The 115343-nt window shown below is 44.9% G+C and carries 114 protein-coding genes, 1 tRNA gene and 2 pseudogenes (1 of these 117 running past the window's edge); 80 read left to right on the forward strand and 37 right to left on the reverse strand.

The window, feature by feature from the left end:
• The 4 genes and pseudogenes from JAO78_RS12960 to JAO78_RS12975 form a co-directional block, all read right to left on the reverse strand.
• Positions 1-305, reverse strand: a pseudogene (locus tag JAO78_RS12960) (hypothetical protein); the annotation flags it as partial.
• On the reverse strand, positions 296-1456 hold the full coding sequence (locus tag JAO78_RS12965) for a hypothetical protein (RefSeq protein WP_226751787.1): 1161 nt from the start codon (positions 1454-1456) through the stop codon (positions 296-298). The pseudogene JAO78_RS12960 and the gene JAO78_RS12965, both read right to left, overlap by 10 nt.
• Before the next feature lie 555 nt (positions 1457-2011).
• Positions 2012-2086: transfer RNA gene (locus JAO78_RS12970), tRNA-Arg, on the reverse strand.
• Between the two features lie 100 nt (positions 2087-2186).
• Positions 2187-3323, reverse strand: a complete 1137-nt coding sequence (locus tag JAO78_RS12975; protein ID WP_226751788.1) for a flagellar assembly protein T N-terminal domain-containing protein — start codon at positions 3321-3323, stop codon at positions 2187-2189.
• Positions 3324-3545: 222 nt separating this feature from the next.
• Between JAO78_RS12975 and JAO78_RS12980 the strand changes: the two genes are divergently transcribed.
• Positions 3546-4007: an LPP20 family lipoprotein gene (locus JAO78_RS12980; RefSeq protein ID WP_226751789.1), complete on the forward strand. Its 462-nt coding sequence runs from the start codon at positions 3546-3548 to the stop codon at positions 4005-4007.
• A 49-nt stretch (positions 4008-4056) separates the two neighbouring features.
• On the opposite strand, the gene flgN is transcribed toward JAO78_RS12980, so the two are convergent.
• The 3 genes from flgN to flgA form a co-directional block, all read right to left on the reverse strand.
• A complete protein-coding gene (gene flgN / locus JAO78_RS12985; RefSeq protein ID WP_226751790.1) occupies positions 4057-4491 on the reverse strand; it encodes a flagellar export chaperone FlgN in 435 nt (144 codons plus the stop codon).
• Positions 4491-4808 (reverse strand): flagellar biosynthesis anti-sigma factor FlgM, encoded by a 318-nt coding sequence (gene flgM, locus JAO78_RS12990; RefSeq protein WP_226751791.1) that lies wholly within the window; start codon positions 4806-4808, stop codon positions 4491-4493. The genes flgN and flgM overlap by 1 nt, the downstream gene beginning before the upstream one ends.
• A 78-nt stretch (positions 4809-4886) precedes the next feature.
• Positions 4887-5612 (reverse strand): flagellar basal body P-ring formation chaperone FlgA, encoded by a 726-nt coding sequence (gene flgA / locus JAO78_RS12995; RefSeq protein ID WP_226751792.1) that lies wholly within the window; start codon positions 5610-5612, stop codon positions 4887-4889.
• A 126-nt stretch (positions 5613-5738) separates the two neighbouring features.
• Between flgA and JAO78_RS13000 the strand changes: the two genes are divergently transcribed.
• From JAO78_RS13000 to JAO78_RS13095, 20 genes are all read left to right on the forward strand, one after another.
• On the forward strand, positions 5739-6668 hold the full coding sequence (locus JAO78_RS13000) for a chemotaxis protein (protein WP_226751793.1): 930 nt from the start codon (positions 5739-5741) through the stop codon (positions 6666-6668).
• A 16-nt stretch (positions 6669-6684) separates the two neighbouring features.
• Entirely contained in the window at positions 6685-7518 is an 834-nt protein-coding gene (locus JAO78_RS13005; RefSeq protein ID WP_226751794.1) for a CheR family methyltransferase, read from the forward strand.
• Between the two features lie 63 nt (positions 7519-7581).
• Complete coding sequence (flgB, locus tag JAO78_RS13010; RefSeq protein WP_226751795.1) at positions 7582-7983, forward strand: flagellar basal body rod protein FlgB; 402 nt, start codon at positions 7582-7584, stop codon at positions 7981-7983.
• Positions 7984-7985: 2 nt separating this feature from the next.
• Positions 7986-8405, forward strand: a complete 420-nt coding sequence (gene flgC, locus JAO78_RS13015) for a flagellar basal body rod protein FlgC (protein WP_226751796.1) — start codon at positions 7986-7988, stop codon at positions 8403-8405.
• A 10-nt stretch (positions 8406-8415) separates the two neighbouring features.
• Complete coding sequence (locus JAO78_RS13020; protein WP_226751797.1) at positions 8416-9099, forward strand: flagellar hook assembly protein FlgD; 684 nt, start codon at positions 8416-8418, stop codon at positions 9097-9099.
• Between the two features lie 26 nt (positions 9100-9125).
• Positions 9126-10418, forward strand: coding sequence for a flagellar hook protein FlgE (flgE, locus tag JAO78_RS13025; RefSeq protein ID WP_226751798.1), 1293 nt, complete (start codon positions 9126-9128; stop codon positions 10416-10418).
• A 151-nt stretch (positions 10419-10569) separates the two neighbouring features.
• A complete protein-coding gene (locus JAO78_RS13030) occupies positions 10570-11316 on the forward strand; it encodes a flagellar basal body rod protein FlgF (protein WP_226751799.1) in 747 nt (248 codons plus the stop codon).
• Positions 11317-11400: 84 nt separating this feature from the next.
• Complete coding sequence (gene flgG, locus JAO78_RS13035; protein ID WP_226751800.1) at positions 11401-12189, forward strand: flagellar basal-body rod protein FlgG; 789 nt, start codon at positions 11401-11403, stop codon at positions 12187-12189.
• A gap of 14 nt (positions 12190-12203) precedes the next feature.
• Complete coding sequence (flgH, locus tag JAO78_RS13040) at positions 12204-12875, forward strand: flagellar basal body L-ring protein FlgH (protein ID WP_226751801.1); 672 nt, start codon at positions 12204-12206, stop codon at positions 12873-12875.
• Positions 12876-12884: 9 nt separating this feature from the next.
• Positions 12885-13979, forward strand: coding sequence for a flagellar basal body P-ring protein FlgI (locus JAO78_RS13045; protein WP_371930729.1), 1095 nt, complete (start codon positions 12885-12887; stop codon positions 13977-13979).
• Positions 13980-15125, forward strand: coding sequence for a flagellar assembly peptidoglycan hydrolase FlgJ (flgJ, locus tag JAO78_RS13050; protein WP_226751802.1), 1146 nt, complete (start codon positions 13980-13982; stop codon positions 15123-15125).
• A 33-nt stretch (positions 15126-15158) separates the two neighbouring features.
• Positions 15159-17222 (forward strand): flagellar hook-associated protein FlgK, encoded by a 2064-nt coding sequence (gene flgK, locus JAO78_RS13055; RefSeq protein ID WP_226751803.1) that lies wholly within the window; start codon positions 15159-15161, stop codon positions 17220-17222.
• A 3-nt stretch (positions 17223-17225) separates the two neighbouring features.
• Positions 17226-18446 (forward strand): flagellar hook-associated protein FlgL, encoded by a 1221-nt coding sequence (gene flgL, locus JAO78_RS13060; RefSeq protein ID WP_255654629.1) that lies wholly within the window; start codon positions 17226-17228, stop codon positions 18444-18446.
• Between the two features lie 173 nt (positions 18447-18619).
• Positions 18620-19459, forward strand: a complete 840-nt coding sequence (locus JAO78_RS13065; RefSeq protein ID WP_226751804.1) for a flagellin N-terminal helical domain-containing protein — start codon at positions 18620-18622, stop codon at positions 19457-19459.
• 283 nt (positions 19460-19742) lie between these two features.
• The gene (locus tag JAO78_RS13070; protein WP_226751805.1) at positions 19743-20573 is read left to right on the forward strand and encodes a flagellin N-terminal helical domain-containing protein; all 831 of its coding nucleotides are present in this window, start codon (positions 19743-19745) and stop codon (positions 20571-20573) included.
• 65 nt (positions 20574-20638) lie between these two features.
• The gene (locus JAO78_RS13075) at positions 20639-21022 is read left to right on the forward strand and encodes a flagellar protein FlaG (protein WP_226751806.1); all 384 of its coding nucleotides are present in this window, start codon (positions 20639-20641) and stop codon (positions 21020-21022) included.
• A gap of 39 nt (positions 21023-21061) precedes the next feature.
• Entirely contained in the window at positions 21062-22522 is a 1461-nt protein-coding gene (fliD, locus tag JAO78_RS13080; protein WP_226751807.1) for a flagellar filament capping protein FliD, read from the forward strand.
• A gap of 9 nt (positions 22523-22531) precedes the next feature.
• Positions 22532-22969: a flagellar export chaperone FliS gene (gene fliS / locus JAO78_RS13085; protein WP_226751808.1), complete on the forward strand. Its 438-nt coding sequence runs from the start codon at positions 22532-22534 to the stop codon at positions 22967-22969.
• On the forward strand, positions 22969-23274 hold the full coding sequence (locus tag JAO78_RS13090; protein WP_226751809.1) for a hypothetical protein: 306 nt from the start codon (positions 22969-22971) through the stop codon (positions 23272-23274). Before fliS ends, JAO78_RS13090 begins: the two co-directional genes overlap by 1 nt.
• A 13-nt stretch (positions 23275-23287) precedes the next feature.
• Positions 23288-26119: a motility associated factor glycosyltransferase family protein gene (locus JAO78_RS13095; RefSeq protein WP_226751810.1), complete on the forward strand. Its 2832-nt coding sequence runs from the start codon at positions 23288-23290 to the stop codon at positions 26117-26119.
• Positions 26120-26155: 36 nt separating this feature from the next.
• On the opposite strand, the gene JAO78_RS13100 is transcribed toward JAO78_RS13095, so the two are convergent.
• From JAO78_RS13100 to pseB, 11 genes are read right to left on the reverse strand one after another with little or no spacing between them, the layout of a single operon-like run.
• Complete coding sequence (locus JAO78_RS13100) at positions 26156-28723, reverse strand: motility associated factor glycosyltransferase family protein (RefSeq protein WP_226751811.1); 2568 nt, start codon at positions 28721-28723, stop codon at positions 26156-26158.
• A 10-nt stretch (positions 28724-28733) separates the two neighbouring features.
• Positions 28734-30701 carry a polysaccharide deacetylase family protein gene (locus tag JAO78_RS13105; protein WP_226751812.1) on the reverse strand — a complete coding sequence of 656 codons (1968 nt, stop codon included), beginning with the start codon at positions 30699-30701 and terminating at the stop codon, positions 28734-28736.
• Positions 30698-31705 (reverse strand): hypothetical protein, encoded by a 1008-nt coding sequence (locus tag JAO78_RS13110; RefSeq protein ID WP_226751813.1) that lies wholly within the window; start codon positions 31703-31705, stop codon positions 30698-30700. Before JAO78_RS13110 ends, JAO78_RS13105 begins: the two co-directional genes overlap by 4 nt.
• A complete protein-coding gene (locus JAO78_RS13115; RefSeq protein ID WP_226751814.1) occupies positions 31698-32564 on the reverse strand; it encodes an N-acetylneuraminate synthase family protein in 867 nt (288 codons plus the stop codon). Before JAO78_RS13115 ends, JAO78_RS13110 begins: the two co-directional genes overlap by 8 nt.
• A gap of 14 nt (positions 32565-32578) precedes the next feature.
• A complete protein-coding gene (locus tag JAO78_RS13120) occupies positions 32579-33799 on the reverse strand; it encodes an ATP-grasp domain-containing protein (RefSeq protein WP_226751815.1) in 1221 nt (406 codons plus the stop codon).
• Between the two features lie 2 nt (positions 33800-33801).
• Positions 33802-34644 (reverse strand): class I SAM-dependent methyltransferase, encoded by an 843-nt coding sequence (locus JAO78_RS13125; RefSeq protein ID WP_226751816.1) that lies wholly within the window; start codon positions 34642-34644, stop codon positions 33802-33804.
• Positions 34645-34655: 11 nt separating this feature from the next.
• Positions 34656-34883: a hypothetical protein gene (locus tag JAO78_RS13130; protein WP_226751817.1), complete on the reverse strand. Its 228-nt coding sequence runs from the start codon at positions 34881-34883 to the stop codon at positions 34656-34658.
• The gene (locus tag JAO78_RS13135) at positions 34861-35790 is read right to left on the reverse strand and encodes a class I SAM-dependent methyltransferase (RefSeq protein ID WP_226751818.1); all 930 of its coding nucleotides are present in this window, start codon (positions 35788-35790) and stop codon (positions 34861-34863) included. Before JAO78_RS13135 ends, JAO78_RS13130 begins: the two co-directional genes overlap by 23 nt.
• Positions 35787-36500, reverse strand: coding sequence for a pseudaminic acid cytidylyltransferase (gene pseF / locus JAO78_RS13140; RefSeq protein ID WP_226751819.1), 714 nt, complete (start codon positions 36498-36500; stop codon positions 35787-35789). Before pseF ends, JAO78_RS13135 begins: the two co-directional genes overlap by 4 nt.
• Before the next feature lie 38 nt (positions 36501-36538).
• Complete coding sequence (gene pseC / locus JAO78_RS13145) at positions 36539-37705, reverse strand: UDP-4-amino-4,6-dideoxy-N-acetyl-beta-L-altrosamine transaminase (RefSeq protein WP_226751820.1); 1167 nt, start codon at positions 37703-37705, stop codon at positions 36539-36541.
• On the reverse strand, positions 37702-38703 hold the full coding sequence (gene pseB / locus JAO78_RS13150) for a UDP-N-acetylglucosamine 4,6-dehydratase (inverting) (RefSeq protein ID WP_226751898.1): 1002 nt from the start codon (positions 38701-38703) through the stop codon (positions 37702-37704). Before pseB ends, pseC begins: the two co-directional genes overlap by 4 nt.
• Before the next feature lie 272 nt (positions 38704-38975).
• Here pseB and JAO78_RS13155 point away from each other — a divergent pair, with 272 nt between their 5' ends.
• The 34 genes and pseudogenes from JAO78_RS13155 (at position 38976) to JAO78_RS13320 (ending at position 72404) form a co-directional block, all read left to right on the forward strand.
• Entirely contained in the window at positions 38976-39749 is a 774-nt protein-coding gene (locus JAO78_RS13155; protein ID WP_226751821.1) for a flagellin, read from the forward strand.
• A gap of 127 nt (positions 39750-39876) precedes the next feature.
• Positions 39877-41340, forward strand: a complete 1464-nt coding sequence (locus JAO78_RS13160; RefSeq protein ID WP_226751822.1) for a sigma-54 dependent transcriptional regulator — start codon at positions 39877-39879, stop codon at positions 41338-41340.
• Positions 41341-41487: 147 nt separating this feature from the next.
• Positions 41488-42603 (forward strand): sensor histidine kinase, encoded by a 1116-nt coding sequence (locus JAO78_RS13165; RefSeq protein WP_226751823.1) that lies wholly within the window; start codon positions 41488-41490, stop codon positions 42601-42603.
• A 4-nt stretch (positions 42604-42607) separates the two neighbouring features.
• Complete coding sequence (locus JAO78_RS13170; protein WP_226751824.1) at positions 42608-43966, forward strand: sigma-54-dependent transcriptional regulator; 1359 nt, start codon at positions 42608-42610, stop codon at positions 43964-43966.
• A 174-nt stretch (positions 43967-44140) separates the two neighbouring features.
• Complete coding sequence (gene fliE / locus JAO78_RS13175; protein WP_226751825.1) at positions 44141-44479, forward strand: flagellar hook-basal body complex protein FliE; 339 nt, start codon at positions 44141-44143, stop codon at positions 44477-44479.
• A 28-nt stretch (positions 44480-44507) separates the two neighbouring features.
• Positions 44508-46217 carry a flagellar basal-body MS-ring/collar protein FliF gene (gene fliF / locus JAO78_RS13180; RefSeq protein ID WP_226751826.1) on the forward strand — a complete coding sequence of 570 codons (1710 nt, stop codon included), beginning with the start codon at positions 44508-44510 and terminating at the stop codon, positions 46215-46217.
• A complete protein-coding gene (gene fliG / locus JAO78_RS13185; RefSeq protein ID WP_371930731.1) occupies positions 46210-47241 on the forward strand; it encodes a flagellar motor switch protein FliG in 1032 nt (343 codons plus the stop codon). The genes fliF and fliG overlap by 8 nt, the downstream gene beginning before the upstream one ends.
• A 13-nt stretch (positions 47242-47254) precedes the next feature.
• Positions 47255-48058 carry a flagellar assembly protein FliH gene (fliH, locus tag JAO78_RS13190; protein ID WP_226751827.1) on the forward strand — a complete coding sequence of 268 codons (804 nt, stop codon included), beginning with the start codon at positions 47255-47257 and terminating at the stop codon, positions 48056-48058.
• A 50-nt stretch (positions 48059-48108) separates the two neighbouring features.
• Positions 48109-49452 carry a flagellar protein export ATPase FliI gene (fliI, locus tag JAO78_RS13195; RefSeq protein WP_226751828.1) on the forward strand — a complete coding sequence of 448 codons (1344 nt, stop codon included), beginning with the start codon at positions 48109-48111 and terminating at the stop codon, positions 49450-49452.
• The gene (fliJ, locus tag JAO78_RS13200; RefSeq protein WP_226751829.1) at positions 49452-49907 is read left to right on the forward strand and encodes a flagellar export protein FliJ; all 456 of its coding nucleotides are present in this window, start codon (positions 49452-49454) and stop codon (positions 49905-49907) included. The genes fliI and fliJ overlap by 1 nt, the downstream gene beginning before the upstream one ends.
• A 93-nt stretch (positions 49908-50000) precedes the next feature.
• Positions 50001-52358 carry a flagellar hook-length control protein FliK gene (locus JAO78_RS13205; RefSeq protein WP_226751830.1) on the forward strand — a complete coding sequence of 786 codons (2358 nt, stop codon included), beginning with the start codon at positions 50001-50003 and terminating at the stop codon, positions 52356-52358.
• A gap of 145 nt (positions 52359-52503) precedes the next feature.
• Entirely contained in the window at positions 52504-53022 is a 519-nt protein-coding gene (fliL, locus tag JAO78_RS13210) for a flagellar basal body-associated protein FliL (protein ID WP_226751831.1), read from the forward strand.
• Between the two features lie 12 nt (positions 53023-53034).
• Positions 53035-54123: pseudogene (fliM, locus tag JAO78_RS13215) on the forward strand (flagellar motor switch protein FliM).
• Positions 54124-54128: 5 nt separating this feature from the next.
• A complete protein-coding gene (gene fliN, locus JAO78_RS13220; protein WP_226751832.1) occupies positions 54129-54509 on the forward strand; it encodes a flagellar motor switch protein FliN in 381 nt (126 codons plus the stop codon).
• Positions 54509-55114 carry a flagellar biosynthetic protein FliO gene (gene fliO, locus JAO78_RS13225; protein ID WP_226751833.1) on the forward strand — a complete coding sequence of 202 codons (606 nt, stop codon included), beginning with the start codon at positions 54509-54511 and terminating at the stop codon, positions 55112-55114. The genes fliN and fliO overlap by 1 nt, the downstream gene beginning before the upstream one ends.
• 8 nt (positions 55115-55122) lie before the next feature.
• Entirely contained in the window at positions 55123-55869 is a 747-nt protein-coding gene (gene fliP, locus JAO78_RS13230) for a flagellar type III secretion system pore protein FliP (RefSeq protein ID WP_226751834.1), read from the forward strand.
• Positions 55866-56135 carry a flagellar biosynthesis protein FliQ gene (gene fliQ / locus JAO78_RS13235; protein WP_226751835.1) on the forward strand — a complete coding sequence of 90 codons (270 nt, stop codon included), beginning with the start codon at positions 55866-55868 and terminating at the stop codon, positions 56133-56135. The genes fliP and fliQ overlap by 4 nt, the downstream gene beginning before the upstream one ends.
• Positions 56135-56908 (forward strand): flagellar biosynthetic protein FliR, encoded by a 774-nt coding sequence (gene fliR, locus JAO78_RS13240; RefSeq protein WP_226751836.1) that lies wholly within the window; start codon positions 56135-56137, stop codon positions 56906-56908. Before fliQ ends, fliR begins: the two co-directional genes overlap by 1 nt.
• 9 nt (positions 56909-56917) lie before the next feature.
• Positions 56918-58048, forward strand: a complete 1131-nt coding sequence (flhB, locus tag JAO78_RS13245) for a flagellar biosynthesis protein FlhB (RefSeq protein WP_226751837.1) — start codon at positions 56918-56920, stop codon at positions 58046-58048.
• Between the two features lie 138 nt (positions 58049-58186).
• Complete coding sequence (gene flhA, locus JAO78_RS13250) at positions 58187-60295, forward strand: flagellar biosynthesis protein FlhA (RefSeq protein WP_226751838.1); 2109 nt, start codon at positions 58187-58189, stop codon at positions 60293-60295.
• A gap of 9 nt (positions 60296-60304) precedes the next feature.
• Positions 60305-61729: a flagellar biosynthesis GTPase FlhF gene (gene flhF / locus JAO78_RS13255; protein WP_226751839.1), complete on the forward strand. Its 1425-nt coding sequence runs from the start codon at positions 60305-60307 to the stop codon at positions 61727-61729.
• A complete protein-coding gene (locus JAO78_RS13260; RefSeq protein ID WP_226751840.1) occupies positions 61722-62588 on the forward strand; it encodes a MinD/ParA family protein in 867 nt (288 codons plus the stop codon). The genes flhF and JAO78_RS13260 overlap by 8 nt, the downstream gene beginning before the upstream one ends.
• 8 nt (positions 62589-62596) lie before the next feature.
• On the forward strand, positions 62597-63316 hold the full coding sequence (locus JAO78_RS13265; RefSeq protein ID WP_439647514.1) for an RNA polymerase sigma factor FliA: 720 nt from the start codon (positions 62597-62599) through the stop codon (positions 63314-63316).
• Between the two features lie 42 nt (positions 63317-63358).
• Positions 63359-63742, forward strand: a complete 384-nt coding sequence (cheY, locus tag JAO78_RS13270) for a chemotaxis response regulator CheY (RefSeq protein ID WP_226751841.1) — start codon at positions 63359-63361, stop codon at positions 63740-63742.
• Between the two features lie 26 nt (positions 63743-63768).
• The gene (locus JAO78_RS13275) at positions 63769-64521 is read left to right on the forward strand and encodes a protein phosphatase CheZ (protein WP_226751842.1); all 753 of its coding nucleotides are present in this window, start codon (positions 63769-63771) and stop codon (positions 64519-64521) included.
• Between the two features lie 15 nt (positions 64522-64536).
• Positions 64537-66690 carry a chemotaxis protein CheA gene (locus JAO78_RS13280; protein WP_226751843.1) on the forward strand — a complete coding sequence of 718 codons (2154 nt, stop codon included), beginning with the start codon at positions 64537-64539 and terminating at the stop codon, positions 66688-66690.
• A gap of 11 nt (positions 66691-66701) precedes the next feature.
• Positions 66702-67862 carry a protein-glutamate methylesterase/protein-glutamine glutaminase gene (locus tag JAO78_RS13285; protein ID WP_226751844.1) on the forward strand — a complete coding sequence of 387 codons (1161 nt, stop codon included), beginning with the start codon at positions 66702-66704 and terminating at the stop codon, positions 67860-67862.
• Complete coding sequence (locus tag JAO78_RS13290) at positions 67855-68598, forward strand: flagellar motor protein (protein ID WP_226751845.1); 744 nt, start codon at positions 67855-67857, stop codon at positions 68596-68598. Before JAO78_RS13285 ends, JAO78_RS13290 begins: the two co-directional genes overlap by 8 nt.
• Positions 68599-68601: 3 nt before the next feature.
• Entirely contained in the window at positions 68602-69567 is a 966-nt protein-coding gene (locus JAO78_RS13295) for an OmpA family protein (protein ID WP_226751846.1), read from the forward strand.
• Entirely contained in the window at positions 69567-70343 is a 777-nt protein-coding gene (locus JAO78_RS13300) for a ParA family protein (protein ID WP_226751847.1), read from the forward strand. Before JAO78_RS13295 ends, JAO78_RS13300 begins: the two co-directional genes overlap by 1 nt.
• A gap of 1 nt (position 70344) precedes the next feature.
• A complete protein-coding gene (locus tag JAO78_RS13305) occupies positions 70345-71157 on the forward strand; it encodes a chemotaxis protein CheW (RefSeq protein WP_226751848.1) in 813 nt (270 codons plus the stop codon).
• Positions 71150-71644, forward strand: coding sequence for a chemotaxis protein CheW (locus JAO78_RS13310; protein WP_226751849.1), 495 nt, complete (start codon positions 71150-71152; stop codon positions 71642-71644). The genes JAO78_RS13305 and JAO78_RS13310 overlap by 8 nt, the downstream gene beginning before the upstream one ends.
• A complete protein-coding gene (locus JAO78_RS13315; RefSeq protein ID WP_226751850.1) occupies positions 71644-72081 on the forward strand; it encodes a DUF2802 domain-containing protein in 438 nt (145 codons plus the stop codon). Before JAO78_RS13310 ends, JAO78_RS13315 begins: the two co-directional genes overlap by 1 nt.
• A gap of 17 nt (positions 72082-72098) precedes the next feature.
• Positions 72099-72404 (forward strand): EscU/YscU/HrcU family type III secretion system export apparatus switch protein, encoded by a 306-nt coding sequence (locus tag JAO78_RS13320; RefSeq protein WP_226751851.1) that lies wholly within the window; start codon positions 72099-72101, stop codon positions 72402-72404.
• 28 nt (positions 72405-72432) lie between these two features.
• On the opposite strand, the gene JAO78_RS13325 is transcribed toward JAO78_RS13320, so the two are convergent.
• Together JAO78_RS13325 and JAO78_RS13330 are read right to left on the reverse strand one after the other, a co-directional pair.
• Positions 72433-73029 (reverse strand): thymidine kinase, encoded by a 597-nt coding sequence (locus JAO78_RS13325; RefSeq protein ID WP_226751852.1) that lies wholly within the window; start codon positions 73027-73029, stop codon positions 72433-72435.
• Between the two features lie 135 nt (positions 73030-73164).
• Positions 73165-75231 carry a site-specific recombinase gene (locus JAO78_RS13330; protein ID WP_226751853.1) on the reverse strand — a complete coding sequence of 689 codons (2067 nt, stop codon included), beginning with the start codon at positions 75229-75231 and terminating at the stop codon, positions 73165-73167.
• Positions 75232-75448: 217 nt separating this feature from the next.
• Here JAO78_RS13330 and JAO78_RS13335 point away from each other — a divergent pair, with 217 nt between their 5' ends.
• A complete protein-coding gene (locus tag JAO78_RS13335; protein WP_226751854.1) occupies positions 75449-75862 on the forward strand; it encodes an MAPEG family protein in 414 nt (137 codons plus the stop codon).
• 198 nt (positions 75863-76060) lie between these two features.
• Positions 76061-77257 (forward strand): serine hydrolase domain-containing protein, encoded by a 1197-nt coding sequence (locus tag JAO78_RS13340; RefSeq protein WP_226751855.1) that lies wholly within the window; start codon positions 76061-76063, stop codon positions 77255-77257.
• On the opposite strand, the gene rlmA is transcribed toward JAO78_RS13340, so the two are convergent.
• On the reverse strand, positions 77254-78057 hold the full coding sequence (gene rlmA / locus JAO78_RS13345; protein WP_226751856.1) for a 23S rRNA (guanine(745)-N(1))-methyltransferase: 804 nt from the start codon (positions 78055-78057) through the stop codon (positions 77254-77256). The two genes, JAO78_RS13340 and rlmA, sit on opposite strands and share 4 nt — an antisense overlap.
• A gap of 93 nt (positions 78058-78150) precedes the next feature.
• Between rlmA and JAO78_RS13350 the strand changes: the two genes are divergently transcribed.
• Both JAO78_RS13350 and JAO78_RS13355 read left to right on the forward strand, forming a co-directional pair.
• Positions 78151-78474, forward strand: coding sequence for a DUF440 family protein (locus JAO78_RS13350; RefSeq protein ID WP_226751857.1), 324 nt, complete (start codon positions 78151-78153; stop codon positions 78472-78474).
• Positions 78475-78528: 54 nt separating this feature from the next.
• A complete protein-coding gene (locus JAO78_RS13355; RefSeq protein WP_226751858.1) occupies positions 78529-79074 on the forward strand; it encodes a hydrolase in 546 nt (181 codons plus the stop codon).
• A 26-nt stretch (positions 79075-79100) separates the two neighbouring features.
• On the opposite strand, the gene JAO78_RS13360 is transcribed toward JAO78_RS13355, so the two are convergent.
• The gene (locus tag JAO78_RS13360) at positions 79101-79880 is read right to left on the reverse strand and encodes a S1/P1 nuclease (protein ID WP_226751859.1); all 780 of its coding nucleotides are present in this window, start codon (positions 79878-79880) and stop codon (positions 79101-79103) included.
• A gap of 2 nt (positions 79881-79882) precedes the next feature.
• Positions 79883-80722, reverse strand: coding sequence for a 23S rRNA (adenine(2030)-N(6))-methyltransferase RlmJ (locus tag JAO78_RS13365; protein WP_226751860.1), 840 nt, complete (start codon positions 80720-80722; stop codon positions 79883-79885).
• Between the two features lie 212 nt (positions 80723-80934).
• Here JAO78_RS13365 and JAO78_RS13370 point away from each other — a divergent pair, with 212 nt between their 5' ends.
• Entirely contained in the window at positions 80935-81807 is an 873-nt protein-coding gene (locus JAO78_RS13370) for a tRNA/rRNA methyltransferase (RefSeq protein ID WP_226751861.1), read from the forward strand.
• Between the two features lie 54 nt (positions 81808-81861).
• Here JAO78_RS13370 and JAO78_RS13375 read toward each other — a convergent pair whose 3' ends face one another.
• From JAO78_RS13375 to metK, 7 genes are all read right to left on the reverse strand, one after another.
• Complete coding sequence (locus JAO78_RS13375; protein WP_226751862.1) at positions 81862-82131, reverse strand: DUF1653 domain-containing protein; 270 nt, start codon at positions 82129-82131, stop codon at positions 81862-81864.
• Positions 82115-82534: a Holliday junction resolvase RuvX gene (gene ruvX / locus JAO78_RS13380; protein ID WP_226751863.1), complete on the reverse strand. Its 420-nt coding sequence runs from the start codon at positions 82532-82534 to the stop codon at positions 82115-82117. The genes JAO78_RS13375 and ruvX overlap by 17 nt, the downstream gene beginning before the upstream one ends.
• Positions 82534-83091: a YqgE/AlgH family protein gene (locus tag JAO78_RS13385; RefSeq protein WP_226751864.1), complete on the reverse strand. Its 558-nt coding sequence runs from the start codon at positions 83089-83091 to the stop codon at positions 82534-82536. The genes ruvX and JAO78_RS13385 overlap by 1 nt, the downstream gene beginning before the upstream one ends.
• An 18-nt stretch (positions 83092-83109) precedes the next feature.
• Complete coding sequence (gene gshB, locus JAO78_RS13390) at positions 83110-84072, reverse strand: glutathione synthase (protein ID WP_226751865.1); 963 nt, start codon at positions 84070-84072, stop codon at positions 83110-83112.
• Positions 84073-84083: 11 nt separating this feature from the next.
• Positions 84084-84812 carry a 16S rRNA (uracil(1498)-N(3))-methyltransferase gene (gene rsmE, locus JAO78_RS13395; RefSeq protein WP_226751866.1) on the reverse strand — a complete coding sequence of 243 codons (729 nt, stop codon included), beginning with the start codon at positions 84810-84812 and terminating at the stop codon, positions 84084-84086.
• A 105-nt stretch (positions 84813-84917) separates the two neighbouring features.
• Complete coding sequence (locus JAO78_RS13400) at positions 84918-86498, reverse strand: AbgT family transporter (RefSeq protein ID WP_226751867.1); 1581 nt, start codon at positions 86496-86498, stop codon at positions 84918-84920.
• A 187-nt stretch (positions 86499-86685) separates the two neighbouring features.
• On the reverse strand, positions 86686-87834 hold the full coding sequence (gene metK / locus JAO78_RS13405; RefSeq protein WP_226751868.1) for a methionine adenosyltransferase: 1149 nt from the start codon (positions 87832-87834) through the stop codon (positions 86686-86688).
• Positions 87835-88196: 362 nt separating this feature from the next.
• Here metK and tkt point away from each other — a divergent pair, with 362 nt between their 5' ends.
• The 11 genes from tkt to JAO78_RS13460 all read left to right on the forward strand — a co-directional run bounded on the left by tkt (position 88197) and on the right by JAO78_RS13460 (position 99633).
• Positions 88197-90194: a transketolase gene (gene tkt, locus JAO78_RS13410; RefSeq protein ID WP_226751869.1), complete on the forward strand. Its 1998-nt coding sequence runs from the start codon at positions 88197-88199 to the stop codon at positions 90192-90194.
• A 200-nt stretch (positions 90195-90394) separates the two neighbouring features.
• Entirely contained in the window at positions 90395-91402 is a 1008-nt protein-coding gene (epd, locus tag JAO78_RS13415; protein WP_226751870.1) for an erythrose-4-phosphate dehydrogenase, read from the forward strand.
• A 22-nt stretch (positions 91403-91424) separates the two neighbouring features.
• A complete protein-coding gene (locus JAO78_RS13420; protein WP_226751871.1) occupies positions 91425-92603 on the forward strand; it encodes a phosphoglycerate kinase in 1179 nt (392 codons plus the stop codon).
• 56 nt (positions 92604-92659) lie between these two features.
• Positions 92660-93724 carry a class II fructose-bisphosphate aldolase gene (fba, locus tag JAO78_RS13425; protein ID WP_226751872.1) on the forward strand — a complete coding sequence of 355 codons (1065 nt, stop codon included), beginning with the start codon at positions 92660-92662 and terminating at the stop codon, positions 93722-93724.
• A gap of 244 nt (positions 93725-93968) precedes the next feature.
• The gene (locus tag JAO78_RS13430; RefSeq protein ID WP_226751873.1) at positions 93969-94739 is read left to right on the forward strand and encodes a DUF3450 domain-containing protein; all 771 of its coding nucleotides are present in this window, start codon (positions 93969-93971) and stop codon (positions 94737-94739) included.
• Between the two features lie 6 nt (positions 94740-94745).
• Positions 94746-96113, forward strand: coding sequence for a MotA/TolQ/ExbB proton channel family protein (locus JAO78_RS13435; protein ID WP_226751874.1), 1368 nt, complete (start codon positions 94746-94748; stop codon positions 96111-96113).
• On the forward strand, positions 96113-96640 hold the full coding sequence (locus JAO78_RS13440) for a MotA/TolQ/ExbB proton channel family protein (protein ID WP_226751875.1): 528 nt from the start codon (positions 96113-96115) through the stop codon (positions 96638-96640). The genes JAO78_RS13435 and JAO78_RS13440 overlap by 1 nt, the downstream gene beginning before the upstream one ends.
• Positions 96641-96652: 12 nt before the next feature.
• Complete coding sequence (locus tag JAO78_RS13445; protein ID WP_226751876.1) at positions 96653-97057, forward strand: ExbD/TolR family protein; 405 nt, start codon at positions 96653-96655, stop codon at positions 97055-97057.
• 2 nt (positions 97058-97059) lie between these two features.
• Entirely contained in the window at positions 97060-97677 is a 618-nt protein-coding gene (locus JAO78_RS13450; RefSeq protein WP_226751877.1) for an energy transducer TonB, read from the forward strand.
• A gap of 4 nt (positions 97678-97681) precedes the next feature.
• Positions 97682-98947, forward strand: a complete 1266-nt coding sequence (locus JAO78_RS13455) for a tetratricopeptide repeat protein (protein WP_226751878.1) — start codon at positions 97682-97684, stop codon at positions 98945-98947.
• Positions 98948-99027: 80 nt separating this feature from the next.
• The gene (locus JAO78_RS13460) at positions 99028-99633 is read left to right on the forward strand and encodes an acyl carrier protein phosphodiesterase (protein WP_226751879.1); all 606 of its coding nucleotides are present in this window, start codon (positions 99028-99030) and stop codon (positions 99631-99633) included.
• Between the two features lie 59 nt (positions 99634-99692).
• Here the strand turns inward: JAO78_RS13460 and JAO78_RS13465 are convergent, their stop codons facing one another.
• Together JAO78_RS13465 and JAO78_RS13470 are read right to left on the reverse strand one after the other, a co-directional pair.
• A complete protein-coding gene (locus JAO78_RS13465; RefSeq protein WP_226751880.1) occupies positions 99693-100553 on the reverse strand; it encodes an ion transporter in 861 nt (286 codons plus the stop codon).
• Positions 100554-100583: 30 nt separating this feature from the next.
• Complete coding sequence (locus tag JAO78_RS13470; RefSeq protein WP_226751881.1) at positions 100584-100820, reverse strand: hypothetical protein; 237 nt, start codon at positions 100818-100820, stop codon at positions 100584-100586.
• 184 nt (positions 100821-101004) lie between these two features.
• Here JAO78_RS13470 and JAO78_RS13475 point away from each other — a divergent pair, with 184 nt between their 5' ends.
• The 7 genes from JAO78_RS13475 to chrA all read left to right on the forward strand — a co-directional run bounded on the left by JAO78_RS13475 (position 101005) and on the right by chrA (position 108864).
• The gene (locus JAO78_RS13475) at positions 101005-101931 is read left to right on the forward strand and encodes a M14 family metallopeptidase (RefSeq protein ID WP_226751882.1); all 927 of its coding nucleotides are present in this window, start codon (positions 101005-101007) and stop codon (positions 101929-101931) included.
• A 1-nt stretch (position 101932) separates the two neighbouring features.
• On the forward strand, positions 101933-102445 hold the full coding sequence (locus tag JAO78_RS13480) for a GNAT family N-acetyltransferase (RefSeq protein WP_226751883.1): 513 nt from the start codon (positions 101933-101935) through the stop codon (positions 102443-102445).
• A 193-nt stretch (positions 102446-102638) separates the two neighbouring features.
• Positions 102639-103691, forward strand: a complete 1053-nt coding sequence (locus JAO78_RS13485; RefSeq protein WP_226751884.1) for an aldo/keto reductase — start codon at positions 102639-102641, stop codon at positions 103689-103691.
• 212 nt (positions 103692-103903) lie between these two features.
• The gene (locus JAO78_RS16805; RefSeq protein ID WP_369413468.1) at positions 103904-104677 is read left to right on the forward strand and encodes a metalloregulator ArsR/SmtB family transcription factor; all 774 of its coding nucleotides are present in this window, start codon (positions 103904-103906) and stop codon (positions 104675-104677) included.
• A gap of 119 nt (positions 104678-104796) precedes the next feature.
• Entirely contained in the window at positions 104797-105801 is a 1005-nt protein-coding gene (locus tag JAO78_RS13500) for an ArsJ-associated glyceraldehyde-3-phosphate dehydrogenase (RefSeq protein ID WP_226751885.1), read from the forward strand.
• A gap of 23 nt (positions 105802-105824) precedes the next feature.
• Positions 105825-107015, forward strand: coding sequence for an organoarsenical effux MFS transporter ArsJ (gene arsJ / locus JAO78_RS13505; RefSeq protein ID WP_226751886.1), 1191 nt, complete (start codon positions 105825-105827; stop codon positions 107013-107015).
• Positions 107016-107664: 649 nt separating this feature from the next.
• Positions 107665-108864, forward strand: a complete 1200-nt coding sequence (gene chrA / locus JAO78_RS13510; protein WP_226751887.1) for a chromate efflux transporter — start codon at positions 107665-107667, stop codon at positions 108862-108864.
• A gap of 3 nt (positions 108865-108867) precedes the next feature.
• Here the strand turns inward: chrA and JAO78_RS13515 are convergent, their stop codons facing one another.
• The 5 genes from JAO78_RS13515 to JAO78_RS13535 form a co-directional block, all read right to left on the reverse strand.
• Entirely contained in the window at positions 108868-110724 is a 1857-nt protein-coding gene (locus JAO78_RS13515; protein WP_226751888.1) for a M1 family metallopeptidase, read from the reverse strand.
• A 144-nt stretch (positions 110725-110868) separates the two neighbouring features.
• On the reverse strand, positions 110869-111219 hold the full coding sequence (locus JAO78_RS13520) for a hypothetical protein (RefSeq protein ID WP_226751889.1): 351 nt from the start codon (positions 111217-111219) through the stop codon (positions 110869-110871).
• A 3-nt stretch (positions 111220-111222) separates the two neighbouring features.
• Positions 111223-111588: a thiol-disulfide oxidoreductase DCC family protein gene (locus tag JAO78_RS13525; RefSeq protein ID WP_226751890.1), complete on the reverse strand. Its 366-nt coding sequence runs from the start codon at positions 111586-111588 to the stop codon at positions 111223-111225.
• Between the two features lie 4 nt (positions 111589-111592).
• Entirely contained in the window at positions 111593-112003 is a 411-nt protein-coding gene (locus tag JAO78_RS13530) for a DUF3429 domain-containing protein (RefSeq protein ID WP_226751891.1), read from the reverse strand.
• Positions 112004-112142: 139 nt separating this feature from the next.
• Positions 112143-113486, reverse strand: a complete 1344-nt coding sequence (locus JAO78_RS13535) for a tetratricopeptide repeat protein (RefSeq protein ID WP_226751892.1) — start codon at positions 113484-113486, stop codon at positions 112143-112145.
• Between the two features lie 592 nt (positions 113487-114078).
• On the opposite strand from JAO78_RS13535, the gene JAO78_RS13540 reads away from it, so the two are divergent.
• Both JAO78_RS13540 and JAO78_RS13545 read left to right on the forward strand, forming a co-directional pair.
• The gene (locus JAO78_RS13540) at positions 114079-114645 is read left to right on the forward strand and encodes an Hcp family type VI secretion system effector (RefSeq protein WP_226751893.1); all 567 of its coding nucleotides are present in this window, start codon (positions 114079-114081) and stop codon (positions 114643-114645) included.
• A gap of 35 nt (positions 114646-114680) precedes the next feature.
• A protein-coding gene (locus JAO78_RS13545; protein WP_226751894.1) for an Hcp family type VI secretion system effector crosses the window boundary here: on the forward strand, positions 114681-115343 show its 5' portion. It continues 243 nt past the right edge of the window; 663 of the gene's 906 nt are visible here — the first part of the coding sequence; the start codon lies at positions 114681-114683; its stop codon lies off the right edge, out of view.

The following is a 115343-nucleotide window of genomic DNA, read 5'->3' on the forward strand; positions in this document are numbered from 1 at the left end:
AGATCTTGCGAGTTTTTAATGCTAGCAATGGTTTCGCGATCGGCTAAGAAACTGCGGATATCAGCTAAGATCTCCTGCATTTCTTCAGGGTTATCCTGCATTTCTAAAATATGCCGAGGATGTTCAACATTTTTAGCGCCGCTATCGGCAAAGGTGCTGGTCATAATACGTGAGCTAATGATCCAAGGCGTAAGCGATGAGCGCATCACATAGTTTTCAGAAGAGGTGGAGTCATAGATCCCTTTACCGGTGGTTAACTTACTCTCGGTATAGGTGCCTTCTGATATTATTACAATTACGGACATGGCCCCATAATTGTAACAGTCAAATTCCCCTGTTTATCATAAAAATGCCATTTGCATAGTTGTTGAGACTGAGATAAAGGATCCGGTCGTGGAAAATTAGGGTTTCCACCAGTAGGGACATCACCAATGCCAATGCTAGATCCACCGCCAGCTCCAGTTGCTGCATAAGCTTCGCTTGAATGGAGATTATCTTGAAGTGCAATTATCGCACAAGCACTCAATGACAGACTAAACGTGCTATCCTCAAGCAGGTCTTGAAGTGATAAATTTGATGTTACTCTTGTAAATTCTTTTTCCACTTCTACTGAAATCAAATCTAAAGAGTCATTCCATGATAGCTTAAATGCTGCTCTGGCTGGGTAATAAGTTTGATCACTAGGCCATAAATGATGGCCTGATTCAAAAACATATTTGCTAACCAGCTTGGATTTTTTCTCGTATTCCCAACCTACAGACAGTCCTCCACCGCCAGCTCTATTGGCTTGAAATCCAAATTGATTAAATCGGATATTTTCAAAGTCTTTTTTATAATATCTAGGACTTCTTTGTCTTAATTGGTTGTTAACAGCATTACTCAATTGGGTTTTGAATATTGGGTTCAAAGTCATTCGGATAACTGTGGCAGCGGTGTCCGATTCACAATTTTCAGCGCTAGTGGTTGTGCTGTTAAAAGTACTTGCTGAAAATGCACTTAGAGGCGTAAAAGCCAACTGCAAGTTTTCTTCCTCTGACATTGCTATCTCTTGTAGAGTTTGTTCTTGAATTTCCAATACATCAAAAAAATCTTGTGATATCTCATGTTCTAAATTTGTTAAGGTTGTTGGGTTTGAATTGAGAATCAAATCCCAGTTTGAACTACCTTGGTTGCTGTGAGACATTTGAAATGGATAGGTCGTATTTGTAGCTAAATCAAAGATAATAAATTTTTGGGGCGAGCTATAACAAGTATGTTCATCAATGCTTATCACATCATTATTGCCAGTTGGTACACAATTAACCAATGGAGCACCGCGTGTTCGAGCAATATTTTCAGCTTGCTGTAATGAGCAATTGTCGCAGGCATAACCTTTTATAAATGTTGTTGCAGATGCTGTGCTAAGTTGGGCAAATACAAGTATGCAAAATGTCGAAATAAAGCTTATTTTTTTCATTATAAATCCTTTTAAGTATAAAAATTAAACCTACATAAAAATGTGAGATGTGTAAAGTATTACCATTAATCATTAATTATTTGGTTTTTTTCTGGTTTATGTCTAGAATTATTTTGTGAAAATAAGTAGCGTTTTGAGTGGTTAAAATGGACGTTCAGAAGGGGTGAAACCATTTTTGATGCAGATATCGTGGCTAAAGTAGCTTAATGTTTAAAAGCTTACTGTATGTTCTTATGATGTTATGAAAACTAAAACTAAAACTAAAACTAAAACTAAAACTAAAACTAAAACTAAAACCATCATATAGCGAAAAAAAGCTTATCTTTTGGCTTCGCTGAACGTGTTTCGGTGTCGATCAAAGACTTTGTTTTATTGCGATTTTATCCCCTTTGATAACACAGCTTGATAACACAGAACGGAGGTGTTATCACCTGTGTTATCAAAAAAACCGAATGTTCGCGTATTAACATGAACAAACGTGAACAATAAAATGGTTTGCAGGCCTTGATATTTGCGGGTTTCGTGAACATTTGCGAGCCTTGATAAACACTCTCTTGGCTGCCCCAGCAGGAATCGAACCTGCAATTGCCCCTTAGGAGGGGGCCGTTATATCCATTTAACTATGAGGCAACAGGGCGCAGAGTTTAGCAGAATAAGACCTTGAAGTGAATATTACCTTGCGACCGCTTACGCTGTTGTTTCATCACTCAGTAAGCAGCCTTGATAAAGGCTATCGGCTTTGAAAGCTAACAATATCACCCGGTTGAATATGATTTAACAATTGTTGGCTCGGCGAGGCGGCCCATGCGCCTTCTGGGGTAATATCGGTAATGGTGAGTTGCACAGGGCTATCAAGTAAACGCCGCAGTTCGGCTTGCTGCGGATCGCGCTGAACTTGAATTAAATTAACCTGATCACCCACTTTTAAACCATGGCTACTGCCTAAACCAAGCTGAATGTGTTGTTGTTTTACTTGGCGAATTTGCGCTAACAACGGTTGGCATTGGGTTTGTTCTTGGATATCTTGTGCCACGGTACGGAGTACTTGATCAATCTTTTGGCCATAGGGCATGCGCCAAAATGCCACACTGTGGCTACTGGGTGTTGAGTTATCTTGATCTGGCCAAAAACTGCTGGTGCGGTATTCTTGTTGGTAACGCACTCGTCGCTCATAGGTATCAAACAACACCACTTCTAAAGTAAAGAAGCGTTCGCGTTGGCTGCTTTGCCAAAATTTGCTGGTTTTAGCGCCAAGTGATAAATCTTGAATGGTGGCGAATAAAATAAATTGTTGGCCTTCTGCAAAAAACTGATCGGCAACATTGGCGGTTAATTGAGATTGCGCGATGGGTTCGTCACGTACTTGTAATGCTAAGCCTGGGCCAAAGTCACGCAAATGGCGCGACAGCTGTCGTGTACTGTGTTCACCTAGTTCAAACAACTGGCCATAAATGGCGTCTTGCCGCGCATCTAAATGCACTTGGGTGACCAATAATGGGTTTCGAAAATTAGCCGCACAGCTTTTGGCCATCGGCAAGATATGGGCTTTTAGCGTAATAAACACCTGTTGTTGGCTGTGCGTTTCTGACAGTAGCTGTACTTGTCGCAGCTCCGCGCTCGTGCTAAGCGTAACCGAGTGATGTTGCAAGATCCCTTGCACTACCTGTTGATGGCTTTCTAACTTTGCCCCTGCAAATAAGGTGGCGCGTTGCAGTGCATCTTCAATGGCTGCTCGACGCGCGCTATCTAAATCGCCACGTTCGATACTGGCTTGCCCGGTGGCTTCATACCAGTTGGCGAAAAGCGAACTGCTTTGGCTTAAAGCGGCAAGCCCGAACAAGAGGGTGGATAGAATGCGTATTCTCATAGTCTGCCATCGCTGAATTTATTGATTAGGTGTAAACGCCTATCGGGTTGTTTGTTTAGCGTAAGCTAAGCACCGGCGTTACAACGTATCTACTACTAAGGTACAAGCAAATAATGTGCCGAACTGGATATTTGTAATGACTGGCGTGAATTTTGCTTAAGTTTTGATATCAGAAAAGCGTTGGCTTAGGCAGCGCCCGCTGCCGTGACAGGATGGGTTATTATGATTAAGAGCTTAAGCGTAGTTGTGATCCTTACAACATTAACAGCAGCTTGTGGCCAATTGGCTGATAGACATATTGAATATCAACAAGAAACGCCACTGGCTTTCCCGGTGATCACGGCGCTGGGTGCTGCGCCAATATCAGCACAACCGGGTGCGAGTGACAGCCAGCGTATGTTAATGGCGATGCGTGCTTCCAAATTAGAAGCTTATCGAGAATTAGCTGAGCGGGTTTATGGTCAAAGAATTGACAGCAAAAACACCTTAAGTGCCATGGTCGCGCAAAACGATGTGTTAGAAGCGTCAGTGCAAGGTGTGATCCGCGGTGCGCGGGTAGTGAAAACCTATGCGGTTGAAGATACCTATATTACCGAGCTATCGCTGGATTTTGCCGAGGTGTATGCAACCTTGCAGCATACCGAGCCGAAGCAAAGTATTCGCAGTGTACGTTATTTGTGGTGATGGTTTGGCCTATTAAGCGCGGATAATTGCTTAATAAATAGGGGTTGGATCAGGCTTTTACGCCACTGCCTTTACTATCTACAGCCGGTTTGCCTTTGTTGGTGTAGGTTAAGCCGGTCTTACCATTCGCCGATAAAATCTCATGCTTTAATCGACCTAGCGTTAACTGGCTGTGTTCTAAAACCTGTTGGTTAACGGCAGTTTGTTGTTTGCACTGCGCCAATAAATCATCCAAAACAGCAATACGCTCATCAAACCAAGATTGTTTGCGTTGCTCAGCCAGGTCTTCAGATTGGCTAAGTGCCTTATCGGTTTGTTCAATTTGTAGCAATAAGGTATTTTTTTGTTCGATGATGTTGTTTAAACGCGGTACATCACGTTCGGTAACCGCTTTAAGCTCATGTTCTAGCAACAACAAAAGCGCAGATAAATGCGCTTGTTGTTGGTTCAGGCAGGTGAGGGTGGCGCTTTTTGCTGTATTCATTAGCGGTCGAATAAATCGCCCTCAAATTGCATGATACGCTTAGCTAACTGCTCAACGTTAATTTTGTATTTGCCTTCAGCAATAGCCTGTTTAATCTTATCGACTTTCTCTTGATCGATACCGCTACTGTTACTGGCCTTTTCTTGCAATTTAGAAAATTGCTGAGCTTGCGGTGTAATAGACACCGAATCTTGCTTTTGCATTGCCTGACTACCGACATTTTGCTGCACAGTAGTTTGTTGGCGCTGCACCAGTTGATCATTTTTATCTGTTTTAACCTGCGGAGTATTTTGCAAGTTATTAATATTAATCGCCATAATAGAACCTCTTCACCTAAACTTTAGTCCTTATGCTTAGGTTAACGGCCGCTACAAAAAAAACTTTAGGTTTATTTTCTAAAATTTTACTTGAACTTGATTAACCCCAACAACCTCTGCTTGAATACTGCGCCCAGATTGCTGGTTTCTCACGGTAACTATAGCACCTAGGGTACCGTCTTGCTGAACCACGCCAGTGGCAGTAACAGATAAACCGCTATTATTAATTTCTATTGTAACAATATCACCCCGGCATACAAGACAAAGATCCTGAAGGTTGATAATTTGACCAACACTCAGACTGCGTTTATTTTTACTACCAATAATCTCAGCCGGTTGCTGCACAATATTACCCCGAACTAAGCGTCGCTCCCGGCGCTCAATTTCGAGCATATCGGCCGTGATAACCGTTCCTGGAGAAATATTTTGCCGCATCACCACTAAATCAAGATACTCGGTGATCTTAGCTGATATAAACAACTGCCAAGCGACAGGACTGTCACAGCTTAATTGCACGGTGGTTTGGCGTGGATTGTAGCTTGCCGGTAAACTAAATTGCAGGGCATTAGCACATTCTTTATCACCAATCCGAGTATCCAAAGGGGTCACGCTTACCTCAGTATCTGCTGACAGTTCGCTGGCTAAGGTGTCGTTTAACCAATTTTCTGTCAGGGTCGTTAATTGCTCGGGACTATAGCTTGCTAAGGTATTTTGCTCGGCAAAAGCCGATGCACTAAGCGTTAAACTTAAGCACAGTAACGTAATTAAAGCAGTGGTATGACGAAAATTTTCATACTTTTTCATAGGGTTTGTCTATGCTTAATTAACAAAGGGCTATAACATACCTGAATCATATATTGACGCCGATTTTCTGACAGTTGAACTAGTCATGCAAATATCACGCCTAAAGGCTGAAGTAAGGAAACCCAGATGTCCAGTATTCTAGATTCCGTCAACCAGCGCACCCAACTTGTGGGTCAGAATCGATTAGAGTTGCTGCTGTTTAAGCTTGCTGGACGCCAGCGTTATGGTATTAACGTGTTTAAAGTGCGTGAGGTATTGCAATGTCCGCGTTTAACCAGCATGCCCAAACGCAACAAGTTTGTGCGTGGTATTGCGCACATTCGTGGCCAAACCATATCGGTCATTGATTTAAGTTTGGCTATCGGCGGGCGAGAAATTCAAGATCTTTCCACTGCGTTCATTATTATTTCTGAGTATAACCGCTCGGTGCAGGGCTTTTTAGTCAGTTCAGTTGAGCGCATAGTTAATACCAACTGGGAAACCATCATGCCTCCGCCAAAAGGCACTGGTGGTAAGCAAAGCTATTTAACGGCTGTTACCGAGCTGGATAAAGAATTAATTGAGATCTTGGATGTTGAAAAAATTCTCGAAGAGATTTCACCCTCACCGACAATGATCCACGATGAAACGGTGTCGAAAAGCATTGCAACTGATTTAGGCGATCGAGTCATTTTAATTGCTGATGATTCTACTGTGGCCCGTAATCAGGTGAAACGGGCGCTAGAACCTTTGGGTGTAAAAATGCACTTGGTCAAAAATGGCCGCGAAGCGCTGACCTACCTACAACAATTAAGTGAACAATGCCAACATTCGATCACAGAAAAAGTGGGTTTACTAATCTCTGATATCGAAATGCCGGATATGGATGGCTATACCCTAACAGCGGCGGTGAAAGCTGATGTGAAACTGCGACAGTTACATGTGATTTTACATACCTCGTTAAGTGGCGTGTTTAATCAGCAAATGGTACAAAAAGTGGGGGCTGAGGATTTTATTGCAAAGTTTAATCCCGACGAGTTAGCACAAGCAGTGCAAAAATGGCTCCACGTTGAATAATTGGTAAGGGTTATGCGTGCAGAATAAGCAGTTACAAGAATCGGAATATCGGCAATTTCGGGATTTTCTCGAGCAACAGTGCGGCATCGTGCTGGGTGACAATAAGCAATATTTGGTTAAAAGCCGTTTAACCCCCTTAATGCAACGTTTTAGCCATGGCAGTTTATCTGAACTGGTTGCCAAAACCATGAGTCCGTTTGAACGGCAGTTACGCTCAGCCGTGATTGACGCTATGACCACCAATGAAACCTTATGGTTTCGTGACAACTACCCGTACGAGCTACTAAAGAATCAATTATTGCCGGAGCTGGAAAAAACTTGCCGCAGCGTCAAAATTTGGTCAGCGGCTAGCTCATCGGGTCAAGAGCCATATTCTATTTCAATGACCGCGCTAGAGTTTCAGCAAAGTCGGCCGAATGCCTTTCCTGGTGGGGTGAATATTTTAGGTACTGATATATCCAATACAATGCTGGAGCATTGCGCCAGAGCCGAGTACGACGGCTTAGCTTTAGCGCGTGGTTTATCACCTGAACGTCGCACGCGGTTTTTTGAAGATACCTCTAATGGCATGATGCGTGTTAAAGATAACGTGCGTAAAAGAGTGACTTTTCGGCATCTTAACCTGCTAGACAGTTATACCCTGCTAGGAAAATTCGACATCATATTCTGTCGCAACGTATTGATTTACTTTTCTCCTGAAGTGAAAGCGAAAATAATCAAACAGTTTGCTCAGTCATTAAATAGTAAAGGTTACTTAATCCTCGGGGCCTCAGAGTCATTGTCAACCATGAATGAAGACTTTGACATGCTGCGTTGTAATCCGGGCATTATTTACCGCAAGAAATCTTAACTCTGCATCTTGGCCTGCTTTTTGCTTCCTCAAACTAAGGTTACAACATGAGGTGGCAAAAAAATGGCAATCAGTTTAGACAAAGCCTTTGGCATGCACGAACAAGCGTTGCTGGTTCGAGATCGTCGTGCGCAAGTGCTGTCAGAAAACGTCGCTAACGCTGACACTCCTGGCTATAAAGCTAAAGACATCGATTTTCAGCAAGCGCTGGTGAACGCCCAATCTCGGCAAAGCCGTTCCATGCAGCGGACGCATGATGGGCATTTCCCCATTTCTACTGCAACCCGGCATGAAGTGAAGTTTCGTAATCCAGAACAAACTGATACCGGTGATGGTAACAGCGTGGACATGAACCGCGAACGTAATGCCATGATGCAAAATGCCATCGAATACCAGACCAGCCTACAATTTTTGAATAGTCGGATCAGTGGCTTGAAAAAAGCCCTTACAGGCACAGGACAGTAATTATGAGCCTATTTAAAGTGTTTGATATTGCTGGCTCTGGCATGACCGCCCAGTCAGTAAGAATGAATACCACAGCCAGTAACATTGCCAATGCGAACAGCGTGAGCAGTAGTATCGATCAGGTTTACCGTGGTCGTCACCCGGTGTTTGCCACCGAGTTTGCGCAAGCGCAGCGGCAACAAGATGCCGGCTCTGGCGTTAAAGTGCTGGGAATTGTCGAGTCTGACGCACCACCGAATGTGGAATATGCGCCCAATCATCCGTTGGCGGATGAAAATGGCTATGTTTACAAGCCTAATGTCAACATTATGGAAGAAATGGCGAATATGATTTCAGCATCTCGAGCCTATGAAACCAATGTACAAACCGCAGATGCCGCAAAACAAATGTTAATGCGCACCTTACGGTTAGGTCAGGGGTAAGGAGTAACGCATGACAACCATTAACACAAATTCTGCGCTAGAAGGGATGTACTGGGATACTGAGAAAAAAGTTGCCGATAAAAACAATGGTGCTTTAACGCAGTCAGATTTTTTTGCTTTGCTAACTCAGCAGTTAGCTTATCAAGACCCGACCAAGCCGGTAGAAAATGATCAAATGATCGCACAGATGACTAACTTTACCATGGCCGATGGTATCACCAAGCTTAATGATAACTTTAGTAGCTTGGCGCAAAGCATGTCGTCTAATCAAGCCTTGCAAGCCTCATCACTAGTAGGGCGTAGCGTGCTGACACAATCTGAACAATTGGTTTTCACCGGTGAGTCGCTCTCGCGTGGCCAAATAAACCTTGAACAACCAGCTGATAATATGAAAGTGATTATCACTAAGCCTAACGGTGAGTTAGTTTCTACATTTAATGTTGATCAACCGCAATTGGGTAAAAATGAGTTTGCTTGGGATGGTACTAACCAAGCGGGTGAAACCGTTGCGGCTGGGCTTTATAACATCAGCGTTGAAGTTAGCGCCAGAGGCAAAACGGAAAATGTCCCAGTACAAGTGTATACCCCCGTTTCTAGTGTCAGTATGGGCAACAACGGTAATGGCATCACGCTGAATTTGTTAGGCATCGGAGCGGTAAAACTGGCCGATGTGTTAGAAGTTTCTTATGGTTAATACAACCGCTTAAGGTGAGGTAACATATGAGTTTTAATATAGCATTAAGCGGTATCGCCGCTGCACAAAAAGATTTAGATACCACAGCAAATAACATCGCTAACGTTAATACTACAGGTTTTAAAGAGTCTCGAGCTGAATTTGCCGATGTTTATGCATCTTCGGTATTTCAAGCCGGTAGAACTAAAGTGGGTGATGGGGTCAGAACATCATCAGTTGCACAGCAGTTTCAACAAGGGTCGTTATTGTTCACTAATAACTCATTAGATTTAGCGGTGACGGGAGACGGTTTTTTTGTGACTGCCTCTGAAGTGGGCTCTCGAGATTATGCTTACACCCGGTCCGGTGCGTTTAAGCTCGATGCAAATAACTTTTTAGTGAACAACAATGGTGCCTTTTTGCAGGGTTACCCTGTGGATTCCGATTCAGGTACAACTAGCTCTGTCAGTTTAAGTACAACTGGGCCAATTCAGATCCCCACTACTGCAGGTGCGCCCAGTGCCACACGTGATGTGTTTGTTAGTATGAACTTAGACGCACGTTCATTGCCACCAACCATTACAGCGTTTGATCCAACTGATCGAGCCAGTTATAACAGCACCACCTCAACAACGATTTATGATAGCTTAGGGCAGGCACATATTCTCAGTGTGTATTTTGTAAGAACAGCACCTTTGGCGAATAATACCTGGGATGTGTATACCACATTCAATGGAACTCTTGTTCCCTCGGCTACCTCACAATTAGTTTTTAAGTCAGATGGAACACCAGGTGAAAATACAGGTGACTTTGATGATATTACCATTTCGCCTCTTGATTTAAATGGCTTGTTAAATAATGGCGCTAATTTTGGCCTTATTGGTGATTTTGGTATCCGTTTTCGCGATGAAGCAGGTACCCGAAAGCCAACTCAATATGCATCAGCTTTTGAAGTGGGCTCACTAAGTCAGAATGGTACTACAGTCGGTCGTTTAACTGGGCTGGATATTGATGTTGGCGGCAGGATTATGGCGTCTTACTCTAACGGCGATCAACAATTTTTATCGCAAGTATCGATGGTGCGTTTTGCCAATCCGCAAGGCTTAAGCCAAGCGGGAGCAACGTCTTGGAAAGCCAGTTTAGCGTCTGGCGAGCCGTTAGCTGGTGAACCTAACACCGGTACCTTTGGTAGTATTCAAAGCTCCGCGTTAGAGCAGTCAAACGTAAACCTTACAACGGAGCTAGTTGATCTAATCAGCGCGCAGCGTAACTTCCAGGCCAATTCTCGGGCGTTGGAAGTTAACAGTACGCTTCAACAAACCATCTTACAGATCCGGTAAACGCTTTGTCATTCAAATCAAGCCACCTACGGGTGGCTTTTTTTTAATCAAAAAATCCTGTTTTATCAAGCTGGCACTCTTATTGCTTAAATATATTAAGTTGATGAAAAGTTTCGTTAAGTAAAAACAGCAAGTCCCTGCGAGGTTTACTATGGATCGTCTGTTATATATCGCCATGAGCGGTGCCAAAGAGAACATGAATGGCATCAGCGTACGAGCAAATAACTTGGCAAATGCCGGCACAGTGGGTTTTAAAGCCGATTTTGAGCAAGCGCGAGCCATGCAAGCCTTTGGTGAAGGCTTACCCACCCGGGTGTTTTCGTTAACAGAGAGCCCAGGTCAAAACTTTGACAGTGGCGCGATGATTATTACTGAACGTGAATTAGACGTTGCTATTCAAGGTAACGGTTGGTTTGCTGTGCAAGATAAAGAGGGTAAAGAAGCCTACACCCGAGCGGGTAATTTACAGATTAGTGCCAGTGGCATGCTAATGACCGCCAGCGGTTTACCGGTGATGGGGGATGCGGGGCCGCTGCAACTCCCTGTGCCGTTAGCGAAGATGGAAATCGGCGCTGACGGCACCGTGATTGCGAGAGCGCAGGGTGCCCCGGCGAATGCGCTAGAAGAAGTAGGGCGAATTAAGCTAGTACAACCGGAATATGCCGATATTGTGAAAGGTAACGATGGCTTGTTTCGACGTAAAGATGGTCAGGATGCCGAGGCTAGTGCGAATGTCAATTTGCTTAGCGGTGCCTATGAGGGCAGTAATGTCAATGCGGTTGGCGAAATGACCACGATGATCAGCTTACAGCGCCAGTTTGAATTACAAGTGAAAATGATGAAGCAAGCTGAGCAAATGGATCAACAGCAAAATCAATTGCTGCGAATTGTAGGTTAAGGCTTTTTCTTTTTACCGTGTTACTTCAGCCAGCAGCAGCTTGCTTAGCACTTAGTTAATAGGGCGTAAGCCCAGGAGGTATAAATGCATCCAGCATTGTGGATCAGCAAAACAGGGTTAGACGCGAAACAGCGTGATATCTCGGTTATTTCTAACAACTTGGCGAACGCCAGTACAGTGGGCTTTAAAAAGAGCCGTGCTGTATTTGAAGATTTGCTGTATCAAAACATTAATCAGCCAGGCGGGCGTTCTTCACAAAATTCTGAATTACCTAACGGTTTAATGATAGGTGCCGGTACAAAGGTAGTTGCGACGCAAAAAAGCTTTACTCAAGGCAATATGATCACTACAGAGAACAGTTTGGATCTGATGATCCAAGGCCATGGCTTTTTTGAAGTGTTAATGCCTGATGGCACTATTTCTTATAGTCGTAATGGCCAATTCACGGTTGATGGTGACGGTAATGTTGTGACCTCTGGTGCAGGGTATCAGGTGCAGCCCAATATTGTGGTGCCGCCAGATGCCACTAATATCATGGTGTCGCAAGATGGCGAGATCTCCGCTCGTTTAGCCGGGCAGGTTGAGAATGCGGTATTAGGTCAGTTAACCGTCACTAACTTTATTAATCCGGCCGGTTTAGAGCCGATTGGCCAAAACTTATTCAGCCAAACGCCAGCCAGCGGCGATCCGGTGCAAGGCATTCCAGGATTAGAAGGACTGGGGATTATTGTGCAGGGCGCGCTAGAAACCTCTAATGTCAATGTCACAGAAGAGTTGGTTAGCTTAATTGAAAGTCAACGCGTGTATGAAATGAACTCTAAAGTCATTTCTACCGTGGATCAGATGCTTGGTTTTGTTATTCAACAGTTATAAGGCAGGTACAGCTAATGCGTAATGTCCTATTGATACTGATGGTCAGCAGTTTAACCGCCTGTTCTTCTATGCAAGAAGCGCAGCCAAACGATCCGTATTTTGCTCCCTTGCCGCCAGAGTCGGCGCCGCGGCCAGTGGTAAAAAACGGTTCGTTGTTTATGCAAAGCCATTCTAATAGCTTGTATTCCGATAACAAAGCACGGCATGAAGGTGACATTATTACGGTTGTGCTTCGTGAGAAAACCCAAGCGTCGAAAAAAGCCAAAACGGAAACGGCTAAAGACAGCAACATTGCTTTTGACCCGATTAATTTTGCCGGAAGCAATGTGTCGGTTGGCGGTAATGTGTTGCAGTTTGGCGCGGGCAGTAGCCAAGACTTTAAAGGCGACGCCAAAGCCGATCAGAGCAATAGCTTAGTCGGCGATATCTCGGTCAATGTGTTGCAGGTCATGTCGAACGGTAACTTAGTGATCCGCGGTGAAAAATGGCTGACATTAAATACCGGTAAAGAATATATCCGTTTAACGGGGGTTATTCGGCCACAAGATGTCGATGTGAATAACACGGTAGAGTCGACCAAGATTGCCAATGCACGTATCGAATACAGCGGCACGGGTGCACATCATGGCGGGCAATCACCAGGCTGGTTAACCCAGTTTTTTAATGGTCCATTCTGGCCATTCTAGGAGCAGTATATGCGGTTTCTGATCATGCTCGGCTTATTATCTACGCTAGTTTGTAGCAATCTTGTTCAGGCTGCGCGTATTAAAGATGTCACCGATATTGAAGGGGTGCGTAGTAACCAATTGGTTGGTTATGGGTTGGTGGTCGGCTTACCCGGTACTGGCGAGCAAAGCCCTTTTACCGAACAAAGCTTCCGCACCATGCTGGCTAATTTTGGGATTAACCTACCAGCGGGTTCGCGCACACAAATAAAAAATGTGGCAGCAGTGGCCATTCATGCCGAGTTACCGGCGTTTGCCAAGCCCGGGCAAACTATTGATATTACGGTATCATCCGTAGGTAGCGCGAAAAGTTTGCGTGGCGGTACTTTATTACAAACCTTTTTAACCGGCTTAGATGGCAATGTTTACGCAGTAGCGCAGGGCAGTTTAATTGTCAGTGGCTTAGGTGCTGAAGGTTTAGATGGTTCGCGTATTTTAGTGAACACACCCACCGTGGGCCGCATTCCAAACGGTGCTGTAGTAGAGCGTGAAGTAGAGTCTCCTTTTGCTAAAGGCGATTTTATTACGTTTAACTTAAAGCGCCCAGACTTTACTACTGCAAAAAGATTGGCTGAAGTAATTAATGGTTTTATGGGCCCAGAAACTGCCTTTTCATTAGATGCCTCTTCGGTACAGGTTAGAGCGCCGCGCGATATTAGCCAGCGCGTAAGTTACTTGTCGGTATTAGAAAACTTGACCTTTCAACCTGCAGATCAATCTGCCAAAATTATTATCAATTCTCGTACTGGCACCATCGTCATTGGTAAAGATGTGCGTTTGTTCCCTGCTGCTGTTACTCATGGTGGCTTAACGGTTACCATCGCTGAAAACCCACAGGTGGTTCAACCTAATGCGTTAGCCGGTGGTGAAACGGCCGTGGTACAAAACAGCATTATTGATGTGAACCCAGAAAACTCCAGAATGTTTAAATTTGACCCTGGTGTCACACTTGATGATTTGGTGCGCACAGTGAATGCAGTTGGCGCGGCGCCAGGTGATTTAATGGCCATTTTAGAAGCGTTAAAAGAGGCTGGCGCCATTCATGGTGAGTTGGTGGTGATCTAAATGGATACGGGTAAACTGCAACATTCTTATCATGATTTAAGCAGCCTGCAGCAAATTCGCAGTGCGGCAAAAGATGATAGCAAAGGTGCGCTGCGCCAAGCGGCTGAGCAGTTTGAAGGGATCTTTTTTAATATGCTGCTAAAAAGTATGCGTCAAGCGAATAAGGCGTTTGAAGCAGAAGGTTTAATGAATAGCCAAACTACAGAGTTTTATCGTGATATGCATGATAACCAAATGGCATCTGATTTAGCGCAAAAAGGTGCCTTGGGTTTAGCCGATTTGTTAGTACAGCAGTTAGACCCACAAGCCGTCAGCCAGCATAAACACACAGCTTCCGCGTTGCGTTTACCTGGTGATACGCGTGCTGATGAGTTAAATATGCCACAAGTGCAACTGTTTAAAGATGCACCGGAACTGGGGTTATTAAAAGCCCAATCTATGCAGCAGTTAGCGCAAGTGGAAATGGCTCAGCCGGGGCGGCGCGAATTATCACAACTGAGCCCATTATTAGACAAACTGCAACAACAACGTGCACAAAAGCAAGAACAAGCTCAAGCCGCGGCAATTGCTGGTAGTAGCAATACCAGCAATGTTGAGCCACAAACCGTAATAGGCGCGTCAGCGCTTCGCAATGATTCACCGGTGGAGTTTATTCGTAGCTTACTGCCCGCAGCACGCAAAGCTGCCGGTGCTTTAGGGTTAGATCCGTTAGCGCTAATTGCCCAAGCCGCACTTGAAACAGGTTGGGGTAAACGCGTTATTAAAACCGCGAGTGGTGACAATAGTTATAATTTATTTGGTATTAAAGCCAGTCGTAATTGGCAAGGTGAGACCGCCGTTGTTGATACGCTGGAATACCGACAAGGTGTGGCACGAAAAGAGCAAGCCAAGTTCCGGGCGTATGATTCTGCCGAACATAGCTTAGAAGATTATGCGGGTTTTATTGCTAATAGCCTGCGCTATCAGCAAGCGGTGGCTGCAGCGCCTGAACCCGCAGCCTACTTTAGTGAATTACAAGCAGCAGGGTATGCCACCGATCCTAATTATGCCCAAAAAATTATGGCGGTATTTAAAAGTACAGCCTTTGAGCAAGTCAGAGCAGAATTAAATAACGCTCAAGATTTTCAAACAACAGCCGAAGAATAGCCTATACCCGTGATCGGGTGCGTGGAGCGATAAATGAGCTTACTTAACATTGGTAGAACAGCGGTATTATCCAGCAACACCTTGCTAAATACCACCGGTAACAATATTGCCAATATCAATACGCCTGGCTATGTGCGGCAACGCACGGAATTTGTGTCGCAGCAATTTGGTTTAGGTGTTGGTCAAGGCACGACTGAAAGGTTAGTAAGTGAGTTTAGTCAGAAGCAACTACGACGTGACACGACCAGTGCCGCTTATAGCTCACAGTATTTATCGGAAGCGAGTCGAGTTGATGCGTTGTTTTCTAATGCCGCCAACAGTATATCAACGGGCATGAACAATTTGTTTCAACAAATTCAAACAGCTAACAATGACCCCACCCAGTTATCAAATCGACAGTTAGTGTTGGGTACCAGTCAATCGCTTATTGATCAGTTTAGCAATATGTCCACGCTTCTTTCAGATCAAGAACAATTCTTAAATCAGCAACTAGATGTGTATGTAAAAGACGTAAATGACTTTGTGAGTCAGATTGCGGCTTATAATGTTGAAATTGTCAATTATGGTTCTAGTGCCGGTAGACCGGTTCCTCTAGATTTACTCGATAAGCGTGACGCGGCCATATTAAAGTTAGCCGAATTTGTCGATATCCAAACAGTGGATGCTAAATCAGGTGAAAAACTGGTGTTTATGGGTACGGGGCAGTCGCTCGTGGTTGAACGTGGTCAGTTTAATTTACTTTCCATGCGAGGTGACCCCGATCCTAATGATCGTGAAATCTTGCTCACCTTACGTGAAAATGCTGATGCAAAAGTGGCACTGAGTGCCCAAGGTATTGGCGGTAAAATGGGCGCATTGACGGATTATCGGTTGCAGGTTTTAAACCCAACGCAACAACAACTTGGCCAATTAGGGTTAACACTGGCCGACAGTATGAACCAGCAGAATAAATTGGGTTTAACTCTTAACGGCACAATTGGCCAGAATTTATTTACTTTACCAAGCTCAAAAGGTTTAGCGTTTAAAAGCAATAGCGCTAACAGTAGTGTTATTGTAGAAATTGAACCCGGCAAAGCCAACCAACTGCCCCCGAATAATTTCCTTGTGAAGATAGTTGACGCTACTACCGCCACTGTAACGGCGTTAGACGAGATGGGACAGCCTTATCTAGACAGCAATGGCCAACCTGATCTAACGAAAGTGAAAACTTTAACCAGTGCTACGGGTTTTCCCTCAGTAACCCCCTTTACCGCAGATGATGCTAATGGTGATTTATTTGGTTTAAAGTTAACTATTAGTGGTGTTGCAGGTGATGAATTTATCTTAAAACCATTAAGTTCTGCGGCGCGTGAACTCCAAATGGCAACATCAAGAGCAGAAGATGTAGCACTTTCTGGACCAATACGTGGCGAGTACCTTATCAGTAACTTAGGAAATGGTCGAGTTGAAGGCGTGACGGTTTTCAATACCAATCCAGCAGACTCTGCTTTTTTGAGCAATGGCCTTCGGGATGGGCCTTATACTGTAACGTATCAAGGGTTTAATAGTGTTGCTGGTGAGCATATATTTGAGATTGCAGATAATACAGGCGTTATTGGTGAAAGCCGGTTTACTACAAATAATTTCAACAATATGTTTGAGAACAGTACTTCAGTACCAAATCTAAAAGAGCAACTAGGGTTTGACTTTAGTCTTACGGGCATTCCCAAACCCGGTGATATCTTTACTTTAGATTTTAATACCAACGGGTACAATGATAACCGTAATGGTTTAGCCATGTCAGCTTTACAAAATGAATCTTTGGTGCGGCGCAGCCCTGATCAACAGAGTAGTGCGGTGAACTTGTACAGTTTTAACCAAAGTTATGGGATCATGGTGGGCAACATTGGTGAACGTACACGCCAAGCCCGCACTGCCGATGAAGCCAATACTGCTATTTTAGAGCAAACAACCCTTTGGTATGAGTCATTATCCGGTGTAAATTTAGATGAAGAAGCAGCCGATTTAATTCGTTTTCAGCAAAGCTATGCGGCAGCGGCTAAAATTATAGCCACTTCGCAAGAAATTTTTGACACTTTGTTACAGTCAGTGAGGTAAGTCATGCGTTTAACTTTTAATATGCAGTTTACACAAAGCTTGAATGGCATTCTTAACGCACAGCAACGTATGTCAAAAGCAGAAACGCAGTTGAGCAAACAAACACGTATTCTGTCTCCCGCCGACGACCCAGCAGGCGCGGCTAAGGTGTTAAGCCTGGATCAAAGTAAAGCGCAGATTGAACAATTTCAAACCAACAGTATTTTGTTGAAAAACAACTTAGCACTGCAAGAAACGGTGCTTACCAGCATGAGAGAATCTTATGATCGTGTTTCTACGCTGGCGCAAGCCAGTGGTAATGGAACCTACACAATTGAACAACGTAAAGCCATCGCGTTTGAATTAAAAAATATTCAAACCGAGTTGTTTGATTTAATGAACACGCGTAGTTCAGAGGGCAGTTTTATTTTTGCTGGCTATCAAGATAAGACGGCTGCTTATGAATTCACGTCTGATGGTAAATATCAATTCAAGGGAGATGATGGTACGCGTAATTTGCAAGTTTCACAGTCAATCACCCTGCCAAGTAATGATAGTGGTAAAGCTATATTTGATAGCGTATTTGAACGTTTTAAACCACAAGTCACTAGTGCCCCAACTGGAGCATCTATAGATGTTGTAGATCAAACTGCGTTTGATAGTTTTTATTTAAGTAATTTTGATAATCTTACCGCAGCAAACAATCAGTATCAGCTGGATATTGATGCCACGGGTAACTATCAATTTTTACGTAATGGCAGCCCATTAAGCCCGGCTGTTACTGGTGCATATACCCCAGGTTCAGCTATTGTATTTAATGGTGCGAAATTTACATTTGATACGGCAACAACGCTACCAGCCCAAGTAGATTTTGAACTTTCTAGTCCTCAACAAACTAATATTCTAAATACACTACAAAAGTATATAGAGATTTTAAGTAATCCAATAGCAACGGATGCAGAACTCAATACTGGACTCGCTGACATTCTGCAGCAAACCACGGTTACCGCGAATAACGTTGATAGTGTTTTAGCTAATCTAGGTGGCCGATTAAATGTGGTCGACAGTGTGTTTAATACCAACGAGGATTTATTAATTAATAACCAGCAGTATAAGGCAGATATCTCCGAAGTGGATCTTGCCGCAGCGCTTACTGAAATTAAACGTCAAGAAGTGGCGTTACAAGCGGCATCACAGACTTTTTCTAAAGTTAATGCCACAACGTTATTTGATTATATTCGCTAAAAACCAGAGCAGGCAGCAATGCCTGCTCCAAAGCCATTGATTAATATTGATTTAAAATCCTCAAAAAAATTCTAAAGTTTCCTCGCACTGCGCCGATACATATTTAACACGGCAAGAAACAGGCAATACGCAGTTCAAATTGCCTTAAACAGTTAAAAAGCGAGGAATACATCATGGCTTTATTCGTAAACACCAATACTTCATCACTGAACGCACAGCGTCAGATGCAATCTTCAGGCAACGCTTTAGATACTGCATTCAAACGTTTATCTTCAGGTTTCCGGATTAACAGCGCAGCCGATGATGCGGCTGGCTTACAGATTTCTAACCGTTTAACTAGTCAGATTAATGGCTTGGATCAAGCATCACGAAATGCTAATGATGGTATCTCATTAGCCCAGGTTGCTGAAGGCGCAATGGATGAAATTACAAATTCACTGCAACGCATTAGAACTTTAGCGATTCAATCGCAAAACGGTATCAATGCAACAGCTGACCGCGGTGCTTTACAAAAAGAAATTTCAGCATTGAAAGTTGAAATTAGTCGGATTGCTGCCACAACTCGGTTCGGTGATCAATTACTACTAGATGGTACAGGTAATAAAGCATTCAACTTTTTAGTTGGCGCTAAAGGAACCACAAACGAATATATTTCTGTAAGTTTGTCTAGAACGAGTGGTTGGGGTTCAGTTGGTTTAGGTGTGAATACCGCCACGGTGGCTACATCAGCTAATGCGGGATCGGCAATTGCTGCTGTAGATTTAGCAATAGCGGCTGTGGATGGCAAACGCGCTGACTTAGGTGCTGTGCAAAACCGGTTTCAAGCAACGATTCGTAACTTAACGAACGTTTCTGAAAATGTATCTGGCGCACGTGCTCGGATCCGTGACACCGATTTTGCCAAAGAGACCGCTGAGCTGACGCGGGCACAGATTTTACAACAAACCAGTCAGACGGTTTTAGCTCAAGCAAACCAACGTCCACAGGGTGCACTTAGTTTATTACAAGGTTAATAGCGTAACGCGCTGAAGCATCGAGATTATTGCAGTAATCTTGCTTCTTGCCGGAAAAGCTTCAGTGGAGTGACTCGCTTATTATAAAGCCGCCATATGGCGGCTTTATCCTTCCTAAACGCCGCAGTATTATTCTTATAAATAATTTAAAAAAAACCTAAAGTAAATTTAAAGCCCGCCGATACAAAGTTAAGCCAAGTTGCAGCTTGGCTCAGCTAAACGGATTATCCGTACTTTAAACTACAGTCAAAGGCGATATATGCCGATGACTAAGGAGTGACTCATGGCTTTATTTGTCAATACTAACACCTCATCGCTGAATGCTCAGCGTCAGTTGATGAACTCAGGCGGCGCCTTGGATACCGCGTTTAAGCGTTTATCTTCTGGTTTCCGGATTAACAGTGCGTCTGATGATGCGGCTGGTTTGCAGATTTCTAACCGATTGACCAGCCAGATTAATGGTTTGGATCAAGGCGCTCGAAATGCCAACGATGGTATCTCTTTAGCGCAAGTTGCTGAAGGTGCGATGGAAGAGATTACTACTTCATTGCAACGGATGCGTACACTGGCTGTTCAATCTCAAAATGGTATTAATGCCACTGCCGATAGAGCTGCACTGCAAAAAGAAGTGTCAGCACTAAAAGTAGAAATCAGCCGTATTGCCAGTACTACACGTTTTGGTGACCGTATTTTGTTGAGCGGCGGCGGTTCGTTTAACTTTTTAGTTGGTGCTAAAGGCACTACTAATGAATACATTTCGGTAAGTTTAAACCGGACCGGTGGTTGGGGTGCGGCAGGGTTATCGATAGCGGGTACAACAGTCGCTACGTCTGCGAACGCAGGTAGCGCGATCATTGCAATCGATAAAGCGATAGCGTCAGTTGACGGAAAACGTGCAGATTTGGGTGCGGTTCAAAACCGTTTCCAAGCAACAATTCGTAACTTAACTAACGTTTCTGAAAACGTGTCAGGTGCGCGTGCACGGATCCGTGATACCGATTTCGCCAAAGAAACAGCGGAATTGACTCGGGCGCAGATTCTGCAACAAACAAGCCAAACCGTGCTTGCTCAGGCGAATCAGCGTCCACAAGCCGCGTTGTCGTTATTAGGATAATAACGTCTTAAGTGCTCAGATGAAGGCAAGCGCCTTCATCTAGCCTTATCCGTTGAGGTGATATTATGAATACAGTCACAAATGCTGCAGTATCCATTACTAACAAAACCGATTTTAATAGTAAAGCTGCCAATGCCGAGCAGCTTAGGCCTTTGGCTAAGCAAGAAACTGCTGTAGATGCTAAAGTTAATGCAGTTCTCCCAAGTGCTGCAGAGGTCGAAAATGCACTTAGTATTGTAAACAAAGCAGCAATATTTGAACAGCGTTCATTGAGTTTTATGGTGGATGAAGCTTCAGGTAGATCTATAATCAAGGTTATGGACAGAAGTAATGACCAGCTAATCAGACAAATTCCTTCTGAGGAGTTGATAAAGGTTGCTCAGGACATAAAAAAACTTCAGGAAGAAATGGGACAGTCATTGGGTGTATTGGTTGATAAGCAGGTATAGTATCATCAGAGTGAAAACGTTAAAGCATAGGGGGCGTTTATGTCATCAATAAACTTTTTGGGTGCAGCTTCAGGTTTACCGCTTGACGAATTAGTGTCAAGTTTCGTAAACGCCGAGCGCCAAACCAAGTTTTCACGAATTGAAAAAACAACTTCTACGCTTAACGCTTCACTTTCTGGTGTTGGTCAGCTCAAATCCGCTTTATCAGGTTTCTTGGATGCGGCAAAAAAACTTACAAGTGACAGTTTAAAAGCCAGAACAGTTAGTATTACTCAGCCAGAAGCGGACAAAACGTTTATTGAGGCAACGGCAAAAAACACCGCTGCGGCTTCAAGCTTCGAAATTAAAGTGAATCAGTTAGCCAAAGGGAGTCGTTTGGAAACGACTGACGGTTCTTTTGCCGATGCCAGTGCGGTTATATCTAATACGGCGGGTAATCTTACTTTAACGGCAGACGGCAAATCTTTTACTGTAGAAGTGACAGCTGGAATGACTTTAAACGAACTTCGTTTAAAAATTAATGATTCAGCGGAGAATTTTGGTGTTAACGCTAATATTTTGAATGTTGGCGGTACTACCGGCGCAAAACTCGTATTAAATTCTAATATTACAGGAACAAATAATGACCTGGTTATTAGTAATGACAACGCTGAGCTTGATGCCTTATCTACTATACCCAGTGGTGCTGTGGCGGGGCTGAATTTAACCTCTGCCGCTAGAGATGCACAAATCGAGGTAGATGGTACCGTTTTTAATAGTAGCAGCAATGTATTTACAGATGTTGTGCAGGATATTTCCTTAACAGTCAAAAATGTTACGCCAACCGGCAATAATGCAAAGCTTGATATTGCTACTGATAAAACGGCAGCTGAAACAAATATTAATAGCTTTATTAGCAGTTTCAATGCACTTGTTGCTCAAGTCAATGATTTGACACGTAATCGTATTTTAGGTGCCGATGGCTCTATTACGCTTGAAAGCGGTGCCCTTGCGGGAGACTCCTTACCCAGAAACGTATTAAACCAGCTACGTGGTATTTTAGGTTCGACTGTTCCTGATAGTTCTCAGGGTTTAAATAGCTTATATGCCTTGGGTATTACTCTTAATAAAGATGGTAATTTAGAAATTTCGACCAGTACTGAATTTAATACCGAGACGGGGAAAAATCGGTTTGATAATGCGCTAGACCAAAAATATGATGAAATAGCAAAGCTATTTGGCGGTGAAGCAGGTTTAGTGAGTCAACTTGACTCGTTGTTAAGTGAATACACCAAAACGGGTGGTATTTTATCTAATCGTCAGGATACTTTGCAGTCACAATTAAAAGAAAATACTAAAGCTTCTGAAGCCGCCAGCCGATACATAGCTAGTTATGAAGATTCACTTAGGAAGCGTTACGCTGCACTAGACTCTCTTTTGGGTCAAATGCAACGTCAGCAGGCGAGTGTTACGGCCGCATTGTCTAGCCTTCCTAAGTTTTCATCGAATAGTTCGAGCTAAGGAGTCACTATGAGTTATGGTATTAAAGCTTACAGGTCAGTTGGTGTAAAAGATGATTTAGCTGTGGCTGATCCGCATCGTGTTATTCAATTATTGATGCAAGGTGCTTTAGAAAATATGGCAAAAGCCAAAGGGGCTATTGAGCGAAAGGATTTTGCAGGTAAAGCACAAACGCTTGCCAAGGCAATTGCGATTATTAGTTCTCTTCAAGGTTCACTTGATATGGATGCGGGTGGAGAGTTATCAGATAATTTGTTTTCATTGTATGATTTCATGCTAAATCATTTAACGATTGCTAGTAGAGACCTTGATATTGAGAAAATTGACGATGTCATTTCTTTAATGGTGACGATTAAATCAGCTTGGGATCAAATTTCAGTGGCTGACCGCGAAAAGGGCTATAGTTTGCAAGGACAGCGAGACCAACAAATGGTTGTAGGGATCTGATGTTAAGTCAGCTGCCGCCGGTCAATATTGATCTCATTGTCTCAGAGATAGAAGCATTATTGTCTGCTGAACATTTTGACCCGCAAGAAATCAGTTGTTTGCTTTCAAATTTAGACAGCACTATTGCAGACTTAGCTGTTGCAGCTAAGTCTGACCCTCTGGCGGTAGAGCAGTTACAGACGTTAAATCATTGGTTTGATAAAACAAGACAACATATTCTGTCAGAACACACCAAAGTTGTTACAAATTTGAAAGAACTTCACACAGGTCGAAAAGCCAGCCATAATTACCGCCAGAATACCTAACTGAGTTTTTTGCATGTTAAATTTGATGAGCGATTTTCTTGATGAAGATGCCGATCTTCAATTCATTAATGATCAACAAGCAGCAATTAAACTTAATCGTGAACTGCAAAAAAACTTACTGTTTTTTAAACATTTCAATAATGACATTCATAGTAAAATTAATGCATATTCTGCGCAACGATATTGTGTTTTTTCAACTAAAAATCAGCAGCTTAATATTGTTGAAATTGCCAGCGGTCGTGTTTTATATAGTCAAAATCCAGAAGCAGAGATTAAGGATGAGGTGGCCAGTTTTTGTCAAACGGCTCCAATTGTTAGTTTAACCTCTTCGTTGCAGCCCCAGTCTCATTCAGCTGTGTCTGAAAATGCAGTTATCTTAAGTTTTGGTATTGGTTTGGGTTTGCATCTTTTACCATTAATTAAGCAAGTAAGACCCAGTGTTTTAGTCATTTATGAAGCCGACATGGACTTGTTTATCACTTCATTGCACACCACTGATTGGGCAATGATTTTTGAGACTGCCGTAGCTTTAAATACGCAGATTTCACTTCAACTAGGTAACAGCGGTGCGACGATAACCGCTGATTTACAAGAGTTGCAGCAGTTACTTCCTAATCTCGATAAATGCTACTTATATCGACATTTAGCGCATCCCGTTTCAGATGAAATATTTAATTATTTGATTGCTTTTAGTGGTCAACCAGAGAAATTGTTACGTCAAAGACCACAATTCCTTGGTTATGTTGATGATCACGTTTATATCTCGGAGCGTTTCTCGGGAATTCTGGCTAATCAACAATATAAAGATGCTCCTAAAACTGCTCTATTCGAAAAGAATTTAGTCGCCTTAAAGCAATATTATCCGATTTTATATCATGTGTTTGTTGATTATATACCCAAAGATTGGCGGGTAGTTGACATACAGGGGCAGTTTAATCTCTGGTGTGATACTCGAAAAGGGTTATTTTATGACGATGTGACTGAGCAATCAGCACATATGGTTGAACGTTTTTTGCATAGTCCATTAGACAACCAAGTCATTCTTAATCAAGGCGGCTTGGAAAAAATGAGTAACTACGTTCATTTCAAAGCGGTTAAAAAGTTACAGCCCGTATTTAAAAATTTAAAACCTCGTGTATTTGATGAGAATACGGATGTTGATAATTTAATCGTTTTGGGTGTTGGGTTAGGGCTGCATATTGATATATTGCTATCTAAACGTGAAGTCAAAAATCTGTTTGTATTTGAACCGAATCTTGATTTTTTCTATGCAAGTTTATTCGTGACAGATTGGGCTACACTTTTTACAAAAATTGCAGAGTCTAAACAGCGGATTTATTTTAATATTGGTGGCTCTGGTGAAGAATATTTCCAAGATATCATGGGCCAATACTATCAAACCGGCGCTTACGGTATTGCCAAGAGTCAAATTTTTCCAGCGTTTCTCACTCCAGGTATGCGAAATGCTTTGGAGAAACTTTACTCCCAATTGAAGATTATAGTGGCGATGGGGGAGACCTTTGATCATGTGCGCTTTAGTTTGGCTCATACTTTTCATAGTATGAAAAGTGGTCATTATTTTTTAAAGCAGCAACGACAAAAATTAGGTATGGAAAACTTACAAGATATCCCCATATTTATTGTAGGAAACGGGCCAAGCCTTGATGAAAGTTATACTTACATAAAAGAACATCGTGAAAACATTATTGTTGTAAGCTGTGGTACTGCTTTACGTTCATTATATCGATTAGGAATTACCCCTGATTATCATGCTGAAATTGAACAGAATAGAGCCACTTTTAATTGGATCAGCCAAGTAGAGGATCCTCAGTGGCTTAAGAAAATTGCGCTGTTGTCAGTTAATGGGATTCATCCAGACACAGCGGGTTTATTTAAGGCTGTGTATTTGGCGTATAAAGACGGTGAGTCTTCAACCAATTTTTTCAGATCATATTTAGAGCAGCAAGGTATACATATTAGCGCTTTAAGTCATGCTTACCCTACAGTGTCGAACTTTTCCGTAGATTTTTTTACCAGCTTGGGTTTTAAACATCTCTATCTTTTTGGCATCGATTTAGGGTATTTGAGCGTTGAGCAACATCACTCTAAACACTCAGCTTATTATCATAATGATGGTGCTGGCGTGATGGATGCAGATAAAATTTTTAATGCAGGTATACAAATTAAAGGTAATTTTAGAGATTGTGTGCAAACAAAAGCTGAATTTGATTTTTCTCGCAGCATTTTAGAAATGACGATTGCTAACTTAAATAAAAATACGGCTATTTATAATTGCAGTGATGGTGCTTATATCCAAGGAGCAATGCCATTAAGACCCCAAAATATATTAGTGTCGATAGAACAGTCAGCATCTTTAAAGAACTTCGAAGAACTATTTACATCGTGTTTTTACTCGGCTGAATTACAATTTCACACTGCAGTATTTGCTGATTTGATGCAGCATAGCGGTTTGTCAGGCGTGGTTGATGAAATGCTTATGCTTTTGGTTGATGTAGACAATTACCAGGACGCGAAAAAGCTGATTGATACTCAATGGCAAACTTTTATTGAAGCTTATTATTCTGATAACAAACTGGGTTTTTATTTACTTTGTGGTAGTGTTATCTATATGTTGAGTGTTATGACTCGCATCTTGCCAGTTAGCAATGAACCGCTTGAACAGCTCGAAGAACTTAAAGTGTTTAATAACGTGTTAGAAATCTGGCGAGAGTACTTACTGCAAGCCAATCTTGACTTTACTAACGCGCCATTCAAACACTGTGCTGTGGATGTAAGTTTCTTGTTTAATAAAGAGTCATCTATTTCTGAAAATACAAAGGGTTGAGTTTTATCGAAATGCATAATTTTTAGGTTAATAACCCTACAAACTCAAGCGAAATAAACAATGTTGCAGATAAGTGCGCCAAAACTGGCAAAGAGCTAAGTTAGTTTGTGTTTCAGCTTGGCATCGATAAAACCTGCTGCTGACCATTTCAAAATAACGTAGCGAACCATCAAAGAGTGTATAACTGTGATCTAATTTACTCGCTATTGTTGAATTGAGAATTTGGCGTTGCAGTGAGGCAATATATATAGGCGCCGCATTTATATTTTCATCTAAACAACTCAGAAGCTGTTTCACACAATATTGTCCCTTTTCCTTAAATTGTTGAGTCAGTTCTTCAAATTTAATCGTAAGATTAGCCTCTACGAATAATGTCAAAAAATCTTGTTTGAAAGCATTTGTGGTTGACAATGTGCAAGTAATGTTAGGTATGCGAAGTGGGATGCTTGAAGTGATCGCTGCTCCGTCATTACAATTAAACACCTGCTGAGCAGGTGATAATGCAATACGTTCTCCCATTAATTTTCTCGCCATATCAAAGCTGGAAATAGTTAAACATTCTCCTCCAAAATTTGCGTTAATAACGTAAGCAGAACCATGTGTTTGTTCATAATCATATAGTTGAGAACCGTCTTGCTGAAAATAAACAGAATCTCGTGCATGATGAGAATTTTGATTTTTAAAACCGAAATCGACGCCTATTAAATAGAGTTTTTGAACTCCTATACTTAAAAACAAATCAACAGCAAAGTTGGTTACGGTATAGTAAGAATAGTTTAATTGCAGCAAGCTAAAATGAGTGAAATTCGATGTAAACTCTCGATGTACATCTGTGTTTTCAACCGACACTAAGAGATTTTTTTGAAAAACCGCCAGTATTGCTGGGTGTATATCAGCTGGACCGATTAAGGTCAGATGTTTAAGATACGAAGCGGGTAGTTTATTTAGATAAAATAGCGTGTCAGCACCACGCTCTAATTCCATGTGATAATCGGGTGTAAGGCCATTACGATGTAGGGTTATTAATGCCGTACCACAGCTAATCAAAATAAGATTTTTTCGATGCTTTACCACATAATCAATATGTAGGTCTAAACTGGGACCATTACCGACGATGAATATAGGGGCTTGTTCTGAAACTTGTTTATTTGTTAGGTAAGTGGCGTTGGATATATTTTGGTAATAATGGTTTAAACTGGCAAACTGTTTTTCAAAATAATGGCTTTTACCATTACAAGACTGCACTATTTCTAATAACAGGTGATAAGCAGAGAATAGCGTTTTTTCATAATATGGTTGATCGATAAAGATATCTGTTAGCTGGAGTTGTCCACTTTGATACTGAGCTGTAATGCGTTGCTCAACCTCTGCAGTCTGCTGGCAAAAATACAAGTCTCCTTTAAATTGGTACCAGGCTATAGTAAAAAGTGACGCGTAAAGAAAGTCTGTATCTGGCTCTAGAACCAAAAGATACTCTGAATTTTCTAGTGCTTTGCCACAGGCTTCATAGTCAGCACTACCCAGTAAAATCCGCTCAGTAACAAAGTGAGCATTCTGCTCAGACGCAGTTTGTATGGTCAATTGTAATTGTTTAACGTTTTTAAATAACGTTGCAAACGCAGTGTTAAGTAATTTTTCCGGTAAGCTAAAGTCAAACACAACCGGATCTTGTGTTAATGAGGACTGTTTTATTGTGCCTCGATGCGCTTTGTTTGCACTGACTGAGAAGACTTTTCCACATTTATCTTGCATTGCATAATGCTGCTGCCATATTACAAGTTGCCAGTTTTGCCATTGATATGAGTGCAATTTTTGATAAAGCGAAGATTGATTTTTGGCAAGCCATGCAAGGTTTTTTCTAAAACACTCTTGTTCATTATGGCTTAATGATAGTGAAATGGTCCTAGGGTTAACCTGGGAGATGGCACTGGCTAAAAACTGTGGTGTTAGCGCACAATACTTAGAATTGTCACTGTGTTCTTGCTGATATAACTCTGAAGCTAAATGTGGGTAATGCAAATGTTCAAAATAATACACAGGTCCTGCATCAGAGTATGCTTGTTTCATCTCATCTAAATCAGCTTTAACGCTTTTTGCTGATGTTCCCAGTTGCACAAAAAGTTGAATACCCTGTGCTTGGCAGAGGGTTAATACTTCAAACCACGGAGCACTCTGTAACGATAATAATAAAATATCAGGTTCTGGTTCGTAGAAGATGACAAATCTTGGTAGCGTTTTTTGCAACAATGGCAGCAGGTGGTAGCCTAATCCAACACCGATAATCACTAACACTAAGTTGGATTGAGGCAGTGATTTGCTATCTAAAAACTGTGCTACAGCATTGGCTGCTTCGGCTTCTGGGTCTTGTCCGTAAAGCATTGCCCCAGCTGTTTTTAAACACAAGTTCAGAGTCTTGTTCCCGTTTACAACTATTTCATATCGTTGGGGTTTTTGCTTTATTATCTCAGCTAACGATGGAATTTGCCGTGTGATTGCCTGTATGTTTTTTGTGCTTCGCTGAACTATCGCTACAGCTGCGGCGGCTTCGGCTTCTGCTTGGCATTCAGTGTCTAAGTCGACATGATAGTTAATTGATTCAAACATACTGCTCTGCTTATTGTTGTATCATGACGCTAGGTATTTGAGACTCTTCAGCACGACTTAAGCTACCTGGTGTTATGGCCAGTTCAAAATTGAGTAAATGACCGCCAGCCTTAAATGTATCGTCTAACTCACTTAACGAAAAAAATATCCTTGTTAGATGTTGTTGTTTGTAGCGGCGGTTTAATAATAAAGGCACTGCAGCACATAATGCGGGGTTCCAACTTAGTGTAATGGCTCGATGTTGGTCACCAATACTTATTTGACCCGTTGTTGCACCGAAGCTTGCGCTTGAAGAGACCAAGGTAGAAACATTATGAGTATGGTCGCATTCATCTGCCAATGAGAAATGCTCTGGCAAAGCCCCACCTTGCCAAACCTCAAGTGTTGCCGGCTGCTCTAGCTCTGTCATATTGATGGTCATAATCCCCAGACGAATAATAGCGTCATTACGAACAGGGGGATCCAGTTGATAGCTAATACGAAGCTCTTCGGTGGTTTTACTAATTTTGATGATCTTGGTTAAATTAAAATGAGCTAAGTCTAATTTTGCTGTGATGACATGAAAATTTAACTCATCAGTTAACTCAGGATTGACCCATTCTAAATCAGTTATTCTGCGCCGAAGTCCGGGCATTTCAATAATTAAACCACCTGAGTAAAAATCTGCCGCTAGTGCAATCGTATCAAAATAGCCTTGATGTTTGGTTACCAGTAATGGTTTGAATTGCCAGCTTTTGAATGCCAAGCTGTCAATACTCATACCGCGACGAAGGTTAAGTGTTAATTTAATTTGAGACGTCGCTAAGTGCCAATAAATTGCTTCATCATCAATCTTGAGCTCAAGCTTATTTTCAGTATCTGATGCTAAAGTTTGAACTGTTGATGGAGAGGTTACACGGTCAATCGTGGACAGTTTTTGTAAGCAAGATAGCCAACGCTCTTGGGTAATATGTGTGCGAAAATCACTTGCCCACAATTCGCATAGGGTTTGCCATTGATATGAATTAGCGTCATGGCTTAGCTGTTGGTATTGGGAGTGGCATTGTGTATTTAACCATATATTGTCTCTGCCAGCAGCTGCCCAGCGATTAACATTATATTTTGCCTGTTTTTTAACTGGTATAGGCTGATTTAATGAAGAGAGCCTCATGGCATTTTCTGGTTGCAGCTTACTGAGTTTCAACGCGTCTGTTGGGCTAATAAATTCAATTCCAGTTTGTTCTTGTAATTGTTTTAGGATACGTTGCAGTCTAGTCCACTCCCCTTCAGGGTGGGTTTTACCTTCAGTACTGAACCTGCCTGGACGATAATTAAATACTTCAGCATCATTTGCGTAAATAGCTAACGGCAATTCTTCACTTGCCATTCTTTGCTGCACAAAGTTCAGATATTGAACTATCGGAATATCGCCATGAACAGCTCTTTGCAAACGCTGAAATAAGACCGAGTCTGACCAGAGCACAGGGAGTTTAGTTGTGGTTACTCCACAGGCATGCGTCGGCATGTCATGATGTTCATATTTTAGGGCAAGACGAATGTTATCTCTATCCATAATCAGACCGTGATAGCCTACTTGTTGATAGAGTTCAACAAGACTACTTGCAAACGCCATTTCATTCACTAGCACGAGAGTGGGACGATAGTTTAAAAGCGTTTGATAAAGCGCTAAAGCGAGTTTTTGATTCCACAGATTAACTTGAAAAGGAACTAGCGGGCCAATTAATTGGCTCCAACCGCTACCAATCAATTCACAGCGCTGCTGTGCTAACAATGTTTTAAATTTATTAACCCATACCGGATCAAGATGATTGATTTGTTGTAATGTCCATCCTGTCAATTCTATGCCAATGGGGATGTTGCTTTTTTCAATGAGTTCAAGTATTGGCCAGTAACATTGTTGAATCACTTCCGGTCGAGCTGATTCTGCTATTGAGGAAAACGCTAAATTTAGATGAAATAAAAGATAACCACGCTTCATTTTGCCTCCAATAACGTTGAGACGCAGTGACGTAATTTATCACCGTTTGCGCCAGCAAGACGTTTTTGGGCGTTTATCGCTAAACACTGACTCAGTGTTTTTGAACTAATGAGGCGTTGTAGTTGTGTAGTCGCATCAATTTCATTTTTCGCGACTAAGGCTAGCTGCTGTTTACTTATCTCATTAAGCTCTTGTTCGTCCTTGTTTCCGTATGGTGAGAAGACCACGCAGGGAACACCGTAATAGAGCAGTTCATAAAAACTGATGCCATACAGTGTGACTGCAAATGTGACGGTGTTCATGAGTTTGGCAAGGTTAGGCAAGTTACGATGAATATGTATCTCTCGCTGAGTATTTTCGGGCTTTGTAGGTGCGGTTGCAAAAGGTCCTTGCACCCAGTGAAAAGTTAAATTTTCAGGTAACAGTCGATCAAGCGTGATTAACCATTCTTTTCCTAAGTTGGTCGTATCCGCACCGCCTGTTAAAATCAATAATGAATAGGTTTTTTCAACAAGGGTTTCAGCCGATACTTTTAATAAAAATGCATCCCAACCGAATTGACATTTTTCTTGTTGCCAAGCAGATAAAGTGGGATTCACTTGAAAAGAAGGGGTGTATAACATAGTTAAAAGCTCTATATATTCAGCTAGTGCATCAATTGCTATGGTTTTGACTAGCTGAACATGCAGTGCTTTTAACAAAGTTGCGAATGTATCTGGTGTACTGTGATAATGAAAATCAAATATAACTAAACGACAGTTTAAACGAGTAACTTGTTTTAATATTGTTTCAGAAATATTCTGCTCAAAATCGATTTGCTGAACCGTTAAATAGTCTGGGAATGCTTGAGAGATATGCTGATCACTTTGTAATAACAAGTGCATTTCATACCCCAGCGGTTTTAAATGTTGCGCAGCAACACTAATACGGCTTAGATGCCCCAAGCCTATTTTACTGCCAGCATGGCAAGCTAGCAAAATAGTATGATTTTCAAGCTTATGCATGTTTAGATGGTTTTAAAGTTTGTCTGGTCGATACGAGAGGGCGTAAACCATCAGACGGATCGGCTCGCCAAGCACGATCAGCGAGTTCTGATGCTACTGGCTTTTTATCGCCATCGCCGTCAGCTTGCATCGCTTTTTTATAATCAGAAATGACTTGTCCGATTTGCTCAGGTAACCAGCAATGGCCGGTTGCAAACTCTTCTCCTAAGCCGTCGAGATCAAGATGAAATTCAATGGTCTGAACATCATAGTGATGAATGGCTCGCTGCAGCACTCCTGGTTCCACCGTGTGATCTGACCAGCCGACTTGGCAACCGGTTGCTTGTTTAAGCGTATTAATTGCAGCTAAGTTAGCTTGACTATAGGGTGTAGGATAAGCTGATGTGCAATGTAATAGGGTTAAATCAGAACATTTGTTAGCTTTTAGTACAGAAACCGCATGGTTTATTTCATCTATCGTTGCCATACCCGTAGATAAAATCACAGGTTTACCCGTTAACGCGGTAGCAATCAAAAGGTCGTCCCATAAAAGTTCGTAAGAGGCAATTTTATAAAAATCCACATAAGGCTGCAGTTCTTTAACGGCGTCCAGGTAAAATGGCGTGCAACAAAATGCAATTTCTCTTTTACGACAATGATTGGCTAACTCAGGCAGAAACTCTACAGGTAATTCCCATGCTTCTCTTTCTAGTAAGCTTGGTTTAAAAGCGAGTGCTTCAGTTGAGAAAAGTTCACGCAGTTTAAACAATTGAAACTTCACTGCACTACAACCAATGTCAGCAGCGGCATCAATAAATTTAAAACAACGCGCTAAATCTCGGGCGTGATTGCTGGATACTTCGGCAATAAACTGAACCATAATAGCTGCTCCTTTTAGGTGTCCTGTGCAATATCAAAATGAATAGTATTGGCCACCTCAGCGACGATTGCTTTTGCTTCTTCTACATTAGCCGCTACGGTGATAACCCAGCAAAAGCGACAACCGTTATCAATAAAATCGGTGATATAATCACCTGCTTTTCGAGTCAAAATGATCTCAGCAACACCCGGTATAGATCGCGCTTTTTCCAATCCATGAATAGCCTTTATTTTGCCTTTAGGGGGAAATAGACCGCTACAAACTGCTGTTTTATGCACGCTATCCTGAAGCAGTTTTTCATCTAAAGGCCGGTTTAAGGCAAGTTCCATCACGGCTTTAATCGGATTTTTACCACTACTTAAAGGAGTGGTGTACTGGGAATGAAAGCCTCCACTTAAGCGAGCGGTCATTTCTAAGATCATTGGCCCTTGCGCTGTTAAAATCATATCTGCTTTAGCAGGCCCAAAGGTAATTCCAAGCGAGCGTGCTGCGGCATCAACAACGTCATATATCTGCTGTTGTCGAGTCTCATCTAGTACTGATGGATCAACATGTGCTGTCTCAATATGATAGGGATGAAAACCAAATTCACGATCGGCCATGCCGACATGATAATGTTTATTATTCCATATGATAGTTTCAACACTTTGCTCAGTGCCAATTACATATTGTTCAATAATTGCCGTACCTGTTTTAGATGCTTGTTTGGCATTATGCAGGGCCATCGCTAGTTGGCTCACAGAATCAATTTTCATACTGCCACGTGAGGCAGCATTATCAACGGCTTTTACAATCGCGGGGAAACCGATCTTTTCAAGGATCTTTAGTGCTTCTTCTTCACTGGATACTTCTGCACCATAGGGTGTGGGAATACCATCTTCAATCCAACGCTGCTTCATCAATACTTTATTGTTAGAACGTTGCGCAACATCCATTGGTATCCCAGGTAAACCTAGCGCATTGGTCACTGCGGCAACAGTAACGGCAATGTCTGAGCCGGCAAATACCGCTTTTAAGTTTAAACGTTGTTGATTATCTTGAGCAAATTTGACGTGCCCAGCAATGTCTTTTGAATCAATTACCACGGCCTCATCACAAAATGCAAAGCCTTCAGCTTGAGGGTTACGATCGGTTGCAACTACATACAGACCAAGCGATTTTGCTGTTTTAATGGCAGGAATTTGCATAATGCCTGCGCTTATGATGAGAATAGCCTCTTTTTTTTGCATGGTCATAATTATTTCTCTGCTTGCTGATTGGGTTTTATTAGCCACATGGCCAAGGTATCCCCTGAGCCAGTAGATTTGGCAAATCGGTCCATGGCCCCTTTGTTGGGTTGCGAAACCGTACCACTATCATTACCGCTACCAAATCGCGTAAAGCGTTGTAAGGCGAATCCGGCTTGATTTGTTAATTGCACTAGGGTATCAAATGGAAATAGGTGGAGATGTTCAATGGGCATCAAGTAACGCCAATCACTTCCAAATGCTGTTGATAATTCTCCTGTAACGGGAGTTTCTATCAATAGCCAACCGCCTGGAAGAAGAAGTTCATATGCTTTATGCAAATATGCGATGGGGTCCATAACATGTTCAATTAAATGCCACATTGAAATAACATGATATTGTTGTTGATGATCCAAAAATTCTTGATTCTGGCAATTTAGCCCTTTGCTTTTCGCAATATTTATACATTCAGCACTAGCATCTAACCCCATAACATTGGTTGCGCCGGCATCTTGCATCATCTGCAAGAATTGTCCAGTCGCACAGCCAACATCTAAAACTTGCTTGTTGTTGAAATCGGATAATTTTATGCCGAGATCAGCAAACGTTAATTTTTTGTCTCGACAAAAAACTGAGTAACCATCGTCACTTAGATAGATGGAGCCCGCTGATTTTAAACTTTGATAATGAGTATAATATGCGCTTATTTGTTCTGCAGAAGGGTATGGGTGATGCCGCAGTACTCTGCATCGCACACATTTAGCGTAAGAAATGTCATGCTTGATGATGAGATCACTGATATCTGTGGCGCCGCAAATTGCACAAACATTAGTTTGAATGACTGCATTGCTCATGGCCAAATTCCTTAATTAGACTTCAGGTAGTTTAATAACGATTGCTTGGCCTGTTGCGCCAGAGAATGCAGAGTCCAAAGGCGATCTGATGAAACTAGAGTAAAAGACTCGATTTGTTGTTTCAAACGTGAAAAATCACTGTCCTCGGCTAGCCAGGGTGAATAATTAGGTTGATAGAGTAAAGCATCAGGTAAAAACCGGGTTTGCTTAGTGATTTCAGGCGTTACTTTTTTTTGCATACACAACAACCTCTCTACCAATACCAAGTTTTGACAACGCGGAATATAACTCCGAAAGTAATTCGTGCTGTCCATTTTCTAACATATTTTTTTCAAAAGTCATGCGTTTGGTGTGACAAGCGCGGCCAACATCATCATGACCAATGTAGTTATCACCCATTGTTAAGAATAGATCGATTGGAAAGGTTGCTTCTTGATGGACAACTTCAAAACCACAGTGATTTAATAACCTGCTTAATGATGTAAAATTAAAATAATTTAAATGATGTGGTGGTGCTACCCACCATTTGGCATAGTCCAAATGCTGGTTTAAAAGTGTTTGAAAAGGGTTAAAGTCATTGGGTACGATGATGCAAAGCAGGCCATCTTTGTTCAGTTGTTGATGAACTAAGGTCAAAAATGCGGCGGGATCGGGGATGTGCTCGAGCACTAAACTCATGTTGATTGCATCAACTTTGCCAAAAGTATCTGCCGTAGCAGGTGAAAAGAAGCCATTGAAAACGTCTAATCCAAGTTGTTTGCTAAAAGTTGCTGCTTGAACAGACGGTTCAATACCAAAGACTTGCCAATTAAGCTCTTTGCCTTTTAATAAAAAATATCCAGGCCCTGAACCAATATCTAATATCGTTCGCTGTGAAGAAGACAAATGTTGAGACAAGATCCGATAGCGTTGTTCATAAACAAGATTCCACCATGGAAGGTCTTGTTGATATCGACTTAGATAAAGTGGTTTTTCCTGATCGTAATAATCATGTTGGTAAACATCGATTAACTCTTCAGGTGAAGGTAACGGCACCACATGCTTGAAACCACAGTTGCTGCAATCAATAAGATCAAAACCGTTATGGTTACAAACGAGGGTACCGTGATGGCTTTTCCAATGTATGATTTTTGGTTCGGAAGTCATAGCAGTCTTCCTCCCGAGGCGGCATCCCTTTTTAGTGCTTTAAAAAGCCATTCGGCTCTATCCCAATCTTCTTCTGTATCGATATCCTGCACTTGCATTCTGGGCAGTTTATAGGCTAAAGCGTCTGATGAAAAAGCAGATATTTGCTCTTGTACTGCAGTAAAACTTGACCAATAAAACTGACCAGCATCATGAAATGCCGGTTCTAGATCTTGAGAACGACTCGAATAATACTCAGGCTGAAACATGGTAACAGAGTCATCAGCAAGAATTTTAATAGCGCGCTGAATGGGAAATGCATATGAAGTGACACTAAAAATAATTTGTTTGCTACTTCGCTTTAGTAGTTGCAAACTTTTGGCTAAATCGGCTGCCTGTACAAAGGGGGCGGTGGCATATAAAGTGCAAATATAGGTAGGATGCCCTAAGTGCTGTGCTACCCATTCTGTTGCATGTTTAACAACAGCGCCAGTACCCGTAAAATCATCAGCTAAGGTGTCAGGTCTAACAAAGGGAACTTCTGCACCATACTGTTTTGCTATAGCGGCAATTTCGGCATCATCGGTGGAAACGATAATATGTTGGAAAACACCCGAGCTCTTCGCTGCTTCAATAGACCACGCTATCATAGGCTTACCACAAAAATGTTTAATATTTTTTCGTGGTATGCGTTTACTGCCTCCGCGTGCGGGGATAATAGCGATATTCATATGGCTTTCCATATCTAAACAAATAGGATCATAATTATTTATGCAATCTGCGTTGATGCATAAATAAGCTCTTGTATTATGTAAAACTGCTGCTCAGTTGTTAATTCGGGAAACAATGGCAAGGTAATCGCTTGTTGATAATAGTGTTCGGCTTGTTCGCAATAACCTCTTTGAAAGCCCATCTTTTTATAAAACGGCTGGAGATAAATCGGAATATAGTGCACATGGCCGACAATACCTTTCTTGCGTAAATGTTCCACACAGGCTTTATGTTTATCGGGAGTTATTCCTGATAGTTTAACGATATACAGATGATAACTGCTATAACAAGCAGCCTGCACTTGCAAAGGGATAATACTTGGGTGTGCATGCAGTAGTTGATTATATTGCAAAGCTAATGTGTTACGTGCAGTGATAAATTGCGTTAATTTTTTAAATTGGCTTAGACCTAAAGCGGCTTGGATATCGGTCATCCGATAGTTAAACCCTAACAGCAGTTGTTGATAATACCAGGGGCCGTGACTTTCTTCCGTGAACTCTTCACTTTCTGAAGTAATCCCATGACTGCGCAACATTTGCATTTTACGCGCTAAATCGCTCTGATTCGTTAACGCCATGCCACCTTCACCAGAAGTAATAATTTTTACCGGGTGAAAACTAAAAATACAGATGTCAGAATACTGACAACTGCCCACTGGTCTATCTTGATATTGAGCGCCAATAGCATGCGATGCATCTTCGATAACCTTAAAACCGTATTTCGAAGCCAATATTGCGATTTTTTCCATTTCACAGGATTGACCTGCAAAATGCACCGGGATCACCAGTTTGGGTAGCATGTTGCTTTTATTCGCTTCAACAAGCTTTTCTTCTAACGCGTGAATGCTCATGTTGGCGGTATTAGGGTCGATATCGACAAAGTCGACGGTTGCACCACAATACAATGCACAATTTGCCGAGGCGACAAAGGAAATGGGGGAAGTCCAGACACGATCACCAGGTCCAACGCCAAGAGCTAAACAAGCAATATGCAAAGCTGAAGTAGCGCTGTTTACGGCTACTGCGTGATTCGCCCCACAATATTCACTGATAGCTTGCTCAAAAGCGGGAACTTGTGGCCCTTGAGTTAGCCAGGTTGAGTGTAATACTGTTGTGACTGCCGCGATATCTTCGGCATCGAGTTGTTGCTTACCATAAGGGATCATAGAGCCGCTTCCAAATTAAATTGTGCAATTTGGGCAACGGATAAAAAATCTGGGTTAGTGTCAGAAACATACTCAAAGCCATCTTCAACGGGTTGGCCTTGTTCGTTAAGCCCGTTAGAAGTAAAGTCATTACTGCGATTAAAAAACTTAATTGCAGGCGCAATCACAAAATGGTCTGAAAACTCGTAAGTATGATAGGACATGTCACCCGGACACATCATTTCATGTAACTTTTCACCAGGGCGAATGCCGACAATTTTAATGGGTAAATCAGGGGCCATAGCTTTGGCTAAATCAGTAATGCGGATAGAGGGTATTTTGGGTACGAAGATCTCACCGCCCAGCATCCGTTCAAAGTTCTTCAATACAAAATCTACGCCTTGCTGCAAACTAATCCAAAAGCGTGTCATATCTTGATGGGTAACCGGCAGATGGTCGCTGCCGTTATCAATCAGTTGTTGAAAGAAAGGAACAACTGAACCACGAGAACCTACAACATTACCGTAGCGCACAACAGAGAAACGGGGGCGACTTCCTCCCACCATATTATTTGCGGCGACGAATAATTTGTCAGAAGCGAGTTTGGTGGCACCATATAAATTAACTGGGTTAGCGGCTTTATCAGTGGAGAGGGCAATGACTTTTTCAACATTACAGTCGATTGCGGCATTAATCACATTTTCTGCACCATTGATATTAGTTCTGATACATTCAGTAGGGTTATATTCTGCTGCGGGAACTTGCTTCAGTGCAGCGGCATGTATAACGTAATCAACACCATGCATCGCTCTAACTAAACGGTCACCATCCCTGACATCACCAATAAAATAACGCATGCAGCTTTGGTTAAATCTTTGCTGCATCTCATATTGTTTCAGTTCATCGCGTGAATAAATGATGATTTTTTTTGGTTTAAAGCGGTCAATAAGCGTTTGGGTATATTTATGCCCGAAAGAGCCGGTACCGCCAGTGATTAGGATCGTTTTACCATCAAACATTGTCTGCCCACCCATTTTTCTCGTTATTTACGGTAAAGCATAAGACATGCCATTTGTAATTACTCTAAAGCAAAAATATAAAAAGTCTTGTAAAAACAGCAGGTCAGTTAAATTAGTTTAACCCGTTTCTGAGCAGATGCAAGTTAATCGCTGCAGTTGTATTTTAAGTAGGGCCTTAAGATGTTTCTGCAAGTATTTTGACAGTGTCACTCATTTGAGTTAACACCACTTTAGGGCTAAACTTAATTAAGATTTGATAACGAGGCATGCTGATGAAAATTACAACGCCAAGCAATAACATCTTAAATAATGTGTTACAGCAACAACAGAAATTAGCCCAGCAAGAAGCCAGTGGTAAGCGTATTACCAGCGCTGCCGATGATGCGGCGGGGTTGCAAATCAGTAATCGGTTGAACAGCGCGATAAACGGTCAGCAGCAAGGGCAGCGAAATATTGCCGATGGTGTTGCTTTTGCGCGGGTTTATGAGCAAGCGGTGCAAGGAGTTAGCGATAACGTGAATGAAATTGAGCGGTTGGCAATTGCAGCCGGTAATGGCATTTACAGCGATGCTGACAAACAAGCGCTGCAAAGCGAAGCGAACGGTTATTTGGCTAATATCCAACAAGGTTTAACCACGGAGTTTGCCGGTAAGAAACTTTTTGAGGATACGGCGCTTAGCTTTAATGCTGGCAATAGCAATCTACAATTACAAACCCAAGACTTAGGCGCAGCGCTGAACAGTCAAAACTTGTTCAGTATTGATTTAACTCAGCCACAAACGCTGACAACCGTGCGCGCTGTGGCAGAGCAGTTAAATGCGTTGCAAACTGAGGTCGGGGCTAGCATTAATGCCTTTGATAGTGCTTCTCGTGCGGTATCAGGTCAGCAAGTTGCCACCTCTGAAGCGCGTTCACGTATTGCTGATCTTGATTATGCCAAAGCTAGCAGTGAGCGGGCGGCGAATAATATTTTATTGCAAAGCTCGGTGAATGTGGCCATGCAAGCGCGCGTGAGTTCAGAGCAGGCGCTGTCGCTGTTAAGTTAAACAGGATGATGCTTCATTTTACTAAACGCTAATTTTTTGACGCCCTGTCAAAAAATTAGCGTTTTACCTTGCAAGGCTGCACACAGCTTGTACAATAAAGTCAATTATACTTATAAACTGTGCGCTTATGTCTGATAACCCTCATCTTTATCTGGTTGATTTACAACTAAATCGCTGTGAGCGTTTGTCTACCGTCTGCAGTTTTATTGGTGAAGCTCATCAGCTTGTTAGCCCTGATGATTTAGCCAATACCCTACAACATCATCCGGCTTCGGTGGTTGTGTTAGGGGCGACCGATCAATTAGATGCCAGTGCGATTATTCGGCAATTTCCGGCAAGTGCGTTTTTAGTTATAGGTGACAGCCAAAGTTATTTATTAGAGCAGGCCAACGTGATTGGCGTGTTAAGTGAGCCTTTTTCCTATAATAGCTTAACGCAGCTTTTGCGCGATGCGCAGCAGTACCATCGCTTATTACCCACCCACAAACAGCAAGATAATCAAGTGCGCTTCGATGGCATGGTCGGGCAAACACCGGCCATGCAAAAAATTCGTTTTTTGATCCAGCAAGTAGCCAAAACTGAAGCGAATGTGCTGGTATTAGGGCCTTCAGGTACCGGTAAAGAAGTGGTCGCTCGGAATATTCATTTATTATCGAACCGCGCCAATGGGCCTTTTGTGCCAATTAATTGCGGGGCAATTCCGGCTGAATTGTTAGAAAGTGAGTTATTTGGTCATGAAAAAGGCGCCTTTACTGGGGCTATTTCTACCCGCAAAGGCCGTTTTGAGTTAGCACAAGGCGGCACCTTATTTTTAGATGAAATTGGTGATATGCCACAGCCCATGCAAGTGAAATTGCTGCGGGTGTTGCAAGAGCGGATTTTTGAGCGCGTAGGTGGCAGCCAAACCCTGAAAGCCGATGTGAGAATTATTGCGGCAACCCATCGCGATTTAGAAGTGATGATCACAGACGGCGGTTTTCGGGAAGATTTATATTACCGTTTAAATGTGTTTCCTATCGATACGCCTGCGCTGTGCGATCGTGCAGACGATTTACCGATTTTAATTACTGAATTACTTAACCGCCAATATGCCGCACATCAAGCAAAAGTGAAGTTTACTGAACGCGCACTCGACAGTTTGAAGTTACACAGTTGGCCAGGTAATGTGCGCGAGTTGGCTAATTTGCTCGAACGTATGGTGATTATGTATCCGGATCAGATCGTCGATGTGGCTGAGCTACCGAAAAAATATCAGCACCTAGATGTTGAATCTTATCAGCCGGTGTATCCAGAAGCGTTACAAGAGCGTGATCTGTTAAATGCGTTATTTCAAAGCGATGACAGCAGCGACAGTGAGGAGGCCGCCGGTTTTGAGACAGTTGCGACATTTACCTCTGTTATCACTCAAGATACCTTGCCGGAAGAAGGCTTAGATTTAAAAGAGTTTCTCGCTGAATTAGAAATTCGTTTTATTTCCCAAGCACTAGAGCGCCACGATTTTGTAGTGGCACGGGCAGCCGATATTTTAGGTTTGCGCCGCACCACCTTGGTTGAAAAAATGCGTAAATATAATCTAGGTAAAGAAGAGTAACTCTGTAGCACTTTGAGCCTGCTGTCAGATTGTTGACGCATAAAGCTGTTTAAACTCAATGATTTAATCATGGCACATTCTCTGCATTGCTCCTGTTAAGATCCGCCAACTGCTTCGCCGTTGGCCCTTAGCAGCAGGAGCCACTCTATGTCAGTATTAACCGCAACCAGCCACTTGAATGAAGTATCAAGTGCGACTGTGCATCCTTTGATCGCGCCAGCAAAAAGCAGTGCGCGCTCGCAAGAGCAGCGGTTAAAACACATTCTGCAATGCTTACCCTCTGGCGTGGTGTTGCTTGATGGTTGGGGGCGCGTGATTGAAGTGAATCATGTCGCGGTAGAGATGCTTGGCGAGCCTTTGCTCGGTGAATCATGGCTTAATGTGATTAACCGCTGCTTTCGACCTCGCAGTGATGATGGCCTAGAAGTGTCATTAACGGATGGCCGGCGCGTAAAACTGCAAATCAGTGCTTTAACGCCAGACTCTGGGCAGCTTATTGTGTTGACCGATCTCACCGAAACGCGTGAGCTGCAAAATCGTTTAAGTCATCTGCAGCGTTTATCCACACTGGGTAAAATGATGGCGACGCTCGCGCATCAAATTCGCACCCCTTTATCTTCTGCCATGCTGTATGCAGAGAATTTACGTAGCCCAAAACTGCCTAATCAATCACGTGAACAATTCCAAGATAAGTTACTGGCGCGCTTGCACGATTTAGAGCAGCAGGTGAACGATATGCTGTTATTTGCGCGCTCAGGTACGGCACAAGCCGTGGCTAGCATAACATTACAGAAATTGATGGACGAGCTGGAATTGCGCAGTGAAGCTTTGCTTAGCCATCATCATGCCACTCTTAAGATCAGTTTAACATCACCGCAATTATCCTTACTAGGCAATAAAAACAGCTTGGTAGAAGCCTTATTAAACTTATTGCATAACAGCTTACAAGCCGCAGGCGATAACGCGCAATTGTGCTTAGCGCAGCAAATCGGCAAGGCAGGGCAGTTAACTTGGCAATTTAGTGATAATGGCCCGGGTATTCCCCCAGCCGTGCAAGCGCAGATGTTTGAGCCGTTTTATAGCAATAAAGCCGGTGGCAGTGGTTTAGGTTTAGCGGTGGTGCAAGCGGTGGTGCATAGCCATCAGGGTAGTATTCATTATGTTGATTTAGCAGCAAGGCCAGAGGGCGCGTTAAGTGGCGCCTGTTTTGAGATCAGCTTACCTATTCATCATAGTGCCTCAGCTGCTAAGACTAAGGAGTAATGCCATGTCAGATCTGAAAATATTAATTGTGGAAGATGATGCCGGTTTACGTGAAGCCTTAATCGATACACTGAGTTTGGCCAACTATCAGGTGCTCAGTGCCGCCAGTGCCGAAGAAGCCTTGCTGCTATTAAAAAAACAAAGTGTGCAGCTGGTGATCAGTGACGTGCAAATGGGCTCGGTATCCGGTTTAACCTTGTTAAAAACCTTACGCGAACAATTTCCGCAATTACCCGTACTGATGATGACGGCCTATGCCACTGTGCAAGATGCGGTTGAGGCGATTCGTTTAGGGGCGATTGATTATTTATCGAAACCGTTTTCACCTGAGGTGCTGGTCAGTACGGTAGCGCGTTATGTGGTCGCTGAGCCAACAGACAGCTTTACGCCGATTGCCGCGGCCGAGCAGAGCAAAGCCTTGTTACAATTGGCCGAGCGGGTGGCGCATTCTGAAGCCAGTGTGATGATCTTAGGCCCCAGTGGCTCGGGAAAAGAAGTGCTGGCACGGTATATTCATCAACAATCAGCCCGTGCAGCTGAGCCTTTTATCGCCATTAACTGCGCAGCGATCCCCGAAAATATGTTGGAATCTACCCTATTTGGTTACGAAAAGGGTGCATTTACCGGCGCGGTGGCGGCGTGTCCGGGTAAATTTGAACAAGCACAAGGCGGTACCATCCTGCTGGATGAAATTACTGAAATGCCGATGAATTTGCAGGTTAAACTCTTACGAGTGCTACAAGAGCGCGAAGTAGAGCGGTTGGGCAGTCGTAAGACTATTAAGTTGGATGTACGCATTTTAGCTACCAGTAATCGAGAGCTTGCTCAAGCGGTAGCCGATGGCCTGTTTCGTGAAGATTTGTATTATCGTTTAAATGTCTTTCCGTTAAGTTGGCCTGCATTAGCCCAGCGCCCGGAAGATATTGTGCCATTGGCGGAGCATTTATTGCGCCGGCATTGCCATAAACAACAACGGCCAACCTGCCAGTTGAGTAAAGCGGCTAAGCAGCGTTTAACCCAGCACAGCTGGCCAGGGAATGTGCGCGAGCTCGATAATGTGATCCAACGTGCTTTAATTTTACAAGGCGGAATTGAGATTGCGGCGGCTGATATTTTATTAGAAGTGCCGGGTTCACTGGGGCAAAGTGCCGTGCCACGCGTGCAAGGTCTTAGTGCGACTATGGCAGATACCACTGATTTTAAAACTGAAATTCATGAGCAAGAGCATAAGCTTATTCTCGCCACGCTACAGGCTTGTGCTTTTAAACGCAAAGACGTGGCCGAAAAACTCGGTATCAGTGATCGCACCTTGCGTTACAAATTAGCGCGGATGCGCGAGTCAGGTATTGATATTCCGGCTTAAGCTAGCCTCATACGTCATTTCACTACAAAGCCTTACGCTGCTTGGCAACGAATGCCGATGCTGCGTAAGGCTATCTTGTTATAACCCCTGTTTTCACTGTGTTTGGCGAGTTGGCACAACTTCTGCTTAGTCTGTTATATCCTCGTAAATAACAAAATTTTGACAGGCAGCATTATGGAAATTAAAGGTCAGGCGTTATATGCCCAAATGCAAAGCATGGCAACCCAAGCACGTGCTTTGCCCTTCGAAGCCGATCCAAGCATGGCGGTGCAGCCGACAAACAGCAGCCAGTCAGATTTTTCTACCTTGTTTAAAAACGCGCTAGGCAGTGTTAATGAAATACAGCAACAAGCTGGTGCAATGCGAAATGCCGTTGAATTGGGCGATCCAAAGGTGTCATTGGCGCAAGCCATGATTGCATCACAAAAATCCTCTTTGGCTTTCGAAGCGACCGTGCAAGTTCGTAATAAAGTGGTCGAAGCCTATAAAGAAATTATGTCGATGCCGGTCTAATTAGACAGACAGCGCAAGCAGGAGAAGTATGGTGGCAGATAATCAATCGACAGAACTGGCGTTAACCAACACCGATTTTAGTAATGACAATCAAGCGCAAAACAAGGCGGGCTTTTTAAGTTCCCTGGGTGGAAGTGGTGATTTGCTAAGACAGGTGACGTTGATCGTGGCGTTAACTATTTGTTTGGGCATCGCCATCTTGATTATCCTGTGGGCTAAAACCCCTGAAATGCGGCCACTAGGCACTTACAACACGCAGGAGCTTATCCAAACGCTCGATCATTTAGACGCGCAAAAAGTGAAATACAAATTAGAAGGTAACGTTATTTTAGTGCCTGAAGATTCTTTACAAGATGTGCGCTTAGGTTTGTCTCGTGCAGGTTTAAACCAAGAACCGTCATTGGGTACCGAGTTTTTGTTACAAGACAGCGGTTTTGGGGTGAGTCAACGTTTAGAAATGGAACGGCTAAAACACAGCCGTGAGCAACAGCTAGCGAGAACTATTGAAGAGCTTCAAAGTATTGCCAGAGCTCGGGTACTACTGGCTATTCCTAAAGAAAACGTGTTTGCTCGACAACAATCCTTACCGTCCGCCACGGTCTTAGTCACTGCACGTGGCGGCCGAGTGATCCGCGATAGTGAAGTTGATGCGATTGTCGATTTAGTTGCCTCAGCCGTACAAAGTTTAGAGCCAAGTCGTGTCACCGTTACCGATCAAAATGGCCGTTTACTAAATAGCGGTTCTCAAAGTGGCAGTTCAGCCCGCAATCGTCGTGAATTAGAAATGCAACGTAGTCGTGAAGATGAGTATCGTCAGAAAGTTGATTCCATCTTATTACCGGTATTGGGCATGGGAAATTATACTGCGCAAGTGGATTTAATGATGGACTTTACCGCTGTTGAGCAAACCCAAAAACGCTATAACCCAGATTTACCGGCAATTCGCAGCGAAATGGTGATTGAAGAAAACAGCGTTGGCGGCGGCAGTGGCGGTATTCCTGGCGCGTTGTCCAATCAACCGCCTATGCCTTCGGCAATTCCTGAACAAGCTACTGGGGGCAGTTCACAAGCGGTGATCCCGGGGCGCAATAGTCGTGAATCTACTCGTAACTTTGAGCTTGATACTACAATTAGCCATACCACTCAGCAAAGTGGTGTTATACGTCGCTTAAGTGTGTCGGTTGCGGTCGATTATAAACAAGGCGTCCCTCAAGACGACGGCACCCTTGGCCCCGCCACTCCGATGGCGCAAGCAGAATTAGAGAATATTCGCCGTTTATTACAAGGTGGCGTTGGCTTTGATGTTCAGCGCGGCGATACTATTGAAGTGATTTCGGTGCCTTTCGTTCGTGAACAAGTCGAAGCATTATCTGATGTGCCGATTTATGAACAAGATTGGTTCTTGCAAGTCGTTAAGTTGGTGATGGGTGGTTTGGTTATCATTGTGCTGCTACTCTTTATTGTGCTGCCAATGCTGAAAAAACTCATGAACCCAACTGAAACCGTTGATACTTATGATGAACAAGCTATGACAAATGGTTTAGATCTGGGTAATGATGACGATATAGCTGTGGCACAATTTGATGAGAAGTCAGTCGGATTTGCCCCAGATGGCACCCTGATGTTACCCGATTTACATGGTGACGAAGATTTATTAAGAGCGGTGCGTGCCTTAGTGGCAAACGAACCAGAGCTGTCCTCATTGGTAGTTAAGAATTGGTTATCTGAAGATGAATGAGAAAAAAGAAGTTAAAATCTTTGATGTCAATAAGTTAGATGGTGTCGAAAAGGCCGCTATCTTATTACTGAGTTTGTCAGAAGAAGACGCCGCGCAAATTCTTAAGCATTTAGAGCCGAAGCAGGTACAGCGGGTTGGTATGGCGATGGCGCAAACTACTGATTTGAATCAAGCTAAGATTTCAGCGGTACATCGGCGCTTTATCGAACAGATTCAGAATTTCAGCACCATTGGTTTCCAAAGCGAAGAGTTTATCAAGCGAGCATTAACGGCGGCGTTAGGTGAAGAGAAAGCGGCAAATCTGATTGACCAAATTGTTCTTGGTGGAGGGGCCCGCGGCCTCGACTCGTTAAAATGGATGGATTCAAAGCAGGTTGCCAATATTATTCGCAACGAGCACCCGCAAATTCAAACTATCGTTTTATCTTATTTAGAGCCAGAGCAATCGGCCGAAATTTTATCGCAGTTTTCAGAAAAAGTGCGATTGGACTTAACCATGCGCATTGCAAACCTTGAAGAAGTTCAACCCGCTGCGTTGCAAGAGTTGAATGAGATTATGGAGAAACAATTTGCCGGTCAAGCAGGTGCACAAACCGCGAAAATGGGCGGCTTAAAAGCAGCGGCCGATATCTTGAACTACCTAGATACCAACTTAGAAGGTCAGCTGATGGATTCTATCCGTGAGCATGACGAAGAAATGGCGCAACAAATTCAAGATCTGATGTTTGTGTTTGAAAACCTGATTGACGTTGATGATCGTGGTATCCAAGCCATTCTGCGTGAAGTACAACAAGATGTATTAATGAGAGCCTTAAAAGGCACCGATGAGAATCTGAAAGAGAAAATCTTGAAGAACATGTCGAAACGCGCCGCTGAATTATTACAAGACGATCTAGAAGCGATGGGCCCAGTTCGGGTAAGTGAAGTTGAAACCGCGCAAAAAGAGATTTTATCGGTGGCACGACGCTTGTCTGATGCCGGTGAAATTATGTTAGGCGGCGGCGGTGGCGAAGAATTCGTTTAAGCGCGAGGGCTAGATGAGTAAAGATGCGTTTCGATATAAAAAACCTTTTTCGCCTGACGAAGCGGTTTCTGATTTGCTGCAAACTTGGGATACCCCCGATATGACGGCAGATACCGAAATGCTGCCAGGGCATACTAATGCGCTGAATTTACGACGCCCAAGCCCAACGACGACCTCTGACCCAGCCGAGGAAGAAGAAAGCTTTAAACCGCTAACTGCGGCCGATATGGAGCAACTGCGGCAATCTGCTTATGATGAAGGCTTTACCGAGGGTAAAGACGAAGGCTTTAGTAAGGGGTACAACGAAGGCCGTGAACAAGGGCAACAAGATGGCTTAACGCAAGGTTTGGCTGAAGGCAAAAAACAAGGCCTAGCGGCGGCGCAGCCCGATATCGATGAAAAATTGGCGCAACTAACGGCGTTAATCGAACAATTACAGCAACCGCTGGCCGATTTAAATCAGCAAGTTGAGCAGGCATTAACCGAGTTAGCTTTAGCAATGGCCAAAGTAGTGATCGGCGTTGAAGTCAAAACCAATCCTCAGGTGATTTTGCAAGCATTGCAAGAAGCCACAGCGGCCTTACCGATGCAAGCGGGTCAACTGCTGATTAAACTGCATCCAGATGATTTAGCCATTATCCGCGAACATTATTCTGCAGATGATTTACAGCAACGCCAATGGCAATTACGTGCTGAGCCATTGGTAGAACAAGGCGGTTGCTTGGTAGAAGCCGAAAAATCCAGTGTCGACAGAAGTTTGACGCAACGTCTACAAAGCAGCTTGGAACACTTCCTGCATCAGTCCTCTCCAGAGTAAACCGCTTTTTATCTGACAATGCTGCTTATGCAGCACAACACAGGGGTTTTATGACTGAACCTGTCAGCTTGCTTAACCGTGTTAAGCAGCAACATCAGTATATACATCAGAGCCGGCCGATGGTTTCTGGCCGCTTAGTGCGTGTAGTTGGCTTAACGCTGGAAGCCGTGGGCTGCAGCGCTGCTATTGGCCAAGCCTGTTTAGTCGACAGTGCTCGCGGCCAAATTATGGCGGAAGTGGTGGGTTTTGCCCAAGAGCGCGTGTTTTTAATGCCGCAAGATGATATTGACGGCGTGGTGCCGGGCGCTCGGGTCACGCCGCTGTTGCAGCACAAAGGTGTGCCGCTCAGCATGGCATTGCTGGGGCGGGTAATTGATGGTGTAGGCCAACCGCTGGATGGCAAAGGGCCAATTACAGCAACACACTATGCTACAGGTAAAGGTAAACCGATAAATCCGCTACATCGGCGGCCAATTAAACAGCCGCTAGATGTCGGGATCCGCTCTATTAACGCCATTTTAACCGTTGGTAAGGGGCAGCGTATGGGCTTATTTGCCGGCTCTGGCGTTGGTAAAAGTGTGCTGCTGGGCATGATGACGCGCGGCACGGCTGCGGATGTCATTGTGGTGGGCTTAGTAGGTGAGCGGGGACGCGAAGTAAAGGAATTTATCGATGAAATTTTAGGTGAAGAAGGTAAGAAACGCTCTGTCGTAGTTGCCGCGCCGGCCGATGTGTCACCGTTAATGCGGTTAAAAGGCTGTGAAACGGCGGTGCAAGTTGCCGAGTATTTTCGTGATCAAGGCCTAGACGTGTTACTGCTGATTGACTCTATTACGCGTTATGCCCAAGCGCAGCGCGAAATTGCCCTGGCCGTTGGTGAGCCACCCGCCACGAAGGGCTATCCACCCTCGGTGTTCGCCAAATTACCGGCGCTGGTTGAACGTGCAGGTAATGGCTCGGGCAATCAAGGCTCAATAACCGCTTTTTATACCGTGCTATCAGAGGGTGATGATTTACAAGATCCGATCGCCGATGCGTCACGTGCGATTTTAGATGGCCACATTGTGCTGTCGCGCAGTCTTGCCGATGCCGGGCACTTCCCGGCAATTGATATTGAAAAATCGATCAGTCGAGTCATGCCCGCGGTAACCAGCGAGCAACACCAATTGATGGCGCGCAGTATTAAGCAGTTATATGCCAGTTATCAGCAAAGCAAAGATTTAATTGCCATAGGCGCTTATGTTCGAGGCAGTGATCCGCAGTTAGATTTGGCCATCAACATGTTGCCGCGCATCAATACCTTCTTACAGCAAGGCATGAAAGAAATTGTGCAATATGATGAGTGTCTGACGCTGCTTAGTCAGTTGGCTCCCCAACCGAAGCGAGCTAACTAATGGCCAATGAACGTTTAACGTTGTTAATTAAAGTACAAAAAGAGCGTGAGGAAACCTTGCAGGCGCAATTTGTACGAGCACAGCAAGCGTTTGTGCAGGCTGAGCAAAAATATCAAGGCTTAGCCGATTATCGCACTGAATATATTCAGCAAAGCTTGCAGCAAGGCAGTGCCGGCCTCGGTGGTCGCCAATATAATCAGTATGTAAGTTTTATCAGTAAGTTAGATCAGGCATTAACTCAGCAAGGTCGGGTAGTACAGCAAAATCGTAACGCGGCAGAGCAGCGGCGGCAAACCTGGTTAAAAATGCAGACCAAGCGTAAAGCTTTAGAGATCTTGGTTGAACAAGCTCGACAAAAAGAATTTCAACTAGCAGAAAAACAACAACAAAAACTGGCCGATGAATACGCGGCGCAACGTTTTTATCAACGTACTAAACAGACAGAGCAGTTCTAAACCATTACAAACAGTTAAAAGTGGCGCGGTTTTTGTATGGTATTTGCATATAAATAGGCTTACACAGCAGCTTAGATGCAGGCGGAGTAACAGATGACTCAAGGCTTACAGTTTTCCCTAATGTTTAACGGCTTAGACAGCACACCCTCTGGCGAGCAGGCTGCACCTGGGCAATTTAATGACCCGGCTAGTACGCAGCAAGCCGGTGTGTTTCAACAATTGCTGCAAGATAAGCAACAAAAGAGTACTGCAGGGCAAAATGTTGCCGCCAATTCGCGTCAAGCTGACAAAGCTCAAGCGACTTCTGTAGAAAGCAGCGAGTCCACAAAGTCTAGCATTACTAAGCCTGCTGTAACGACAGCCGATAATCGTGCAGTTGTTGCTGAGCCGAAAATGGTAACCGATCACATGCTATTGGATAGCATTGACGCATTAAGCGAACTCGCCCCTGATTTAGATATTGCTGAGCAGTGGTTGGGGTTAATTAAACAATCTACGGATACCAGTACACAGTTGCGTTACCGAGCGCAGGTGGCCGCTGAGTTTTTTCAAATTCAACCCAAACCAGATTTTCAAACTATCGGGCCTGTACCCTTACCCGAAGATAGCCTTTTTAGCGAAGTAGATGCGCAGTTTTTTAGTTTAGACATGCCTGCTGGCGATGTTGAATTAAACACTTTTACTGCGGCACAATTGGCCGCGAGTATGCTACCCAAAGAGGCACTAACTGCTGAACAGCAAGCGTCAAATGCAGCAGCAACCGATGTAATAGACACCAATGCAGCCGTATTAGCTAAGCTCTCGTCAAGCGACGAGCAAAAGGCCACAGCGCTTGGTCATGATAGCGCGAAATCGGCATTGAGTAATGCCTCAGCGGCAGCAACTACCGTGAGTGATAAAGCGCTTACTCAAGCTCAGCAGGATGAGCAAGCGCAAGCTGCAGCATTGTTAGCCTTAAAGCAAAAAACCAGTGCCTCACAATTTACGCTAAATGACAGCCCAGTGACTGATCGCCTCACGCCGATTATCCCGATAACGGATGATGCGGCGCTGACCGAGGTTAATGACTCAAACTTAGGTGATGTTGCACCAGAGAGAACGGCCGATAAAGCCGCAGCGCTGGCCTCGTTAGAGCCTTTAGCAGTAAAGGCAGAGACCAAAGCGGTGCTGGATGAGCAAACGGTTAAAGTGTTAACGGCAAAACAACAAAATGAACAAAGTTTACAAAACGCTGAGCTTAGCTCAGTTGACCTTGAGCTAGAAAACTCGCGCATTATGTTGCCAGAGCAAGCGGTTGCTATTAAGTCAGTGGTCAGTAATCAATCTGAAACCGGCGCTATAAATAAGATGGCTAGTCAGAGCATCCCGGTCAACACCATAGCGAGTCAACCCGTCAGTTCACTGGCCGCTGCAGCTCAGCAAAATGATAGTAACGCCGATATTATGACCGCTGAAGCGGAGCAGGCGTTAGCCGATTTAGAGGCACAAATGGCCGCCAGTAACAGCCTAAATAGCAAAACCAGTCAGGTAGAGACGCCGCAGACGAGCGTCTCAGCAGTAAATTCTACCGCGATACCTTCAAGCGATCAGAGCGCAGCAACCGCGGCTATGCAAAGTGCGCCGATACAACCTGTTTCGCTAAATACTGTGACGGAAGAACAAGCTGAGCCTATTATTGTCACTGCGCCGACAGCCGAGCTGACTAAAGTGCCTACAGCCAGTGTCGAGACCGCCGCAAACACCAAGTTAAACACCCTTGAGAATGTGGCCAAAAATGCCACCAACAGCGAGCAACAACATGAGCAATCGGGCCAGCAACGCCAAGATGCTCGTCAGTTTGCCGCGGTAAACCTAGAAGTGAGTTTGGCGCAGCAAGCGAATAACGTGCCAGTCGCCAGTAGCAGCTCACCGACAGCAAGTGAATTAGCTAATAATATGCTGCGTGCTGAGGGTTTCGCTGGCGCTTTAGAACAACAAACGCGCGCTCATCAAAGCAAAGCCCCTGTAGCAACCTTACCCACCAGTATGCAGCAGTTACAATTACAGCAAGATGCGGCCGGCCAGTTACGGGAACGCGTGCAAATTATGGTAAGGCAAAATATTCAGGTGGCGGATATTCGTTTAGATCCCGCCGAATTGGGGCAAATGCAAATTCGCGTTAATTTACAGCAAGAACAAGCTTCGGTGCAGTTTATAGTGCAACAAGCCCATGCTAAAGAGCTATTAGAACAACAAATGCCGAGATTACGTGAATTATTGCAACAACAGGGCATTCAATTAGGCGAAGGTCAGGTGCAACAGCAATCGCGACAAGACCGGCAATCTGCTGATTCTGGCTCGCAGCAAGGTCAGGGCCAAGGTTCGGCGCTGTTTGATGATATTGATGGCCCAGTGCAAGAGCGCAGTGTCGAGGTGCAACATAGTGAGCGTATCGTGGATTACTATGCCTAAGCAGACTGAGATGGTTTAGCCGTTTGGCGGCTGAAAGTAAGTCGATTTCACAGTTATCACGGCTTTTCGTTTACAACAGCCGTGACAGTTGAGCATAATACCAGTAATTTAGTCAGTTTTTTGACGGCAAAGGGAGCCATACAGAATGGCAGATAATGAGTTAGAGATTGTTGATCAGGGAGCCAAAAAGAAAAAGCTTATGATGCTGATTGCGCTCGTGGTGGTATTAGCGGGTGCCGGTGGCGGTTATTTTTTCTTTATGGGTTCAGATACACCCGCTGCCAGTACTGAAGTGACTGAAGAAGGTGGTGGAACTGCTGCCGACGGTACATCGGTGGTGCAGGGCACGGCGCTTTATGTGCAATTGCCGCGGCCATTTGTATTTAATGTAGCCGGTTTATCGCGAGATCGCTTAGTGCAAATCCGGGTGCAATTAATGGTGCGAGGCGAAGCAAACCAAGCGCTGGCGCTCAAGAATATTCCGTTAATTGAAAGCGCCTTATTAGCCACCTTTAGTGCTGCTAATGCTGACGAATTGATTTCAGCTACAGGCAAAGAAGAATTAAAAAATAAAGCGTTAATTGATTTACAAAACGCCATGCTGGATGTGGTGGGTTCTGTGGTAATAGCCGAAGTGCTATTTACCGGTTTTGTTATGCAATAAGAGTGAGCAACCGTGTCCGATTTATTGTCCCAAGATGAAATTGATGCGCTATTACATGGTGTCGATGACGTAGAAGAAGAAGATATCGAAGGGATTGAAGCCACAGAAGGGCGTCAATCTATTCAATTCGACTTCTCTTCGCAGGATCGTATCGTCCGTGGTCGGATGCCTACGCTTGAGATGGTAAACGAGCGTTTTGCTCGGCACATGCGCATTAGCTTGTTTAATATGATGCGCCGCACTGCCGAAGTGTCGATTAACGGCGTGCAAATGATTAAATTCGGCGAATATGTGCACACACTATTTGTGCCAACCAGTTTAAACATGGTGCGTTTCCGTCCTTTAAAAGGTACGGGCCTGATTACCATGGAAGCAAGGCTAGTATTTATCTTGGTAGATAACTTCTTTGGTGGTGATGGCCGCTATCATGCCAAAATTGAAGGGCGTGAATTTACGCCTACCGAGCGTCGTATCATTCAGATGTTATTAAAACTCATTTTCGAAGATTATAAAGAAGCCTGGGCGCCAGTAATGGATGTGTCGTTTGAATATCTGGACTCGGAAGTGAACCCCGCCATGGCGAATATCGTCAGCCCCACTGAGGTCGTGGTGGTCAGCTCATTTCATATTGAATTAGATGGCGGCGGCGGTGATTTCCACGTTGCTCTGCCTTATTCGATGCTAGAACCGATACGTGAGTTGTTAGATGCCGGTGTGTAAAGCGATAAAGAAGACACCGATTTACGCTGGTCTAGAGCCTTGCGTGATGAAATTATGGATGTCAAAGTCGATCTCAGCACCAAAATGCTGGAAGTTGACTTAACGCTGCGGCAAATCATGGAATTAAAAGCGGGCGATATTATTCCGGTCGAAATGCCAGAGCATATTACCGTGCTGGTAGAAGATTTACCGACGTATCGTGCGAAGTTGGGGCGTTCTCGCGATAATGTCGCCTTGAAGATTTCCGAGAAGATTAAGCGACCTGAATCGGTTAAGTCTGAGCTACAAGTGTTCACCAAAGGTGGCCGTCGCTTGGACAATGATGCAGATATTTCAGAATTAGAGGCCGATTTATATATCGGTGAGCGGGAAAGAAGGTAACAACGATGGCTGAAGATCAAGACACAATGGACGAATGGGCAGCAGCGATGGCTGAGGCTGAAGGTGGTGATGCAAAAAAGGTCGATCTTGAAGAATTAAAAGACGATAAGGGCAATTCGCTAGATAAGCGTAAGCTCGATACTATTTTAGATATTCCCGTGACTATTTCGATGGAAGTAGGCCGCGCTAAAATCAGTATTCGTAATTTGCTGCAACTGAACCAAGGTTCGGTGGTGGAGCTCGAACGGATCGCCGGTGAGCCTTTAGATGTATTAGTCAATGGTACCCTGATTGCGCATGGTGAAGTGGTGGTGGTTAACGACAAATTTGGTATCCGATTAACGGATGTGATTAGCCAAATTGAGCGGATTAAGAAGTTACGTTAATGCGCAATAGTAGCTTACTTTTCGCCTTAACCTGTTGCCTGTGGCTGCCTCTGCAGGCATTAGCTACTGCGCCGCCTGCAACAGACTCACCGCAGCAGCGCGCTGCGGCCACGGTTGAGCCTGCGGTCAATAAGCCAGAGCTGGCTGAGCCGTTACCCGCTGAAGTAGTCACGGACGAGCCTAACCCCTTAGTAAAAGACACCAGCACGCCGTTAGCAGAGACAGCGGCTGACAGTAACACAGCAAGCGATCGTACAGCTCGGCTGAAAGCGGCCGAGAATAATAGTGCAGCAACACCCAGCTCGATGACCTTGATGAAAATCGTCATTTCTCTGGCGCTGGTGGTTGTTTTAGTGATTGGTTTGGGGTGGTTGTTTAAAAAACTGTCGTTACGCCTGCCAGGTACTAAACATATTAAAGTCATTTCATCTCTGCCATTAGGGCAGCGTGAACGTATCTTAGTTATTGAAATGCAAGGCAAACAACGTGTTATTGGCGTTACGCCACATAACATTAATTTGCTCTTTGAATTAGAAAATCCGCTTCCCGAAGAAAAGTTGGCATCAGACTTTCATACACAGTTGCAATCATTCCTGAAAAAATAGATTTTTCTATGTTGCGATTGTTGTTTCTGTTGTTGTTAGCTCTGCTAAGTCCTGATCTGTTGGCCGATAATGGCAGTTTATCGGCACTGACTGTGACGACCAATTCTGATGGTTCACAATCTTACAGTGTCACGCTGCAAGTACTGGCCATCATGACCGCGCTCAGTTTTGTGCCGGCAATGGTGATCATGATGACCAGTTTTACTCGGATCATCGTGGTGCTGGCCATCCTGCGCCAAGCTATCGGTTTACAGCAAACTCCATCTAACCAAGTACTTATTGGCATCACGCTGTTTTTAACGTTTTTTATCATGGCGCCGGTGTTTAAAAACATCAATGAGCAAGCCATCCAACCTTACCTTGCTGAAACCCTGGATCCGATGCAGGCACTTGATGCGGCCATTGTGCCTTTAAAAGCCTTTATGCTGCATCAAACGCGGGTTAAAGACTTGGATACCTTTGCGCAGATTGCGGGCTTAGATGTGGCTGTGCAGCCGCAAGATTATCCGATGACTATTGTTATCCCGGCTTTTGTCACCAGCGAATTAAAAACGGCGTTTCAAATAGGCTTTATGTTGTTTATCCCGTTCTTGATTATCGACCTTGTGGTAGCCAGCGTCTTGATGGCCATGGGTATGATGATGTTGTCACCCATGATTATTTCCTTACCTTTTAAGTTAATGATGTTTGTGCTGGTCGATGGCTGGATTTTAGTGATGGGCACCTTGGCCACCAGTTATGGAGTCGGCACATGAGTCCAGAGATCTTTGTTGATGTGTTGCGTGATTCATTATTTATCGTGATCTTACTGGTAAGCGCCATTATTTTGCCGTCATTGTTTGTCGGTTTAATTGTGGCAATCTTTCAAGCGGCGACCTCGATTAACGAACAAACGTTAAGCTTTTTACCGCGTTTAATTGTCACTTTATTAGCGCTGATGTTCGGCGGGCATTGGTTGGTTCGGGTGATCATGGAATATACCGTCGACTTATATCAAAGCATTCCAACGGTAGTTGGCTAATGGAAATTTTGATGGCAACGCTGTTACAGGCTATTGCTGATTTTCTGCTGCCGCTGTGTCGAGTGACCGGTATGTTGATGATTATGGCTGGCTTGGGCGTGCGCACTATCCCTACGCGGATCAAAACCGGTTTAGTGGTGATGATCACGCTAGTGATGATGCCAATGTTGCCAAAAACGGTTTACCCAGAGTTGATTTCTTTTGCCATGGTTTTAGAAGTGCTGTTGCAAATTACCATTGGCTTTGCCCTTGGTTTTATTTCGTTGATGTTTATTAATACCTTTGTGTTGGCAGGGCAATTACTGGCAGCGCAAACCGGTTTAGCCTTCGCATCAATGGCCGATCCGGCGAGCGGCATGACGGTTCCTGCTATCGGTCAGTTTTATCTGATTTTAGCCACCTTGTTGTTTTTTGTTTTCGATGGTCATTTGATTATGATCCAGATGCTAGTGTTTAGCTTCGATACTCTGCCGATTAACGGTCAATGGTGGGATGTAACGCACTACTGGACCATTATTGAGTTTGGCGGTTGGATGTTTGCCACTTCGCTAGCAATTGCCTTGGCACCGATTGTCGCTATGCTGATGGTCAATTTATCGTTTGGTATCATGACTCGAGCTGCACCGCAGCTGAATATCTTCTCGATTGGTTTCCCTGTAACCATGCTGTCAGGCTTGCTGATTTTATGGTTAACACTCGATACCTTTTTATTCCATTACGATAAACAGTGGCAGCATGTAATTGATTACAGCTGTCGGCTGATCAGTTGCTAGGAGGCTGACATGGCAGAAGATTCCGGCGCAGAAAAAACCGAACAGCCCACGCCCAAGAAGCTGCAAGACGCAGCAGAAAAGGGCCAGATAGCCCGCTCAAAAGACCTTGGCACGGCTTTTGTACTCATTGGCAGCGCCGCAGCATTATTGGTGTTTGGCAAGATGCTAGCCATGGCAGTGCTCACCATTGGTCAGCGCATGTTACGGTTGGATGAAAAAGATATTTTTGAAACGAATTCCATGTTCACTGCCTGGGGCGATGCGGGTGGCGAACTCATTATGCCTTTAATCGGCATATTTTCTCTCATCCTTATTGCCGCGTTTTTAGGTAATACCTTGTTAGGAGGCTTTAACCTGAGTTGGCAAGCTGCAGGCCCCAAAGCCAGTAAAATGGACCCATTGAAGGGCTTAAAACGCATGTTCGGCTTACAGGCCTTGGTAGAGCTGGGTAAAAGCTTTTTAAAAGTGGCAGTAGTGGTGGGTGTGGCCTTTTTTCTCTTAAAGCTGTTCTTTATGGATATTATGGCGCTGTCTTTGATGAGCGAACCAAATAATATTGAATCAGCGTTATATTTCTTAGGATGGTTGTTTTTAGGGCTTTGTGCCAGTACCTCGTTAATTGCTATCGTCGATGCCCCTTATCAAAAGTGGAATCATGTGCGGCAGTTAAAAATGTCGCTACAAGAAATTAAAGACGAGCATAAAAACTCGGAGGGTAGCCCAGAGATCAAGGCGCGGATACGTCGCACGCAAATGCAGATGTCGATGAAACGGATGATGCAGCAAGTCCCCACTGCGGATGTTATCGTCACCAACCCAACGCATTATGCGGTGGCGTTAAAGTATGATCAAGGCAAGTTCCGCGCACCGGTGGTGGTGGCCAAGGGCGTCGATGATATCGCCATGCATATTCGAAAAATTGCCAATGGCCATAAAATCCCGGTGATTGAATCACCGGCGCTAGCCCGTTCGATTTATTACACGACTAAACTTGATCATCCGATCCCCGAACAATTATTCGCGGCCGTGGCGCAAGTGCTCGCTTATGTTTTCCAATTACGCCTGTATCGTAAAGGCAAGGGCAGTCGGCCGAAAAATCTCGCGAAAGAGCTACCCATCCCTGATGAATTTAAACACTAACCACGAATGAGCGCCGCGTGCCGATAAAGTGTCGGCACGGTTTTATCGCTCATTTAGCTGCTTTTCAATAACCTCACCTGATACTGGAACGTTTATTGCTTTAGCCTGTTGTTCCGTCATTAAATTGTCAGGTTATCCATGCAGTTGAGCCAGCTTTACAGTAAATTTGATCGATCCCAACTTCAACACCTTAAGGGTGTCGGCACGCCAGTCTTAATTTTGGCGGCATTGGCTATGGTGGTATTACCGCTGCCACCTTTTATGCTGGATGTCTTATTCTCTTTTAATATCGCGCTGGCGCTGGTGGTGTTGCTGGTCACCATCTATACCAAACGGCCGTTAGATTTCGGTATTTTTCCCAGCGTGATTTTAATTGCGACCATTTTACGTTTAGCGCTTAACGTAGCCAGTACCCGTGTCGTGTTGTTGGAAGGGCATAACGGCGGCGATGCGGCCGGTAAAGTCATTGAAGCCTTCGGCTCGGTCGTGATCGGCGGTAACTATGCCGTGGGTATCGTGGTTTTCCTGATCTTAATTATTATCAACTTTGTGGTGGTGACCAAAGGTGCCGGTCGTATCGCCGAAGTGTCTGCACGTTTTACCTTAGATGCGATGCCTGGTAAGCAAATGGCCATTGATGCCGATTTAAATGCTGGTTTAATTACCCAAGAAGAGGCCAAGGCACGCCGCGAAGATGTGACTAACGAAGCCGACTTTTATGGCTCGATGGACGGTGCCAGTAAATTCGTAAAAGGCGATGCTATCGCCGGTATCGTTATTTTGGTGATCAACCTGATTGGTGGCTTGTTTATCGGCATGATGCAGCACGATCTGAGTTTTGGCGATGCGATGGAAATTTATACTTTACTAACCATAGGTGATGGCTTGGTTGCGCAGATCCCGGGTTTATTGTTATCGATTGGTACTGCCATTATCGTCACCCGCCAAAACAAAGAAGGCGATCTGGGCAAGCAAATGACTAGTCAGTTGGGTGATAACACCCATGTGTTGTTTGTCGCCGCTGGCGTGATGACGTTAATGGGTATTGTGCCCGGCATGCCACACTTTTCATTCTTATCCTTAGCAGCGTTATTGGGCGGCGTAGCTTGGTATATCAAAAAACTGGCCAGCGAAAAAGCGACAGCCTTGCAACCGCGCGCAGCTACGGCTGGCCAACCTAAGCCTGAATCACAAACTGTGAAAGAGATCGGTTGGGACGATGTGCATGGCGTTGATACCATTGGTTTAGAAGTGGGTTATCGTTTGATCCCGCTTGTGGATAAAGCCCAGGGCGGCGAGTTGTTAAATCGGATTAAAGGCGTACGTAAAAAGTTATCACAAGAGTTGGGCTTTTTGGTACCGCCAGTCCATATTCGCGACAACCTTGATTTAGAGCCGAACAGCTACCGGGTGGCCCTGATGGGCGTAACAAATGGTGAGGGGGAATTACGCCACGATAATGAGTTAGCCATTAACCCTGGCCAAGTGTTTGGTACGGTAAAAGGTATTGCCACCAAAGATCCGGCATTTGGCTTGGATGCGGTGTGGATTAGTAAAGATCAGCGTGAACATGCTCAAACACTAGGTTATACCGTGGTCGATGCGGCCACCGTTGTTGCCACGCATCTTAGCCAAATTTTAACGAATCATGCCGCCAGTTTATTAGGCCATGAAGAAGTACAGAATTTGTTAGATATGCTGGCCAAGCACTCACCTAAGCTAGTGGAAGGCTTAGTCCCTGAAACACTGCCACTGACAACCGTAGTAAAAGTGCTGCAAAACTTATTACACGAGGGTGTGCCAATTCGTGATATGCGCACAATTGTACAAACTTTGGTGGAATATGGCGCGAAAAGTCAGGATGTTGATGTGTTAACTGCGGCTTGTCGTATTTCTTTACGTCGGCTTATTGTGCAAGAGGTGGTGGGCAGTAAACCTGAGATCCCGGTGATTACTTTTGCGCCTGAGCTTGAACAAATGTTGCATCAATCCATGCAGGCTGCGGGTAACGATGGCGCAGGTATTGAACCCGGGTTAGCCGATCGCATTCAGCAGTCATTACAAGAAGCGCATCAAAACCAAGAGTTGACCGGTGAAAGTGCCATTATGCTGACGTCAGGAATTTTACGCTCAGTCATGGCACGATTCGTGAAATACACTATCCCAGGACTACGAGTGTTGTCATATCAAGAGATCCCCGATGACAAACAAATTCGAATCGTTAGTGTAATCGGTCAGCAGAATTAGGAGTAACTCATGAAAATTAAACGCTTTGTTGCCAAAGATATGCGCAGCGCCCTGGCAGAAGTCAAAGAGTTCCTCGGCGCCGATGCAATTATTTTATCTAATAAAAAAGTCGCTGGTGGTGTTGAAATTGTTGCGGCGATTGATGCAGAAGCCCCAGCAGCAACACCTCGCCAAGCCACGCCATTACAGGCTTCTAATACTGCAGAAACGGTAGCAAGTGCCAGTGCACGCGCCGAGCCTCGCTTTAGTGTCAGTGTTGATGACGAGCCAGAAGCGGATCCAGCAGATTCATTACGCGCCTTACTCGCCAGACAAATGATTAAGCAACAAGGTCGGGAGCCGCAAGCCCCCGCAGCGGCACTAACCAAGCAAAAGGTTGCTGAGCCCGCGTTACAAAAAGCCCCACAATTTGAACGTCAAAATTCTGGCAATACTCAAGCTCAGTCAGCACAATGGCAAGAAATTAGTCAAGCCCAGCAAGCTCAAGCACAATTAATGCAGCAACAGTTCGCACAAATGCAAACTGAGATGCTGTCGATGCGACAATTACTGCAGCATCAAGTCTCGGGTTTAATGTGGCAAGATTTAGCTCGGCGCGAGCCCGTGCGGGCACTTGTGATTGAAAATTTGCAACAAATGGGCTTGTCTGAGCAAATCGCTGATCAGTTAGCCTGTTTCATGCCCGATGATTTAAATGCCGCTGCTGCATGGAATACTGCGCTAGAATTACTCACAGGGCAGTTAAATACCACAAATGATGATATTTTGCGTCGAGGCGGGGTTATTGCCTTAGTCGGCCCAACAGGTGTAGGTAAAACCACCACCGTAGCCAAACTTGCCGCGGGTTTTGCCAAACGACACGGTGTTGATCAAGTGGCTTTAATTACCACAGATTGTTTTCGGATTGGTGCTTTTGAACAACTGGCGACATTTGGCCGCATTATCGGTTGCCCAGTTAAACAGGCGAAAGATAGCGAAGAGCTGGCGATATTGTTGAATCAGCTACAACAGCGTAAACTGGTCTTAATTGATACTGCCGGCATGAGTCAACGCGATGTGCGTTTAGCCGAGAAACTTGCGTCATTGGTCCATAATTCTCGTGTTAAAATAAAAAGTTATCTGGTATTGTCAGCCACAGCTCAGGCGCGCGTGATGCAAGAAAGTGTGCAACAATTTAAACGCATTGGCTTATCAGGTTGTATTTTCACCAAATTGGATGAATGTTTAAGTTTAGGTGAAGTGATCAATGTGGCATTACAAAATGCCTTGCCGGTCAGTTACCTAACACATGGCCAACGTGTGCCAGAAGATATTCGGATTGCTGACGCGGCCGATTTAGTAAAAGAAGCGGAGCAGTTACGTCAACAACACAGTGATAACCGCCATCAATGGTATCAAGACGACACAACGCAGGTAGCAGTTGCCTATGCCTAAAGATGTATTAGCCGATGATCAAGCCAGTGGCCTTAGAAAAATGAAGAAACAGATGGTAAAAGTGATTTCCATAACCGGCGGTAAAGGTGGCGTGGGTAAAACCAACGTTACATTGAATCTGGCTATGGCGCTGGCCCAGCTGGGGAAAAAGGTTTTAGTACTTGATGCCGATCTCGGTTTAGCCAATTGCGACGTGATGTTGGGTTTGCGCGTCGATAAAAATTTATCCCATGTCCTTGCTGGATCGGCTACTTTAGACGATATTTTAGTAGAGGGGCCTTACGGTATTAAAATTGTGCCTGCCACCTCCGGTAGTCAAAATATGACGGAGCTTTCTCCGGTAGAACATGCTAGTTTAATTCGTGCCTTCAGTGAATTACACACACCTATTGATGTGTTACTAGTTGATACCGCCGCGGGTATCTCCGATATGGTGCTTAGTTTCTCTCGTGCCTCGCAAGATGTCTTAATGGTCGTATGTGATGAACCCTCTTCCATTACCGATGCTTATGCTTTAATGAAGATTTTAAGTCGCGACCATGGCGTCGATAAATTTAAAATTGTAGCGAATATGGTGCGCAGCCTAAAAGAAGGCCAAGAATTATTTGCTAAACTGACTCGTGTCACTGATCGATTTCTTGATGTCAGTTTAGAATTAGTGGCCACCGTGCCACAGGATGAAAACGTGCGCAAAGCTGCGCGCAAACAGAAAGCTTTTATTGAAGCCTTCCCAACAACACCGGCGAGTATGGCAATTAAAACCTTAGCGCTTAAAGCCGTGAAATGGCCGTTGCCAGGCAGTGCATCTGGGCATCTGGAGTTTTTTCTGGAGCAGTTAGTACAGCCACAGTCTGATTAGGGGGTTCTGTGAACAGTAAGCTTGCCGCTTATGGTGGCGTAGACCACATGCAACAGTTAGTGGAGCGACAAGCTCCGCTGGTCAAACGTATTGCCTATCACTTATTGGCCCGTTTGCCGGCCAGTGTGCAAGTCGATGACTTAATTCAATCTGGGATGATCGGTTTAATTGAAGCTGCGAAAAATTTCGATGGTAGCAAAGGCGCGAGTTTTGAAACCTTTGCAGGCATTCGTATTCGCGGCGCCATGCTAGACGAAATTCGTCGCGGCGATTGGACGCCGCGTTCAGTGCATCGTAATTCCCGTTTAATTGCCGACACCATCGCCGAGCTAGAAGCTGAGTTGGGCCGTGACGTAAAAGATTATGAAGTCGCAGAAAAACTTGCTATCTCATTAGATGAATATCATCATATGCTTAGTGATGTTAGCTCGGGTCGAATTATTGGTATTGAAGACCTTGGTATTTCTGAAGACGTGTTGGTCACTGCTGATGATAGCGATACCGATCAGTTATATCAGCATCAAGCTAACAGCGCCTTTAACGATGCACTTGCCAAAACCATCAGCAGTTTACCAGAGCGAGAAGCGTTAGTGCTGTCGCTTTATTATAATGAAGAACTAAACTTAAAAGAGATCGGGGCGGTGCTGGATGTTAGCGAGTCTCGTATCAGTCAGATTCATAGTCAGGCATTGGTGCGTTTAAAAGGCCGAATGCAGGCTTGGTTGTAATGCATCCATATTATCTGGATGACTTTCTCTTCGGAGGGGACTTTGAATAAAAATATGAAAATCCTTGTGGTAGATGACTTTTCTACTATGAGACGCATCATCAAAAATCTGTTGCGCGATCTAGGCTTTACAAATATTTCAGAAGCAGATGATGGCAGCACGGCTTTACCTATGTTACAAGGCGGAGATTTTGACTTCGTGGTCACAGATTGGAATATGCCGGGTATGCAAGGTATCGATTTGCTAAGAGCAATTCGAGCCGATGCTAAGCTGAAGCACATTCCGGTGATGATGGTAACGGCTGAAGCTAAAAAAGAACAAATCATCGCGGCAGCTCAAGCTGGCGTTAATGGTTACATCGTCAAACCTTTTACTGCTGCAACCTTACAGGAAAAGCTGGCGAAAGTATTTGAGCGGATCGGTTAAACCGTTTCTTGCCAAGGAGTAAAGCCATGCCTGTGACTAAGGTCCCATTAATTACGCTTGAACAAGCAAAAGAACTCGTTCAGCTACTGGAGATTGGTGAGCAAGAAGTTGCTAATCAACTGGTGCAACAGCTAGGTACGCCTGGCTCATCTGAGCTATTTGCTGAGGTCGGTAAAATTACCCGACAACTGCACGATTCCTTAAAAAACTTTCGATTTGATCCAGCTCTTAGCAATATATTGCAAGAAGATATTCCTGATGCGAAAAAGCGCTTAAACCATGTTATTGATATGACAGAGCAAGCCGCTAACCGTACCATGGATGCCGTAGAATCTTGTTTACCGATTGCCGATGAGATCACTAAACAACTTGGGCAATTAATGCCGCAATGGCAAAAGTTGATGCAGCGCGATTTGCCCTTAGCTGAATTTAAAGCGCTTTGTCATAATATTGATGGTTTTTTACAAAAAACCTCGAGCGAATCATTACGTCTAAACAGCTTGTTAACTGACGTTTTGATGGCGCAAGATTTTCAAGATCTTACTGGGCAAATTCTTCGCCGTGTGATTGAACTAGTACGAGAAGTCGAAGAAAGCCTTATCGGTCTTGTTACTGCTTTTGGTAAATCCAGTTCGCAATTTCTGGAACAACAACCCGCAAAAAGTAAAACTAAAACGTTGGTTGCTGCCGAAGGTCCGATTATTGATGCCGCTGAGCGTGCAGATGTAGTAAATGGTCAGGACGATGTCGACGACTTACTGTCTAGCTTAGGGTTTTAACTGAGGTGTCTGCAGATGAGCTTTGATATGGACGAGGATATTCTTCAGGATTTTCTGGTAGAAGCCGGTGAAATTTTGGAGTTGCTGCAAGAACAGTTAGTTGAGTTAGAAAATAACCCAGATGACGCGCCGCTACTTAATGCGATTTTCCGTGGTTTTCACACGGTGAAGGGCGGGGCGGGGTTTTTATCGCTAACCGAATTAGTTGATGTCTGCCATGGCGCGGAAAACGTATTTGATATTTTACGAACAGGCAAACGCTCGGTAACGCCAGAATTGATGGACGTGATCTTGCAAGCGCTCGATTCGGTCAACAGTATGTTTACCGAAGTCAAAGGTCGGCAACCGTTAACGCCAGCGGCGGCTGATTTATTAGCGGCACTGCATCACTACAGTGAACCTGCCGCTGCAGATCCGGTCGCTGAAGCGCCAGTAGTGTCAGCGCCGCCAGCCGCAACGGCTCAAGCGGCTGCAGAAATTGAAGATGCGGGTGATATCGACAGTATTTCTGAAGCAGAATTCGAGCGTATGCTTGATGAGCTGCATGGCAGCGGTGCCCCTGGTCGTGATAGTGCGCCTACTGCGAAAACGAGTGCTGATCTTGGCGCTGATATGTCTGATGACATTACCGATGACGAATTTGAAAACCTGTTAGACCAGTTACATGGTAAAGGCAGTTTTAACACCGACACTCCAGCTAAAGCTCCTGCAGAAGCTGAACCCGTCAAGCCAAAAGCTGCTGCGCCAAAAGATGACGAAATTACTGACGACGAGTTTGAAGCCTTATTAGATCAATTGCATGGCAAAGGCAAAGCGCCAGTGACACCCCCGGCGGCTAAAGCTACGGAGCGTCCAGTTCCACCTGCACCGGTAACAACACCGCAAACGCCTGCCGCAACGGCTGCACCAGTTGTGGCAACGCCAGCGGATAAAGGCGCACCGCCGGCTGCAGCTGCCGCTGCCGCTGAAACAACGGTACGAGTCGATACTAAACGCCTAGATCAAATCATGAATATGGTTGGTGAATTAGTGTTGGTGCGCAATCGTTTGGTAAGCTTATCCAGCTCAACGCAAAACGAAGAAATGACTAAGGCGATTGCCAACCTTGACGTGGTCACTGCGGATATTCAAGGTGCGGTGATGAAAACGCGCATGCAGCCCATTAAGAAGGTGTTTGGTCGTTTCCCTCGTGTGGTGCGTGATTTAGCACGCTCTTTGAAAAAAGATATCGATCTAATCCTTGAAGGTGAAGAAACCGATTTAGATAAAAACTTGGTGGAAGCCTTAGCCGATCCGTTAGTGCATTTGGTGCGCAACTCGGTTGACCACGGGATTGAAATGCCTGATGTCCGTGCAGCTGCAGGTAAGGCACGGACCGGTATTGTGAAATTAGCGGCTACCCAAGCTGGGGACCATATTCTGTTGACCATTCAAGATGATGGTGCCGGTATGGATCCAGAAAAACTCAAAGGTATAGCCATTAAACGCGGTGTTATTGATACCGATGCGGCCGCCAGAATGTCGGATACCGATGCCTTTAATTTGATTTTTGCACCCGGCTTTTCAACTAAAGAGCAGATTTCAGATATATCTGGTCGCGGTGTCGGCATGGATGTGGTGAAAACCAAGATCACTCAACTGAACGGTACCGTGCATATTAGTTCGAAATTGGGTGAAGGCACTACGCTAGAAATCAAGGTGCCGTTAACCTTAGCTATTTTGCCAACCTTAATGGTGGTGGTAGGTAAACAAACCTTCGCTTTACCTTTAGCCGGTGTCAATGAAATCTTTCATCTAGATCTAGCAAAAACGAATATTGTTGATGGCCAGTTAACCATCGTGGTGCGCAACAGAGCCATACCCTTGTTTTACCTCGAACATTGGTTGGTCAAAGGCTCTGATAAAAAGCTGCGCCGCGAACAAGGTCATGTTGTGATCGTGCAAATCGGCCAGCAGCAGGTAGGTTTTGTGGTTGATCAACTGATTGGCCAAGAAGAAGTGGTGATCAAAGCGCTTGATGCTTTATTACAAGGTACACCTGGCATGGCTGGTGCTACCATAACTTCTGATGGTGGTATCGCCTTGATTTTAGACGTGCCAAACCTGCTTAAGCATTATGCTAAAAAGTCAAAAATAAAATTCGAGCGCTTTAAAACGCTACGTGGTTAAGTGAGTATTGCATGACTATTAGGGTATTAATCGTTGATGACTCAAGTTTTTTCCGCCGCCGATTAACCGAAATGTTATCGGCTGATGCCGAGTTAGAGGTGATTGATACTGCCAATAATGGGCAGGAAGCCATAGCGAAAGCATTAGCGTTAAAACCGGATGTGATCACCATGGATATCGAGATGCCCGTATTAGACGGTATCTCTGCGGTTCGCGAAATACTGAAAACTCAGCGTATCCCTATTTTAATGTTTTCTTCGCTAACACATGAAGGCGCGAAAGCGACCTTAGACGCGCTAGAAGCAGGGGCTGTCGATTTCTTACCGAAAAAATTTGAAGATATTGCCCGCGATAAGCAAGAAGCTATCGATGTGTTACGCGATCGCGTTAAAGCGGTTGCAAGACGTCGCCCCCTAGGTCGCAGTACATTCGCACACTCTCCGTTAGCAAAAACTGCTATGCCAACGACGCGCACCGCCGATGTAACAACGCGGCCATTAGCTGATGCCAGTCGCAGCCTCGCGGCTCGCAGTGCCATGCCACGGCCTACATTAACCCCACGCAGCTCTGCCGTGGCCCAAAGCAGTGGTAAAGAATACAAACTGGTTGCCATTGGTACCTCTACCGGTGGTCCCGTTGCTTTACAACGTATTTTAACGGCGTTACCCGCTAACTTCCCGTTACCGATTATCCTAATTCAGCATATGCCTGCGGCTTTTACCGGCGCTTTTGCGCAGCGATTAAACTCGTTGGCAGAAATTGAAATTAAAGAAGCCGAAGACAATGAACTGTTGCGCCCAGGTGTGGCTTATTTAGCGCCCGGCGGCAAACAAATGTTGGTGGATGGCAATGAAAGCCAAGCGCGTTTAAAAATCAAAGATGATGATTCCCCGCGAATTAATTTTAAACCCAGTGTGGATGTCACCTTTGCTACTGCCGCAAGGGTGTTTCAGCAAAAAGTGCTGGCGATTGTATTAACCGGTATGGGGTCTGATGGTCGCGAAGGTGCACGTATGCTGAAACAGCAGGGCGCAACCATTTGGGCGCAAGATGAAGCCAGTTGTGTTGTCTATGGGATGCCGCAAGCGATTGCAGCAGCAGGATTAATGGATGCGGAAGTGCCTTTAGCTGATGTGGCTGCAAGAATATTGACGGAACTAAAGCATGGATAAGTTGGCGTTTATTGGCTTTATACTGGCGGTAGTAGCGGTTGCTGGCGGCTTTGTTTTAGAAGGCGGTACCCTCAGTACCTTAATGCATTTACCGGCGTTTATTATTGTATTTGGTGGCACGCTGGGGGCAGTAATGTTGCAAACCCCATTTCAACAATTTCGCTTGGGCTTATCTATGCTGCCATGGGCTTTTTTACCCCGGGCGCTACCTGTACAACAAACCATGAACCGGATTGTTGAGTGGGGAAATTCAGCGCGTGCTAATGGCTTTTTGTCATTGGAATCGGCAGCACTAGAAGAATCCGATCCGTTTTTACATCGTGGTTTAAACTTGTTAGTTGATGGTGCAGAAGCCGACACCTTACAAAGCACCTTAGATGCTGAATTAAGTTTGACTCGCGAACGTTTACTGCGTGGCGCGCGTATTTTTGAAGCGATGGGTGGTTACAGCCCGACTATCGGTATTATTGGCGCGGTATTGGGGCTTATTCAAGCAATGAGTCATATCAGTGATCCTGATAGGCTCGGTTTGGGCATCGCCACTGCTTTTGTAGCCACCATTTATGGCGTTGGTTTCGCGAACCTTGTATTTATTCCTTTAGGGAACAAATTAAAAAACTTAGTTCAGCAACAAAGTCTTTATCACGAGTTGATTATTGAAGGCTTAGTGTCTATTGCCCAAGGGCAAAATCCGCGGACTATTGAGCGGAAACTTGCCGCCTATCGACCAGGTTAATGTATGTATCGACATCGAGGTTCTCAGCAACAAACTGAACGCGAAGATCTTGATCGTTGGCTGGTGTCCTATGCTGACTACATGACTTTAATGTTTGCCTTATTTGTTGTGCTTTATGCGTTATCTTTAGTCAAAAATGAAGAGTTTAGTGTACTCACCGATTCTATTACCAAAGTGTTTGATAAAACGGTCAAAGACCAAACCGCCGCCACCGGTGAAACCTTATTACCGTTAAGCAATAAACAAAGTGATTTTCCATTGTACGGCACTTCCCTTGAACCGGCGCAAGGGCCGGAACTGGTTGCCGACTCAGCGACCTTATCTGATGTCAGACAACGCTTTTTAGGCAGCGCCTTACAATCCATAGAGCAAGAGTTGACACAGGCGCTAAGTAATTTAATTGAACAAGGAGTCGCTAAACTTAGGCAAGATGAAGATTGGTTGGTGATCGAACTAAACAGCGGGTTATTATTTGCGTCAGGCAGCGCCACTGCAACAGAGTCAGCCCGTACTTTGTTAAAAGAAATTGGCAAAATCATTAATCCAATCAATAACTTTTTAAGAGTCAGAGGCTATACTGATAATATTCCTATCCGTAATGAAGTGTTTTCATCTAATTGGGAATTATCCGTTGCACGTGCCACTTCAGTGCTACGCTTATTAGAAGAGTCTGGTACGCCATCGCATCGTATGGCAATTGAAGGCTTCGGTCAGTATTATCCCAGTGCCGATAACAGTACCGCCAGCGGTCGGGCTGAAAATCGTAAAGTGGTGATTGCCATTTCTCGTTATGGTTATCGGCCCGAGCAGCTAAGCCCAGAAGCAGATGCCGCCTTAGAGCAGCAACTGCGTCAAGTCACTCAAGAAGATGGTTCTATTCAAGTTATTGCTTTACCTGGGGGCGGGATACGTATTACAACGCGTCAGGAAAACCCTGACGCCGTGCCGCAAGGACAGGATCCTAAATAGTGGTTATTTGGACAGTCGCAAATCAAAAAGGTGGAGTAGGTAAAACCACCACCACAGTGACGCTTGGTGGCTTGTTGGCCGAGCGCGGTCATCGTGTGCTGTTAGTCGATACCGATCCCCATGCTTCTTTAACCTATTATTTTGGTATTGATGCCGAAGAGCTAGAAGTGAGTGTGTTTGATATTTTTATGCGCGGTAAACAGATTACCCGTGAAGAAATATTACAATCGCTCTGCCCGACTCAGGCTGAAGGTTTAGATATTCTGCCCGCATCCATGTCGTTAGCGACTCTCGATCGCGCCATGGGCAATAAAGGGGGGATGGGCTTATTACTGAAAAAAGCCTTACAGTTAATTGACGCCGATTACGACTATGTATTGATTGATTGCCCCCCGGTGATGGGGGTTTTAATGGTCAATGCGCTGGCGGCATGTCAGCGCGTGTTAATACCGGTACAAACCGAGTTTTTGGCACTGAAAGGTTTAGAGCGTATGATTGCGACCATGGCGTTAATGCGCGGCTCTAAACAAGCTTTATCTTATACTATAATTGCCACTATGTACGACAAACGTACTCGAGCCTCGCTAGAAGCTTATAAAGCGTTAAAAGAGACGTATCAGGATCAGGTGTGGTCTTCTGTGGTGCCTATTGATACGAAGTTTCGCGATGCGTCGTTAGCACAAACGCCCCCGCATATGTTTGCCAGCAATGCTCGTGGTGTATTTGCTTACAATACGTTGCTGACTTATTTGCTGCAATTAACGCCGGAGGCTTAATATGAGCCAGTTAATTGCCAGTCAAAAAGTGATTCAAGGCTATTTAGATTCTTTACTAACCGAAGACGATGATCGCGCTGAGGTCGCCGTCAGCGCTGTTGCGGAAAAACAACGTGCTGAATTAAACACATTATTAGCGCAAGCTGTTACTGCGAAGCCCGTGGCTGCCCCAGCCGCCGCGGTTATTGTAAAAACGCCGGTTGAACCCGTTTTAGCACCGGCCAAACTGGCCGTGCAGCACACTGAGGTTGCCAGTAACAGAGCGATCCCCATAGCACAGCGTTTAGCGGCTAATACCGTTGCTGCTGCCTCCGATACAACGGCGAAAGCGTATCGAAAAGAACGGTTTCAAGTATTATTTTTTAATGTGGCCGGTTTAAAAATTGCAGTGCCATTGACTGAACTTGGTGGTATTCATGAGCTTAGAACCATTACCAGTTTATTTGGCAAGCCGAATTGGTTTCGCGGCGTGATGTTGTATCGTGAACAAAAAATCAATGTGGTCGACACCGCGCGCTGGGTCATGCCAGAAAAATATAACGAAACTCTGGAACAAGAGTTAAACTATAATTATCTCATTATGTTAGGGTCAAGTAATTGGGGGCTTTGTTGCGAAAGCCTGATTGATACCATGACCTTAGAACCTGAAGAAGTGAAGTGGCGTGAACACCAAGGCAAGCGCCCGTGGATCGCCGGATTGATCAAAGAACATATGTGTGTCTTACTTGAAGTTGACGAGCTAATCGCCTTGTTAAACCAAGGCCTCGATATCAACGCCCGCAGAAATAGAGCACGAGGAGCTGTAGATGAGTAATAAAGTTTCCCAATCGGCAGATAAAAAACAGGTTGTCGACGAAGTGTTGCAATGGGTAACCTTCCGTTTGCAGGAAGAAACTTACGGCATCAATGTGATGCAGGTACAAGAGGTGCTGCGTTACAGTGAGATCGCACCTGTACCTGGCTCACCAGATTATGTACTGGGCATCATTAATTTACGCGGAAACGTTGTTACCGTTATTGATACGCGGGCTCGATTTGGTTTACCTCCAGCCGAAGTCACCGATAATACTCGTGTGGTGATTATCGAGGCAGAAAAGCAAGTAATTGGTATTTTGGTCGACAGTGTCGCCGAAGTGGTTTACTTAAAACAGTCTGAGGTGGATAGTGCACCAAATGTCGGTACCGATGAAAGTGCGCGTTTTATTCAAGGTGTGTCTAACCGCGATGGTGAGTTACTCATTTTGGTTGACTTAAATAAAATGCTAAATGATGAAGAATGGGACGAGATTAACAGCCTTTGATGAACATACCCGTTTGGTTAGTCTGGCCGTTGTTAGGCCTAGGCATAGTCAGTGTGCTGTTTCTGGCCTTATGGCTGAGTAAGCGTTTGGCACAAGTTGAGCGTAAAGTCAGTCTACTAAGTGCTCAGCTTGAGAGCAGCCAGCAACACGCGGCCACAGCGCAGGCTGAGCTAGAAGAGCTGCGCTCAGGCGTGATTGGTGTTGGCCAGCGTGTACTCAATTTACAAGAGTCGCAACAGCGCTTAAAAAACCAATTAGCTGAGCTACACGAACAGCATCAAGTGATTGCGCTAAGCGATCCAGAGAGTAAAATTTATAGCCGAGCCATGAAGATGGTGGAGCTGGGCGCGGATCTCGAAGAAATTATCCGTGAATGTGAATTGCCACGCGCTGAAGCTGAATTGTTGGTCAATTTGCATCAACAAAAACAAGGTTAAGCCAAGCAGAGGTCGCTATGAGTGATCAGCCAGAGCAAAGCGCTACCGCGCTAAAATATGACGGCGCCGGCGCGCCCATTATTATTGCAAAAGGGCATGGCCAGTTAGCAGCAGATATTATTGCCCTAGCGCGTGAGCACGGTGTATTGATACATGAAGATGCCGAGTTATCTCGGCTGTTAAGCCAATTACAATTAGGCGATCAGATCCCTAAGGCCTTGTATCTGATTATCGCCGAGTTAATTGCTTTCTCCTATGTACTGCAAGGCAAGTTTCCTGAAAACTGGCATAACATTCATCAGCGTATTGACCTAAAAGCCTAACCCGCATGTTCTTGTTGTAGCCAAAGGGCTATTCAGCCGTTTCTGGCTTTTGCCATACTAGCGCTTTAAAGTGCTGACGACACATCGAAACATAACTTTCATTACCGCCAATTTGTACTTGCGAGCCCGCTGTCGCTGCCTGGCCATGTTCATCTAACCGCACCACAAAATTCGCTTTACGACCACAATGACAAATAGTTTTTAATTCAATCAATTTGTCCGCCCAAGCTAAAAGTGCCTGGCTTCCAGCAAAGGTTTCACCCAAAAAATCTGTACGTAAGCCAAAGGCCAACACCGGCACATTTAGCTCATCTACTACGTCTGTCAGCTGCCGCACCTGTGTTTTTGATAAAAACTGTGCTTCATCAATCAACACACAATCTAAACGACCTGCGGCTTTTTGTTGTTGCAGTGTAGTGAAAAAGTCGAATTGGTGATCAAAAATGTGCGCATCCATGGCCAAACCAATGCGCGAACTGACTTTACCTAAACCAAAACGATTATCTAAAGCGGCGGTGAAAATGGCCACTGTCATGCCGCGTTCTTGATAGTTATAGGCACTTTGCAGTAAAGAAGTGGATTTACCGGCATTCATTGCCGAATAATAAAAATACAATTGAGCCATTACGGTACCCTAAAAATGCTGACGGCGCAGTATAGAAACTTACTATAGAAAATCAGCTAGCTGCGCTTCAAGCCTAGCAGGATTTAACTGCCTGCTGCGGTTTAAATTAACCGGCAGCAGGGCGTTGATATGGTGTTAATTATCCGCAGTTTTAACCCTTTCTTGCGGTTTTTCAGCGCGCTTAACGGCGCTGTCATCTGCTTTTTTATTGTTTTGTGTTGGTTTAGCGGGTTGCACTTTTGGAAAGAATAAATTTAACGGATTTTGTTTTATTTGTTCGAACACACTTTTCAGTAACAACGAAAACTTACCAATTTGCGTGCCCCGTGCGCGCAGTGCCACGGTTAGGGCGAGAGTAAAGCTCACCCACAAATTAACAAAACCAATTAATAACACCATCACTAGATAAAACAAAAAGCCGAAGAGGCCCAAATCGCCATCGACTGTGCTGTAGCCTAAATTGGCTGAAGCAAAAGCGACATGCCGAATATCCAACGGTAAATCAAGCAAGTAGCCTAAGTAGCTGGTCATGCCCAATAACACACCAAAAAAGAAATTACCGGCCAAGGCGCCATAGTTTTCATGCCAATATTCGGCAAAAGCTTTACGCGCGCGCTGCGGTAGGAGCCGTTTCAGTAAAGGGTGTTGGTATAGCCGTAAATTTAATTCAAGGTAATTGGCGCGGTTTTCAAAAAAACCGGCAATAATGCCCGAGCAGAATAACCAAACCCCTGCAATAGCCGCAAAAAACAGTGAGCCATGCCAAGGCGAGATGGCATCTAACTGATAAGACACCGCCGCAGCATCTAAAATGGGGCGATCTTGCCAATACCAAAAGCTCAAGGCAATAATTGAAGCGGTTATCACGGCAATACTTACGTTACCCCATACTGCAGCCCACTGCGACCGATTTACGTCAATCAGTAAGGTGGCCAGTTTTTTATGGGCTGCCCGGCCGTTTTCACCTTTTTCAACTTCAGCGGCAAAACTGGCCGCAGTCATGGCTGGCTGCTTGGTGGCGACAGTCAGGCCTAACATATGAATGAGCACAAAACCTAAGCCATAATTTAAACTGGCCAGCGCAGCGGTAGAAAAGGGAGATAACCCTAGCGCTTGGATATGAATTTTAATCAGTGCCATCATGGCAATAATCACGCCTGCACCTGCGGCTGAGGCCACTAAACCAAAAAATTGGCTTTTATCGCGGGTGATGTAATGTTCACCATGGCTGCTTTTGTTCACGCTAATGCTTTTCGATAACAGCTGAGTACTGCTGCGCCATAGCGCACGGACGCTTTTTTTCTCGCGGCTGGTATACAGTAACTGCTCGGTTAACTCTAAAGTATGCCGGTGCAGCTCGGCGCGATCCTGACCGGTGATCAATATCACTAATTGTTCTATCCGGCTTAGCGTTTGCTCTAAGCGTTCTAACAGATGAGACACGGCCACCGTACTGCCTGCTGCTGCCGCACGGCGTCTTAAGCGGTCTATTTGCTCATAGCATTGCTCAACCATCACGATGTAATGTGCACAGTCGTAGAGCGGTAATTCGACATCCGGTTGTTTTTGCCGATAATGGCCCACTAACATATTTAGTTCACGATGCAGCGCAATAAATGCAGAATCAATGTTGTTGAGCCGCTTATCTAATCGCATCAGATCCGGCTCCATCTCTTCTGCAGCGATCCAGACACTGAGCATTTCCAGTGCACACAGGGCATCTTCATGCATGTGCTCTTCAAATGCCGTTAGTTTTTCTTTGCTGACTACGCTTAGAAAAAAGCTGCTGAACTCGGTAAACAAGCCTGGGCCATCAACATGCTCTTCATCATCAATAACAATTTTTTTAAAGACTTCGGCCAGCACATCTTTTAATTCGCTCAGATCCCGCGGTGCTGGGTTCACTTTTTCATAGAGGCGGCTAGATAATTCGCGAAAAAAACCGCGACGCGAAAAAACGCCAAGGCTGACTAATGCCGGATAGATATGCACACTGCACAGCCAACTGAACAAGTTGTTGGCAATCATTTCACTTTCAGCGAGATTTTGTTGCAGTGTTTCTAATAATTTTTTAGCGCGTTTTTTGCGCTCAAAGCTAAAGCGTGACTCGTTTACCCAGCCCACTAAGTGTTTTAGCAGGGGTAATCCTTCTTTTTCAGCGGCTAAAGCGCGAACGAGCATCAGCGCATTTAATTTATCCATTAACACCTCATACCCTATACAAGCCTATACTGCGTCGTTTTCATCAGCTGTTTGCTCTGCATAGCCACAGCATTTGCCAGTGCGCCCTTATGATACCGCAGTGTCATCTAGCTTGCGTAGTTTAAATTTACATTAGCCTTTAGACCTTTATTGGTTGTTTTACCTTAAAACAGGCATACTACCCAACAACAATATCGTTGATTTAAGGAAATAAAAGATGGAAAAGTGGTTATTATTGACCGTTTTTGCGCAAGTCGTGCTAACAAGCGTGGTCATGGTGCTGATGGGGCGGCGACGTTTCAAAGCGGCTCGTAACAAACAAATTAACATGGCCGCTTTTCAAACCATGGATTTACGTGGCGCGGATCAACAAGTCATAGCGACCGGCCGTAATTTCGATAATCAATTTCAGATGCCCATGCTGTATCTATTTAGTGTGTTATTTATATTGCAGTTTGGTTTGGCCGATTTGACCTTTTTGTTGCTCGGTACGGCCTTTGTGCTGCTACGTATCGCACATACCGTGGTGCATATTGGTAGCAATACCTTGCGTCCACGTTTTCGGTTATTTGTCTTAGGTTGTGTGGTGCTGTGGGTGATTTGGGGCCGTTTGCTGCTATTGGCATTATAGTTTGTGCATTTGTTAATAAAATACACCGGCTTGTACTTAGGCCTGAAAATAAAGGGTTAGTGCCTTAACCAACCAAAACAAAAATAGCAGGTAACGCAGAACTAACCCTAGAGTACACTGGGGTTTAGCTGCTATGATTAACCAAGACTAACCCTTGATTTGCCCTGAAGCGGTAGATCAGTAGTAGATGAGGTTATTTTGCTAAAAGCGTTATGCGGTTTGTTATGTTTAGGTGCTAGCTTTACAGTTTTTGCCGAGCCTTCGCCAGAACTATTAAAAGAGTTTGACCAGTTCTTTCAAGAACAAGTGCAGCAACAGCAAGTGCCTGGTGCCGCCTATGCTATTGTTTATAAAAACAAGATTATCCGCGCTAAGGGTTTTGGTGTACGTGAAGTGGGTAGCAAGCTACCCGTTGATGCTTTTACGGTATTTCGAATTGCTTCTGTTTCTAAAACCTTCGCCGGCGGGTTAGCCAGTATTCTTGCATCGCAAGGTCATTTTAAATGGGATGATCCGGTTAATCGCTATTTGCCTGATTTTTCGTTTAAAACGCGTTCGTTCAATAATAAATTAAAAGTAGAACATTTACTGTCGCAAAGTACTGGGGTAATTGCCAATGCTTATGACAACCTGATTGAGGCTAATTTTCAGCCTGAACGCATTTTACCACAATTTCAAAAGTTAGATCCGCTGTGTACACCCGGCCAGTGTTATGGCTATCAAAATGTCTTGTTCAGTTTAATTGAACCCATTATGCAGCAATCGACCTCGCAAGATTATGCCAGTTTGCTACGGCAGAATATTTTTGAACCACTGCATATGCCAACGGCATCGGTGGGCTATCAGGGGTTTTTAGATACTGAAAATCGCGCCATTCCCCATGTGAAAGCTAAAGGTAAATGGTATCCACGTACCGTTAGCGAAAGTTACTATCGTTTTGCACCTGCTGCAGGGGTCAATGCTAGTGCTATCGATTTAGGCTATTGGTTAATTGCGCAATTAGGTTATAACCCCGAGGTGCTAAATAGCGAACAACTGCAATATATGACGAACAAGCGTGTTCGCACAGTTCGCGATCTGCGCCGTCGTCAGTGGCGTGAGCATATTACCGATGCTCATTATGCCCTGGGCTGGCGCGTTTATCAGTTTGGTCAAGAGCAACTGGTGTATCACGGTGGTTGGGTTCAAGGCTTTCGTGCCGAATTAGCGTATTCTAAAGATCGTGAGTTGGGCTTAGTGATTTTATTAAATGCGGAATCGAATGTGGTTGCAGAATTAAGCACGCATTTTTGGTCAACCATGTTTACGGCAATGCAAAAAGAAGACAAAGCCAGTTTACTGGCAGGTTGCAAACTTTCCGAGAAAAACAGCACAAAAAAAGCGTCTAGCTGTTAAGCCTTGGCAACTTTCTGATATAAATCTAAATAGAAATCACATTGAATTGCTGGCGCTTGTGCCAGTAATTCTGCTTTGACTGCAGCACTGAACTTCCAACCTAATGGCACCATTGTGATCAACTGCATTAAATCGGTTGCCGTTAACTGCGTTAGCTGAAAACTCAACCGTTCTCTTGCAACATGCTGAAAACCTGTTATGTCAGTAACGGCATCACTGTGCAAACGTACTTCGCTATAAATCGCTTGTTTAAGTTGCAGCAAATGCTCAGGGGCGGGGGTAACGGTAAGTAAGTGACCACCCACTTTGAGCACACGGCTTAGCTCACTGGCTAAAGAGGGCGCATAAATACGCACTATGGCATCAAAATAGCCTGCGGCAAAAGGCAAGCTATAGGCACTAGCGACCGCAAAGTGAACCTGTGGATACTGTTTTGCTGCCGAGCGAATGGCACTTTTTGAAATATCGATACCATGCTGTTCTTCAATAGTTAATTGTTGCTGTAATAGGTTACTGTAATAGCCTTCGCCGCACCCCAGATCCAACAGAGTAGTGACTTGCAGCGGTTGTAACGTGGCGCCAACTTGCTCGGCCATGGGCCGATACCAATCGGCTTGCAAGAATGCGCGGCGGGCTTGCATCATCTCTTTATTATCACCTGGATCTTGCGAGTTTTTTTGCTGTACTGGCAACAGGTTAACGTAGCCTTCTTTGGCCTGATCAAAACTATGTCGATTGACACACTGATACTGTTTATTATTCAGAACTAAAGCTTGTTGACACAGTGGGCACAGGTACATAGTTAAACCAAGATAGCAAAAACGCTATTGTAGCAGTAGGCAAGCTTTCGTCGCAAAGCCTTGGTATACTGCGGCAAATTATGTGGGGGGTCTATGCAAGAATTGGAAATGTGGTCTTTAGATGAATTATGTGACCATGCCTTTGATATATTTGAAGAATTAGCAGCCGATAACCTATCTGCTGAAGACTATCAGTTTTATCAACAGCATTATGAAGCACGGGGCTATGTCGATTTGGTGGTGCCAGGTGCGGATTGGCTAGATACGGTCAACCAAGAGCTTGAACCGGAGCTGCACTTCGAGGCGCAAATTGGTGTGACGGGCGAGAACGGCAGTGCCGACTTGGTATTAGCCCGTATTTTGTTAAGTCGCGAAAAGCATGAGACCCTATGCCATGCGTTGTGGCGTGGGCAATAAAACGGATGATTCGGTAAGGGTGTTTTAGTCAAAGGGTTTAGTATAGGAGTCTCTATGTTATTGCAGGTACAACAGAGTCAGGTTTTGCTGATTGATATCCAAAGCAAATTGGCTCCAGCTATTGCTGATCAGGCGCAGCTGAGTCAGGCTGCCGCTTGGGTGTTACAAATTGCCAGCTTATGTGACGTGCCGGTAATAGCGACAGAACAGTATCCTGCTGGTTTAGGTCATACTATCCCCTCATTGCTCGAGTTACTTCCTAGTGGCGCGGTGCATGAAAAAATTCATTTTAGTGCTATGCGTGAACCCGAGATTGTTGCGGCTGTTGCCGCACAGCAACGGCCACAAGTGGTGGTGCTTGGCACAGAAGCGCATGTTTGTGTGTTGCAAACGGTGCTAGACTTACTTGCTGCCGGCTATCAAGTGTATTTGGTTAGCGAAGCAGTCGGCTCGCGTACGCCTGAAAACAAACAGTTGGCGCTTAGTCGCATGCAACAAGCCGGTGCAGTAGTGATCAGCAAGGAAATGTTAGCCTTTGAATGGCTAGAGCGCGCCGGAACAGAGTTGTTCCGGCAAATTAGCAAAGGGTGGATCAAATAAGCGTTTGGTCGTTTTGAGGCAAAACCTTATTGACCGAGCAGCTGTTCTAGCAAAAGCGCCAATCGCACCGCAGCTTGTTGTAAACGTTGCTCTAAATTAGCTTGATACTGTGCTAAATAGCTGTCGTCAATTAACATGCCTGGCCGATAATGCTGATAAATATCAAAGGTTAACCGTGCAGATTCATTTGCCCAATCTAACACGCTGCCTTGTTGCCACAGAGCGGTGTTTTCTGGGTTAATTTGCAAAAATAACCATTCTTGTCTCTGGTAATCTTCGTCATAACCGAGTTTGTGCAGCATGCTGCTATCCCAAATGCCGTGTAAATTAGCCGGCGTTTCTGGGTTATAAAAATACACAGCAGTGCGATTGCCGCCAAGATCATCGGCGTAACTGACATGCAGTGGCTGATGTAAGTCGCCAATATAATGCGCTAAAAATAACAAGGCTTGCCAGTCAGTCGCATCTGCGGTTAAACGCTGCTGCATATCGGCGATAGCCGATAAAATACAGCCTTGTTCTGGGCAGTGTTCATGCTTAATTTCTTGTTCTGGGCGCGGCATATTCACATAGTGATGGGGCGCACTCCAACGATATTCCTCTTCACTGCGCACTTCATCTGGCCACGCGCAAGCACTGGCGAATTCGGTATGGGGTGAGGCGGCAACTAAGCTCGCCACGTGCTGTTGGGTTTGTATCGACAGTAATTGTAAGCTCATATTACAGATCAGCGCATGCCCCGTGCGACCAAAACCAAAGCTATTGAAGCTTATTAACAGTGCACATAACACTAAAAAACTGCGCATATTTATTCTCCAACCAGTTGAGTAATACTAAAGCGGCTGGCCGCTTCACCGATCTGTTGTTGCACTTCGTTTAACGCCCTTTGCATGTCCTCAGCTAAGGTGTAAGGCGGGTTAATCACCAACATACCACTGCCCGTCATGCCATGCCCATGGCTATCGGCATGTAAATTAAACTCAATACGTAACTGATTTTTAATGCCAGTAGCAACAAGGCTATTTATAAAGGCTTCAACCGCGATGCGTTCAATCACCGGATACCAAATGGCATAGGTCGCTTGCGGAAAGCGTTTATAGGCCTCTTGTAAGCCTGTAACCAAGTCTTGATACTCGGTTTTTAACTCATAAGGCGGGTCTATTAACACTAAACCGCGCTTGACCAAGGGCGGCAGCATCGCTTTAAAGCCGGCATAAGCATCGGTATTTTCAATACGCGTATAACGGCGGCGCACAAATTGGCTTTTTAGCACCGGAAAGTCGGTAGGATGCAGTTCAGTGGCTTGAATATGGTCGTCATTACGCAGCATTAACGCGGCAATTTTCGGCGAGCCCGGATAAAAAGCCAGTTCGCAATCGGGGTTAAGTTGGTTAATTAGCGCGATATAGCGTTTTAATAAGGAGCTTTGCGCTTCGTATTGCCAAAGTTTAGCAATACCGCCTTGGTATTCAGCGGTTTTTAGCGCGTGTTCGCTTTGCAAACTATACAGGCCCGCGCCGGCATGCGTATCGTGATAACACAGCGGTTTATCTTTTTTTAGCAGGTAGTCTAAGATGGCTACCTCGGTAAGATGTTTTACCACATCGGCGTGATTACCCGCATGGTAGCTGTGACGATAACTGAGCATAAAAAAGAGCCTTGCTTTGCCATTTAAGGCGCCAAGGATACTGCGTTAACTTAAAAAAACAAGTGTTAAAACCATGGCACTAATAGCAATCGCTTTGCAGCAGACCCACGCGGACTCGGTGCAAGAAAAAACCAAGTATTGTCGGCGCCTAACTGCTAAAATCTGCGGCATACAGCAAGCGATAGCAAAATGCTAAAGAAACGGGAATGGGTATGTCACAACAACGGCCAAAAGGCGGCAAAGCAGCGGATCCGTTGCAAAAGCCTTGGATGAAAAACGCGAAATCAGCAGCAAATAAAGCAAAACGTCCGGTAGCCGCATTAAAACCGCAAACCGCTAAGCCGTTGAAAACCGTGTTGGATAACGAAGGTAAAATTTACGGTGAGAATGCCTGTCGGGTCATGTTTCAACAACGGCCAGAGTCAGTAATCCGTTTGTATTTATCGGCGCAGCTGGCACCAAAGTTTGCCGATATGATGAAGTATTTAGCCGCAGCGAAAAAAGCCTACCATATCGTTGATGATGCCGATCTTGAAAAAGTAGCCGGCAGTGGCCATCACGGTGGCATAGTGCTGCTGGTAAAACGTAAAGCGCAGCAAAAACTTGCTGACTATTTACAACAGAAAGGCCGCAAACAAGATTGTTTGCTGGCGTTAGATGGTGTAGGTAATCCGCATAATTTAGGCGCTATTACCCGCAGCTGTGCCCATTTTGGCGTGGGCGGCATTATTATGAAGCAGCCTGAGTTATTACAATCGGGCGCGGCGCTGCGCACCGCTGAAGGCGGCGGGGAATTTGTCGATGGTTTAAGTTGCGACAATCTGCCACTGGCGCTGAAGCTTTGTAAAGAGGCAGGTTATACGCTTATTACAACCTCTAGCCATGGCGGCAGCTCGTTATATAACACGCCATTACCGGCCAAAGTGGTGATTGTGTTTGGTGAAGAAATGTTTGGTGTATCGCAACATGTCGCAAAAAACGCGGACATCGCGCTGCAAATACCCGGCACCGGTAAAGTGGAATCGCTTAATGTGAGCGTGGCCGCGAGCTTAATTCTGGGTGAGTGGTATCGGCAACGAAGTTAGAGCGCGTTGTAGTATGGGTAACAGCGAGATTATTAGCGTCACTGTTACCCATCATTAAGGCGTATTCGCCAGTGAGCTTAGTGCTTTGGGTAAGGTTGAGCCAACATAACTAAAGCGCGGGATCAGTTCGCCAGCAATATCAACGTTTTCACTAAACATGGTGGCGGGGCGAGCCCACAGGCCAAAATCGCCGTACAGCGCACGATAGATCACTAGCCATTCGGCGGTTTCGCTATGCATAGCCAAGTCAACAACTTGGTAATAACGCCCTTTGTAGTGTTGATAATAGCCTTGTGGCAAGTCAGGCTTAGTGTTGTTGTTCATGCCAGCCCTCAAAAATGATTTGTGCCGACAGGCTGTCTACTTTGTCTTTACTCAGATTACGGTAACCGCCTTCTGCAAATAGTCTACTGCGCGCATCTGCGGTGGATAAACGCTCATCATGTAGCGCGACGGCTAAACCAAAGCGGCCATGGAGGCGGTTGGCGAATTTACGTGTTCGCACAGTAAAGTCTTGCTCAGTACCGTCCATATTAAGCGGTAAACCGACTAACAATAACTGCGGCTGCCAGTCTTTTATTAAGCGCTCAATCTGCTCCCATTCCGGAATGCCATCACGCGCTTTTAAAGCAGGAAGTAAGGTAGCACTGCCGGTTAATTCTGAACCGACAGCGACCCCGATACTTTTGGTGCCATAATCAAAACATAAAATGGTGCGATGTTGCATTAAGCGTGGCCAGCCTCGTTGGTTAATTGCCAAGGTTTAATGCCAATGGCCGCGGTTGCGGATTGCCATTTTTCAGCATGGATCAAATCAAAAATGATATGATTATCGGCAGGCACTACTAGCCAGCTATTATCTGCAATTTCTTGCTCTAACTGGCCGGCGGTCCAACCGGCATAGCCCAGCGCCAAAATAAACTTCTCTGGCGCAGCGGCGGTGGTTAAATCCATCAAAATATCTTTTGAGGTCGTGACCATTAAGCCGTTTTCCAATGGCATACTGCTATGATAGCCCGGTTTAGCGGTATGCAATACAAAGCCACGATCACTCTGTACTGGGCCTCCAGCACAAACTTGGCTACTAGCCACCGGGCTGTCGGCATCAAAGGTTATTTCGAGTTGTTTTAATAAATCCGCCACGCTGACCGGGAGAGGGTGATTGATAACAATACCCATAGCGCCTTCATCATTGTGCTCACAAACATAGGTTACACTGCGTTTGAACATCGGATCGTCCAAAGCAGGCATTGCAATGAGAAAATGGTTCTGAAATCCTTGCATACAACCTCCGCGATATCATTACGGCGTTAAGCGTGCTGCCAGGCGCTGTTCAATGGCGTCAAACAACATGCCGGTAATACTGATCGGAAAAGCGGCTTCGATTTCCCGAATACAGGTTGGACTGGTAACATTGATTTCAGTTAATTTATCGCCGATAACATCTAGACCGACGAAGATTAACCCTTTGGCTTTTAGTGTTGGACCGATGGCTTTAGCGATTTGCCAATCGGTTTCAGACAAGGCTCGAGCTTCACCTCGACCACCAGCGGCCAGATTGCCGCGTGTTTCCCCTGAAGCAGGGATCCTTGCTAAGCAGTATGGCACAGGTTCACCATCGATCACCAATATTCGTTTATCACCTTGGGTAATTTCTGGAATAAAACGTTGTGCCATAGCGTAACGACTGCCATGTTCAGTCAGCGTTTCAATGATGACACTGATATTCGGATCGCCCGGTTGTAAGCGGAAGATCGATGCGCCGCCCATACCATCTAACGGCTTCAAAATAATATCCTGCTCAGTTTTATAGAAGGCTTTTAAACGCGAAGGATCACGACTGACTAAGGTTTTAGGCGTAAACTGACTAAACCAGCTGGTGTAGAGTTTTTCATTGGCATCACGCAGGCTTTGCGGCTTGTTAACGATCAAAGTCCCCAAGTCTTCTGCTCGCTCTAGCATGTAAGTGGCATAAATATATTCGGTATCAAACGGTGGATCTTTACGCATCAGGATCACATCAAGTTCGCTTAGGGCGATATCCTGTTCTGTACCAAATTGATACCAGCTATGTTGATCTTGTTGTACCCGCAGCGTAACCGTACGGGCACGCGCTTGGCCTTGTAATAAATACAAGTCGGCCATTTCCATATAATGAATTTCATAACCACGATTTTGCGCCTGCAGCAGCATGGCAAAGCTGGAATCTTTATTGATGTTGATTTGGCTGATGGGGTCCATCACGATACCCAGTTTTATCGTCATAACATTTAACCTTAGGCAAGATCGCCAAATTGCAATTGCAAGGCACTAATGGCGGTTAGTGCAGCCGTTTCTGTTCGTAAAATGCGCGGTCCAAGCTGAATACCCGTAAACTGGGCTTGGGCCGTAGCGATGACTTCGGCATCCGTAAAGCCGCCTTCCGGGCCAATAACCAGCCGAATTGTTTGCGCTGGACTTAATGTTTTAATGGTGGCGCTGGCGCGCGGATCTAAGGTGAGTTTTAATTCTTTTGTTTGTTGGGCCAGCCATTGCGCTAAAGAAATGGCCGGATGCACCCTTGGCACAACACTGCGACCACTTTGCTCACAGGCACTTATGGCAATTTTTTGCCATTGCTCGTTACGTTTAGCCAATCGTTCGCCATCTAGTTTTACGCCACAACGTTCGGTAAACAGGGGGGTAATTTCAGTCACACCTAACTCTACGGCTTTTTGAATAGCGAAGTCCATGCGATCGCCGCGGGAAATACCCTGACCTAAGTGAATAGATAGCGGTGACTCAACCGGGTTAGCCTGTTGTGCCACAACCTTTACCTGCACTTGCTTTTTGCTAACATCAACAATGTGGCTATTGTAATTAAAACCATCGCCATTAAAGAGTTGTATGGCTTGGTCCGTTTGCATGCGTAACACGCGAGACACGTGATTTGCTGCGTCATCATCAAGCAGCAGTGTTTGATGAACACTCAACGTTTGAGGAGTATAAATACGAGGTATACGCATGCCGGCGGTTCCGATGCTAAAAGCGTTAATGTTAGCAGCCTGAGCTGCGGGTTCAAAATAAAAAACCGCTGCGAACAGCGGTTTTGCAAAGTGGCCGTAAACAGCTTAGCGCACGGGCACGTATTCGTAAGTTGATCCAAAGCCCAGTGGCAGATCTAATGCCCAGAACCCAAGCAAGAAAGCCGTCCACAATACAAGCATCACAACCGAGAAGGGCAGCATCAGTGCGACTAAGGTACCAATACCACTGTTTTTAACATACTTTTGGCAGAACACTACAATCAGTGGGAAGTAGGGTAACAGTGGGGTGATGATGTTGGTTGAAGAATCACCTACCCGATAAGCCGCTTGCGTTAAGTCAGGCGAAATGCCTAATTCCATCAGCATTGGCACCATAATGGCGCCAATCAGTGCCCATTTAGCCGATGCTGAACCGACCACTAAATTGACGAAGCCGGATAAGAATACAATACCCACCAGCGTCATACTCAAAGGCAAGCCCATAGCCTTTAAAGCATTAGCGCCTTTTACGGCGAGTAACACACCTAGATTAGATTGGTTAAAAGCGTATAAAAATAGTGCACAGAAAAATGCCATCACAATGTAATAGCCCATACCGCTCATAGCATGGCTCATGCCCTTGACCACATCGCGGTGATTTTTAACCGAGCCAGACACATAACCATATACAATACCTGGCACTAAAAAGAACACAAAGATAATGGTCACAATCGATTTCATTAGTGGTGCGGCGGCAGTAAGCAATGGGTTTACACCGGCTAATACCTCTTCTGGTTTAGCTGCCCAAGGTGTTTGTTCTGGTACCACGATACTTAAGGCAAGTAAGGCGATAACCGCTAACATCGACAAGCCTGCTGCTCTTAAACCACGAGATTCATTAGGCGATAAAGCTTCCATGGTCACCATTTGTGACGTATCACCATCAACTTTAGTTGTTTTTAAGCGAGGTTCAATTACTTTATCCGTCAAGACCCAACCAATGACAATAATTAAAAAGGTTGACGCAGTGGTAAAGAAATAGTTATTCAGCGGGTTGATGGTGACGCTGGGGTCAAGAATTTGTGCTGAGGTTTGTGTTAATCCGGCGAGTAACGGATCTAGGCTCGATGGCACAAAGAAAGTAGCTGAGAAGCCGCCGGATACACCCGCGAAGGCGGCAGCAATACCAGCTAATGGATGACGACCTGCAGCATAAAATATCACTGCGCCAAGCGGCACCACGAGCACATAGCCTGCATCAACCGCAACGTGACTGAGTACACCTACCGCAACAAGTACTGGGGTCAGTAGCATTTTCGGGGTAACGGATAAAATTGAGCGAAGGCCAGCATTAATAAAACCGGTATATTCGGCAACGCCCAAACCTAGCATAGCAACCAGTACCACACCTAGCGGCGGGAAGGTGACAAAAGTATTGACTATATTGGAGGTGAAGTTCGTTAACGCTTCACCCGAAAGCAAGTTGACTATGGCGATTTGTTGACCAGAGCGAGGGTCCAGCTCATCAAAGCTCACCCCCGACAGTAACCACGAGGTTACCCAAACAATCACCATTAACAATGCAAATAATACGGCAGGATCGGGCAATTTATTACCCACCACTTCAATCGTATTGAGCGCACGATTCATCCAGCCATTGTTATTGGCTGCGGTTTGTTCAGACATAACATATCCTTTTTTTATTTTTTATTGTGTACTCACTGTTACAGTGAATGACCCTGGAAGGTACAACTAACCAATAATCATACACAAAAGTTAGCGTCAGGTAAGCGGCAAATCAGCTGAACGGCCATTAAAAAAAGAAAAAAGGAGAGCTGAGCTCTCCTTTTTTTAGTTTTTATACAACAACTGTTTATTTTGCGTACTGACGCAGTAACTCGGCTTTATCGGTTTGTTCCCACGGGAACTCGTTGCGGCCGAAATGACCATAAGCGGCCGTAGGCAGATAAATTGGTCTTTCCAGTTGCAACATTTCAATTAAACCATGTGGGCGCAGATCGAAATGTTCACGCACCAGTTTAATTAACTCATCTTCACTCAGTTTGCTAGTACCGAAGGTTTCTAAGCTGATGGAAGTTGGTTCAGCTACGCCGATGGCATAAGACACTTGTAATTCAAGACGTTCGGCCAAGCCGGCAGCCACTAAGTTTTTCGCGACATAACGTGCAGCGTAAGCCGCTGAGCGGTCAACTTTTGATGGGTCTTTACCTGAGAAAGCGCCACCACCGTGACGTGCCATACCACCGTAAGAGTCAACGATGATTTTACGACCGGTTAAACCACAGTCGCCCATCGGACCGCCGATGACGAAACGGCCAGTAGGGTTAATAAAATATTTGGTTTTGCTGGTGAGCCATTCTGCCGGTAATACTGGCTTGATAATGGTTTCCATAACGGCTTCACGCAAATCAGCGGTGCTGATGGTGTCACAATGCTGTGTCGACAAGACTACTGCATCAATACCGATGGGCTTACCGTCTTCATAAATGAAGCTTAACTGCGATTTCGCATCGGGACGTAACCACGGTAAGGTACCGTCTTTACGTACTTGCGCCTGACGCTGTACTAAACGGTGCGAATAAGTAATAGGAGCAGGCATCAAAACGTCGGTTTCGTTGCTTGCATAGCCAAACATTAAACCTTGGTCACCTGCGCCTTGCTCGCTTGGATCGGCACGGTCAACACCTTGGTTGATGTCAGGAGATTGTTTACCAATTGCGTTTAACACTGCGCAAGAGTCAGCATCAAAGCCCATGTCTGAATGGGTATAACCAATTTCACGCACGGTTTTGCGAACGATCTCTTCGATATCAACCCAAGCTGAAGTAGTGATTTCACCACCCACAAGCACCATACCGGTTTTAACGAAAGTTTCACACGCAACACGTGCTTTACTGTCTTGTTCTAATATTGCATCCAGCACTGCGTCTGAAATCTGATCGGCAATTTTATCCGGATGTCCTTCAGAAACTGACTCAGACGTGAAAATATGTTGTGCCATTAGTTGTTTTCCACCACGTTGGTTAATGCGGAATGCGCCAAAGCGCCTGTCTAAAATTACGCCTATTTGCAAAAGCTTGTACCGGCAAGCAATGCCAGTGCAGGTTGCAAAGTGATGGGCGCCAAAAAAATAGCCGCTAATTTTAGTGAAAATTGCGGGTAATTACCAGTAATATTTGACGCCCAGACGTCTTTCTTTCCGTCAATTACGCCAGGCGCTGTTTTTAGATCAGATGCCAAGGAAATAAAGGCATCTAGCAAGATTAACATTTGCCATCTGCCGGCAGCTGAGTGAAAATAGTGGTAATTTAAGCAGCAAGCTAGGCGCTTAACTTGCCTTGCGCCCAATTTTCAGGAGTAAACATGCCATCTCGTAAACAACTTGCTAATGCTATCCGTGCACTCAGCATGGATGCGGTACAACAAGCTAAATCGGGCCACCCAGGTGCACCCATGGGCATGGCAGATATTGCCGAAGTACTCTGGCGAGATTACTTGAAGCATAACCCAACCAATCCAAATTGGGCTGATCGTGATCGCTTTGTGTTATCAAACGGCCATGGCTCAATGCTGATTTATTCTTTACTACATCTTAGTGGTTATCAATTAAGCATTGACGATCTAAAACAATTTCGTCAATTACACTCTAAAACCCCGGGTCACCCAGAATACGGTTATGCCCCCGGTGTAGAAACCACTACGGGTCCATTAGGGCAGGGTATTACCAACGCCGTAGGTATGGCTTTAGCAGAAAAAGCCTTAGCCGCACAATTTAATCAGCCAGGTTTTGATATCGTTGATCACTTTACTTACGTGTTCTTAGGCGATGGCTGCTTGATGGAAGGCATTTCGCATGAGGCCTGTTCTTTAGCGGGTACTTTAGGCTTAGGTAAGCTGATAGCCTTTTGGGATGATAACGGTATCTCTATCGATGGCCACGTTGAAGGCTGGTTTACTGATAATACTCCAGCACGCTTTGAGGCCTATGGCTGGCACGTTGTGCCGAATGTCGATGGGCATGATCCTGAAGCAGTAAAAGCGGCCATTGAGCAAGCGCGTGCGGTTACCGATAAGCCTACCTTGATTTGTTGTAAAACGGTGATTGGTTATGGTTCACCAAATAAAGGTGGTAGCCATGATTGTCATGGTGCACCGCTGGGCGATGCCGAAATTGCCGCTGCTCGCGCCTTTTTACAATGGCCACATGCGCCTTTTGATATTCCTGCTGATATTTATGCAGATTGGGATGCGAAAGCCACTGGCCAACAAGCAGAAGCTAAGTGGCAACAGCTTTTTGCTAGCTATCAAGCCGCTCACCCCGCTTTAGCTGCGGAGTTTTTACGTCGTAGTAGCGGTGCATTACCGGCAAATTGGGCTGAGCAAAGCCAGGCCTATATCGCCAAGCTACAAGCTAACCCGGCAACGATTGCCACGCGCAAAGCATCGCAAAATGCACTAAATAATTTTGGCCCCTTATTGCCTGAGTTTATGGGCGGTTCGGCTGATTTAGCCGGTTCTAACCTGACTATTTGGTCGGGCAGTAAGCCTCTGACTGCCAAGGATGCCAGCGGTAATTATGTTTATTACGGCGTGCGTGAGTTTGGTATGTCAGCCATGATGAATGGTATTGCCTTGCATGGCGGCTTTGTACCATATGGTGCGACTTTCTTAATGTTTATGGAATATGCACGCAATGCCGTGCGCATGGCCGCACTAATGAAGCAACGGGTTATTTTTGTTTATACGCACGACTCGATTGGTTTAGGTGAAGATGGTCCAACACACCAACCGGTAGAGCAACTGGCCAGCTTACGTGTTACCCCTAATTTAATGAATTGGCGTCCTTGTGACCAAGTTGAATCAGCGGTGGCTTGGCAACAAGCTATTGAGCGAACTGAAGGACCAAGCAGCCTGATTTTTACGCGTCAAAACTTGGTGCAACAAACCCGTAATGCTGAGCAATTAGACGCGATTAAACGTGGTGGTTATGTGCTATTAGATAGCACTGATGCACCTGAACTGATTTTTATTGCCACAGGTTCAGAAGTAGAACTGGCTATGCAAGCAGCAAAACAATTACAAGCTGACGGAAAAGCGGTACGAGTTGTTTCCATGCCATCTACTGATGTGTTTGAGCAACAAGATGCTACATATCGTGAAGCCGTTTTGCCAAAAGCCGTGACCAAACGTGTTGCGGTAGAAGCGGGCATTACAGATACATGGTATAAGTATGTGGGTTTGAACGGTGCCATCATTGGTATGAACTCTTTTGGTGAGTCAGCACCGGCAGAGCAATTATTTGCTCACTTTGGTATTACTACCGAAAAAGTACTTGAGGCTGCTCAGCAATTACTGAGTTAAGTTAAGCTTTTATAACGGCTCTTATTGAGTCTGTGCTGTTCATTTCAACGCTAATGGGGCCAACAATGCCTCGTTACGCCAGCAAGGATGCATGAGGTAAAGTGGTGATGAATTGCATCATCACTCTGCTTCATTTCATATTAGCACGGCGCGTTAGGTGCACAGTATTACCCGCAGATAAGGTTCTTGCAGTTACGTTTATGGCAATAAAACTGGCAATAAATGGCTTTGGCCGTATTGGACGCAATATCTTACGTGCTATTTATGAAAATGGCTGGCAACAGCAATTTCAAGTCGTCGCGATTAATGAATTGGCCGACGCAGCTGGTGTCGCACATTTATTAAAGTATGACAGCTCGCATGGTCGATTTGGTTATGCTGTGCAATCGTTTCCGGGTGGGATAACGGTGGCTGGCGATAATATTGCCCTGTTTGCAGAGGCCGATCCGCTGGAATTACCCTGGCGCGAATTAGCAGTAGATGTGGTACTGGAATGCACCGGCATTTTTTCTACGCGAGAGCACGCACAGTGGCATCTCGATGCGGGTGCCAAGCAAGTGTTATTTTCACATCCCGCGGCAGCTGACATTGATGCCACTATTATATTTGGTATTAATCAGCATTTACTCGAATCGAGCATGCAAGTTATTTCAGCCGGTTCTTGCACTACCAATTGTATCGTGCCGGTGATTCAGGTGCTCGATCAGCATTTTGGTGTGGAAAGCGGTACCATCACAACGATTCATGCCTCGATGAATGATCAACAAGTAATCGATGCTTATCATCCCGATCTACGCCGCACGAGAGCGGCCAGTCAATCGATTATACCGGTGGATACCAAATTAGCCTTGGGTATCGAACGCATCATGCCACACTTGGCCGGCCGTTTTGAAGCCATTGCAGTGCGGGTGCCTACGTTAAATGTCACGGCAATGGATTTAAGCGTGACTTTAGATCACGATGTCAGTATTCATGATATTAATCGGGTGTTACGCGAAGCCAGCCAACAAGCATTGCGCGGTATCCTAGATTATACTGAAGAGCCTTTGGTTTCTGTCGATTTTAATCATGATCCACATTCCTGTATTGTTGATGGCTCGCAAACGCGGGTTAGTCATAAACGATTAGTTAAGTGTCTAGTTTGGTGCGATAACGAATGGGGTTTTGCCAATCGTATGTTGGATACCGCCAGAGCTATGGCAGGGTAAGCTTTTTGCAATGGAGAATAAAATGTCAGTAATTCGCATGTCCGAACTGGATCTTAGCGGTAAAAGAGTGTTAATCCGCGAAGATTTAAATGTCCCTGTTAGTGAGGGGGTTGTTACCTCTGATGCACGCTTAAGAGCGGCAATGCCAACCATCGAGTTAGCGTTAAGCAAGGGCGCCAAAGTGATGGTGATGTCGCATTTAGGCCGACCTGAAGAAGGCGTCTTTGACAGCGCATCATCAATGCAACCTGTGGCTGATTATTTAGCAAAAGCTCTTACTGTTCCTGTGCGGTTAGTAGCCGATTATCTCGAGGGGATCGAGGTTAACGCTGGTGAAGTGGTGGTTTTTGAAAACGTGCGCTTTAACAAAGGCGAAGGCAAAAACAATGACGAGTTGGCAAAAAAGTTAGCGGCATTATGTGATGTGTTTGTGATGGACGCTTTCGGTACTGCGCACCGCGCACAAGCGTCTACTCACGGTGTGGCTAAGTACGCACCTGTTGCCTGTGCGGGCCCTTTGCTCACCGCTGAATTAGATGCCTTAGCCGCAGCGCTGAAGAATCCGAAACGACCATTGGTGGCTATTGTCGGTGGTTCTAAAGTGTCAACTAAACTCACGGTGCTTGAATCTTTATCCAATATTGTGGACCAACTGATTGTCGGTGGTGGTATTGCCAATACCTTTATTGCCGCAAATGGCCATAATGTCGGTAAATCGTTATGTGAAAATGATTTAATCCCAGAAGCGCAGCGCTTGATGGCGCAAGCAAAAGCGCGCGGTGGCAACATTCCTGTACCCACAGATGTCGTGGTGGGTAGCGCCTTTAGTGCTGACACAGTAGCGGTTTTAAAACCGGTTGCTACAGTTAACCACGATGACATGATCTTTGATATCGGACCAGACAGCATTGCAGAACTTACCGCTATACTAAAACAAGCCGGCACGATAGTCTGGAATGGTCCTGTTGGGGTATTCGAATTTGCGCAGTTTGGCGCAGGTACTGAAGCTTTAGCTCGCGCTATTGCAGAAAGCTCAGCGTTTTCTATTGCAGGTGGAGGTGATACCTTAGCTGCAATTGATAAATATGGTGTAGCGGCAGATATTTCTTATATTTCAACCGGTGGTGGTGCCTTTTTAGAGTTTTTAGAAGGTAAAACTTTACCCGCGGTCGCCATTTTAGAAGAACGTGCAAAAAAATAACAAAATAACAAAACTAAAATCTTACTACTGTACCTAACACAAAAAGAGAGGAACTCATGGCACTGATATCATTACGGCAAATGCTGGATCACGCCGCCGAATTTGGTTACGGCATCCCAGCATTTAACGTGAATAATCTGGAGCAAATGCGCGCTATTATGCTGGCAGCTGAGAAAACCGATAGTCCGGTTATCGTGCAAGCATCAGCAGGCGCGCGGAAATACGCTGGCGCACCTTTCTTGCGTCACTTAATTTTAGCTGCGGTGGAAGAGTTTCCACATGTGCCGGTTGTGATGCATCAAGATCACGGTACCTCTTTAGGTATTTGTCAACGCTCAATTCAGTTAGGCTTTTCATCTGTCATGATGGATGGTTCGCTAGCGGAGGACGGTAAAACACCGACTGACTATGCTTACAATGTGAATATAACGCGCAAAGTTGTTGAAATAGCGCATGCTTGTGGTGTATCAGTAGAGGGCGAGTTAGGTTGTTTGGGCTCGCTTGAAACTGGCGACGCGGGTGAAGAGGATGGCATTGGTGCCGTTGGTAAACTAACGCATGATCAAATGCTTACCGATCCGGAAGAAGCCGCACAGTTTGTTCGCGAAACACATGTTGATGCCTTAGCCATTGCTTGTGGTACATCTCATGGGGCCTATAAGTTTAGTCGGCCACCAACAGACGACATTCTGGCGATTGACCGGATTAAAGCGATCCATCAACGTATTCCAAATACCCACCTTGTTATGCATGGCTCTTCTTCAGTGCCGCAAGACTGGTTGGAGATTATTAATGAATATGGCGGTGCTATTCCTGAAACCTATGGCGTTCCGGTTGAACAGATCCAACAGGGAATCAAATTTGGTGTGCGTAAAATTAACATCGATACTGATTTGCGCTTAGCCTCTACAGGTGCTATTCGTCGTTATATGGCAAAGCATCCTGCAGAATTTGATCCTCGAAAGTATTTACAAGAGTCCGTGAAGGCGATGTCTGATATCTGTATTGCACGTTATGAGGCATTCGGCTGTGCTGGCCAAGGTAGTAAAATTAAGCCAATATCTTTAGATGCTATGGTAGATTTGTATACGGCGGGCAAATTAGTGCCGCATATAAAATAAGCAGAGTTATTAATAAGAGTTAAAAAAAATTAATAATGAGTTTATCGGTACTCAGAAAATGGTGTTAAACCATACAAAACCCGCATAAATACAGGTGTTTCAGGGGCGTCTGTCAGTTGACATCTTACTTTTTACCTGTAATGATGCGGTTGGTTTACCCTCTAAAACGAGGGTCTGCTGTCGTTTTAAACGGCGACCCTTACAACATCAGGTTACGTTAATCAGCAATCATTGGTTGGGAACTATGTTTAATAAAAAAACTCATATGAGTCTTGTGGCCTCTGCGTTGGCAGGCAGCTTCGCGCTGGCTGGTTCAGCTGCAGCAACAGACTTAAAAGATCTTCATCAAGCAAATAATCAAATTCAACGTGCTGCTGTTCAGTCACAAGAGAAAATCAACACAATTTATGAGCAAGCTCAGGAATTGTTAGGTGAGTACCGTGTAGTTGTTGACCAAACAGACAATTTAAAAGTATACAACGATTTCTTAGCTACCTTAGTTGCTGACCAACAACGTCAAATCAACTCTGTGCAACGCCAGATTGATGGCCTTGAGAGAACTAACCAAGGTACAGTACCGCTCATGTTCCGCATGATCGATTCTTTAGAGCAATTCATCAAAGCCGATATTCCACTGCGTACTGAACGTCGTTTAGAGCGTATTGAGCGGTTACGTGAATTGATGGCTCGCTCAGACGTACAACGTTCAGAGCAATTCCGTCAAATCCTAGAAGCCTATGAAATTGAAATGGGTTACGGTAGCGAGTTAGCCGCTTTCCAAGGCACGTTAACCACTGGCGGTAGCGAAATTACTGTTGATTACGTTCACTTAGGCCGTTTATCTTTAATGGCAATCGCTTTAGATGGCAGCGCTGGTTGGGTGTTCAATAAGAGCACTGGCGAGTGGGTTTCATTAGACGCTTCCTATTTACCTTCAGTAGGTAACTTTATCAAGATGGCTCGTCGTGAAGCCACGCTTGAAATGGATCGTGTACCACTTTTCGCAGCGGAGTAAGAATAGATGAAAATGGCAATTAAAAGTTTAGTTGTTGCTGCGGCAGTTACACTTTCTGCGTCAGTAGCATTCAACGCGGTAGCGAATACCGAAAAGTTAGACCAATTACTGCAACAAATTCAACAGCAACGTACAGTTGAAGGTCGCGTTAACCAAGAGCGTGAGCGTGCATTCTTAGCTGAGCGTGCCGATAAGCAAGCATTATTAAATGCGGCGAAAAAAGCCTTAGCTGATCAAGAAGCTCGTGGTAAACGTTTACAGCAAGAATATGCTCAAAACGACATCCTTATCGCCCAAAAGCAACAAGAGTTACAAAGCGCTTTAGGTACTATGGGTGAAGTATTCGGTGTGGTTCGTCAAACAGCCAACAAAACACTGGGTACCATTAGCAGTTCAATCATTAGCGCCGAATATCCTGGCCGTGATGTACCATTACGTGAAATCGCTGCAGCATCTGAACTTCCAACATTAGATCAGATGGAAGACCTGTGGGTTGCGATGTTAACTGAAATGACTGAATCAGCTAAAATTTCAAAATTTGACGCTGAAGTGGTTGAGTTAGCCGGTGGTACTTCTACTCAACGTGTAACTCGTTTGGGTGCTTTCCACTTAACTACAGCGACTGATTATTTGATCCGTAACGTTGATACTGACCAAATACAGCCACTGGGTCGTGCACCACAGTCTAAAATCCAAAGCTCAGTTGCTACGTTTAACAGCGCAGGTGCTGGTGAATTAGCGGGTATGTATGTGGATCCAACAAAAGGTAACTCACTGTTACGTTTAAATCAGCAACGCGCAACATTGATGGAATACTACCATCAGGGTGGCACGGTTGGTTATTTGATCACCGTATTATTAGCTATCGGTTTACTGATTGCCTTAGAGCGTATCCTAGTATTAGCTTCTGTTGGCGGCAAAATGCGCGCACAGCTGAAAAATCTGGGTACACCATCAGAGAAAAACCCACTGGGTCGTATTCTGAAAGTTTATCATGACAACAAATCTGCTGATGTTGAAAACTTAGAGCTTAAGTTAGACGAAGCCATCCTGCGTGAAACTCCAGCGGTTGACCGTGGTATCGGCTTAATCAAACTGTTTGCTGCAGTAGCACCGTTAATGGGTCTATTAGGTACAGTAATCGGTATGATTTTAACGTTCCAACAAATCACGTTATACGGTACAGGTGACCCGAAACTGATGGCAGGTTCAATCTCTTTAGCATTGGTAACTACTGCGCTAGGTCTGATTTGTGCTTTACCATTACTGTTCGTTCACAGCATCGTTCAGTCACGTGCTAAATCAATTCTACAAGTTCTAGATGAGCAAAGCGCGGGTATTGTTGCTGCTCACGCGGAGAAGGAGAAAGCCTAATGAATCTCCAGCTAGTAGGGCTGTGGGAATCAGTACAGGATTTTATCCATACGGGAGGCAACGTCCTGTACGTTGTCGCCATAGTGCTCTTCATTATGTGGGTATTGATGATAGAGCGTTACTGGTATGTCACTTCAATCTTTCCTAAGATGAAACGGGAAATCATTGCTAAGTGGGATGCTCGGGAAGATACAACTTCTTGGTATGCGCATAAAGTCCGTGATTGCTGGATTTCTGAAGCGACGGATCAACTCGATCAAAGAATGTTACTGATTAAGACACTGGTTGCAATGTGCCCATTAGTGGGTCTGCTTGGAACGGTAACGGGTATGATTGCGGTGTTCGATATCATGGCCACCCAAGGTACCGGTAACCCTCGCACAATGGCGGCGGGTATCTCCATGGCAACTATCCCGACAATGGCGGGTATGGTTGCGGCTTTGTCAGGTGTATTTTTCAGTTCGCGGCTGGAAGTGAAAGTCAAACGAGAGAAAGCTGATCTCGTAGACAGCTTACCGCATCATTAAGAGAGAATTTTTATGGCACGTAAACGTATACGCGAAGACGAAGAAGCCGCAATCGACATTACGCCGATGATGGATATCGTTTTCATTATGTTGATCTTCTTTATCGTTACGACTTCTTTCGTGAAAGAAGCAGGTATTGATGTCAACAAACCTGAAGCGGCCCAGGCCACTAAAAAGCCTAGTGCGACAATCTTTATTGCTATCCGTGCTAACGGTGAAGTTTGGATGGACAAGCGTCCGGTTGATGTTGAGCGGGTTTCTGCAAACATCGAGCGGTTAAGAGCTGAGTCACCTACTGATACCATTATCATTCAGGCAGACAAAGAATCGAAACACGGTGTAGTAATGGAAGTTATGGACCAGATTAAAGCAGCTGATCCGTCGCTTGTTATTACTGTTGCTGGGGAGAATAACTAATTATGGTACGTTTCCTAACATCGTTAATTATCGGTGCCGTGGTAACGTTCCTGTTGTTTCTGATTATGGCGCTGCTCATTGAGGGCAGCGGCGAGCGGCGTCCTCCTGAGCAGGAGCGTATTATTATAGAAATTAATACGACACCGCCGGATTCAGATACACAGACGCGGACTCCACCACCACCGCCACCACCGCCACCACCGGCTCAGCCGCCTAAACAGCAGCAGCCGGAGCCAGAAATGAGCAATACTGCCGGTGCCGTGTCGTTCAATATGCCGGGTCTTGATCTGGGTGCAAACACGGGGTTAGGTGATCCAGGCTCTTTATTACGTGACGGTGATGCAACGCCTATCGTACGTATTGAACCACGGTATCCTGTGCAAGCAGCGCGTGACGGCTTACAAGGCTGGGTACGTTTAAGCTTTACTATCATGGAAGACGGCAGTGTGGATGAGGTTGAAGTGATTGAAGCCGAACCACGTCGTGTATTCGACCGTGAAGCTATCCGTGCTCTGCGTCGTTGGAAATACAGCCCGAAAGTTGTTGATGGCAAGCCAATGCGCCAGCCTGGTCAACAAGTACAGCTAGATTTCAGCTTAGACATGCAACAGGGAGATTAAAGAAATGAAAAAATTATCTTTATTAACCTCAGCTCTGATCGTTGCCGCCAGTTTTAGTTTTTCTGTGCCAGCAATGGCACAGGTTAACATCACTGATGCTGACAGAGCACGCATTGAAGAACGCAAAAACCGTAAAACGCAATTACCTGGTGAACGGGTAGGACGCGGTGTAACTAAAGCGTTTGAGCTATACAGCGAAGAGAAAATTGACGAAGCCTTGCAAGTACTGCAAGAAATTCGTGGTGGCAATGATTTTGATAATGCGTTTTTAGCACGTTTTATCGGTTCTTTATATGCCACTAAAGATACCAAGCAAGCGATCAAGTATCTTGAGCAAGCCGTTAAGTCTGACTTATTAAGTTTTGCGGATCATTCTGCATCGTTAAAGCTGGTTGCAGATTTGCAGTCAATGGAAAACATGCATAAAGACGCCATTAGAAACTACGAAGCTTGGATGAAGTTTACCGGTGAGCAAGACCCAGATGTCTATCTGCGTATTGCTAACGCTTACTACCAACTAGGTGATTACAAAAACGTTCTTACTCCGATTGATAATGCTATTCGTTATGCCAAAGAGCCTAACAAACAGTATTATATGCTGAAAATGGGCGCCTTGTATGAGTCTAAAAACTACCCTAAAACGGTAGAAACGGTAGAAACCATGGTGCAACTGTTTCCTGAAGAACGCCAATATTGGGTTTACTTAGGTAACTTTTATACCTTAGTTGAAGATTACCAAAAGTCGTTAAGTGCTCTGCAAATCGCTTACAACAATGGTTATTTGCAATCAGAGTCTGAGCTGAAAACGCTGGGACAAATGTATGCAAATAACAACATTCCGCACAAAGCGGCAGCGATTTACGAAAAATACATGAAAAGCGGTAAGATCAAAAAAGATCGTACCATGTTAAATGCTATTGCATCTAACTTCCAAGCTGCTCGTGATTTTGCTAAAGCTGCTGAGTACTATGGTGAATTAGCTAAAATGACCAATGAAGCTGATGCGTATCGTCGCCAAGGTATGGCTTACTTAGCCATCCAAAAGTACAACGATGCCATTAAAGCTTTTGATGCCTCTTTAGCCATTGATTCACGTGATGCTGGTAAGATCCATATGAGCCTGATGGAAGCCTACTTCTATCAAGGTAAATATCGCGAAGCAAATGCGGCATTGCAAGCGGCCAAGCGGGATCCTGCAACTGAGCGTCAAACACGTAGTTGGCAGAGCTACATCAATGAAAAAGCGCGAGTGAAAAACATCAGCTTATAATTGATATGCTTACTAAAAAACCCGCTAAATAGCGGGTTTTTTTATCAAATCGTTTAAGCAATTTTGTATTACAGGTGATGATGAACTATTTGGCACATATGGCTCTAGCGCAGCCTACAGCGCCATCGTTAGTGGGGAATTTGTTGGGTGACTTCTCTAAAGGCGTATGCCTTGTTTTACTTGCCCCCTCAATTAAAGCCGGCCTTGCTAATCATCGTGCAGTAGATGCTTTTACTGATGCAGATAGTGCTATTTGTTTGGCTAAGCGGCAATTTTCATCAACAAGGAGGCGCTTTGCAGGGGTGGCTTTAGATGTATTATTTGACCACTTTTTAACAGTGCATTGGTCTCGCTTTTATGCAGAACCTTTTAGTCGCGCTAAGTTAGCGCTCTACCAGCAATTAGCCCATGCAGAACCTCTAATGCCAGCGCAGATGTTGTGGACTATGCAAAAAGTACGACAGCAAGATTGGTTTGAAAGTTACCAGCAATTACCTCGAGTCGGCATGGCGTTAGATAGGATTGCTCAGCGAATTCGTTTTGCTAATCAATTCGATGGCATTATTACTGAAATTACCCCGCGCTATACTGAGCTTGAACAGGTATTTTTAGACTTTTATCCTAGGTTACAACAGCATGTGCGACAACAGGCTTTAGAGCCGATTATCATGCCCACACAGTGTTAGCTTGTGCCCTGCAAGCCTATCAAGCCTGTAAATGGTTATTTCTTTGAAGCGGTATGGCTTTAGCCTTCGGTATTTTTTTGTTGTTCAACCCGTTTGCTGGCTTCCGCGGTTCTTCTTTCTTCTAAATGTTTTAAGTGTTGTGCTTTATGTTCGCGAGCTTGTTGATAAGCATCGCTAAAAGCGGCCGCCAATATGCCCGTAGGCATGGCGACTAAACCAATACCAATTAACGCGGTTATTCCGGCACAGAACTTACCTAGTGGCGACAGGGGGGTGACATCGCCATAACCCACAGTGGTGAGTGTGGCAATAGACCACCACATGGTACGCGGTATACTGCCAAAGTCTTCTGGGTTACTTTTCCCTTCCACCAAATATAACAATATCGACGTGAGTAACAGTAATAAAAGGGCTATTAGAAAGCTGATGCCCAATTCGGTCTGTCGTTTACGAATGGATTGCAGCAGTAAAGTGAGGGAGTAATTAAAGCGTGTCAGCCGGGATAAACGCAAAATACGGAAAACGCGCATCAAACGAATCACCAATAGCGGTAAATCTTCGGACAATGGCATAAAAGTTAACAGCACTAAGATATCCAGCAAAGTCCAGCCAGAAATAATAAAGCGCCAACGGCTAATGCCCTGTTCGCCGTGCCCATAAGGCGCAATATAGATACGTAAGGCTAACTCAGTAGCAAATATGAATAATAATATCTGATTAATTAAAACAAAGTATTCAGGATAAGCCTCTGTTAATAAAGGCTCTGTTTCTAATATGGCGAAGATGGTGGAAAGTACAATAACAATACATATGAAAAAATTGAATGGCGATAGCCCCTCTTGACGCCATGACGAAGGATCTATTTGTTTTGCCAGCCAATTTCTTTTGTTCATAGCGGTTAAAGCACTTGTTTTATTCATAAACTAGCCTAGCAGTACTGGGCTTTCGACTCAAGCGTCGTCCTTGTTTTGCAGTGTAATAGCATGGCTTAATTTAAATATCAGTGGGCGCAAGATAACTTCTGCCAAAATGGCCGCATACAACCAGCTTATCAATAACACGCTTATCCCGGCCGGTAATACGTTTTGCTTTAATGTACTTTCGTAGTAAAACACGCTAATTAACCCCAGTAAGCTGCATAAAAAAGCGGCACTGGGAAAGTTGCGGCGGGTTTGTGATAACGCCAAGCCTATTCAAATACTGCGACACGTTGCTGTCGGGCTTAATTATATTCTTTGCCGTAGATTATTGTCGTAATAACGTTCTATGATCTGGGCCTCGTAGCTACTTTCAGGTAGGCTGTTTATGGCAATTTAAACTGTTATACAATTTAGACAGTGAGGTTAGATAGCAGCGCTAACAGAGGACATTATGACAGAAGTATATTACCCGATTGGCCGTTTAGGCCAGCCTTGGCAAGCGGCTGAGAAACAACAATGGTTGGCGTTACAAAAAGTACAACGCAGTTATCAGCAGGATGTGGTTGCGCCTTTAGCATCGCTAGATGCGCATTTCGAGAGAGTGCAATATGGTGAGGTTGATTATCAAGCGCAAAGTTTTGCTTGTTACCCGCTGTATATTTTAAAGAGTCGTGATTGGCGAGACGATAAACCGTTAGCGTTAATTACCGGGGGTGTACATGGTTACGAAACCAGTGGCGTGCAGGGTGCTTTGCGTTTTGCGGCTAAGCATGTAGAGGGTTATTTAGCTGATTTTAATCTGCTAATTGCACCTTGTATTAGCCCTTGGGCCTATGAAACGATTAATCGCTGGAACCCTTTGGCGGTGGATCCAAATCGCTCATTTAGCGGTGATAGTGCAAGTGACGAAGCACGTTATTTACGTGAGTATATACAGCGACTGGGTATCACCCCTTTGTTACACATTGATTTACATGAAACCACCGACAGTGATAATACGGAGTTTCGCCCAGCAAAAGCTGCGCGCGATGGCACCGTCAATACCAATTGGAACATTCCGGATGGTTTTTACCTCGTTGGCGATGCAGAACGACCCGAGCCGGCTTTTCAGCAAGCAATTATTAATGAAGTCGCCAAGGTAACGCATATCGCACCGCCGGACGAAAACGGTGAGTTAATTGGTGATCCTATGGTACAACCGGGGGTGATTAATTATCCAAAAAAAGCCTTGGGTTTATGCGGTCGTGTTACAGAGGCCCCATATGTGACCACCACTGAAGTGTATCCAGACAGCCCCAGTGCTACGTCTGAACAATGCGTTATGGCACAAGTTACCGCGATTTGTGCTGCTTTAAACTTTGTTAGGCAAGCGAACTAGTATGGATGTCAGGATCCGTCTGCTGCAAGCGGATGATCTTGCTAAGGTGGTTGCCTTGCAAGATCACTGCTATAGCGACGATTTATATGAGCCACCGGCGTTACTTGGTACTCGTTTAAAGGTGGCGGCAGAAAGTTGCTGGTTGGCCGAAAATACAGCGGGTGAGTTACTTGGCTATTTATTTAGTTATCCTGCGCTGACGCAGCATGTGACTGTTTTAGCCAGTCAATTTGAGCGTGCAGCGGCAGCGGATCTATTGTATCTGCATGATCTGGCCGTTAGTGAGGCTGCACGGGGTAAAGGTATTGCCGCCATACTGTTAAAACAAGCTGAGCAGCATGCGGCTGCTTTATCGCTGCCATGTTTAGCCTTAGTTGCTGTTCAAAAATCGCAGCGTTTTTGGCATAAACAGGGCTTTATTGCGAAAAGGCTCATAGCCGAAAAAGCACAGTGCGCTTTGCATAGTTATGGCTTAGATGCAGTGTATATGCAGAAGCCTTTAACCAGTGGCTAATTTTTTAGTGATGCGTGTATCAAGCTGCTCTTTGCAGCTGTTGTAACGGCTAAAAACTGGCCTGTTGGCGTTTAGTCTCTGGGGCTTTAGCCTTATTGCCTGTGTGTAACATCTACAGTTGCGCCGCAACGAGTCACTAAAATGCAGAGTAATCTGCTATAGTCGGCTTATTTGAATAAATTCAGAGACAAACATGCAGTATTCAATATTAGGTAGCAGCGATCTTAGTGTATCTCGAGTTTGCTTAGGCACCATGACTTGGGGCCAGCAAAATACCCAGGCAGATGCCAATGCGCAGTTAGCATTGGCGTTAGAGGCTGGTGTAAACTTTATTGATACTGCTGAGCTTTACGCTATTCCGCCACGTCCTGAAACTTATGGTGCCACAGAGCAAATTTTGGGTAATTGGTTAAGCCGCCATGCTGCGCAGCGCGATAAGTTGATTATTGCCAGCAAAATTGCCGGTAATGGTATTAGTCATATTCGTAACGGTAGCCCGATCAGCCCGCAAAGTATCATCGCAGCCGTTGAAGGCTCACTTAGCCGTTTAAATACCGACTATATCGATTTATATCAATTGCATTGGCCGAATCGCACATCTCCACATTTTGGTAAGCATGCGGTTAACCGCATCAATTTTGCTACGGTCAATGTGCAGCAGCAACAAGATGAGATCTTAGCGATTTTGCAGACACTGGCCGATTTAGTGCAGGCCGGTAAAATCCGTTATTGTGGCTTGTCAAATGAAACCCCATGGGGGATCAGCCAATATTTGCAGTTAAGTAAGCAGCATAACTTGCCTCGAATGGTCTCAGTGCAAAACGAATTTGGTCCGCTGCACACTAAAGACTGGCCTTATTTGTTAGAGCAATGTCAGCATGAGCAATTGGCATACCTGCCTTGGTCGCCTTTGGCGGGTGGGGCATTGTCGGGTAAATATCTCGGCGGGGCGCGACCTGCCGGCAGTCGCTGGTCTATCGCTCAGCGTAATGGCTTATTTCGAGATACCGCACAATCTAATGCCGCGATCGCTGACTTTGTTGCACTGGCGGCGAATTTTCGCATCAGTCCAACGCAGCTAGCATTAAGCTGGACCAATCAAGTTGTCGGCGTTACCTCCACGATAATCGGCGCCACTAACACTCAACAATTACAGGAAAATATTGCGGCTTTTGCCATACCACTAAAACCTGCAGTACTTGATGCCATGAACGATTGGTTACAACGGCATCCACAGACCTTTTAAATTTCCCTTCTGCTTTCACCATCAGCACTGAGCCTATGCTCGGAGCTGATGGTGGATCGTTTCTTTATCTCAGTATGCGTAAAGTCGTTAACGACGGGTCCGTTTCAAAATGTGTTATGTGGCAGTTTGATGAACTTTGCGTTTTAGGCTTGCAGTTTCAATAAACACATATAATATAATTCGCATATTCGTTTTTTCATATGTGAATAATTGTGACATTACCCACTCTACTGTTTATTTGCTCCGAGAACTCCGCGCGTTCTATTTTAGCGGAAGGCTTAGCTCGGCATAAATATGCGGATCGTTTTACAGTATACAGTGGGGGTAGTGCGCCTGCTGTTGCCGATCCTCGCGCTTTAAGTACTTTAGCCGCTCAGGGTATCAGTACCGAGGGTTTGTACGCCAAACCCCTCAGTAAATATCGGCATATCAATTTTGATTATGCGATTGTGCTATGCAATAAAACAACGGCAGAGTGCGCCAACGAAATCACCGCTAAGCATTTATTGGCTTGGGATTTTAGCGATCCAAAGCAAAGTTCTGATTCTCATGCTTTTGAAACCACACTTCATCAATTAGCCGAGCGCTTAAGTATGTTTGTGCTGCTATACGATCGACAGCATCAGCACAAACCCTTAACCCCACTGAGTTTTTTTAAATTACTGGCCGATGAAACCCGGCTCAATGCGTTGTTATTAATTATGGCCGAGCAAGAATTATGTGTTTGCGAGCTCACGACCGCCTTACAAGATACCCAGCCCAAAATTTCACGCCACTTGGCCATACTGAGAAAAGCCGCGGTGCTGCTCGACCGTCGTCAGGGGCAGTGGGTGTATTACCGTTTAAATCCAACCTTAGCGCCGTGGGCGCAAGCTTGCCTTAAGCAGACGGCGGTCGCGCAGCAACCCTTTCTCGCGCCGTTACAAGCGAATCTTGCGGCTATGGGCGATCGTCCAACGCGTGACAGTCAATGTTGTCGTGAATAACGATGCACTTTACAAAGTCAACACAGAGTTTTAAGCGCTTGGCATTGTGGCTGGCAAAAGTTTAAAAACGGCCGCAACAGTCGAAACTGAATAATGTTAATGAAAAACAGGACAGCATAATGACAATTAAAGTAGGAATTAATGGTTTTGGCCGCATCGGCCGCTTAGCACTGCGCGCAGCCTTTGACTGGCCTGAGTTTGAATTTGTGCAAATTAACGATCCGGCGGCCGATGCGGCCACCTTTGCGCACTTAGTTAACTTTGATTCGGTACATGGCCGTTGGCAACATGAGGCCACGGCCAATGAAGATGCCATGATAATCAAAGGGCAGCACATCAAGGTAACCGCCAATAAAGCCATTGCTGACACGGATTGGTCGGGCTGTGATGTGGTAATCGACGCCTCGGGTAAAATGAAAAGCAAGGCGCTGCTGCAAGCCTATTTAGATCAAGGGGTAAAACGGGTCGTGGTTAGCGCGCCTGTTAAAGAAGCCGGTGTGTTAAATGTGGTGATGGGGGTTAATCAGCAGTTGTTTGATCCCTCAATTCATCAGATTGTCACGGCGGCAAGTTGTACAACTAACTGTTTAGCGCCAGTGGTAAAAGTGATCCACGAAAAATTAGGCATTAAACACGGTGCCATTACCACTATTCATGATTTAACCAATACCCAATCTATTTTAGATTCGCCGCATAAAGACTTACGCCGCGCGCGGGCTTGTGGCAGCAGTTTAATACCTACGACTACCGGCTCGGCCACGGCGATTACCGAAATTTTTCCTGAGCTAAAAGGCCGTTTAAACGGGCATGCCGTGCGTGTGCCACTGGCCAATGCATCACTGACAGACTGTGTATTTGAAGTAGAGCGTGCCACCACAGCAGAAGAAGTGAATGCGCTACTTAAAGCGGCAGCAGAGGGTGAGTTGGCCGGTATTTTAGGTTATGAAACACGGCCTTTAGTGTCCGTAGATTTTAAAACCGATCCGCGTTCGAGCATTATTGATGCGCTTTCCACCATGGTGGTAAACGGTACCCAAGTAAAAATTTATGCATGGTATGACAACGAGTGGGGCTATGCCAATCGCACCGTTGAGTTAGCCAAATTAGTTGGCTTGGCCAAATAAGCCATTTTGCATAAGAGAGCAGCATGAACGCAGATGTACGGCAATATTTAATCGTAACCGGTAATTACTGGGCCTTTACCTTAACCGATGGGGCGCTGCGCATGCTAATTGTGCTGCACTTTTATCAGTTAGGTTACAGCCCACTGGCCATCGCTTCATTATTTGTGTTCTATGAGTTTTTTGGCATTGTCACCAATTTAGTGGGGGGCTGGCTAGGTGCGCGTTTGGGGTTAAACAAAACCATGAATCTGGGGTTATTGCTGCAAATTTTCGCACTTAGCATGTTATTGCTCCCCACGGCACAGCTTACTGTGCTGTGGGTGATGGCGGCGCAGGCCTTGTCAGGTATTGCCAAAGATCTAAATAAAATGAGCGCAAAAAGTGCCATAAAGCTGCTGCTACCTGATGAAGCGCAAGGTGCGTTATACAAGTGGGTGGCGCTATTAACTGGCTCTAAAAATGCTCTTAAGGGCGTGGGGTTCTTTTTAGGCGGGGTGTTATTAGCGTGTTTAGGTTTTCAAGGCGCGATGGCGGCAATGGCAGGCAGTTTGTTGCTGGTATGGGTATTCAGTTTAGTCTTGCTGAAACAGGATCTTGGCAAAAAAAGCTTTAAACCGAAATTTACTGAGCTGCTGTCTAAAAGTGCCAGTTTAAATTGGTTGTCGGCGGCACGTTTTTGTTTATTTGCGTCGCGCGATGTATGGTTTGTGATTGCGTTGCCGTTGTATTTAGCGAGTATTGCTGGTTGGTCACAAAGTGCAGTGGGGGCGTTTTTAGCCAGTTGGGTTATTGCCTATGGCATAGTGCAGGCGTTTACCCCTAAGCTTACCCGCAGTAATAAGCAAGCGCCGCCAACGGCCAGTACAGCACTTAATTGGGTACTGCTGTTAGCCTTGTTGCCTTGGTTAATAGGTATCGCCATGCTGTATAGCGCTCAGCCATTACTCGCGCTGTTGTGTGGTTTATTGCTTTACTGTGTGTTTTTTGCCATTAACTCGAGCTTACATAGCTACTTAATCGTTGCCAGTGCCAATCGTGATGGCGTGTCGCTGGATGTAGGCTTTTATTATATGGCCAATGCCGCCGGGCGTTTAGCTGGAACCTTATTATCAGGCTGGGCATACCAAAGTTATGGGTTAGTGGCGTGTTTGTGGTTATCCGGTTTGCTGTTACTCGGGGCGGTGTTGTGTACTTGGCGATTAAAACTGCAATAAATAAATAAATGAAGTGTGACATACAAAATTACACCATGCAGCTGTTTCACAGTGGTGTGGTTGTGAATTTTTGGCACACAAAAAGAGTTTTGTGCACTAAATATGGCAAGGAGCTACGTCCATTTTTTCTGAGGTACGCCGTGAATCCGCCCCTTAGGGTCAGCAGAGCTGTCCAAATTCGTTTCAGATGAATTTGTCAGGCATCAATGCCGGAGAGGCTTTGCTTAGCAATATCTGCTCTCTGCTTGGCTAGAAAATACCTTTAAAAGATAACGTTATACATGGCGTTATGTAACGGTAAGCATCTTATAATGTTTGTTTCAGCTTAGATGACACATAAATATCAAACGAGGTGACAAGTGCGCAGTACCCTTTGCTGGGGACGTCTTTGGCATGGATGCCAAAGAGGAGCCTACAGGGATGTATTTTCGGCGTGCCCCAGCAAAGGTGTACGGAGTACTGGGTCACCGGATGAACTGAACTCGCAGCGATAGTTGAACGAATATGTATCCACAGCGTACTTTGCAAAGTTGTACGTCGCGTTTAGCCACCAGGTGCATCAACGCTTGCAGCGTTGTGTAAACTGACGCTAAAAACGCAGCTAAGGGCCGTTGCTTAATAATAATGAAAACGCTATGACAGGTTAACCATGACTGAAACCGCATCACACTCTCGCTTCTGGAGCTTGTTCCGGATCTTTTTCGTACTCGGGATCACCTCCTTTGGAGGCCCCGTGGCACACCTGGGCTATTTTCGTTACGCATTCGTTGAAAAACGCCAATGGCTTAGCGAGCGTGATTATGCCGAACTCGTTGCGCTGTGCCAGTTTTTGCCTGGCCCTGCCAGTAGCCAAGTGGGTTTAGCCATAGGCTTGCTGCGAGGCCATTACCGCGGCGCTTTGGCTGCGTGGTTAGGCTTTACCTTACCCTCCGCCATACTACTTATTGCCTTTAGTGTAAGCTTACCCCTTTTACAAAGCGCGCTCACGCAAGGTGTGTTGCATGGTTTAAAGCTGGTAGCCGTTGCCGTCGTTGCCCATGCCGTCTGGGGCATGGCAAAAACCCTGTGTAATACCAAAACAAAAATCAGCATTATGACCATCAGCACGTTGCTGCTATTAGTATTCCCGCTTGTTTGGTTACAACCTCTGGTAATTGTACTTGGCGCCTTCTTAGGCTATCTGTGCTTAGCACCAGAGCCGAGCAGCAGCAACGCCTTACCCTTAAAGATATCAAGTACTGCCGCCAAAGGCTTTGGGCTACTGTTTCTGCTGTTGTTAATCGGCTTGCCGTTATGGGTACAGTTGTATCCCAGCGCTGCGTTAGCGCTGTTTGAATCCTTCTACCGGGCCGGTGCCTTAGTGTTTGGTGGCGGCCATGTAGTACTGCCGTTATTACAAGCTGAAGTGGTGCCAAATGGCCTAGTGGATGCTGACACCTTTTTAGCGGGCTATGCCGCTGCACAGGCGGTGCCAGGCCCACTCTTTACCTTCGCGGCTTTTCTTGGGGCTGCAAATACCGGCCCAGTTTCGGGTGTCAGTGGCGGGGTATTAGCCCTTTTAGCCATTTTTTTACCGTCATTTTTAGTGCTGGCAGCGGTATTACCCTATTGGCAGCAATTGCGCAGCTCTGCCACCATCAGCCGAGTGATGGCCGGGGTAGGGGCTAGCGTTACCGGTATTTTATTGGCGGCCTTGTATCAGCCGATTTGGCAAAACAGTATCTTTAATGTTGTTGATCTGGCTATTGCACTTGGTGGGTTTGTGGCGTTGCAGTTTTGGCGCCGGCCAGCTTGGCAACTGGTGCTGGCTGGCGGCGCTTTGGGGGCGCTATTAACGCTGATTGGCTGAGGCTTAGTTAGCGAGTTTTAAGATCTCATCAACACTGCCTTGGGCTAGAGGATGATAGCCAGGGCGAGCCTGCTGATACACTTTGCGTGCCAGTGCTAACCCCTCTGGCGTGCTGGCCAGTTGTTTATACAGCGGCAAAATCAGCTTACGCCGACCAATTTTCAGCAAATAGCCCTCAAGTGCCGGTAACACCGCGGTGTAATTATTTTTTAACGCCAACAAAAACCACGCATGGGCAATTTCACTATTGCTCGATTGCGTCAGCGCAAAGGCACTGTCTAACTGTTGCAATTGTCCAAGGTTGATATCAAGTGGCAAGTTATTAATAAAATACAGCCATTCGTGCACCGTCCACTCGCTGGTGGGGATCTCGGTAAGGGCAGTTAAGCCAGAGCGCCAAGCATTGCTGTATTGCTGCACGCGTAAAAACGCATCCGACTGCGGCTTAGGCGAGCTGGCAGGCAAACCGCTGCCGTGGATCCACTCTTGCACCTCTGCAGTGCTGACTTTACCCGGGTGGGCTTGCAGTAAATTCGCGGTTAAATAACGCTCAAATTCTGCGGTGGTGATACTTTCAAAGGCATGGTCGGCAAAGTATTGGCGCACAAAAGGATCGAATACCGCACGGCCAAAGCGCTGTTCTAAAAACATCAAAAATAGTTGGCCTTTGGTGTAGGGTACGCCAGTAAATGCATCGTCTGGATCACGGCCTTTTAAATCCAGATAAAGCTGTGTGTCATCAGCGGCTAGGCTGGGCAGCTCTTTCATTAAATCTTGCACCGATAGGGCCTGCTCCATTAGCGCACGATCAGTGCCAAACACCTGCTCCATAATGCGGTTTTCCACATAAGAGGTGAAGCCCTCATTTAGCCACAGATCTTGCCACGTGGCGTTGGTCACTAAGTTACCGGACCAAGAATGCGCTAACTCATGCGCAATTAAATTCACTAAACTGCCATCGCCAGCCACCACTGTGGGGGTAATAAACGACAGCACTGGGTTTTCCATACCACCAAACGGGAAGCTGGGCGGTAAAATCAATAAATCATACCGACCCCAACGGTACTCGCCGTAGAGTTGTTCTGTGGCGGCAATCATTTGTTGGGTACTGGCAAATTCTTTAGCCGCGGCCTCTAAAATATAAGTTTCGGCATAAATGCCAGTTTGCTCGCTCATCGCTTTAAAGTGCAAATCGCCGACAGCCAGCGCTAGCAAATACGGTGGGATGGGGTGTGGCATGTTAAAGCGATAATCACCGCTGCGCTCGGCGCTTGGTGAGTTGGGCGCGCTCATCACCGCCAGCAGTTCAGGATCGGTTTGAATACGTGCCGTGTAAGTTAAGCGCAGTGCGGGGCTATCTTGAATTGGGATCCAGCTTCTGGCATGAATAGCTTGATTTTGACTAAACATAAACGGCTGCGTTTTACCGGCGGTTTGCGCTTTACTCAGCCACTGTAAGCCTGACGCTGCCGGAGTAGATTGGTATTGAACACGAATTCTCTTCGGTTGAAACCCCGGTGTAATGGTCAATTTACTGCCCAGTACCGCATCACGCGCGGCCAACTGAAAAGGCACTTGTCGCCACTGGCCATCAGCACGACGGGCATACACCTTTTTAATGTCTAAATCGCGGGTATCGAGCAGAATCTGATTACGCTCTTTTTGTTGCCAATCCAGTGTCAGCTCAGCAAAACCGATTAAGGCCTGCTTTTGAAAATCTACCTGTAAATCTAAGTACAAATGGCTAACCCGCACCTCCTCAAGGTTAGCATAGGTATAGCTATCCTTGGCCTGAACGGCTTGGCTAAAAGGGCTGGCAAGTAACAGTAAGCATATGAATAAAAGCGGGCGCACAAACATAGTGGTTCCTGCAAGAGTATCAAAAATGAAGATTTGCAGTGTACGGCCAAAGCTGGCGCCAATACAAGACGGCTATCTGTCTGCTCAGGACTTAAACCACGTAAGGGCGCGTGGTAAATTTTTTTCGCTTAAGATATGGGATGCTTAGTTAGATTCAGTTTGCTGCTCCAGTAGCAAATTTTCGCGCTCTTGCTCGGTCAGGATGCCGGTTAACAGGGTTTTGCGGCGCAGTCGACGCATGCTGTCACTGTCTTCGAGCAAGGCCCGTTTGAAGATCTCTGGTTCATGCATCATCGTTAAAATACTGTGCCAACGAATATAACCCCAATGCTTAATTAAACCGGTTTGATAGCGCAGTTCTAACTTTTCAAGTAGGGGGATGGCCAGCTCAGAATTGGCCAACAGTTTATCAGCAATACGCGCATGTAATTGCAGTAACTGCAAGTCGGATTGTTGCTGCGCTTTGGTGCGCACACGATGACGAGGAGGACGCATTGGCTATTTTATCTCACACTGGCCATCGGTACATTTTAGGCGTTTGCGCGCCCAATACTGATAAGCCCAATTGGCTATGGGGCGGATCAAAGGAAAAGCCAAAATAGCCGGTAATAGCCTTAAACCAGCGAGGCGCCAATAAAACAGTGTGGCAGTTAAACCTATCTGAAATTGCTGGCCATCCCAAACATGAATTTGCTGCATCATTTGCATTTTACTGGCGCCGTTAAAGCCTGTGAAATCGGGCTGGCTAATATCCACCAGTTGCATTTTTCCCTTTAGCTTTGGGCCTAACCAATTGATTTCATGCCGACACAACTTACAACTACCATCAAAAAATAAGGCGGCTTGGTTCTGGCTGACTGACATTGCGTTATCCATAAAAATAAAAATACCCAAGATGACAACTGACCACTACTGCAGTCAACTGATAACGTAACTGACGATAACTGCGCTGATAATGTTGGCTTATACCAGAAAAATGTTCATAAAAGCTTAGTGTTAAAAATAAGCCCGCTTGGATCAGCACACTGTAAGCAGGAAGCAGAGCTAAGGCTAAAAAACTAACCACGGGGAAACTAACCGCGGCTAAGGCTTGCTGTGTAGCCGCCTTAGGCTGATGTAATACCGGCCATAAAACGCCTGCCATAAAACCTAAAATTAAACAGCTATAAAACTGAAATAACAACATGGCTTGTGCGGGGGCTATAAGCGGCCAGACTAAGCTAACAACAGGCAGTAACAAAAAGGGAATTAAACCAGCATAGCCAAGCAGGTGAATCATACGTTTCTCCTCAAACAGGTTTCAATCTACGCTATACGCGTAACAGGCGATCAAAAGTCGTGGGCTCAATAGTACTTTTATTATTTTTTTGTGTTGGCTATTGGTTAATCTAGAGCGACTTAGCGGTCATATAGTGCGTCTATTTGCCTGGTTTTTGCGCCACAATTAGCGCCCCCGAGACGGCTTTACCTTTTTCTAAGCGTGGCACAATGTTTTCGATAGTACATAGGGTAAAACCTGCCAACTGCAACGCCGTATTGATATAGGCTTTAGCGTGACTGTACCGACCATTACGCTGCAGGAAATAATCATTGCTATTAACGGAAGTACTATGTTGTTCAACACTAAAAATAAAATAACCGTGAGGCTTAAGCACAAGCAGTGTGGCAGAAAAGGCGCTGTGCAACTCCCCAAAATAGACAAAGGTATCGGCACAAATGACACAATCAAATGGTTTAGCCGTTTTTGACATGAACTCAACTAACTCCGCTTCATGCAGTTCCTTATAAAGGTTAAGTTTTGCAGCTTGAGCTAACATTTTGGCAGATAAATCTACACCAATAAGAGCCCGACAAACGGGTTTAATGAATTCAGCACAAAGCCCAGTGCCGCAACCAAGATCAAGAATATCGAGCTGTGAGCCGACGGGAGAAAGGCTGCTGAGTACTTTTTCACCAATAAGTTGCGGCACTTGATATTCCAGTTGCGCCAAGGACAGATTAAAACTGGCAGAATAGTGATCAAAGGTTTGTTTGATGTAATTATCGGCGGCTCGAAGCGGTGGAGTATTTTGTGCATAGGCGGCGAGAAGGTGCTGAGCAATAGCATCCTCTGGCCTATGTTCGATAAGGTTTTGTAAGGTTTCGATAGCTGCTGCTGTTTGACCTAACTCGGCTAAAACGTAGGCCAGTTGCTTCGTTGCTTGATGGTGCAACGGCTCTAACATTAACACTTGCATAAACGAAGATTTAGCCAGTTCAAACTGTTGCAGGTCAATCTGAATATTCCCAAGATTGTAATGAGCAATCACATGCTGTGGTTCAAGCGCTAAGGCGCGATGAATCAGATGAAGTGCTTCTTGTGTTTGCTTGGTTTGCTTGAAAATGATCGCCAGATTAATCAGCGTATTGGTGTGGTGGGGGGCAATGCTCAGTAGCCGAGTGTAAAGCGCTTGGGCTGCTAGCAGATCGCCCGTTTCTTTGTAAATATTAGCCAAATTATTCATCGCATCAGCATAATGTGGTGCGATTACCAGCGCCCGCTTTATATTGGATAGCGCTTCATTCACTTGCCCTGTTTGATAATACACTAACCCTAAATAGTGCAGTGCGTCAGGTTGCGTGGGTGCTAAGCGCAAAACCTTTTTATAGGCTGCAGTAGCTTGTATCAGGTTGCCTTGTTTATGCAGCGCTCTCGCTAATTCTAAATTATGCGTGATCTTATTGTTTTTAGTTGGCGACATGATCAGGCTCGTTACTGACATTATTGACACCTTATCCTAAGGCGTTATCAATTTACAGTTAAGTTCTTTTAATGTTTCAAATATAGCCTAAATCAGGAGGGGAATAATTTAAAAAGTGAGTACAAACTATAATATTTAATATGCTACATGAGGTTACTCTTTAGTGTTTATTTTGTGAAGATAAATAAATCCCAGCCTGATTATCTCTCTTTCATACTTCATGTAAAAAATATCATTAAATTTATATCTTATTTTCTAACGTAGTTATTTTCCTCTGAATTTTCTAAAAAATATAAAATAGCATAAAAATATTGTCAGCTTTCTTTACAGTGTTATGTTGCCATTTTTATTTGTTTTTTTAAGCTGCTAATTTAGTGAGCTTTAATTTTAATGGCATTAAATATGCGTGTAAAAATAGTGTTTAGGAAATAAAAAAATTATTTTTATGGTGATATTGCATTTGAGGAGTATGTCTAGTGCTATTTCAAAGCGTTTTTTTAATATCACTTAAAATAATATTGGCAATTTCTTTCTTGGATGAAATTAACATTTCATTCGCATTAATAGTTGAGGTGTATAGAACGTTCACTTTAGCTCCTGCTTAGGATAATTTATGAAAACAATAAATCCACTCTCAAAAAGTTTACTCACCATTGTTACTGCCACCAGCTTATTACTGACGCCTATCGTTAGTTACGCTGCCGTTGATATATTTTTAGAAATAGATGGTATTGTTGGTGAAACGCAAGACGCGAAAAACAGTGGTGCCATGGATATTCTGGCTTGGTCAGAAGGGTTATCCAATTCGGGATCAACGCATATGAGCGCCGGTGGCGGGGCGGGTAAAGCCAGTTTTACAGATCTTAATTTTACTAAATATTTGGACAGTGCCAGTCCGGCATTAAGATTGTTAGTGGCAAATGGCGGTCGTGTCGAAAAGGCAACCTTAATAGCAAGAAGAGCGGGTGGCAGTGCGACGCAATATTTTAAGATAGAAATGAAAAATGTCATAGTTACGTCGTTTTCTGCCGGAGGCAGTGGCGGCGAAGATAGGCTGACTGAAAATGTGTCATTGAATTTCGCTGAAGTCACCTGGACCTATTATCCTATTGATAGATTTGGCAATCCGTTAGCGCCAATTTCGACAGGTTGGAATATCGCGGCAAATGTACAGCTATAACCAATCAGTAACCCCAATTATGAGGAGTTAATCACATGAGGTTATTGATAAATAGCTTTTATAGCCTGTTATGGTTTTTGGTCGGGCTGTTTGTCGCCTTTTCCGGTTTTGCTGTGGCTGAAGTTCTTAATGATCAAATCATTATTGATGATAAAAACTTTACTTTAGTAAGTTCGCGCCGAGTGACCCGTACCGTCAGTGAATATCGATTACGCGCCTTGGCGCAAAATGTCTCAGCTGTTGATTTAACGAACGTGAAAGCCAGTTTAGTCTCAGCACCAAGCAGCATATCAATTATTCAAGGAAACGTGGAGTTTGGTGCTATTACGGCCAATAGCAGTGTATCAAGTAGTAATGACTTCACTATTCAAATCAATGTACGCCAAGCTTATACCTTAGCGGATCTTGTTTGGAGAATTGAAGGCGATTTGCCACCACCACCAACCCCGCCGTCCACTAGTCCAACAGCAGTGGGTATCTTTATGAAGATTGATGGGCCTGCCATTAAAGGTGAGGTAGAAAGTTCAAGCCACAAAGAGTGGATCCAAGTATTAGCCTGGAGTGAGGGAGCAAGTAATTCAGGTACCACCCATGTTGGCGGAGGGGCTGGGGCAGGCACGTTTAATCTTGGTAATGTTAACGTTACCAAATACTTAGATGCAGCAAGTAATCCGCTGAGATTAGCGATTGCCAAAGGC

The sequence above is a fragment of the Alishewanella maricola genome (assembly GCF_016343785.1).
Classification (GTDB): Bacteria; Pseudomonadota; Gammaproteobacteria; order Enterobacterales; family Alteromonadaceae; genus Alishewanella; species Alishewanella maricola.

What these genes read in the sequence shown, in the direction of transcription:
- rsmE (WP_226751866.1), bottom strand. Translation starts at nt 84,812, where the DNA reads ATGCGTATACCTCGTATTTATACTCCTCAAACGTTGAGTGTTCATCAA.
- flgC (WP_226751796.1), top strand. Translation starts at nt 7,986, where the DNA reads ATGAGCCTATTTAAAGTGTTTGATATTGCTGGCTCTGGCATGACCGCC.
- flgB (WP_226751795.1), top strand. Translation starts at nt 7,582, where the DNA reads ATGGCAATCAGTTTAGACAAAGCCTTTGGCATGCACGAACAAGCGTTG.
- flhF (WP_226751839.1), top strand. Translation starts at nt 60,305, where the DNA reads ATGAAAATTAAACGCTTTGTTGCCAAAGATATGCGCAGCGCCCTGGCA.
- JAO78_RS13090 (WP_226751809.1), top strand. Translation starts at nt 22,969, where the DNA reads ATGTTAAGTCAGCTGCCGCCGGTCAATATTGATCTCATTGTCTCAGAG.
- fba (WP_226751872.1), top strand. Translation starts at nt 92,660, where the DNA reads ATGGCACTGATATCATTACGGCAAATGCTGGATCACGCCGCCGAATTT.
- JAO78_RS13520 (WP_226751889.1), bottom strand. Translation starts at nt 111,219, where the DNA reads ATGCGTCCTCCTCGTCATCGTGTGCGCACCAAAGCGCAGCAACAATCC.
- flgN (WP_226751790.1), bottom strand. Translation starts at nt 4,491, where the DNA reads ATGAATACAGCAAAAAGCGCCACCCTCACCTGCCTGAACCAACAACAA.
- flhB (WP_226751837.1), top strand. Translation starts at nt 56,918, where the DNA reads ATGGCAGAAGATTCCGGCGCAGAAAAAACCGAACAGCCCACGCCCAAG.
- tkt (WP_226751869.1), top strand. Translation starts at nt 88,197, where the DNA reads ATGCCATCTCGTAAACAACTTGCTAATGCTATCCGTGCACTCAGCATG.
- JAO78_RS13375 (WP_226751862.1), bottom strand. Translation starts at nt 82,131, where the DNA reads ATGAACAACAACACTAAGCCTGACTTGCCACAAGGCTATTATCAACAC.
- JAO78_RS13000 (WP_226751793.1), top strand. Translation starts at nt 5,739, where the DNA reads ATGTCCAGTATTCTAGATTCCGTCAACCAGCGCACCCAACTTGTGGGT.
- pseB (WP_226751898.1), bottom strand. Translation starts at nt 38,703, where the DNA reads ATGTTTGATGGTAAAACGATCCTAATCACTGGCGGTACCGGCTCTTTC.
- JAO78_RS13530 (WP_226751891.1), bottom strand. Translation starts at nt 112,003, where the DNA reads ATGATTCACCTGCTTGGCTATGCTGGTTTAATTCCCTTTTTGTTACTG.
- JAO78_RS13280 (WP_226751843.1), top strand. Translation starts at nt 64,537, where the DNA reads ATGAGCTTTGATATGGACGAGGATATTCTTCAGGATTTTCTGGTAGAA.
- flgE (WP_226751798.1), top strand. Translation starts at nt 9,126, where the DNA reads ATGAGTTTTAATATAGCATTAAGCGGTATCGCCGCTGCACAAAAAGAT.
- JAO78_RS13385 (WP_226751864.1), bottom strand. Translation starts at nt 83,091, where the DNA reads ATGCAAGGATTTCAGAACCATTTTCTCATTGCAATGCCTGCTTTGGAC.
- JAO78_RS13420 (WP_226751871.1), top strand. Translation starts at nt 91,425, where the DNA reads ATGTCAGTAATTCGCATGTCCGAACTGGATCTTAGCGGTAAAAGAGTG.
- JAO78_RS13285 (WP_226751844.1), top strand. Translation starts at nt 66,702, where the DNA reads ATGACTATTAGGGTATTAATCGTTGATGACTCAAGTTTTTTCCGCCGC.
- metK (WP_226751868.1), bottom strand. Translation starts at nt 87,834, where the DNA reads ATGGCACAACATATTTTCACGTCTGAGTCAGTTTCTGAAGGACATCCG.
- flgJ (WP_226751802.1), top strand. Translation starts at nt 13,980, where the DNA reads ATGGATACGGGTAAACTGCAACATTCTTATCATGATTTAAGCAGCCTG.
- flgM (WP_226751791.1), bottom strand. Translation starts at nt 4,808, where the DNA reads ATGGCGATTAATATTAATAACTTGCAAAATACTCCGCAGGTTAAAACA.
- JAO78_RS13525 (WP_226751890.1), bottom strand. Translation starts at nt 111,588, where the DNA reads ATGTCAGTCAGCCAGAACCAAGCCGCCTTATTTTTTGATGGTAGTTGT.
- JAO78_RS13485 (WP_226751884.1), top strand. Translation starts at nt 102,639, where the DNA reads ATGCAGTATTCAATATTAGGTAGCAGCGATCTTAGTGTATCTCGAGTT.
- epd (WP_226751870.1), top strand. Translation starts at nt 90,395, where the DNA reads ATGGCAATAAAACTGGCAATAAATGGCTTTGGCCGTATTGGACGCAAT.
- JAO78_RS13160 (WP_226751822.1), top strand. Translation starts at nt 39,877, where the DNA reads ATGTCTGATAACCCTCATCTTTATCTGGTTGATTTACAACTAAATCGC.
- fliP (WP_226751834.1), top strand. Translation starts at nt 55,123, where the DNA reads ATGTTGCGATTGTTGTTTCTGTTGTTGTTAGCTCTGCTAAGTCCTGAT.
- flgK (WP_226751803.1), top strand. Translation starts at nt 15,159, where the DNA reads ATGAGCTTACTTAACATTGGTAGAACAGCGGTATTATCCAGCAACACC.
- JAO78_RS13075 (WP_226751806.1), top strand. Translation starts at nt 20,639, where the DNA reads ATGAATACAGTCACAAATGCTGCAGTATCCATTACTAACAAAACCGAT.
- JAO78_RS13290 (WP_226751845.1), top strand. Translation starts at nt 67,855, where the DNA reads ATGGATAAGTTGGCGTTTATTGGCTTTATACTGGCGGTAGTAGCGGTT.
- JAO78_RS13045 (WP_371930729.1), top strand. Translation starts at nt 12,885, where the DNA reads ATGCGGTTTCTGATCATGCTCGGCTTATTATCTACGCTAGTTTGTAGC.
- chrA (WP_226751887.1), top strand. Translation starts at nt 107,665, where the DNA reads ATGACTGAAACCGCATCACACTCTCGCTTCTGGAGCTTGTTCCGGATC.
- JAO78_RS13450 (WP_226751877.1), top strand. Translation starts at nt 97,060, where the DNA reads ATGGTACGTTTCCTAACATCGTTAATTATCGGTGCCGTGGTAACGTTC.
- JAO78_RS13295 (WP_226751846.1), top strand. Translation starts at nt 68,602, where the DNA reads ATGTATCGACATCGAGGTTCTCAGCAACAAACTGAACGCGAAGATCTT.
- JAO78_RS13350 (WP_226751857.1), top strand. Translation starts at nt 78,151, where the DNA reads ATGCAAGAATTGGAAATGTGGTCTTTAGATGAATTATGTGACCATGCC.
- JAO78_RS13445 (WP_226751876.1), top strand. Translation starts at nt 96,653, where the DNA reads ATGGCACGTAAACGTATACGCGAAGACGAAGAAGCCGCAATCGACATT.
- fliN (WP_226751832.1), top strand. Translation starts at nt 54,129, where the DNA reads ATGGCTGAAGATCAAGACACAATGGACGAATGGGCAGCAGCGATGGCT.
- JAO78_RS13205 (WP_226751830.1), top strand. Translation starts at nt 50,001, where the DNA reads ATGACTCAAGGCTTACAGTTTTCCCTAATGTTTAACGGCTTAGACAGC.
- fliI (WP_226751828.1), top strand. Translation starts at nt 48,109, where the DNA reads ATGACTGAACCTGTCAGCTTGCTTAACCGTGTTAAGCAGCAACATCAG.
- JAO78_RS13310 (WP_226751849.1), top strand. Translation starts at nt 71,150, where the DNA reads ATGAGTAATAAAGTTTCCCAATCGGCAGATAAAAAACAGGTTGTCGAC.
- JAO78_RS13110 (WP_226751813.1), bottom strand. Translation starts at nt 31,705, where the DNA reads ATGCATAAGCTTGAAAATCATACTATTTTGCTAGCTTGCCATGCTGGC.
- JAO78_RS13320 (WP_226751851.1), top strand. Translation starts at nt 72,099, where the DNA reads ATGAGTGATCAGCCAGAGCAAAGCGCTACCGCGCTAAAATATGACGGC.
- JAO78_RS12975 (WP_226751788.1), bottom strand. Translation starts at nt 3,323, where the DNA reads ATGAGAATACGCATTCTATCCACCCTCTTGTTCGGGCTTGCCGCTTTA.
- flgG (WP_226751800.1), top strand. Translation starts at nt 11,401, where the DNA reads ATGCATCCAGCATTGTGGATCAGCAAAACAGGGTTAGACGCGAAACAG.
- JAO78_RS13400 (WP_226751867.1), bottom strand. Translation starts at nt 86,498, where the DNA reads ATGTCTGAACAAACCGCAGCCAATAACAATGGCTGGATGAATCGTGCG.
- JAO78_RS13335 (WP_226751854.1), top strand. Translation starts at nt 75,449, where the DNA reads ATGGAAAAGTGGTTATTATTGACCGTTTTTGCGCAAGTCGTGCTAACA.
- JAO78_RS13165 (WP_226751823.1), top strand. Translation starts at nt 41,488, where the DNA reads ATGTCAGTATTAACCGCAACCAGCCACTTGAATGAAGTATCAAGTGCG.
- JAO78_RS13330 (WP_226751853.1), bottom strand. Translation starts at nt 75,231, where the DNA reads ATGGATAAATTAAATGCGCTGATGCTCGTTCGCGCTTTAGCCGCTGAA.
- JAO78_RS13275 (WP_226751842.1), top strand. Translation starts at nt 63,769, where the DNA reads ATGCCTGTGACTAAGGTCCCATTAATTACGCTTGAACAAGCAAAAGAA.
- flgA (WP_226751792.1), bottom strand. Translation starts at nt 5,612, where the DNA reads ATGAAAAAGTATGAAAATTTTCGTCATACCACTGCTTTAATTACGTTA.
- fliE (WP_226751825.1), top strand. Translation starts at nt 44,141, where the DNA reads ATGGAAATTAAAGGTCAGGCGTTATATGCCCAAATGCAAAGCATGGCA.
- JAO78_RS13030 (WP_226751799.1), top strand. Translation starts at nt 10,570, where the DNA reads ATGGATCGTCTGTTATATATCGCCATGAGCGGTGCCAAAGAGAACATG.
- JAO78_RS13260 (WP_226751840.1), top strand. Translation starts at nt 61,722, where the DNA reads ATGCCTAAAGATGTATTAGCCGATGATCAAGCCAGTGGCCTTAGAAAA.
- JAO78_RS13315 (WP_226751850.1), top strand. Translation starts at nt 71,644, where the DNA reads ATGAACATACCCGTTTGGTTAGTCTGGCCGTTGTTAGGCCTAGGCATA.
- JAO78_RS13540 (WP_226751893.1), top strand. Translation starts at nt 114,079, where the DNA reads ATGAAAACAATAAATCCACTCTCAAAAAGTTTACTCACCATTGTTACT.
- fliQ (WP_226751835.1), top strand. Translation starts at nt 55,866, where the DNA reads ATGAGTCCAGAGATCTTTGTTGATGTGTTGCGTGATTCATTATTTATC.
- JAO78_RS13430 (WP_226751873.1), top strand. Translation starts at nt 93,969, where the DNA reads ATGTTTAATAAAAAAACTCATATGAGTCTTGTGGCCTCTGCGTTGGCA.
- fliL (WP_226751831.1), top strand. Translation starts at nt 52,504, where the DNA reads ATGGCAGATAATGAGTTAGAGATTGTTGATCAGGGAGCCAAAAAGAAA.
- JAO78_RS13130 (WP_226751817.1), bottom strand. Translation starts at nt 34,883, where the DNA reads ATGCAAAAAAAAGTAACGCCTGAAATCACTAAGCAAACCCGGTTTTTA.
- fliF (WP_226751826.1), top strand. Translation starts at nt 44,508, where the DNA reads ATGGTGGCAGATAATCAATCGACAGAACTGGCGTTAACCAACACCGAT.
- ruvX (WP_226751863.1), bottom strand. Translation starts at nt 82,534, where the DNA reads ATGCAACATCGCACCATTTTATGTTTTGATTATGGCACCAAAAGTATC.
- fliR (WP_226751836.1), top strand. Translation starts at nt 56,135, where the DNA reads ATGGAAATTTTGATGGCAACGCTGTTACAGGCTATTGCTGATTTTCTG.
- fliG (WP_371930731.1), top strand. Translation starts at nt 46,210, where the DNA reads ATGAATGAGAAAAAAGAAGTTAAAATCTTTGATGTCAATAAGTTAGAT.
- JAO78_RS13170 (WP_226751824.1), top strand. Translation starts at nt 42,608, where the DNA reads ATGTCAGATCTGAAAATATTAATTGTGGAAGATGATGCCGGTTTACGT.
- pseC (WP_226751820.1), bottom strand. Translation starts at nt 37,705, where the DNA reads ATGATCCCTTATGGTAAGCAACAACTCGATGCCGAAGATATCGCGGCA.
- rlmA (WP_226751856.1), bottom strand. Translation starts at nt 78,057, where the DNA reads ATGTACCTGTGCCCACTGTGTCAACAAGCTTTAGTTCTGAATAATAAA.
- fliS (WP_226751808.1), top strand. Translation starts at nt 22,532, where the DNA reads ATGAGTTATGGTATTAAAGCTTACAGGTCAGTTGGTGTAAAAGATGAT.
- fliD (WP_226751807.1), top strand. Translation starts at nt 21,062, where the DNA reads ATGTCATCAATAAACTTTTTGGGTGCAGCTTCAGGTTTACCGCTTGAC.
- JAO78_RS13435 (WP_226751874.1), top strand. Translation starts at nt 94,746, where the DNA reads ATGAAAATGGCAATTAAAAGTTTAGTTGTTGCTGCGGCAGTTACACTT.
- JAO78_RS13125 (WP_226751816.1), bottom strand. Translation starts at nt 34,644, where the DNA reads ATGAGCAATGCAGTCATTCAAACTAATGTTTGTGCAATTTGCGGCGCC.
- JAO78_RS13535 (WP_226751892.1), bottom strand. Translation starts at nt 113,486, where the DNA reads ATGTCAGTAACGAGCCTGATCATGTCGCCAACTAAAAACAATAAGATC.
- JAO78_RS13135 (WP_226751818.1), bottom strand. Translation starts at nt 35,790, where the DNA reads ATGACTTCCGAACCAAAAATCATACATTGGAAAAGCCATCACGGTACC.
- pseF (WP_226751819.1), bottom strand. Translation starts at nt 36,500, where the DNA reads ATGAATATCGCTATTATCCCCGCACGCGGAGGCAGTAAACGCATACCA.
- JAO78_RS13105 (WP_226751812.1), bottom strand. Translation starts at nt 30,701, where the DNA reads ATGAAGCGTGGTTATCTTTTATTTCATCTAAATTTAGCGTTTTCCTCA.
- JAO78_RS13365 (WP_226751860.1), bottom strand. Translation starts at nt 80,722, where the DNA reads ATGCTCAGTTATCGTCACAGCTACCATGCGGGTAATCACGCCGATGTG.
- JAO78_RS13065 (WP_226751804.1), top strand. Translation starts at nt 18,620, where the DNA reads ATGGCTTTATTCGTAAACACCAATACTTCATCACTGAACGCACAGCGT.
- JAO78_RS13465 (WP_226751880.1), bottom strand. Translation starts at nt 100,553, where the DNA reads ATGAATAAAACAAGTGCTTTAACCGCTATGAACAAAAGAAATTGGCTG.
- flgH (WP_226751801.1), top strand. Translation starts at nt 12,204, where the DNA reads ATGCGTAATGTCCTATTGATACTGATGGTCAGCAGTTTAACCGCCTGT.
- JAO78_RS13095 (WP_226751810.1), top strand. Translation starts at nt 23,288, where the DNA reads ATGTTAAATTTGATGAGCGATTTTCTTGATGAAGATGCCGATCTTCAA.
- JAO78_RS13305 (WP_226751848.1), top strand. Translation starts at nt 70,345, where the DNA reads ATGAGCCAGTTAATTGCCAGTCAAAAAGTGATTCAAGGCTATTTAGAT.
- JAO78_RS13155 (WP_226751821.1), top strand. Translation starts at nt 38,976, where the DNA reads ATGAAAATTACAACGCCAAGCAATAACATCTTAAATAATGTGTTACAG.
- JAO78_RS13120 (WP_226751815.1), bottom strand. Translation starts at nt 33,799, where the DNA reads ATGACCATGCAAAAAAAAGAGGCTATTCTCATCATAAGCGCAGGCATT.
- JAO78_RS12980 (WP_226751789.1), top strand. Translation starts at nt 3,546, where the DNA reads ATGATTAAGAGCTTAAGCGTAGTTGTGATCCTTACAACATTAACAGCA.
- arsJ (WP_226751886.1), top strand. Translation starts at nt 105,825, where the DNA reads ATGAACGCAGATGTACGGCAATATTTAATCGTAACCGGTAATTACTGG.
- JAO78_RS13515 (WP_226751888.1), bottom strand. Translation starts at nt 110,724, where the DNA reads ATGTTTGTGCGCCCGCTTTTATTCATATGCTTACTGTTACTTGCCAGC.
- JAO78_RS13360 (WP_226751859.1), bottom strand. Translation starts at nt 79,880, where the DNA reads ATGCGCAGTTTTTTAGTGTTATGTGCACTGTTAATAAGCTTCAATAGC.
- JAO78_RS13480 (WP_226751883.1), top strand. Translation starts at nt 101,933, where the DNA reads ATGGATGTCAGGATCCGTCTGCTGCAAGCGGATGATCTTGCTAAGGTG.
- gshB (WP_226751865.1), bottom strand. Translation starts at nt 84,072, where the DNA reads ATGACGATAAAACTGGGTATCGTGATGGACCCCATCAGCCAAATCAAC.
- JAO78_RS13460 (WP_226751879.1), top strand. Translation starts at nt 99,028, where the DNA reads ATGAACTATTTGGCACATATGGCTCTAGCGCAGCCTACAGCGCCATCG.
- JAO78_RS13355 (WP_226751858.1), top strand. Translation starts at nt 78,529, where the DNA reads ATGTTATTGCAGGTACAACAGAGTCAGGTTTTGCTGATTGATATCCAA.
- flgL (WP_255654629.1), top strand. Translation starts at nt 17,226, where the DNA reads ATGCGTTTAACTTTTAATATGCAGTTTACACAAAGCTTGAATGGCATT.
- JAO78_RS13500 (WP_226751885.1), top strand. Translation starts at nt 104,797, where the DNA reads ATGACAATTAAAGTAGGAATTAATGGTTTTGGCCGCATCGGCCGCTTA.
- JAO78_RS13070 (WP_226751805.1), top strand. Translation starts at nt 19,743, where the DNA reads ATGGCTTTATTTGTCAATACTAACACCTCATCGCTGAATGCTCAGCGT.
- JAO78_RS13325 (WP_226751852.1), bottom strand. Translation starts at nt 73,029, where the DNA reads ATGGCTCAATTGTATTTTTATTATTCGGCAATGAATGCCGGTAAATCC.
- JAO78_RS13115 (WP_226751814.1), bottom strand. Translation starts at nt 32,564, where the DNA reads ATGGTTCAGTTTATTGCCGAAGTATCCAGCAATCACGCCCGAGATTTA.
- JAO78_RS13455 (WP_226751878.1), top strand. Translation starts at nt 97,682, where the DNA reads ATGAAAAAATTATCTTTATTAACCTCAGCTCTGATCGTTGCCGCCAGT.
- fliO (WP_226751833.1), top strand. Translation starts at nt 54,509, where the DNA reads ATGCGCAATAGTAGCTTACTTTTCGCCTTAACCTGTTGCCTGTGGCTG.
- flhA (WP_226751838.1), top strand. Translation starts at nt 58,187, where the DNA reads ATGCAGTTGAGCCAGCTTTACAGTAAATTTGATCGATCCCAACTTCAA.
- JAO78_RS13475 (WP_226751882.1), top strand. Translation starts at nt 101,005, where the DNA reads ATGACAGAAGTATATTACCCGATTGGCCGTTTAGGCCAGCCTTGGCAA.
- JAO78_RS13020 (WP_226751797.1), top strand. Translation starts at nt 8,416, where the DNA reads ATGACAACCATTAACACAAATTCTGCGCTAGAAGGGATGTACTGGGAT.
- JAO78_RS12965 (WP_226751787.1), bottom strand. Translation starts at nt 1,456, where the DNA reads ATGAAAAAAATAAGCTTTATTTCGACATTTTGCATACTTGTATTTGCC.
- fliH (WP_226751827.1), top strand. Translation starts at nt 47,255, where the DNA reads ATGAGTAAAGATGCGTTTCGATATAAAAAACCTTTTTCGCCTGACGAA.
- fliJ (WP_226751829.1), top strand. Translation starts at nt 49,452, where the DNA reads ATGGCCAATGAACGTTTAACGTTGTTAATTAAAGTACAAAAAGAGCGT.
- JAO78_RS13440 (WP_226751875.1), top strand. Translation starts at nt 96,113, where the DNA reads ATGAATCTCCAGCTAGTAGGGCTGTGGGAATCAGTACAGGATTTTATC.
- JAO78_RS13370 (WP_226751861.1), top strand. Translation starts at nt 80,935, where the DNA reads ATGTCACAACAACGGCCAAAAGGCGGCAAAGCAGCGGATCCGTTGCAA.
- JAO78_RS13100 (WP_226751811.1), bottom strand. Translation starts at nt 28,723, where the DNA reads ATGTTTGAATCAATTAACTATCATGTCGACTTAGACACTGAATGCCAA.